Raw genomic sequence first — 108,670 nt, 5'->3', positions numbered from 1 at the left:
CTACCTCGCGCTGCTCCAGGCCGGCCAGTTCGTCGCGCCGCTCGTGGCGGTCCCGCTCGCCTCCGCCGTCGACTGGCGCTTCGCCGTCGGCGTCTGGGCGGCGCTGACCGCGATCGCCTTCCTGCTCTGGGCGGCGCTCGCCCGGAGCGGCGCGGCCGGCACCGCCGCGGCTGCGGCACCCACCCCGCTCGTCGGCGCCTGGCGCACCCGTCTGCTCTGGGCGATGGTCCTGATGCTCGGCATGACCGCGCTGAACACCTACGCGATCATCACCTGGCTGCCGACGATCCTGGTCGACGCGGGCGCCGACCCGGCCCAGGGCGGCGCGCTGCTCGCCCTCTTCTCGATCTTCGGGCTCGGCGCGGCCTTCGTCGTCCCGCCGCTGACCCTCGGCATGCGGAACCCCGCGATCGTGGTCGTGGTCTGCGTCGTGCTGCTCGCCGTCGGCTACGTCGGCCTGATGGTCGCCCCGCTGACCGGCGCCGTGGCCTGGGTGGTCTGCCTGGGCCTCGGCGTCAGCACCTTCCCGATGACGCTCACCCTCGTCAACGCGCGCACCCGCAGCACGGCCGGCTCCTCGGTGCTCTCCGGAGCGACGCAGGGCCTCGGCTACGCGCTCGCCTGCGCCGGGCCGCTGCTGATCGGCCTGCTCTACGAGGCGCAGGGCAGCTGGACCGGCTCGTACGTCTTCCTGCTCGCGAGCCTCGTCGTGCTGCTGGTCAGCGGGATCGCGGCGAGCCGTCCGCGGTTCCTCGAGGACGAGGCGTCGGTGCGCTGAGCTCCGCGAGCTCCAGCGCTGCCACCACGCGGCTCAGCCCGAAGCGCCAGGCGCTCTCGACGTCGCCGCCCAGGGTGAACGCCCCGTTGATCTCCATGCCGATGAAGCCGGTGGCCCAGGCCGTGAGGGTGCGCGCGGCCTCGAGCGCGTGCTCCTCGCCCGCGAGCCGGCCGGCGGCGCGGAGGACGGAGGCGCTCGCCGCGTCGCGGAACTCCTGCCGGGCCACCGGCGTCCCGGGGGCCGGCGCCATCACCAGGAGGAAGGCGGCGGGCCGCTCGCGACCGAACGCGCGGAGGGCGTCGGCGAGCTCCTCGGCGTCCTCGAGCGGATCGACGCGCGCGGCGACCTCGCCCAGCGCCGCCTCCGCGACCAGGCGCAGCAGGGTGTCGCGGCCCTCGACCCGCTTGTAGAGGGAGGGGGCGCGCACGCCGACGCGCAGCGCGACGGCCTGCATCGTCACGCCGGCGAGCCCCTCCTCCTCGAGGATCTCGGCGGCGGCGCGGACGATCGCCTCGAGGGTGGTGCGCTCGGGAGTGGGCATGCCCTCCACTATAGCTATTGACAGTAGCCATGATGGCTAGGTACCGTAGCCATCATGGAACTCGCCCCTCACCTCCGCCGCATCGGCTCGGACATCGTCGCCGCCTACCTCGTCCACACGCCCGAGGGCGTGACCCTCATCGACGCCGGCCTGCCCCGGCTCTGGCCCGAGCTGCTGGCTGAGCTGGCGGCGATCGGCCGCTCCGTCGACGACGTCAAGGGGGTCGTCCTCACCCACGGCGACTCCGACCACATCGGCTTTGCCGAGCGGCTCCGGCGCGAGCACGGCGTGCCCGTCTTCGTGCACGAGGCCGACGCCGAGCGGGCGAAGGGCGGGACGAAGCCCGCGAACGGGAAGCAGTCGATGAAGCTCGGCGCGCTCGTCGGCTTCTTCAGCTACTTCCTGCGCAAGGGCGGGGCGCGCGTTCCCCCGCTGACCGAGGTCGTGACGGTGCAGGACGGCGAGACGCTCGACCTCCCCGGCGCCCCGCGGATCATCGGGCTGCCCGGCCACTCCGCCGGCAGCATCGCCGTGCACGTGCCGCTCGCGGACGCCGTGTTCGTCGGCGACGGCCTCACGACGCGCCACGTGCTGACCGGCGCGACCGGGCCGGCCCCCGCGCCGTTCACCGATGAGCCGGAGCAGGCGCTCGCCTCGCTGCAGCACCTGCTGCCCACCGGCGCCACCTGGGTGCTGCCCGGCCACGGCGCGCCGTGGGGCGGGGGAGTGGCGGCCGCGGTCGCGGCGGCGACCCGCGCCTAGAGACCTGCGGGGAGGAGACGCCCGCCTGCATGCCGGTCGGACAGCCCCGCAGGGGCGTCTCGAGACCCGCCTGCCGCAAGGACGTCGGTCTCTTCCCCTCCGCTCGCTAGGACGCCGGGACCAGGTTCCAGCGCGCCGCCAGCAGCTCCAGTCCCTTGTCGAACGTCGTCGACCACGCGGTCGCGTCGTGCGCGCTGTTCGGCACCTCGAGGTAGGTGGTGTCCATCCCGGCGGCCTGCGCGGCGGCGTGCAGGGTCTGCACCCCGGTCAGGAACGAGGTGTCGTTCGCGCCGACGCCGAAGACCGCGAACGAGTCCTTGTAGGGCGCGTTCCTCGCGAGGATCGCCGCGGGCTTGGCCGCCTCGTAGGCCGCCGCGTCACCGCCGAAGCCCTGCTGGATCGTCGTGGCGTCGTCGCCGAGGGTCGGCGCGAGCTCGCCGGACGCGTCGACGATGTTGCCGAAGAGCTGCGGGTAGCCGGCGCCGAGCTGGATCGCGCAGGTGCCGCCCTGCGACAGGCCGCCGATCGCCCAGTCGTGCGCGTCGCCGAGGACGGGGAGGTTGGCGCGGATCCAGTTCGGCACGTCGACGGTCAGGTAGGTCGCGGACTTCCCGAGCGGGGAGTCGATGCACATCGGGTTCGCCGTCGGGTCGCCGAGCTGATCGGGCGAGACCACGATCGGAGCGAGACCGGCGTGCGCGGCCGCGTAGGCGTCGAGCGACTGCTGCAGGTGCTCGACCGCGAGCGGGTCGGAGGGCGAGCCGGGCTGGCCGGACAGCATCACCATCACGGGCAGCAGCGGCGGGTTCTCGGTCTGCGCGGCCGGGGGGAGGTAGACGACGGCGTCGCGGGCGGGGAAGCCCGACTGCGTGGCGGGGATGGCGACGTTCGTGACGCTGCCCGCGGTCGGCATCCCGGCGGGAGCGGTCCAGGTCTCGAGCGAGGCGTGGTTCCCGGCGGGTGTCGCGATCGGGTCGGCGACCGTCGGATAGGCGCTGATGCCCAGGAGGCTGCGGACGGTCGGGTACTGGCCGAAGTCGATGTTCACAGTCATCGCCGCGGTGGTGACGACGAGGATCCCGACGAGCGCCGAGGCCAGCGCCCGCCGCGTCCGCCGGTGGGCGAGGGCGTGCCCGAGGGCGATCAGCGCGACGGCGAGCCCGCCGAGGCCGAGGCCGATCCAGACCCGGGTGACGGGGGTGAAATCGACGCCGAAGGGGCCGCCGGTCCCGCCGACGAGCCCGGCGAGCACCCAGCCTGCCAGCAGGCCGAGGAGCAGGACGCCCGCCGCCAGGACCAGGCGGCGACGGCGACCGCGGCGGGTCGACCGGGCGAAGGCGAGGACCAGCAGGAGCAGGGCGAGACCCGAGACCGCGTACACCGCGACCACCACCGGCCCGGAGACGAGGCTGAGCCCGAGGAGTGTGTTCATGGGTCGATCCGGTCGTCGAGGGCGGGGTCGCGCGGGGCGCGGCGGCGGTCAGTCTGGCCCCGCCGTCTGGATGGGATCTGGACGGTCGCTGGACGGATCGAGAGGGTCGAGAGCTCCTCCCCAGGGGCGTGACCCTGCGATGCTCCCACCGGGGAGGCGCAACCCCGCGCGGTGCGCCTGCCGCGCGGCCTACCGTGGAGCGACGCACGCCGCCGCCCTCACGAAGGAGCTCGACCATGACGCAGAACCCTCGCACCCTCACCTCCGGAGTCCGCGCATGAGCCGCGGCGTCGCCGTCGTCACCGGTGGCACCGCCGGTCTCGGCCGCGCCACCGTGCGCGAGCTGGCCTCGCGCGGCTGGGACGTCGCCGTGCTCGCCCGCGGGGAGGACGGACTCGCGGCCACGCTGGCCGAGATCGAGCAGGCCGGCCGCCGCGGTCTGGCGGTCCCGACCGACGTCGCCGACCGCGAGGCGGTCGAGGCGGCCGCCGACCGCGTCGAGGCCGAGCTCGGGCCGATCGAGCTCTGGGTCAACGACGCGATGGTCGGCGTCTTCGGTGAGTTCCTCTCGACCGACCCGGCCGACTTCGAGCGCGCCGTCGCGGTCAACTTCTTCGGCTTCGTCAACGGCACCCGCGCGGCGCTCTCGCGGATGACCCCGCGCGGCCGCGGCCACGTCATCCAGGTCGGCTCGGCGCTCGCGCACCGGGGCATCCCGCTCCAGGCCGCGTACTGCGCCTCGAAGTTCGGCGCCCGCGGCTTCACCGAGGCGGTCACCGCCGAGCTGCTGCACTCCAAGAGCAAGATCCGGCTCTCCGAGGTCGACATGCCGGCGCTCAACACCATCCAGTTCAACTGGGTGAAGTCGCAGCTGCCGCACCACCCGCAGCCGGTGCCGCCGATCTACGAGCCGGAGGTGGGCGCGATCGCGATCGCCGACGTCGCCGACAAGCCGCGCCGGCGCACGTGGGTCGGCGAGCCGACGGCCGGCACCATCCTCGGCGACCGCTTCGCCGGCGCCTTCATGGACTGGTACCTGGCCCGCAGCGCCTTCGACGGCCAGCAGGCGCCCGACAAGAAGGAGCCGATGCTCCCCAACAACGTCTACGAGCCGGTCCCCGGCGATCACGGCGCCCGCGGCCTGTTCAGCGACCGTGCGCACACGATGACGCCGCAGATCTGGATGATCCGCCACCGCGCCGCGAGCTACGCCGGCGCGGCCGTGCTCGGCGCGGCCGGGCTCGTCGGCGCCGTCGCGGCCCTGCGGAGGAAGTGACGTGGTCGACGCCGTCGTCGTCGGCTCCGGCCCCAACGGACTCTCCGCCGCCGTCACCCTCGCCCGCGCCGGGCTCTCGGTCGCGGTCTACGAGCGCAACGAGACCCTCGGCGGCGGCGCGCGGACGGCCGAGCTGACGCTGCCCGGGTTCCACCACGACATCGGCTCGGCGGTGCATCCGATGGCGCTCGCCTCCGGCTTCTTCCGGCGGTTCCAGCTCGACCGGCGGATCGATCTGCGCCTCCCCGAGATCTCCTACGCGCACCCGCTCGACGGCGGCCGCTCGGGCATCGCCTACCGCGACCTCGAGCGGACGGCCGAGGCGCTCGGACGCGACGGCGCGGCCTGGCGCGCGCTGATGGGGCCGCTCGCCGAGCGCGCCGACCGCGTCGCGGGCTTCACCAACGATGCCCTGCTGAAGATCCCGACCGACCCCTCCGTGCTGCTGCGCTTCGGCCTCCGCGTGCTCGAGCAGGGCTCCCCGTTCTGGAACGCCCGGTTCCGCGAGGAGGTCGCGCCGGCCATGTTCGCCGGAGTCGCCGCGCACGCGATCCGGCCGATGCCGAGCCTGTCCACGGCGGCCGCGGCGCTCGCGCTCGGCTCCTACGCGCACGCGCGCGGCTGGCCGGTGCCGGTCGGCGGCAGCCAGGCCATCGTCGACGCGATGGCGGACGACCTGCGCGCCCACGGCGGCACGATCGAGACCGGCGTCGAAATCACCTCGCTCTCGCAGCTGCCGAGTGCGCGGGCGGTCCTGCTCGACCTCACGCCCCGGGCGCTGCTCGCGCTCGCCGGCGACCGCCTGCCCGCGCCCTACGCCTCGGCGCTCCGGCTCTTCCGCTACGGCAACGGCGTCGCGAAGGTCGATTTCGCGCTCGACGGTCCGGTGCCCTGGACCGATCCGGAGCTCGCCGGGGCCGGCACGCTGCACGTCGGCGGCACCCGCGCCGAGATCGCCGCGGCCGAGCGCGACGTCGTCCGCGGCCGGCACAGCGAGAACCCCTACGTCCTCGTGGCGCAGCCCTCCGTCCTCGACCCGACCCGTGCGCCCGAGGGCAAGCACGTCCTCTGGGCGTACACGCACGTGCCGCGCGACTCGCCGGCCCACCAGCGGGAGGCGATCACCGCGCAGATCGAGCGCTTCGCCCCGGGATTCCGCGACCGCGTCCTCGCCGCGTCCTCGATGACGGCGCGCGACATGCAGGCCTGGAACCCGAACTACATCGGCGGCGACATCGCGGCCGGAGCGGCGAGCGTGGCGCAGCTGCTCTCGCGCCCCGTCCCCTCGTCGGACCCGTGGCGGACGCCCGCGAAGGGGCTCTACCTCTGCTCGTCCTCGACGCCGCCGGGCCCCGGCGTGCACGGGATGGCGGGCTGGCACGCCGCCCGCAGTGCGCTCCGGCACGAGTTCGGCATCCGCCGCACGCCCGACCTGTCCCCGGAGACGGGCCGGGCTCCGGGGCCGGACCAGGCGGGTGCGCCGGATCTGGCACGCTGAGACGCGGGCGGCACGACCCGCCCGCGTTCCCGCATGAGCCTCGAAGGAGCCCGCGATGTCCCGCAACACCCGCGTCTTCCACTGCCCGCCCGAGTCCGTCTTCGCCGTCTTCGCGTCCGGCTGGCTCTTCCCCTCCTGGGTCGTCGGCTCGTCCCGGATGCGCCGGGTCGGCCGCGACTGGCCGCACGTCGGCTCGAAGCTGCACCACTCCTTCGGCGTCTGGCCGCTGGTGATCGACGACGAGACGACGGTCCTCGAGTGGGACCCGTCGAGCCGCTTCATCATCCAGGCGGCCGGCTGGCCGATGGGCGAGGCGCGCGTCCGCCTCGAGGTGGAGCCGCACCGCGACGGCTGCAAGGTCCGCATCCACGAGACCGCCGTGAAGGGGCCGGGGACGCTCATCCCCAAGCCGCTGCTGCACTCGTTCCTCTGGGTGCGCAACATCGAGACCCTGCGCCGGCTCGCGCACATGGCGGAGGCGGGGGCCAACGGCCGCACGCTGCCCCCGGCGGCGCTGGCCTCGCCCAAGGACCGCGAGGGTCTCGACTCGCCGAAGCACGTCTGGTCGCGGCTGCTCGGCACCGTCGCCTCGCTCGCCGTCGGCTCGCTCGCGCTGCGGGCCGTTCTCGCGGTTCTGCGCCGAGCGCGGAGCTAGAGGGCCCGGAGCTGAGGGCCCGGAGCTGGGGAGCGGGGCGGCTCGGAGGAGCCGCCACGCTCGTCGCTCAGACGATGCGCTCGACGAGCCGCACGTGGTGCACGGCGACGCGGGTGGGCTCGCCGGCGAAGGCCGCCTCGCGCTCGGGGGAGGCGAGGTAGGTCCGCTCGATCTCGGCGAACGCCTCCGCGTCGCCCGGGGTGCTGACGGCCCAGACGAACTCGTTCACCTCGCGGTCGGCGAAGGCGAACTCGATCGTGAAGCCGTGCGCGGCGCGGGCGGGGACGATCTTGGCCCGGTACCAGGCCAGGAAGTCGTCCATCACCCCGTCGACGAGCTCGTAGCGGCGGAGCTGGACGGTGCGGTTCTCGGAGTCGCTCATGCCTCGACGGTACCGGGCCCGGATGCCGTGGAGGCGGAGCCGCTGCCGGGCCGCGCGCTACGCTCGCCCTTGTCGTTCCGGCGCCCGCTCCGCCGCACCCGTCCCCGCAGGAGGCCCGCCCTGGATCCCCGCCGTCAGCGCGCGATCGCCCTCCTCGTCGCGGGCTGCTTCTTCATGGAGAACCTGGACGCGACGATCGTCACCACCGCCGCGCCCGCGATCGGTGCCGACCTGGGCGTCGACTCCGCCGCCGTCGCGATCACCGTCACCGCGTTCCTGCTCACCGTCGCCGTGCTGATCCCCGCCTCCGGCTGGCTGAGCGAGCGGTTCGGCGTGCGCCGGGTCTTCACGATCGCGATCGCGGTCTTCACCCTCGCCTCGCTGCTCTGCGCGCTCAGCCCGACCCTGCCGCTGCTCGTGGCGGCCCGGGTGCTGCAGGGCGTCGGCGGCGCGCTGATGGTGCCCGTCGGCCGGCTCGCGGTGCTGCGCGTCACGCCGCGGGAGGGGATCATCCGCGCCATCGCCATCCTGGTCTGGCCGGGGCTGGTCGCGCCGATCCTCGCGCCCTTCGTCGGCGGGCTGCTGACGACCTACGCCTCCTGGCACTGGATCTTCCTGATCAACCTGCCGCTGGGTGTCGTCGCCTTCGTGATCGCGCGGCGGATCATCCCGGCCGGCGTCGAGGCCTCGCCGCCGCCGCTGGACGTCGTCGGCCTGCTGCTGGTCGCGGTCGGCCTCGGCGCGCTGGTCGGCGCGACCGGCTTCGTGACCGGCAGCGGCTCGGACACCGTCGCGCTCGGACTGGCCGTGACCGGCGCGCTCGTCACCGCGGTCGCGGTGCGGCACCTGCGCCGCACGCCGCACCCGCTCGTGCCGCTGGACGCCTTCCGCTTCTCCACGTTCCGCGTGGCGAATGCGAGCGGCTCGCTCTACCGGGCGACCATCAACGCGGTGCCGTTCCTGCTGCCGCTGCTCTTCCAGGACGCCTTCGGCTGGGACGCGGTGCAGGCCGGCTCGATCGTGCTCGCGCTCTTCGTCGGCAACCTGGCGATCAAGCCGGCCACGACCTGGCTGCTGCACACGGTCGGCTTCCGCGGGGTGCTCGTTGCGGCGAACGTCGTCGGCATCGCCTGCATGGTCGCGATGGCGTTCCTCGATCCGGACGTGCCGATCCCGGCGATCGTCGCGCTGCTGGTGCTCAGCGGCGTCGCCCGCTCGGCCGGCTTCACCGCCTACAACACGGTCACCTTCGCCGAGGTGGCGCCCGAGGGGATGTCGGGCGCGAACACCCTCAGCGCGACGACTCAGCAGATCGCCGCGGGCTTCGGCGTCGCTGCGGGCGGCATCGCGCTGGCCGCCGGCGCCGCGTTCGGCCCGGGCCTCGTTCCCTACCGCTTCGCCTTCCTGACGCTGGCCGTGCTGACCCTCGTCCCCCTCGTCGCCGCCGCCCGCCTCCCCCACGACTCCGGCAGCACCCTCACCCGCTGACCCTCGCCCCCCTCCCGCGAGATGCCACTTGTGCACGCGACACGCCGTGAAAGGCGTGCACAAGTGGCATCTCGCGGAGGGGAGTGCAGGGGGAGGGACCCGGTCAGAGGGTGAGGGCCAGGCCGTCGAGGATGTCGTGGGCCGTCGTGGTGACGGTGGTGACAGCGGGGGAGGCCTGCTGCACGGCGCGGAGGACCTCGGCCCAGATCGCGGCGCCGGCGCCGAGGACGTCCTCGCGGCCGGCGCGGACGCAGGGGAGCGCAGCGGTCTCGGCGGGCGAGAGCGCGGCGAGCTCGTCGCAGGCGGCGAGGACGTCGCGGATCGGCAGGGTCGCCTCGAGCGCCGCGCGGTCGTAGGCCTCGAGTCGGAGGACGTGCGCGGTGACCGTCAGCACCGTCGCCGCGACCCCCACGACGCTGCGCGCGGCCGAGAGGTCGACGGGGGAGGCGGCCAGCGCGCGTCGGACGTCGGCGCGGATCGCGGCCCGCTGCTCCTCGGTCGGCGCGCCCCCGCCGCCGCGGTGGCGCTCGGTGAGCCGGACGCTGCCGACGTCCATCGAGTGCGCCTGCTCGGGACCCGCGTCGCCCACGACCAACTCCGTCGAGCCGCCGCCGAGGTCGACGACCAGGACGGGCCGAACCGCGTCGACCGCCGAGAGCGCGCCGCGGAAGGAGAGGGCCGCCTCCTCCTCACCGCTGATCGTCTCGGGACGCACGCCGATGATCCGCTCGACCGCGCCGAGGAAGTCCTCGCGGTCGGCGGCGTCCCGGGTGGCCGAGGTCGCGACGAAGCGCAGCCGCTGCGCCCCCGACTCGTGCACCAGCGCCGCGTACTCGCGGGTCACGGCGAGCGTGCGCTCCAGCGCCTCCGGGTCGAAGCGCCCGGTGCGGTCGACGCCGTGCCCGAGCCGGACGAGCTCGGTGCGGCGGAGGACGTCGACGAGGCGCCCGTCCTCGACGTCGGCGATCAGGAGGCGGAGGGAGTTGGTGCCGCAGTCGAAGGCGGCCACGCGGATGGCGGTCATGCCGACAGTCTGCCCGTCGGCCCCGCCGCACGACCCGCCGGAGCCCCGCCACTAGATTGGCAGGGACGAGCCGAAGGAGCCCCCGTGCACGAACACCACGTCCGCGTCCACCGCAGCGACGAGGACCTCCCGCGCCACGGGCAGCTCGCCCACGCCCTGGCCGAGGTCGCCGCCGATCCCGTCGAGGTCGAGGCCGAGGTCGCCGAGATGGTGGTCAACCGCGTCATCGACAACGCCGCCGTCGCCGCCGCGTCGCTGGTGCGCCGCCCCGTCGTCGCCGCGCGCTCGCAGGCGCTCGCCCACCCCGCCTCCATCGGCGGCGAGGGCGGCACGGTCTTCGGCGTCGATCCGGGCCGCCGCGTCTCGCCCGAGTGGGCCGCGTGGGCGAACGGCGTCGCCGTCCGCGAGCTCGACTACCACGACACCTTCCTCGCGGCCGAGTACTCGCACCCCGGCGACAACATCCCGCCGCTGGTCGCCGTCGCTCAGCACGCCGGCATCGACGGCGCCCGGCTGGTCCGCGGCATCGTCACCGGCTACGAGGTCCAGGTCGACCTCGTCCGCGCGATCAGCCTGCACCGGCACAAGATCGACCACGTCGCGCACCTCGGCCCCTCGGCAGCGGCCGGACTCGGCACGATGCTCGGCCTCGACGTCGCCGTGATCGAGCAGGCGATCGCCCAGGCGCTGCACACCACCACCGCGACCCGGCAGTCGCGCAAGGGCGAGATCTCGAGCTGGAAGGCCTACGCCCCGGCGTTCGCCGGCAAGGCCGCGATCGAGGCCGTCGACCGGGCCATGCGCGGCGAGACCAGCCCGTCGCCGATCTACGAGGGCGAGGACGGCGTGATCGCCTGGCTGCTCGACGGCCCGGACGCCTCCTACGACGTCCCGCTGCCGGACGCCGGCGAGGCGAAGCGCGCGATCCTCGACACCTACACGAAGGAGCACTCGGCCGAGTACCAGGCGCAGGCGCTGATCGACCTGGCCCGCCGCCTGCACCACTCCCACCCCGAGGCCGCCGATCCCGAGCGCGTCGAGCGGATCGTCCTGCACACCTCGCATCACACCCACTCCGTCATCGGCTCGGGCGCGAACGACCCGCAGAAGTACGACCCGACGGCGTCCCGCGAGACGCTCGACCACTCCGTCCCCTACATCTTCGCGGTCGCGCTGCAGGACGGCGCCTGGCACCACGAGCGCAGCTACGCCCCCGAGCGCGCCGCCCGCCCCGACACCGTCGCGCTCTGGCAGCGCACGACGACGGAGGAGGACGCGGAGTGGACCCGCCGCTACCACTCGACCGACCCGGCCGAGAAGGCGTTCGGCGCCCGCGTGGAGATCCTGCTCACCGACGGCACGACGATCGTCGACGAGATCGCGGTGGCGGACGCGCACCCGCTCGGCGCGCACCCGTTCACCCGCGAGCAGTACGTCGCGAAGTTCCGCACCCTCGCCGCCGACGTGCTCGAGGAGCCCGAGATCGAGCGCTTCCTCGACCTCGCCCAGCGCCTGCCCGAGCTGACCCCCGACGAGGTCGCCCGCCTGACGATCGTCGCGGCCCCCGGCGTCCTCGCCTCCGTCGAATCCCCTCGCGGCCTCTTCTGACCAGAGGGTGATCCCCTCCGCGAGATGCCACTTGTGCACGCGACACGCCGTGGAAAGCGTGCACAAGTGGCATCTCGCGGAGCGGGGAGGAGGGGTCAGAGCAGGGCGTCCGTCAGGTGGTCCGGGGTGCCGAAGCGGTGGGCCGTGATGGAGACGGCCTGCTCGCGCCGGAACGGGAGCAGCTCCAGGCGGCCCGACTCGGTGGCCTCGCCCGCGTAGACCGCGAGGTCGGGGCGGCCGCCGGTGACGGACGTCACGGAGGAGGTGTCGGCGCCCAGCAGGCGCACGCGGCCGGCCCCGTGCTCCCGGACCCGCGCCGCGAAGGCGGCCTCGTCCTCGACGGCGACCGCGGTCGCTCCCGCGGCGATGGCCGACACGAGCTGCGGAGGCAGCGCCGTCGCGCTCGAGACAGCCACCCGGGCGCCCGCGGTCGCCGCGGCGACGACGACCTGCACGAGCGAGCCCACCGGCTCGCCGTCCGCCAGGCGGATCAGCACCGGGGAGTCGTACGGCAGGTGCCGGAAGACGTTCCGCTCGGCGGCCAGCCCGGTGACGTCGCGGGCCGAGCCCTCGGCGTGGGCCTGCGCCGCGCTGCGGGCCGTCCGCTCGACGGCGTCCGCCTCCGCCGCGGTCAGCTCCGCGCGTGCAGCGGCCACGAGCCGGCCGACGCGCGGGTCCTCGAACGCGGTGGTGGCCGTCGACGGCGCGGAGGTCCACGAGCCCAGCCCCAGCAGGTAGTCCGGTCCTCCGGCCTTGGTGCCCGGTCCGACCGCCGACTTCTTCCAGCCCCCGAACGGCTGGCGCTCGACGATCGCGCCGGTGATGCCGCGGTTGACGTAGAGGTTGCCGGCCTGGATCCCGCCCAACCAGGTGCCGATCTCGGCGGGGTCGAGCGCGTGCAGCCCCGAGGTGAGGCCGTAGTCCACCTCGTTGACGAGCGCGATCGCGTCCTCGAGCGTCGCCGCGGTCATGATGCCGAGGATCGGGCCGAAGTACTCGGTGCGGTGGTACTCGGAGCCGCGGCGCACGCCGTCGCGGACGCCCGGGCTCCACAGCATCCCGGTGTCGTCGAGGGCGCGCGGCTGCAGCAGCCAGCGCTCGCCCTCGCCGAGCGTCGTCAGGCCGCGCAGCAGCTTGCCCGCGGCAGGCTCGATCACCGGCCCCATGCGCGTCGCCGGATCGGTCGGCAGGCCGACGGTGAGCGAGTAGACCGCGTCGAGCAGCTGCGCGCGGAACCGCTTGGACCGTGCGACCGAGCCGACCAGCACGACGAGCGACGCCGCCGAGCACTTCTGACCGGCGTGCCCGAAGGCGCTCGAGACGACGTCCTTCACGGCGAGGTCGAGGTCGGCCGAGGGCGTGACGATGATCGCGTTCTTGCCGCTGGTCTCGGCGAGCAGCGGCAGGTCGTGCCGGAACGAGCGGAACAGCTCGGCGGTCTCGTAGGCGCCGGTGAGGATCACCCGGTCGACCGACGGGTGGGCGACGAGGTCGGCGCCGAGCTCCTCCTCGGGCAGGAGGAGCAGCAGCAGCGCCTCGCGCGGCACGCCCGCGGCCCAGAGCGCCTCGGCCAGCACGGCGCCGCAGCGCGCGGTCGGCCCGGCGGGCTTCAGCACCGCGGCCGAGCCGGCGGCCAGTGCGGCGAGCGCGCCGCCCGCGGGGATCGCGACCGGGAAGTTCCACGGCGGAGCGACGAGGGTCAGCTGCGCGGGGTGGAAGACCGCTCCGTCGACGGCGTCCAGCTCGCGGGCCCGCTCGGCGTAGTAGTGCGCGAAGTCGATCGCCTCGGACACCTCGGGGTCGCCCTGGTCGATCGTCTTGCCGGCCTCGGCGGCCATCACCTCGAGCAGCTCGCCGCGGCGCGCCTCCAGCTCGTCGCCGGCCCGGTGCAGGATGCGCGCCCGCTCGTCGGCGGGCAGCGCGCCCCATGCGGAGCCGGCGGCGCGGGTCGCGGCGAGGGCCGCCTCCAGCTCGTCGCGGGTGCTGATCGTCGCCGCCTCGATCGCGTCGACGCCGGCGCGGGAGCCGGGCACGCGGGCGAGGATCTCCTGCGCCCAGGCCCGGTTCGCCGCGACCGACGGGTCGGTGTCGGGGGTGCTGCGGAAGTCGCCGAAGCCGGGGCGGCCGGTCGCGGCGAAGCGGTCGGCGACCCGGTGCGCGGGCGGCACCGCGCCGTCGAGCGCGCTGACGGAGGCGCGGAAGCGGGCCTCCTCGCGGGCGAACAGCGCGGGCTGCGCCTCGAGCTCGAACACGGCCGACATGAAGTTGTCGCTCGACGCGCCCTCCTCGAGCCGGCGGATCAGGTACGCGATCGCGACGTCGAACTCGGCGGGGGAGACGACCGGCGTGTAGAGCAGCAGCGAGCCGACGGTGCGGCGCACCGCCTCCGCCTGGCCCTGCGCCATGCCGAGGAGCATCTCGTACTCGATCCCCTCGCGGACGCCGCGCTCGCCGGCCAGCAGCCAGGAGTAGGCGACGTCGAAGAGGTTGTGGCCGGCGACGCCGACCCGCACGTTCCGGATCCGGTCCGGGTGCAGCGCGTAGTCGATCACGCGCTTGTAGTTGGTGTCCGAGTCCTGCTTCGTCGACCAGGTCGCCAGCGGCCAGCCGTGCACGGAGGCCTCGACCTGCTCCATCGGCAGGTTCGCGCCCTTGACCAGGCGAACCTTGATGCCGGCGCCGCCGCGGGACCGGCGCGCGGCGCTCCACTCCTGCAGCCGGATCATCGCGGAGAGCGCGTCGGGCAGGTAGGCCTGCAGCACGATGCCCGCCTCGAGACCGAGGAACTCGGGCCGGTCGAGCAGGCGGGTGAAGACCGCGATGGTGAGGTCGAGGTCCTTGTACTCCTCCATGTCGAGGTTGACGAACTTCTGCGGGGTCGCGGCCGCGGCGCGGGTGAAGAGCGGGGCCAGCTCCTCGACGATGTCGTCGACCGCGGCGTCGAACGCCCACGGGTTGTGCGGGGCGACGGTGGAGGAGACCTTGATCGAGACGTAGTCGACGTCGTCGCGCGCGAGCAGGCGGTGCGTGCCCTCCAGGCGGCGCTGCGCCTCCTTGCGGCCGAGGACCGCCTCGCCGAGCAGGTTCATGTTCAGCCGGACGCCGTCGCGGCGGATCTTCGCGATCGCCGGGCCGAGCCGCGAGTCGGTCGCGTCGATGATGAGGTGCCCGACCATCTGCCGCAGCACCCGGCGGGCGATCGGCACGACGACGTCGGGGAGCAGCGGGGCCACCGCGCCGCCGAGCGCGACAGCGCCGCGCATCGGAGCGGGCAGGAAGCGCGGCACGCCGCCCGCGATCGAGCGCAGCGCCGCGGCGGCGACCTTCGTGTCCTCGGGGCGGACCACGCCGTCGACGAAGCCGACCGTGAAGTCGAGGCCGCTCGGGTCCTTCAGCACGCCTGCGAGCTGGGCGCCGGACGCGTCCACCGGGACGTCGGCGGCGTCGCGCAGCCACTGGCGCACCAGCGCGACACTCGCGTCGACGAGGCCGGGGTCGACGCTGTCCGCGGCGGGACCGTCGGGGGAGGGGCCGGTGGAGCGGGCAGGCGCTGCGAGATCCGTCATGACGTCAGTATCCGACCGGGGTACCGTTGAGCAGAAGCGACCGTTCCTTACCGGTACCGGTCAGCTCTGCTTACTCGTCTTCGCCTTCGAATCGAGGTCGCCCGTGCTCGACGTCCGCCGCCTGGTGCTGCTGCGCGAGGTCGCCATCCGCGGCACGCTCGCCGCCGCCGCGGAGGCCCTCGCCTACAGTCCCTCCGCCGTCTCGCAGCAGCTGACCGTGCTCGAGCGCGAGACCGGCGTCGAGCTGCTGCGCAAGGTCGGGCGGCGTGTGCAGCTCACTCCGCAGGCCGAGATCCTGGTGGCGGCGGCCGGCGAGGTGCTGGCGCTGCTCGAGCGGGCGGAGGCGGCGCTGGCCGCGTCGGGGGAGTCGGTCACCGGGCGGGTGCGGGTCGCGGTCTTCCAGTCCGCGGCGCTCGCGCTGATGCCCGGCGCGCTGCGCTCGATCGCGGAGCGCGCGCCCGAGGTGCGCGTCGAGATGGTGCAGCGCGAGCCGGAGGGCGCGCTGCACGAGACCTCCTGGGCGCGCGAGTTCGACCTGGTCGTCGCCGAGCAGTACCCGGGCCACTCGGTGTCCTGGCTGCCGGGCCTCGTGCGCAGCGACCTGACGACCGACGCGATCCGCCTCGCGGTCGGCCGCGACTCCGCGATCCGCGACCTGCGGAGCGCGCGCGACGCCGCCTGGGTGATGGAGCCGCGCGGCACCGCCAGCCGGCACTTCGCCGAGCAGACCTGCCGCGTCGCGGGCTTCGAGCCGGACGTGCGCTTCGAGACCGCCGACCTCCAGGCGCAGATCCGCCTCGCCGCCTCGGGCAACGCGGTCGCGCTGATGCCCGACCTGGTCTGGGCCGGCGGTGAGGCCGACTGCCGCCTGCTCGAGCTGCCCGGCCGTCCGCGCCGCACCATCTTCACGGCGCAGCGGGAGGCGCAGCTCGCCTCGCCCGCCGTCCGCGTCTTCCGCGAGTGCCTCGAGGAGATCGCCGCGACCTACGCCTGACCCGCCCCTCCCCCTCCGCGAGATGCCACTTGTGCACGCTTTTCACGGCGTGTCGCGTGCACAAGTGGCATCTCGCGAGGAGCGATGGGAGCGTGAGGGACGTGGATGCGGACGAGGTGCGGCTGGTCGAGACGACGGCCGACGATGCGGTGGCGGGGCGGCTGTTCGCCGTGCAGGAGGCCGAGATCATGCGGCGCTACGGCGGCGACGACCCAGGGCCGCGCCCGCCCGCGGACGCGCCGACGCTGCTGCTGCACGTCGGGCCCGACGTCGTCGGCTGCGTCGCGCTCGCCGCGGAGGGAGAGATCGGCGAGATCAAGCGGATGTTCGTGGTCGAGGCGGCGCGCGGCCGCGGTCACAGCCGCGTCCTCCTCGCGGGAGTCGAGGAGCTGGCCGTCCGCCACGGCGTGACGCTGCTCCGCCTGGTCACCGGCATCGAGCAGCCCGAGGCCATGGCGCTCTACAGCAGCTCGGGCTACGACCCGATCCCCGGCTTCGGCTACTGGGGCGACGAGCCGGCGACCCGCTGCTACGCCAAGCGGCTCGATCCGGCGAGGGCGGCGGGCTGAGGCGACGTCGCGCGCCGACGCGGAGGGCACGGCCGGAGATGAGGAATGCTTGCCTCTGCCTTCCGCCTCTGCGGCGGCCGACTCCAGCGACAGGACGTGACCGATGCCCGTGCCTTCTCCCGAATCCTCCCCGCCGTCCCGCCGTGCCGTGATGGGGAGCGCGGCCTGGGGCATCCCGGTCGTCGCCGCGGCGATGGCGGCGCCGTCGGCCTCCGCGTCGCCGGTCTCCTGCCGCAGCACGACGATGTTCACGACCTCTGCGATCGCCAGCAATCCGACCGTGCTCACGGCGGTGTCACCCGCCGGCGTCGTCTCGACGGTCCGGATCACGTCGCACCTCACGCCCGCCACCACGACCGAGACCGAGGGGCAGAGCTTCAATCGCACGCGGGACACCGTCGTGTGGGACGGCTTCGTGCAGCGCACGAGGTCGTACGAGGCGCAGGCTCGCCGAGGCTGGGAGCCCGGCTCGTTCGTCCTGAATCAGCGCCGTGGCGGACCGGTCTCCGAGACTCCGACGCCGGGCCCACCCTCGCAGACGCTCGCGCTGCAGTTCTTCGACGCGAGCGGGCGGTCGTTCGCACCGCTCGACGTCCGGCTCACGATCAGCGACATCACCTCGGCGAGTCCGCCCTCGGGGGCGTGGTTCACGAGTCACTGGGACACCGTCGGCTTCAGCAGTGCGCCCACCTCGATCTCGTCGGAGGGCGGTGATGCCGGGACGGGTGCGGGAACCCTCGCTGATCCGTTCCGCCGAGCGACCGGGGGCGAGCCGTCCGGCGGCACGCCGCGCCTGGACACGTTCGCGTTCGACGTCCTCGCCTCGGGGAGCGTTCTCGTCTGCAGCCAGCACGAGGGCCGACAGGGCTGGCAGTCTCTCGCGCTGAGCGCGCTGAGCTTCCGCTCCACCGACTGCTGACCCGGTCGTCGGCCTCAGAGCCTGGCGAGCTTCGCGCGGGCGATCAGGAAGCCGCCGTACATGACGAGTCCGGCGCCGATGACGGTGAGCGCGATCGTGCCGTAGGGCGGGACGTCGAGGAAGCGCAGGGCGCCGTCGAGCCCGGTCGCCTGCCGGGCGTCGCCGGTGATCGCGGCGACGACGAAGAGGCCGCCGGCGATGCCGAGGGCGATGCCCTTCGAGACGTAGCCCGCCGCACCGAGGATCAGGACGGCGGTGCCGCGCCGACCCGCGGGGATCCGCACGAGCTTCCGGAAGCCGCGGCGCACCCCGATCGCGACGAAGCCGATCCCGCTGCCGAGGACGATCCCGCCGACCAGCGTCAGCACGATCGCTCCGGCCGGGCGGGCCAGCAGGTCGGTGCTGATCGCGCGGATGGTGGCGGACGAGCTCGTCGACCCGCCGAGCGCGAAGACGAGCGTCGTCGCGGCCAGCGCGAGCGCGGCGAAGCCCTTGCCCGATTCGACGATCCGCCGCCCCAGGCGCTTCGCACGGCTCGGGTCGCTCGAGCGGCTCTGGAAGGAGAGCTGCCAGAGCCCGAGCGCGACGAGCGCGACGAGCGCCGCCCAGACCACGACGAGTCCGGCCGGGGTCTCGGCCAGGCGGGCGATCGCGCCGGAGGGATCCGCCTCCTGCGTCGTCTCGTCGCCGAACGCGACCCGGAGCGAGAGGCCGCCGATCAGGAGGTGCACCACGCCGTTGACGGCGAAGCCGAGGCGCGCGAGGCGCCGGAATCGCCGCGTCCGCACCCCCGAGCGCGGCGTCGGCACGCTCACTGTGGACACCGGACCACCCTCTCACGCGTCCACCCCTGTCCCGGGGCGCCCCGGCGGCGGTGGAATGGACACCTGCCCGCGCCGACCCGCGGGACCACGAGGAAGAAGGACCGCCATGACCACCTGGCTCATCACCGGCTGCTCCACCGGACTCGGCCGCGCGCTCGCGACCGCCGTCCTCGCTCACGGCGACCGCGCCGTCGTCACCGCGCGCGACGTCGACTCCGTCCGCGACATCACCGAGGCGCACCCCGACTCGGCGCTCGCCCTCGCGCTGGACGTCACCGACGACGCGCAGGTCGCGGCCGCGGTCGACGCCGCCGAGGAGCGCTTCGGCGGGATCGACGTGCTCGTCAACAACGCGGGCTACGGCTACCGCGCGGCTCTGGAGGAGGGCGAGGAGTCGGCGGTGCAGCAGCTCTTCGACACCCACCTCTTCGGCACCGTGCGCACGATCAAGGCGGTGCTGCCCGGGATGCGCGAGCGCCGCTCCGGCACGATCGTCAACCTGTCCTCGATCGGCGCCCGCATCTCGCCGGAGGGCTCGGGCTATTACGCCGCGGTCAAGGCCGCGATCGAGGCGCTCACCGAGTCGCTGCGGAAGGAGGTCGCGCCGCTGGGCATCCGCGCGTTCTCGGTCGAGCCGGGCGGGTTCCGCACCGACTTCGCCGGCCGCTCACTCACCCAGTCGGAGCGGCCGATCGCCGACTACGCCGACACCGCGGGCAAGCGCCGCAAGGAGCACGACACCGTGCACGGCACGCAGAAGGGCGATCCGGCGAAGGCGGCGGCCGCGCTGATCGAGGCCGTCGAGTCGACCGCGCCGCCGTCGATCCTGCTGCTGGGCAACGACGCGTCGGACGCCTTCCGCGCCGCGCTCGACGCCCTCCGCTCGGACGTCGACGAGTGGGAGGCGCTCAGCCGGAGCACGGACTTCGCCGACGGGGAGTGAGCGGCGGGCGCCGGAGGGCTCGCGAAGCGGCATCGCGCGCCAGGGGAGGGGGCGCGTCCCCCCTCGGGGGTGCGTGCCTCCTATCCTGCCGGGGTCAGCGGGTCCGTCCCCGCGCGCTCCCTGTCGCTCTCCCGAACGGAACCCCCATGTCCCAGCGCCCCTCCACCCCCGCCGGACCCACTCGACGGACCATCGCCGCGAGCGCGGCGTGGAGCATCCCCGTCGTCAGCGCGGCGGTCGCCGCTCCGCTCGCCGCCGCGTCGCCCGCGACGTGCCGCAGCACGACGATGTTCACCCCGTCGAAAGCCGCGAGCACTCCCACGGTCCTCACGGCGGTCTCGCCCACCGGCATCGCGTCGACGGTCCGGATCACCTCCGTCCTCGCGCCCGGCACCACCACCGAGACCGAGGGTCGCAGCTTCGATCTCACGCGCGACGGCACGGTCTGGGCCGCCGTGGGCGGCCCGAGGTCGGCGGAGGAGGTGCTCTTCGCGGAGTTCGAGCCGGGACCGCTCCTGCTGAACCAACGACGTGCCGGTGAGATCACGGAGACGCCGCCGCCGGGTTCCGATGCGCAGACGCTGACGTTCGAGTTCCTCGACTCGGCCGGAAGATCCTTCGACCCGCTCGACGTCCGTCTCGAGATCCAGAACATCACGTCCTACGTGCTCCCGGGGTACCCCTGGGTTCTGAGCAGGTGGACCACCGTCGGCTTCAGTGTCGCGCCCGCCTCGATCTCCTCACGCGGCGGTGACGCGGGAGCCGGGTCGGGAGTGATGGACGACCCGTTCAGGCGCGCCACGTCCTCGGCACCGCCTCCTCAGCGCGATCATCTCGTCGACACGTTCACGTTCGGTGTCTTCCCGTCCGGCAGCACGCTCACCTACGGCCAGCACGAGGGTCACCAGGGCTGGCACGCCAGTGCGCTGAGTGCGCTGAGCTTCGTCTCGCAGAACTGCTGAGCGCCGTCCCCGGGGAGCGGCGGCGACGCCCGAGGGGGAGCGGGGGTGACAGCCGTGGCGCTCCGAGCGGCACTGCGCGCCAGGAGTGAGCGAACGTCGCGTCTGGGTGCTCGTCCGCTCTACGCTGCCGTCATCGCCGGTCCGCCTCCCGCGCGCTCCCTGTCACCTTCGCGAACGGAATCCTCATGTCTCAGCGCTCGTCCGGCTCGACCGGACCCACTCGGCGGTCCCTCACGGCCGGCGCGGTGTGGAGCATCCCCGTCGTCAGCGCGGCGGTCGCCGCTCCGCTCGCCGCGGCGTCGCCCGCGACGTGCCGCAGCACGGTGGTGTTCCCGCCGGCGGAGCCGAGCGTCCGTCCCCCCGTGCTCAGGGCCGTCGCTCCCAGCGGTGCGATCTCGTCGGTGCGGATCGCCTCGGACCTCTCGCCCGGCACCACCTCGCTGACCCAGGGCCAGGACTTCAACCTGGGGTGGGACGGCGGCCGATGGACGTCGAGCGGCGATCCCTCGGCGGTGGCGGAGGTCGTGGTCCGCGATTACCCCGCCGGCTCGCTGATGCTGAACCAGCGTCGGGCGGGACCGATCACGGAGGATCCGGAGCCCGGGTCGGACCGGCAGACGCTGACCTTCACGTTCACCGGCGCGGACGGGCGGATGTTCGATCCGACCGATGTCGAGCTCTCGATCCAGAACATCACCTCGGGCGCGACTCCCCGAAGTCCCTGGCTCACGAACTGGTGGTCCACCGTCGGCTTCAGCGTCGAACCCGGATACATCTCGACGCAGAGCGGTCAGTCGGCGATCGGCCTGGGGACGGTCGACAAGCCCTTCCGGCGCGCCACGCCGCAGGAGCGCCCGGGCCCGGGTGCCGCCTTCGTCGACACCTTCACCTTCCGGTCGTTCCCGTCGGGCAGCACGCTCAGCTTCAGCCAGTACGCCGGTGTGCAGGGGTGGCACGCCATCGCGCTGAGCGGGCTCAGCTTCGTCTCCCGCGACTGCTGAGCACCGCCACAGAAGGAGCGGCGAACCGACGTCCGGCGCCAGAAATGAGGCGCATTCGGATCTCGGGGCGGACGAACCTACGCTGCCGTGTCGGGCAGTCGGTCCTCGCCTGTCCACTCCTCCTCCGGAACGGATCCGCCATGTCCCCTCTCTCGTCCGACCCGACTCGCCCCTCCGGTCCCACCCGTCGCTCCGTCGCCGCGGGCGCGCTGTGGAGCATCCCCGTGATCAGCGCGGCGGTCGGGGCTCCCCTCGCCGCGGCGTCGATGACTCCCGCCCCCGCTCCGCTGCCCTGCACGAGCGTGACGATGTTCAGGCAGTCGAGCGTGTCGTCGAATCCGCTGACCCTCACCGCGACCTCGCCGACCGGGACGACGTCCACGGTCCGGATCACCTCGATCCTGGCGCCCGACACCGCGACCACGCCCACGACCGACAGCAGGAGCTACAACCTGACCCAGGACGGCACGGTGTGGTACGCCGGCGGATCCTCGGACTTCGCCAACGAGGCGCCGTCGCGCATCTTCGAACCCGGGGTGCTCCTCCTGAACCAGCGCCGCGCCGGGCAGGCGTCGTCGTCGGACGTGAGGATCCCGGAGGTGCCGACGCCGGGGCCCGATGCGCAGACGCTGATCTTCGAGTTCTTCGATGCGGCCGGGAAGCCGTTCGACCCGATGGACGTGCAGCTCACCTTCCTCGACATCAGCTCGAGCGCGCACAGCGACACGGCCTACTGGGCCACGACGTGGTGGTCGACCGTCGGCTTCAGCGTCGCGCCCGCGTCGATCTCCTCGCGGGGCGGAGATGCGGGAGTCGGCGCCGGCACGGTCGCCGACCCCTTCCGTCGGGCCACCAGGTTCGAGCCGAATCTCACGCGCGGGCCCCGCTACGACACCTTCTCGTTCCGCTCGTTCCCCTCGGGCAGCTCGCTCGTCTACAGCCAGCACGGCGGCTACCAGGGCTGGCACAGCAGCGCGATCACGGGGCTCGGCTTCGGCTCCCGCGACTGCTGAGCGCTCATTCCGGGGACGCGTCTCGCGCCGGAGAGCCTGACAGGGAACGGGCCCCTCAGACGCCCCAGTTCATGAAGGGCGCACGCAGGCTCGAGACGGTGACCTCGTCCTCGGCGATCGCGCCGACCGTGTTGGTCAGCTCGTAGCCCTCGACGGTGCCGACGGGCGTCGTGTCGAAGAGGAAGGTGCCGAGGGCACCGCCGGTCGCGCTGTCCGGGTGCTCGGCCGCGACGTCGGCGGTGGCGTCGCCCACCGCGACTCCACCCAGCGTGCTGATCGCGACGTCGCCGACCGCGGAGGCGGTCGCCTCGAGCAGGAAGTCCGGCTCCGGGTAGGTGAGCTCCGGCCCGCCGGCGTCGTAGACGTCGGTGTCCCGGAGGACGAAGCCCGGCCAGCTGTAGGCGCGGCTCCGGTAGCCCTCGTAGGGGATGTCGTCCGACTCGGTGGGCTCACTGCCGAACGCCTCGGTCAGCGCTGCGACCACCCCTGTGCCGTCGCGGTACTCCCAGGTGCCCAGCTGGCCGCCCTCGGCGTCGACCAGCGAGAACGAGGTCGGCCCGATCAGCAGGCTCGCGGCGACGGCGGGCGTCGAGGAGGGGGTCGGGCTCGGCGTCGGCGACGCGGTGACCGTGGCCGTCGCCGTCGCCGTCGCCGTCGCCGTCGCCGTCACCGTTGCGGCCGGCTGCGCGACGGGATCGCCGGCGGGAACGCATCCGCTCATTGCGGCGATCACGCCGACGACGAGAGCGGCACGCAGGAGCGTGCGAGACGGGACGAGCATGGCGGTGGACCCCCGGGGACGCGGACGACGGGAGCGCGGATCGTCCCCCTCGCCCATCCTCCGATGCGACGGACCTCGCCGGGCGCGCGATCCGATAACGATCCGCACCGGAGAGCCCGGACTGCCGGGGAGGTCAGGCGCGGAGGGTGTGCGCCGACTTCTCGAGGTCGCCGACGCGACGGGCCGGCTCGTCCGCGGCGTCCTCCTCGAGCCGCTCGAACTCGACACGCTGGATGCGGTTCACCGCGACCACGCTGTACTGCCCGTGGCCGCGGACGACGGGCAGGAACTGCCGCGTCTCGAGATCGTGCGCCAGCCTGTGTCGGTCGCCATGGAACGTGCAGAGGTGCGGCGTCTGCTCGGGGTCGTCGACCAGGTAGAGCACCAGCCGGAGTGCGGGCATCGTTCCCTCTCGCGAGACGTGTGATGGAGCGTGCGCCCAGCGTGACAGGAGCGGTCACGTCGGCGGGCTCGTTCCCAGCTGCTCGCTGCCCCCCTTCTGCGGGCTCGGACGGCGCCCGGCGTCTCAGTCGAGGTCGAGGCTCCCGAAGTGCACAGCGAGGAAGGCGCCCATCGCCGTCGCGCCGAGCACCGCGGAGAGGCGGTCGCCCCTCGTCCCGTGCCGCGGCAGCGTGGCGAGCCCCGCGAGGGCGTTGGCCGCACTCCAGACCGCGTTCGCCAGCGGCGACGACAGCCCGCGCCCTGGCGGCGTGGCGAACGGCGAGGGGAACCTCCGCCCCTGCAGCGCCGCGACGCCGTGCGGCACCGCGTTGATGAGCAGCACCCCGGCGAGGGCGCTCCTGGCGATCCGGCCTGCGCGAACGGTGCTGGTCACGACGACTCCTCCTTCAGACGGGGATCCACGAAGCCTCCCCTGGTCCCCTCCGCGAGATGCCACTTGTGCACGCGACACGCCGAGGGAAGCGTGCACAAGTGGCATCTCGCGGGAGGGAGGGGGCGTCAGGCCGGCGCGTGCACGAGCTCCGAGATGCGGCGCTTGCACTCGTTGAATTCGGGCGCCGTCACATCGCGCTCGCCGGGCAGGTCGACCGTCACGATCTCGCTGATGTGGCCGGGGACGCCGTGGGAGGCGCCGCCCGTCATCACGACGACGCGGTCGGCGAGGTAGACCGCCTCCTCGATCGAGTGCGTCACGAAGAGCACGGTCGTGCCCGTCTCGCGGTGGATCCGCTTGAGCTCGACCTGCAGATCGGAGCGGGTCAGTGCGTCGAGCGCACCGAACGGCTCGTCCATCAGCAGCACCGACGGCTCGTTCGCGAGCACCCGCGCGATGGCGACGCGCTGCTGCATGCCGCCGGACAGCTCGCCCGGGTAGCGGTCGGCGAAGCGGGTGAGCCCCACCGCCTCGATGAAGCGGTCGGTCACCTCCGCCGCGGCCGCCTTCGGCAGCTTCTTGCGCCGCGGGCCGTACGCCACGTTCTCGCGCACGCTCAGCCAGGGGAAGAGCCCGTAGTCCTGGAAGACGACGCCGCGATCCGGGCCGGGCGCCGACACGGCCCGGCCGCCGACCTCGACGACGCCCTCCGTCGCCTCCTCGAATCCGGCGAGGATGCGCAGCAGCGTCGACTTGCCGCAGCCGCTCGCGCCGACCACGGCGACGAACTCGCCCGAGCGGATGTCGAGCGAGACGTCGGCCATGGCGAGCACGCCGCCGCCGGCGGTGTCGTAGCGCTTCACCAGGTCGAGGACGTGGACGTCCGCGGTGCGGGCGGGGGCGGTGGCGGGGGAGAGCGTCATCGGGTCCTCACTTGACGAGCGGCCGACGGCCGAAGAGCACGCGGAACAGGAGCAGGAGCAGCCGGTCGGAGGCGAAGCCCGCGATCGCGATGCAGATCATGCCGACCACGATCAGGTCGGTGCGCACCACGTCGCGCGCCAGGAAGATCGTCGAGCCGAGGCCCGTGCTCACCCCCGTCGTCTCGCTGAGCACCAGCACGACCCAGGCGAGGCCGAGGCCGATGCGCATGCCGTTGACGATCGCGGCGGCGGAGGCGGGCAGCACGACCCGCACGAGCACGCCTCCTCGCGACGTGCCGAGCATCCGCGCCGCCTCGATCAGCCGCGGCGGCACCTGGCGGGCGCCGCTGATCGTGCCGAGCACGATCGGGAAGAACGCCGACAGCGTGATCAGGAAGATCGACGCCTGATCGCCGTAGCCGATCAGCAGCGCCACCAGCGGCACCCAGGCCGTGGCCGGCACCGGTCGGAACAGGTTGATGAACGGATCGAACAGCGAGTTGATCGCGTAGTAGCGGCCCATCAGCACGCCGAGCGGCACCGCGATCACCGTGGCGAGGGCGAAGCCGCCGAAGACGCGGCCGGCGCTCGCCGCCAGGTCGGTCCAGAGCAGTCCGCTGAACGCGTCGTTCCGCAGCCCCGCGACGGCGTAGTCGATCAGCGAGACCAGCACGTCGCCCGGGTAGGGCAGGAACGCCATCCGGATGCCGAACGGCAGCTCCCACTCGCCCGCCCGCCCGAACTGCCAGAGCAGCAGGAACAGGATCGGGACCGGCAGGCCGAGCAGGAAGGTCGTCCAGCCGCTGCGGCCGGGGCGGCGCCGGCGCCGCACCGTCGACAGCCGCTCGGTGGCGGTCGCCGCCTCGGCGGGGCGGGTCGTGGTGGTCATCGGCCGACCGCTCAGGCCGCCGGCGCGAACGTCGTGTCGACGACGTCCTCGATCGCGGGCGCCTCGTCGATGAAGCCGAGCTCCTGCATCTGCGTCGCGAGCGCGCCGAGCTGGCCCTGGTACTCCTCGCTGAGGTCGGAGCGGAGCCAGAAGTTCTCCAGCGCCGACTCCAGCACCTCCTGGTCGCCGCCGAACTCGGCGATCATGTCCGGCAGCCACTCGTCGACGCTGTCGGCCATGTACTCGGTCGTCGCGGCGTGGGTGTCGACGACCTTGTGCACGACCTCCGGCTGCTCCTCGATCATCGCGCCGGTGGTGACCAGGCCGATGTTGACCCGGCCGATCGGCGTCGCGTACGGGTCGGCGATCTCGGTGCCGCCGGCCGCCTCAGCGATCGAGACGCCGATCTCCACGCCGAAGAAGGCGTCGATCGAGCCGCTGGTGAACGCGGACGCCATCTCGGGCACGGGGATCGTGATCAGCTCGAGGTCGTCGTCGGTGAGCTCGGCCTGGTCGAGGTAGTAGCGGAGCGCCACCTCCTGGGCGCTGCCCTGGATGTAGCCGACCTTCTTGCCGGCCAGGTCCTCGACGGAGGAGATGCCCTCGCCGCCGAGGAAGCCCGAGCCGCCGTCCGCGGCGGACGCGACGATCTTCAGGTCCCGGTCCTGCGCGATCGAGGCGATGGTCGGGGTGACGCCCGAGATCGCGAAGTCGATCGTCCCGGCGACCAGGGCGTCGCTGAGCGCGGGCGTGGTGTCGAGGGTGATCACCTCGAACTCGACGCCCTCCTCGGCGAACTGCTCGTAGAGGAACGGCTGGTAGAAGTGCGGCTGGCCGCGCAGGGTGCCGACGGTGACGGTGACGGTGTCGCCGCCCTCTCCTGAGCCGGCGTCGCTCGCTCCGGAGCACGCGACGAGCGAGAGGGAAGCGGCGAGCGCGGCGCCGAGGGCGAGGGCGCGGCGGACGGTGCGGGTGGACGGCCGGGACAGGGGCATGCGGGCTCCATCGGTGAGGGGTGTGCTCCCACTCAACCGCCCCCAGATGCTGTGCGATTTCTGAGGGGTTTCCGATGTGTTAAGTCCCTCGATCCCCTCCGCGAGAGGCCACTTGTGAGCGCGACACGCCGACAGAAGCGTGCACAAGTGGCATCTCGCGGAACGGCCTACGCCGCGAGGAAGCGGTCCGCCGTGCGGAGCGCGAGCGCGACCGTCAGCAGCGCCGGGTTCGCGATCACCGCGCTCGGGAAGACCGAGTTGTCGCAGACGAAGAGGTTCGGCACGTCGAAGCTGCGGCCGTCGCCGTCCACCACCGCGTCGCCCGGGTCGGTGCCCATCCGGCAGGTGCCGAGCGTGTGCGCCGTGCGGGCGATCACCCGGGTGCTGCGCGCGCCCGCCGCCTCGACGATCGCGGTCATCGTCCGGATCGCGTGCCGGTCGATCGCCTCCTCGTTCGAGCCCGGCGAGAAGGTGATCCGCGCCTTCGGCACCCCGTGCTCGTCGAGCTCGTCGGTCAGCACGAGCCGGTTGTCGTCCGAGGGCAGGCACTCCGCGTTGATGCCGACGCCGGCCATGAAGCGGTAGTCGTCGAGGGCCTGCATCAGCGACGGCCCCCACAGCCCGCCGCCGCGGACGAACGACGTCGCCTGGGTGAGCGGCATCGTGCCGAGGCTCTGGATCAGGTACCCGCCGGCGAAGTCCGCGTCGGCCGGGCGCACGGTGTCCTCGGTGATGACGGAGGAGGGGTAGCCGCGGTAGCCGCGCATCTCCTCGTCGAAGGTGCCCCAGACCTGCGTCGCGCCGTGCGCCAGGAAGTTGCGGCCGACCAGCCCGCTGCTGTTCGCGACGCCGGTGTGCAGGAGCAGTCGCGGCGTCTCGACCCCGCCCGCGCAGAGGAAGAGGGCGGAGCAGCGCTGCCGGTGCTCGACCCCGTCGGCGGTGTAGAGGACGGCGCTGACCTTCCCGGCCGCGTCGAGCTCGATGCCGTGCACGAAGGACTCGGCGCGGATCTCCGCCCCGTCGCGCACCGCGAGCGGCAGGTAGGACGTGTCCATGCTGCCTTTGGAGCCGGTGCGGCAGCCCTGGTGGCACTGGCCGCAGTTGCGGCAGGAGGCGCGCTCGCCGTGCGCCTCCTGGTCCCGCCCGGCGCTGAGAACGGCGGCGGGGGCGTCGGTGGCGCGGATCCCGAGGGCCGCGCAGCCGCGCAGCATCATGTCGGCCGAGGCGTTGCGGTCGACCGGCGCCTGCAGGTAGCGGCGCGAGGGGTCCCACGGGTAGTCGGCCGGCCCGGAGACGCCGATGGTCGCCTCGGCGCGCTCCAGGTACGGGACCAGCTCGGCATGCGTGACCGGCCAGTCGCGGCCGAGTCCGGACTCGGTGCGCAGCAGCAGGTCGCGCGGGTCCGGGCGCGGGGTGAACGCGCCCCAGTGCAGCGTGGAGCCGCCGACGCCGCGGCCGCTGTTGTTCGGGCCGAAGGCGGTGGGGGTGCTGCCACCGCTGAGGCGCTCCTCCATCCAGTTGATCTCGGTCGCCGCGGTCTCGTCGGCCGTGAAGGTCAGCGGATCGAAGTGCGGCCCGGCCTCCAGCGCGACGACCCGGAGGCCCCGCGCGGCGAGGGTCGCCAGGATCGGGGCGCCGCCGGCGCCGGTGCCGATCACGACGGCGTCGACGACCTCGTCGGGGGAGTAGCGGCGCATGCCGGTGGTGTTCATCGGGGGTTCCTCGTGCTCGGCTGCAGGGTGGCGGGCTCCCAGGTGTCGTGCTCGCCGGCGGCGAGGGCGGTGAAGCCCAGGAGCGGCAGGACGTCGCCGCCGGTCGCGTAGCCGTCGAAGCCGATGCGGGCGAGGCTCGCGGGGTGCGCGAGCCACTGGCGGACCAGGTCGTTGCGGCAGTCCTCGAACCAGGCCTTCGCCTGCTCGGCGCTGAAGGCACCGAGCTGCTCGGTGCCCAGCGCGTCGAGCCGCGCGTCCTGCTCCTCAGGGGAGAGGCCGTCGAATCCGGCGAGCGCGTCCAGACCGAGGCGGTAGGCCTCGGGATCGGTCGGCAGGTCGGCGTTGCGCCAGCCGTCGCCGCGCCCGGCCGCGAGCTGAGCGTCGACGCGGGCGGCCAGGTCGATCCGGCCCGGGACGGCGCTGTCGCCGCTGTCCTGCGGGACCACCCGGTCCGCGAGTGCGCGCAGCGTCGTCAGCTGCGCGGGGGTGAGCGCCGCGGGCGTGTAGCCCGGGTCGTCGGCGAGCAGGCGCTCGGCGAAGAGCGCGCGGATCCGCGCGGTGGTGCGGCTGGAGCGGATCGTCTCCGCGACGTCGGCGGGCACGGCCGGTCCGGTGCCGGCCGCGTTGCTCCAGAAGGCGCGGATCGCCGCGGCGACCTCGACGGGCCGCTCGATCGGCAGCAGGTGGCCGGCGCCGGGCAGCTCGAGGAGGCGGGCGCGCGGGTAGGTCCGCGCGTTGGTCGCGCGCTGGCCGTCGGCCCCGAGGTCGCCGTCCTCGCCGCCCGCGATCAGCAGCGCGGGCAGGGCGTGGAGCGCCTCGGCGGCGCCCGTGCGGTCCTCGCGGCTGCCGGTCTCCAGCCAGTCGCGCCAGGCGGCGGGGGAGGAGCGGAGCAGGTCGGCGAGCGCCCGCCGATCCTCGGCGGCGGGCAGGGCACCGCCGATGTTCTGCTCGAGGAAGGTGCGCGCGTGCTCCTCGTCGAGGGGGCCGTCGGCGACCCAGCCGAGCATCTCGCTCCGCTTCTCCTCGGGCATCGGCTCGGGCGAGAGCGGCGAGCCGGCCAGCAGCACGACCCCGGCCAGCCCGAAGAGACCGGAGCGCCCGGACAGCGTGCGCGCGGCGACCAGCGAGGCCACCTTGCCGCCCATGCTGTGCCCGGCGAGCAGCCAGCGCGAGGCGCCGTGCTCGCGGATCGCGCGGATCACCGCGGTCGTCATCGCGTCGAGGGAGGTGTCGGCGGCGTCGCGCGCGTCGCCGAAGCCGGGCAGATCGATCGCGATCACGTCCGCCTCGCCGGCGAGCTCGCGGGAGAGCGGTTCGAAGAGGCGGCCGCTGAGGCCGAGCCCGTGCAGGGCGAAGATCGTCGGCCGGCTCGCGGTCGTGGGCATGCAGGTCCTGTCGCATCGGGGGGGAGGCGCCCGAGCGGCTGCGTCCGACCTCCATGCGACCACAGCGCGCAGACGCGCGTTGCCACTTGCGGGAGACCCGCGTTCGTGCCACTGCTCGACGCGACCGGCGCTCGTCTGTATACACGATTGTTGATATTATGTGCGCATGCGCACGGAGACCGGAGACCTGCTGATCGGAGCACGATCGCGAGCCGGGCTGCGCCAGAGCGAGGTGGCGGATCGCGCCGGAGTCGCCCAGAGCATGGTCAGCGCCTACGAGACGGGCCTGCGCGAGCCGACCCTCCCGACACTGCGCCGTCTCCTCTCGGCTATCGGTTTCAGCGTCGACCTGGTGCTCGAGCCCCGCGCCACGCCGGCAGCGGCGCTCTCGGGCCCGATCGGGCGGCGGGTGCTGGACCACCGTGCCGAGCTCCGTCGCGCGCTGCGCCGTCGCGGCATCGTCGACGCGAAGATCTTCGGATCCGCGGCTCGGGGAGACGACCGCCCTGACAGCGACCTCGATCTCCTGGTGTCGGTTCCGGCCGGTCTCGGCGTCCTCGCCCTGGCCGGCCTCGAGCGCGAGCTCGGGGAGATCCTCGGCGCTCCGGTCGACCTCATCCCTGAGGAGGGCCTCAAGGAGCACGTGCGCCGCGCCGTCGAGCTGGACCTGCTGCCGTTGTGAGCAGGGAACCGCACCACCGGCTGGACGACGCCATCTTTCAGGCGACGGTGGCCACGGAGCTCCCCGCGCTCGAGGCCGCGGTCCAGCGTCTGCGCGAGCGCGCATCCGAGGACTGACGACTCCCCGCGCTCACGCGCTCTCGCCGAGTGGGAACACCAGCAGCGTCGACGTGGCCGTGGCGACCAGCCGCCCCTGCGCGTCCGTCACCCTCGCCTCCGCGAACGCCACCCGGCGCCCCGGCTTCACGACCGTGCCGACGGCGAGCAGCTCGCCGCTGTCCTGGTGCAGTCCGCGGAGGTAGCTGACGGTGAGGTCGAGCGAGGTGTAGCCGACGCCCGCCGGCAGCGTCGACTGCACGGCGCAGCCCGCCGCCGAGTCGAGCACCGTGCAGACGAAGCCGCCGTGCACCCGCCCGATCGGGTTGTAGTGCGACTCGTCCGGCGAGCAGCGGAACTCCACCCGGCCCTCGTCGACCTCGCCGAGGGCCATGTTCATCAGTGTGATGATCGGCGGCGGCGGGATCGTCCCGTCCTTCATCGCGCGGAGGTAGTCCAGCCCGCTCATCCGCATCGCCGCGGCGGCTCCCGCCATCGGATCGTGCCAGGTGACCGTCTTGCTGCGCAGCTCGTCGGCAGCAGCTTCCCTGTTCGCGTCCATGCCCACTCCCTCGTGAAGACTCCGGCGGCGACCATCGGCCGCGCTCGCACCCTACGCGCGTCGGTCCTCGGCGCGTCGGCGCAGCGTCTCGAGGAGGGCGGCCGGGGTCTCCGGGTCGCTCAGGCTGATCGCGAACTCGTCCCCGCGGGTGGTGGTCACCACGAGCCCGGGCCCGGCGTGGAGGAGGAGCGCCGAGCGCCCGGGCGACCACCGGTAGCCCCAGCCGCCCCACTCCGACGGCCGCAGCGCGGCGGTGGTCACCGAGGCCATCGACGACAGCGGGATCCGCCGCAGCGGGATCCCGAGCGCTGTCGACACCACGCGCAGCCCCCGGCGGTCGGCCGTGACGCGCAGCCGGGTGAAGCCGAGCATCACGACCGCGCTCGCTCCGAGGACGATCGCCATCCCGATCGCCGGTCCGACATCGCCCGTGGCGAGCAGACCCGGGACGGCCGCCGCGGCGATGAGCAGCAGCACCACTCCCGTGACCGCGAACACCCGCCCGGTGACGGTGTGCGACCAGGCGCCGGTCTCCTCGCGGCCGAGCGGCAGCCGGTCGACCGCGACCCGCGGCGCGTGCCGCGTGGGCGGGGCGATCAGGGCCGGGACCACGGCGAACACCCCGCCGCCGAGGAGCGCGAGCAGCCAGGCACCGAGCACGGCGCCCTCCGCCGAGCCCGCAGCGAGCGTGGTCCCGACCGAGGTCGCCCAGCCGCCGGCGCCGAGACCGGCGACCAGGCCGAGTCCGCCGAGCAGGAGGCGCGGGCCGCGGCCGAGTGCCGCAGCGACGAGTCCGGCGACGGCGGGGACCCCCGCCAGCAGCAGTGCCAGCCGGAGGAGGACCGCGACGGGCTGCGACTCGTCGGCGGCGCCGGTGCTCGACCAGTGCGAGGCGAGCGCGGGCGGGAGCCGGTCGCCGAGGACGGCCCGCGAGACGAGGATCGCCGCGGCGGGGAGCAGGAGCGACGCGGCGGCGACGAGCGTGCGCGCGCTGCGGTCGGTGGTGGTGGTGCCGGTGGTGGTCACAGTGCGGTCCTCTCGAGAAGGCGGATGACGTCGGCGCGGCCGATGCCGCTGCGGCGGGCCTCGGCGGCGAGCTGCTCGACGAGGGCGGTGACGCGGACGAGGCCGGGGCCGGCCGACTCCGCGATCCAGGCGCCCCGGCCGCGGCGCATCTCGAGGAGGCCGTCGTCGCGGAGCGCGGCGTACGCGCGCAGCACGGTGTGCATGTTGATGCCGAGCGAGTCGGCGAGCTCGCGCGCCGGAGGCAGGCGGTCGCCCGCCGAGAGCTCGCCGGCGGCCACCGCGGCGCGCACCTGCGCCTCGAGCTGGTCGGCCAGCGAGCGGGGCGAGGAGTGGTCGACGCGCAGGAGCATGTTCGCCATGTTAGTAGAACAATGTCCGCTCTAACCAGGGCGCTAGCGTGAGGAGCACAGCCCGGGAGAGGGGAACCCGATGACAGCTCCGACCACCGTCCCTGCGTCCGCCGCCTCGCGCGCGGCGACGCTGCGGCTCGCCGGCCTCTTCGTGGCGGCGGCGGGCCTGCTCGACGCCGTGTTCCTGCTCGCCCCGGTCGGCTCCGGAGCCTCGCTCGCGGCGCGCGCCGTCGTGCTCCTGGGTGCGGGCCTGCTCGCTGCCGCCGCATCGGTCCTCGCGCGGGGGGCCGATTCGAAGGGCGGGCTGGTCGGCCCGACCGGCGCGACGGCGCTCATCGTCTTCGCGGTGCTGATCGTGCTGCGGCCGATCGTGTCCTGGTCCTCGCCGAGCGCGGCGGGCTCGACGTCCACGCCCGAGATGATCGCCGCGTCGACGCTCGTGCTCACCCTGGCGGTGCTCTCGCTGGTCGCCGGGGTCGTGGGGCTCGTCGCGCTCGGGCGGTCGCGCTCCGTGCCGCGCCGGGTGGTCGTGGTCGCCGCCGTCGCCGTGGCCGTGAACGCCGCCGGAGGATTCGCCACGACCGCCCCGCTGCTGGTCACCGCGACGCCGTCGCAGGAGCTGCTGATCGGGATCTCCATCGCGGCGTCGATCGCCGGGTCGCTGATGATCCTCGCGACGGGAGCCGTCTGGCTGCTCGCCGCCCGTTCCATGGTCCGCGCGGGCTGACCGGCGCGCCGCCCGTCGGCGACGGCGTCTCTCAGGACGACAGTGCGAGCGACACCGCCAGCACCACCATCACGACCGCGACCGCCCCGTCGAGCACCCGCCAGGCCGTGCGGCTGCGGAACAGCGGCCGCAGCGCCCGCGCCCCGAAGCCCAGCGCCGTGAACCACAGCACACTGCCCAGTGCCGCGCCCGTGCCGAACCACCAGCGCTCGTCGCCGTGCGTGTTCGCCACCGAGCCCAGCAGCACGACCGTGTCGAGGTAGACGTGCGGGTTCAGCAGCGTCAGGGCGAGGCAGGTGCCGATCGCGGTCCGGAGCGAGGTGGAGGCGCCGGCCGGGTCGCCGTCGAGCGTCCCTGGGCGCAGCGCCCGCCGCGCGGCGAGGACGGCGTAGGCGAGGAGGAAGACGATCCCACCCCAGCGGATGACGACCAGCAGCCACGGCGCCGACTCGAGCACCGCCCCGATCCCGGCGATGCCGAGGACGATCAGGGCCGCATCCGCCAGCGCGCAGATCGCGACGACGGCGAGCACGTGCTCGCGGCGGAGCCCCTGCCGCAGCACGAACGCGTTCTGGGCGCCGATGGCGATGATGAGCGAGAGGCCGAAGCCGAGGCCGGACAGGGCGGCGAGGAGGGGGGACACGGCTCCGACGCTAAGGCCCGAGCATGCTGTAGACCAGCTCACGCTTCTTCAGTACCGTAAGCGCAACTGATGGGAGCGCGATGCTGACCGACGATCTCGACCTCGCCCGTCTCCGTGCCCTCGCCGCCGCCGTCCGCTTCGGCTCCTTCGACGCCGCCGCCCGCGAGCTGCACGTCACGCCCTCGGCGCTCAGCCAGCGGATCAAGGCGCTCGAGTCGGCCGCCGGCCGCGTGCTGCTGGTCCGCTCGCGCCCCGTCGTCGCGACCGAGGCGGGCGCGGGCCTGCTCCGCCTGGCCCGCCAGATCGAGCTGCTCGCCGAGGACGCGGTGCGCGGGCTCGACGGCGGGGCGCGCGAGGGCCGAGGGCCGGTCACGGTGCCGATGGCCGTCAACGCCGACTCGCTCGCGACCTGGGTGCTGCCCGCGCTGGCCACTGTGCCCGACGTCGTCGTCGAGCTGCACCGCGAGGACCAGGAGCACACCACCGCGTTCCTCCGCGACGGCACCGTGCTCGCCGCGGTGACGGCCGAGGCCGAGGCGGTGCTCGGCTGCACCGTCGCCCCGCTCGGCGTGATGCGCTACCGGGCGATGGCCGCACCCGCCTTCGCCGAGCGCTGGTTCCCGGACGGGCCGGACGCGGAGGCGCTCGCCGTCGCGCCGGTCGTCGTCTTCGACGAGAAGGACCGCCTGCAGACCCGGTTCCTCGAGGCGGCCGGCGTCGAGGGCCGCCCGCCGCAGCACCGCGTGCCCGGCTCGGCCGACTTCGAGCAGGCCGTGCGCCTCGGCCTCGGCTGGGGCATGCTGCCCGAGCTGCAGGCCCCCGTCGGCGCCGCGGGCCTCGTCGCCCTCGGCGGCGCCCCCGTCGACGTCCCCCTCTACTGGCAGCAGTGGGCCCTGCACACCCCGAGCCTCGCCGCCGTCGCCGCCGCCATCACCACCGCCGCCCACGCGACCCTGCGCGTTTGATCCCCGCCGCGAGATGCCACTTGTGCACGCGACACGCCGTGGAAAGCGTGCACAAGTGGCATCTCGCGGAGACCGTCAGACGGCGAAGACGTCGCGGAGGGTCACCGTCTCGAGGGAGCGGGCCCGGAGGAGGTCGACCAGCTGCGCGTAGACCGTCGTCACCGGATCGAAGTTCGCATGCCCGATCACAATGCGCTGCGGCCGGAACCACTCGTCCGCGAACCCGAGCAGCTGCTCCGGGGTGATCCGCCCCGAATCGGAGAGGGAGCCGTACCAGAGCGTCGTGGCCGTGTAGCCGACGGCGGCTGCGGCCGCCCGGCTGCGGGCGTCGGTGTAGCCGAACGGCGGGCGGTAGAACGGAGCGGCCTCCACGCCGTAGGTGGCGCGGATGAAGTCGCCGTTGCGGCCGAGCTCCTCCTGGATCCCGTCATCCGAGAGCGAGGTGAGATCGGCGTGCGACCAGGTGTGGTTCGCGAGCTGGACCTGCCCGCTCGCGACCAGCGGTGCGAGCGCGGGGGCGTTGACGGTCCAGGAGTCGTACTTCCCGTTGAGGAAGAAGGTGAGCCGGGTCCCGGTGTCCTTCGCGAACTGCGCGTAGGCGGCGACGACGTCGGAGTCGGCGCCGTCGTCGACCGTCCACGCCAGCAGGCTCCCGTCGCCGGGCAGCTCGGTGATCGTGCCCTCCGGCAGGGGGAAGCGCGCGCGGACCGGCACGGGCGCCGCCGTCGCGGTCGGCACGGGGCGCGGCGGGGGAGTCCGAGCGGGCGCGAGCGTCGCGGCCGCGGCCACCGGCGTCGCGGTCGGCGCGGGACGGGGGGCGCTCGTGCATCCTGCGAGCCCCACCGCGGCCGAGGCGATCCCCAGCAGCAGCGCACGGCGCCTCAGAGCATCCGGCGTCGAGCCGTTCACGGTCCCCCCATGCGGCGGCCCGGACCCCCCGCGCGCACCGGGAGCGACCGTAGCACCGGCGAGCCTTGCAGGGCGCGCGCGTGTCGCCTAAGCTACTCGGGTTGCGTGCATCTGCACGCTCTTGCGCGCTGCCCACCGGGCGGGACCCCGGTCCTCCTCGACAGGCGGGCGGTGCGCCGACAAGTGACCTTGGGTGGGTCGGGCGAGGCCTCGTGCCGCGCGTGGCCCACGGTAACCACACATGGAGGAAACCATGGCAGCAGTCTGCCAGGTGACCGGAGCCGTCCCCGGCTTCGGACACGCCATCTCGCACTCGCACCGGCGCACCAAGCGCCGCTTCGACCCGAACGTGCAGAAGAAGACGTACTACGTCCCGTCCCTGCGCCGTAACGTCACGCTGACGCTGTCGGCCAAGGGCATCAAGGTCATCGATGCCCGTGGCATCGAGTCCGTCGTGAAGGATGTTCTCGCTCGTGGGGTGAAGATCTAATGGCCAAGCAGCAGGACGTCCGTCCGATCATCAAGCTCCGTTCGACGGCCGGAACCGGTTACACCTACGTGACCAAGAAGAACCGCCGCAACGACCCCGACCGTCTCGTGCTCAAGAAGTACGACCCCGTAGTGCGCAAGCACGTCGACTTCCGCGAGGAGCGCTAAGTATGGCTAAGAAGAGCAAGATCGCCCGCAATGAGCAGCGCAAGGTGGTCGTCGAGCGCTACGCCGCCAAGCGCCTCGAGCTGAAGAAGGCGCTCGTCGACCCGGCCGGGACCGACGAGTCCCGCGAGGCCGCCCGCACGGGCCTCCAGAAGCTCCCCCGCAACGCCTCGCCCGTCCGCGTCCGCGGCCGCGACGCCGTCGACGGCCGCCCCCGCGGCAACCTGTCGAAGTTCGGCATCTCGCGTGTCCGCTTCCGCGACATGGCCCACCGCGGCGAGCTGCCCGGCATCACCAAGTCCAGCTGGTAATCGGCGCGCAGCGCCGCTTACCAGCGTGCTAGCTGCGCTCACGTCGAAAGGCCCCACGATCTCGCGATCGCGGGGCCTTTCGGCGTTCCCGGGTCGGGGCGTCCCTGCCGCCCCTCCCCGCAGTCGGCCCGTCGGGATGGTTGAGTCCCGCAGAGCGTCCTGCGTCCGCTCCGGAGAATCGCTTGGCACGCGATTCTCCGATTTGCTTGCGCGTTCCGCTTGCGACGCTTGTTCCGGACGGTGATCCGTCGCGAACGGCTCCTTCGTTCGCTGTCAGGCGCCGTTCTTGACGGATGGGCGATGCCTCGCAGTCGGCGGGCCACCTGCATGCTGATCGAGTAGCCCGCGGAGCGGGCGTATCGAGATCCGGCCGCCGGGCGCCGCGTAAAATGGCGGGCATGACAAGCAGCCTTCCGACCGTCGCCGAGATCGCGGCGCTCATCGACCACGCGATCCTGAAGCCCGAGCTGACCCGGCCCGAGGTCGACGCGCAGCTCGACGAGGCCCGCGCGGCCGGCGTCTTCTGCGTCTGCGTGCGCCCCTCCGACATCGCGCACGCCGTCCGCCGGCTCGAGGGCTCCGGCGTCCTCGTCGGCACGGTCATCGGCTTCCCGCACGGCACGACCTCCACCGCGGCGAAGGTCGCGGAGTCGACGCAGGCGCTCGCCGACGGCGCGGTCGAGCTCGACATGGTCGTCAACATCGGGCGCCTGCGCAGCAACCTCCTCGACGACGTCGAGGCCGACATCCGCGCGGTCGTCGACGCGGCCGAGGGCCACGTCGTCAAGGTCATCCTCGAGACCAGCTACCTCGACGACGAGCAGATCGTGGCCGGCAGCGAGGCCGCCGAGCGCGCGGGCGCCGACTTCGTCAAGACCGCGACCGGCTTCGGCGGCGGCGGCGCGAACGAGCACGATCTGCGCCTGATGCGCGGCGCCGTCTCGGACGCCGTGCAGGTCAAGGCGTCCGGCGGCGTCCGCGACCTCGACACGCTCCTGGCCTTCCGCGAGCTCGGCGTCACCCGCTTCGGCACGAGCGGCTCGGCCGTCATCCTCGGCGACCTGACCGCGCGCCACGCGGGCGACGACTCCGCCGCCCGCGTCGACGCCGCCTCGTACTGAGCACCGTGCGCGGGGGAGGGGCGGCGGGTCGTCGCGCGGCGGCGGAGGGTCGCTCCCTCGACGACATCGCGAAGGCGCTCAAGGAGCGGGTCTACGCCGCCTTCACCGGCCTCGCCGTCGTGATGATCTACGCCGTCGACGACCAGGCGGACTCCGCGCACGCGCTGCGCAGCCTCGTGATCGCGATCGTCGGCATCTCCGCCGCGGGCTTCGTCGCCGACGTGATCGCGCACCAGGTCGCCCACGCGGCGACCCCGACCGCGGCCGAGGCGCGCACGATGCTCCGGATCTCGGGCGGCGCGCTCGCCTCCGCCTCCCTGCCCGTCCTGGTGCTGGCCGCGTCCGCGCTCGGCTGGATCGACGACGTCGTCGCGCTGCGGATCGGCGTGGGCGTCTACGTCGCCACCCTCGCCGGCATCGCCCTGATCGCGGTGGTCCGTGCCGGACTCGGGCTCGGGCAGAGCATCATCGGCCTGCTCGGCCTCGTCGGACTGGGAGCCGCCGTCGTCGGCGTGCTCGCCCTGTCGCACTGAGGGGCCGACCGACATGACCGGTACCCGCACCCGCGTCGAGCTCGGCCGCCGGGAGGACCTCGGCGCCGACTGCGCGAACTGCTTCGGCCTCTGCTGCGTCGCCCTCGCCTTCACCCGCTCCTCCGACTTCCCCGTCGACAAGCCCGCGGGGGAGCCGTGCACGAACCTCGACACCGAGGACGCCTGCACGATCCACCGCCGGCTGCGGCCGGAGGGCTTCGTCGGCTGCACCGTCTTCGACTGCTTCGGCGCGGGTCAGAAGGTGTCGCGGCGGACCTTCGGCGGTGTCTCCTGGCGGGACGACGCCGAGGTGCGCGCGCGGATGTTCGCGGTCTTCCCGCTGATGCGGCGCCTGCACGAGCTGCTCTGGTACCTCGACGTGGCGCTCGCCCTGCCCGGAGCCGACGCCGGACTGCGCGATCTGGTGCGCGCCCGCTTCGACGCCGTGCACGCCCTGACGCTCACGGACGCGGACGCGATCCTCGCGGCCGACGTCGACGCGGAGTACGGCGCCGCCCGTCCGCTGCTGATCGCGGCCAGCGCCGCCGCGCGCGCCGACGGTCCGCGGCGGAGGAAGCACGGCAGGGTCCGCCTGGCGCCGGGCGCCGACCTCGTGGCGGCGACGCTCGCGGGAGCGGACCTGCGGGGCGCCGATCTGCGCGGGGCGCTGCTGATCGCAGCCGATCTCCACGGAGCGGATCTGCGCGGCTGCGACGTCCTGGGCACCGACCTGCGCGACGCCGATGTGCGGGGCGCGGACCTCTCCGCGGCGGTCTTCCTGACGCAGGCCCAGGTCACCAGCACCCGCGGGGACGCCGCGACACTGCTGCCGCCGCACTTCGAGCGGCCGTCGCACTGGGCGACGGCGGGGCGCTAGCGCTCGAGGGTGCCCGCGGCCGTGCCGTCGTCGTCGAGGCCGAGTCCGCCGAGGACCTCGCGGTGGACGAGGTGCGACCCGTTCCAGTTCTCGATCACGCACTGCGGGAAGGCCTCGCGGTCGAGGGCGTCGAGCCAGCTGGCGGCCGCCTCGCGCGCCCAGGTGTCGGAGGAGTAGACGCCGAGGATCTCGGTCTCGTCCGCGAACGGCCCGGTGGTCGAGAGCACGTAGTGTCCGACGCTCATGGCTGCTCCTTCATCGTCGCGCAGTGGCACGCGATGATCAGCCTGTCACAAACACGCTCTTGCGCGCGGCGGATGTCCGTGGTTACGAGATGCTGTCGCGAAGTCGCGCGTTGAGCGAGGCGAGGGCCGCGGCGATCTCGGTCTCGTCGGCTCCGGGCAGCACGGCGCCGCCCTGCGCGAGGCTGTGCCGCAGCGCGTCGAGCTCGGGGCCGCCGAGGCGGCCGTCGGTGGTGAGCACCTCGAGGGTCGTGAGGATGCCGACGAGGGCGACGGCGTCGTCCACGTCGAGGGGGCGGGCGCAGCTGTTCTCCATGCGCTTCTCCTGGTGTTCTGTGCCGCGTGGGGGCACGGCAGTCGGGGCGGGTGGGGCGGAGGGGAGGCACCACGACGCCCCGCGGCCGGATCGACCGCGGGGCGTCGGAGGTGCTGGGGGTGTGATCAGGCGACGCGCGGCTCGGCCTCGGGGGCGTCGTCCTCGGGGATGTAGACGTCCTGGACGGTGACGTTGATCTCGGCGACGTCCATGCCGACGATCTCGCGGATCGCGCGGCCGACGGCGGAGCGCACGCCCTCCGCGACGTCCTGCAGTGCTGCGGGGTACTCGGCGACGATCGTCACGTCGGCGGCGACCTGGCGCTCGCCGACCTCGACCTTGACGCCCTGGGCGCGGTCGTCGTTGCCGAGCGCGCCGCGGATCGCGCCGAGCGCGCGGGCCGCGCCGTTGCCGAGGGCATGCACACCGGGCACCTCGCGGGCCGCGATGCCCGCGACCTTCGCGATGACGCCGTCGTCGATGACGGTGCGCCCGGTCCCGGTCGCCGTCGTCGTGGTGGTCGCGTTGCTCTCGGCCATGATCTCCTCTTTCGTCTCGGTGCCCGGTCGGTCGATCGGGCGGTTCAGAGGTAGGACGGAGCGCGCACGGCGATCGTCACGGTGTCGTCCCGGCTGCCCAGGCGACTGCCAGGGTCCGGCCCCGGCGCCGACGGCTCAGCGCGCCGTCTGCCGCTCCAGGAACGCGAGGGTGCGCTCCAGCGTCTCGCGCGCCTCCGGCAGCTCGAGGTGGAACTGGTACTGGTGCCCGAGCTCGGTGTCGTGCCCGTCGCCCCAGAGCAGCGCGGTGACCGGCACGCCGAGCGAGCGCAGCTGCGCCGCGAACGGCCGCGACTGCTGCGCCGTGAGCGGGTCGGCGTTGCCTCCGCTGAGGAAGGTCGGCGGGAAGCGCGGCGTCACGTGGTCGATCGTCGACATCCACCGCGCCGCGTCCGAGGTCCACCACGCCCGCCGGCCGGTGTAGGGCCAGAGCCCGGCGCGCAGACCGCGGGCGGCGAGCCCGGTCGCCCCGGCCAGGGCGGAGAGGTCGAAGATCCCGCAGTGCAGGATCAGGGCCCGCACCGCGTCGACGGGCAGGGTCGTCGCCAGTCCCGCGGCCCGGGCGTAGGAGGGGTTGGTGATGGCCGTGGCGAGCTGGCTCGCGAGCTGCGCGCCCGCGGAGTCGCCGGCCAGGACGAGGCGGTCGCGGGCGATCCCGAGGCGGCCGGCGCTGCGGCGGAGGTGCTCCAGAGCGGCGAGCAGCTGGCGCGGCGCGGTCGGGTGCACGGCCTCCGGGCCGCGGCTGTAGTCGAGCGAGACGGCGGTGCACCCGGCGCCCGCGAGCATGCGCAGATAGGGGTCCACGTCGCGCCGGTGGCCGGAGACCCAGCCGCCGCCGTGGATCCACACCACCGTCGGGCGCGGGCCGGGGACCGCGGAGCGGAAGACGTCGGCCGTGGTGGCGGGCGCTCCGGGGCGCGCCGGGATCGGCTCCGCGACCCGGCTGATCCCCTCGGGTGCGAGCGGCAGCATCGCCGCGGCCGTGCGCCGGGCCTCTCGCTCGAAGACCGTCCGTCCGGCCAGCGCGGCCGGCCAGGACGCGGCGCGGATCGGCGTCGCGCGCACGGCGCCCCCCTCCTCGCGTCGATCGCCCGGCCCCCACCGGCGACGCATCACGAAGAGTACGCACCGCATGTTTCCGCCGTGCGACGACGCAGGTGGCAGGCTGAGCGGGTGACGGACGAGACGAGCGCGCAGGCATCGGACACGACCGCGCCGGCCCGAGGCACGACTCGCGCGAAGGCCCTCCGACCGCGGACCCTCCTCGTCCTGGCGCTGATCGGCGCGGTCGGCGGAGTGCTCTCGGGCGCGTTCGGCGTCGGCGGCGGCATCGTGATGGTGCCGATGCTGATCGCATGGGCCGGGATGGATCAGCGCCGTGCCTCCGCGACCTCTCTGCTGGCGATCGCGCCGACGGCGGTGGCCGGCGCCTTCGGCTACGCGCTCGGTGGGCAGGTGGCCTGGCTCCCCGCGGCCGTGATCGCCGCGGCCGCGATGATCGGCGCGGTCGCCGGCTCCTGGCTGCTCGCCCGCCTGCCGCTCGGCGTGCTCCGCTGGCTGTTCGTCGCCCTGCTGCTCGCGGCGGCCGTGCGGATGGCGGTCTTCGGCTCGAACGAGACCGGCGACGTCGCGGAGGGCTGGGGCGTCTGGCCCGGCTTCGGCGCGCTCGGACTGGCCATGGGCGTGGCGTCGGGGCTCTTCGGCATCGGCGGCGGCGCGATCGCCGTGCCGGTCCTCGTCGGCGCGTTCGGTCTGGCCGACCTGCTCGCCAAGGGCACCTCCCTCGCCGCCATGATCCCGACGGCGATCAGCGGCTCGATCGCGAACGCGCGCCGCGGGCTGCTCGACGTGCGGGCGGGGCTCGCCGTCGGCCTCTGCGCGACCGGGTTCTCCTTCGCCGGAGTGGCGCTGTCGTTCCTGCTGCCCGCGCGGATCTCGGGCGTGCTGTTCGCCGCGCTGCTGCTCCTCGCGGCGCTCCAGCTCGCGCTGAGGGGGCGGCGGAAGCGCGCGTGATCTTCGGCTGTCCGACCGCTCCTCTTGACTCTCGGCGTTTGTAAGTGTTTGATCAGTCACATGACTACCACGACGCCCCGCTCCACCGCCGAGGCGCAGCGCGAGCGGATCACCGCCGCCGCCGTGCACGTCTTCGCCCGCACCGGCTACTCCGCCACCCCGATCACCGAGGTCGCGTCCGAGGCGGGGGTCTCGCCCGCCTACGTCTTCCGGCTCTTCCCGGGCAAGCTCGGCGTCTTCGTCGCCGCGGTCGACCGCTGCTACGAGCTGGTGGCGTCGACGCTCGCCGCAGCGGGGGAGTCCTCCCCCTCCTCCGACCCGGCCGACCGGCTCGAGGCGATGACCCTCGCCTACATCGACCTGATCGCGGACCGCGACCTGATCATGCTGCAGTCGCAGGCGCAGAGCGCGAGCGGGGTGCCCGAGATCCGCGAGGCGGTGCGCCGGGGGATCTCGGCGGTCGTCCGGACCGTGAGCGTCGTCTCGGGGGCCGATGGCCCGGCCGTGCAGCGCTTCATCGCCTACGGCCAGCTCTGCCACCTGATCGTGCAGACCGACCTCGGCGGCGTGGACTCGGAGTGGGCGCGGATCGTCTCCGCGGGCATCCGGCACCACGACTGAGCCGTCGCCGCGCCGGCCGACCGCCGCCGGCCGACCGACGCCGGCCGACCGACGCCGGCCGACCGACACGTGCTGGTCGAGTAGCCCCGCAGGGGCGTATCGAGACCCACGGTCGTCAGCAGGGCGGGTCTGCAGACTCGTCCTCTGACGCCGGCGGATCTCGATACGCCCGCTCCGCGGGCTACTCGATCAGCAAAGACTTCCCTTTCCCCTCTCCGCAGAAGTGACTGTCCAGTCACTCACACACAACCACCCCAAGGAGCACACCATGACCACCGCCCTCCCGCGCACCACCACCCGCGTCGTCCTCCCGGGGCTCGTCGAGCCGTCCGGACTGCTGCTCGAGCAGGCGCCCGTCGAGCCGCCCGCGGCCGGCGAGCTGCTCGTCGCCGTCGAGGCGACCGGCATCTCCTTCGCCGAGCAGTCGATGCGCCGCGGCCGCTACTTCGCCCAGCCCGCTTTCCCGTTCACCCCCGGCTACGACCTGGTCGGCCGGGTGGCCGCGGTCGGTCCCGGCGGCGACGCGTCGCTCGAGGGCCGCCGCGTCGCCGCCCTCACCAAGACCGGCGGCTGGACCGGGCACGCCCGCGTCGCAGCGCGCGACTGCGTCCTCGTCCCCGAGGGCGTCGCCCCCGAGGACGCCGAGGCCGTGGTGGTGAACGGAGTGACGGCCTGGCAGATGCTGCACCGCTCGGCCCGGCTCTCCCGCGGCGACACGATCCTCCTGTTCGGGGCGAACGGCGGCGTCGGCGGGCTGGTGCACCGGCTCGCCTCGCTCGAGGGGATCCGCGTGATCGGCGCCGCCTCGCCGCGGCATCACGACGCCCTCCGCGCGGCCGGCGTCGAGCCGGTCGACTACGCCGACCCGGAGCTCGCCGCCCGCGTCCGCGAGCTCGCCCCCGGCGGTGTGCAGGCCGTCTTCGACAACATCGGCGGAGAGACCACCCGCCTGGCCTGGTCGCTGCTCGCTCCCGGCGGCACGCTCGTCGCCTACGCGATCGTCAGCGCGAGCACCGGCAGCATCTGGCCGCCGTTCCTGAAGCAGCTCGCGCGGATCCAGGCGTACCAGCTGGCGCCGAACGGGAAGCGCGCAGTCTTCTACGACCTCTGGGCCGGGCACTCGCTGCGGCCCGCCCGGTTCCGCGCACGGCTCGAGGAGGACCTGGGCCGCGTGCTCGCGCTGCTCGCGGACGGCTCGCTCACGGCCAACATCGCGGCACGCTTCCCGCTCACGGAGATCGTGTCGGCGATGGAGCTGGCGGAGTCGCGGACCCTCGACGGCAAGGTGATCCTCCTGCCGTGATCGCCGCGGCCGGGAAGCGAGCCCTCGAGAGCATGGAAAAATGGGAGGCGATGTCCTCCCGAGCCGCATGAGCGCCGCCACCTACCTGACCGCCTCGATCCCCCTGCGCCTCGCGAGCGCGGGGATGGTCGTCGCCCTGCCCGTCCTCGCCGTCGAGCGCCTCGACGACGTCGCCCTGGGCGGTCTGCTCACGGGCGCCGCCCTGTTCCCCAGCGTGATCGCCGCCCCGCTCGTCGGCACGGTGCTCGACCGGGTGCGCGCCCCGCGCCGGCTGCTGGTCGGCGCGGCGCTCGCCACCGCCGCCTCCTTCGCGCTCGCCTCGTTCCTCGGCGACGTGCCGACGGCGCTGATCGCGCTGCTCCTGGTGGTCGCGGGCCTGGCGACGCCCGTCTACATGGGCGGGATGTCGAGCTTCGTGACCAGCGCGATCGCCGACCCGCGCCGCGCCTACGCCCAGGACTCGCTCTCGTACACGGTCGCCTCGATCGGCGGCCCCGCGATCGCCGGGCTCGTGATCGCCGTCGCCTCGGCCCGGTACGCGATGCTCGCCATGGCCGCCCTCGCGCTCGTCGGCGTCCTCGGCTCGCTCGCCCTGCGGATGGAGGCGCGCCCCACCCCGACCGTCGGCGTCCGGCGCACCATCGCGGCCGGAGTCACGCATCTCGTGCGGCACCGGCCGATCGCGATCGTCACCCTCTCCGGCACGATCAGCCAGATCGGCGGCGGTGCGGCCGGCGTCGCCGCGATCGGGCTGTCGCTCGAACGGGTGGGCAGCACGGACGCCGCGGCCGGACTCCTCACCGCCTTCGCCGTCGGCGGGCTGCTCGGTGCGATCGCGGTCGCCGTCCGGCGCTGGACGCGCCGCCCGCCGGCCTGGGTGATGGGCGCCGGCTTCGCCGCGACCGGGGTCGCCCTGCTCGCCGCCGCGCCCGACCTCGGGATCGTCGTGGCCCTCGTCGCGTTCGCCGTCGCCGGAGTCTTCACCGCGCCCGCGAACGCCGCGATGCTGCTGCTGCGCGATCAGGAGAGCCCGGCGGCCGTCCGCTCCCAGGTCTTCACCATCGGCGCGGGCCTGCGCGCCGCCGCCGCCGCGGTCGGCGCCGCCCTCGCCGGAGCCGCCTCCGGCCTCGACGCCGGCTGGCTCATCCTCGGCATCGCCGCCGTCTGGATCGCCTCGGGCCTCCTCCTGACCCTCTTCCCCCGCGCTGATCACTCGCCGACGCGCTGACCCCCTCCGCGAGATGCCACTTGTGTACGCGACACGCCGTGAAAGGCGTGCACAAGTGGCATCTCGCGGGGAGCGTCAGGCGGCGGCGCCCGCCAGGGTCCCGGTGTTGGGGCCCGCGGGGTCGATGATCAGGCAGTTGATGACGCGGTCGCCGCCGTCCCAGCTCTCCTGCGTGGGGTAGTAGTAGCTGAAGTCGTACTGCGACTCCTCGTAGCTGAGGCCGACGAAGCCCTCGAACGCCGCCTGGCACTCGGAGTCGGCCTGGGCGGTGGTCGCCGTCTCGCCGGGGTACTCGTCCGCCTCGGCCATCGTGATGTTCTGGAAGATCTCGTAGCTGTGCGGCTCGGTGCACGGCACGGTCGGGACGTCGGTGACCTCGGTCGCGGTCTCGGTCAGCTCGTCGTTCAGGCAGTCGCCGACGCGGAGCTGGAAGACGTCGGTCGTGCCGCCGTCGACGATCTCGCCGGAGGTGTCGTCGCGGGTCTCGCCGCCCATCATGCTGTTGATCCCGGAGCAGCCGGTGAGGCCGAGGGAGAGGGCCGCGACGGCGGCGAGGACGAGGGCGGAACGGCGGCGGTTCATCGGAGGCTCCAGACGGCGGTGACGGGGTCGGCTCCAGGGTAGGGGCGGCGGGGCCCGCCCGGGCACCCCCTCTGCGGTGCAGCTGCGCGGCCGCTCCGGCCCGCTACTCCGATCAGCACCGCCCGGCAAGGCCCCGCGAGGGGCAGGCGAAGTCCAGCCGAGTGGAGTCGAATGGGGACCATGGCTCAGAAGACCGTCGCAGACCAGCTCATCGCCCAGCTCATCGACGCCGGGGTCTCCCGGATCTACGGCATCGTCGGCGACTCGCTCAATCCGATCGTCGACGCGGTGCGCCGCAGCGGCGGCTCGGCGAAGGGCGGGATCGACTGGATCCACGTCCGCAACGAGGAGGCGGCGGCCTTCGCGGCCGGCGCGGAGGCGCAGATCACCGGGAAGCTGGCGGTCTGCGCCGGCAGCTGCGGGCCGGGCAACCTGCACCTGATCAACGGGCTCTACGACGCGCACCGCTCCGGAGCGCCCGTCCTCGCCATCGCGAGCCACATCCCGAGCGGCGAGATCGGCTCCGGCTACTTCCAGGAGACGCACCCCGACCGGCTCTTCGTCGAGTGCTCGCACTACCGCGAGCTGGTCTCGACGGCGGCGCAGGCCCCGCGGGTCGTCAACGCGGCGATGCGCAGCGCCGTCGCGCTCCGCGGCGTGGCCGTGGTGACCCTCCCGGGCGACGTGGCCGAGTTCGAGGCCGTCGGCGACTTCCCGTCCTTCGTGCTGCCGGAGCCGCCGACCCTCGTGCCCGCCGCGGCCGACGTCCGAGCGCTCGCGCAGGCGATCGACGACGCGAAGACGGTCGCGGTCTTCGCCGGCGCCGGAGTGCGGCACGCGCACGACGAGGTCGTCGCGTTCGCCGAGCTCGTGGGAGCGCCGATCGGGCACAGCCTGCGCGGCAAGGAGTGGATCCAGCACGACAACCCCTACGACGTCGGCATGACCGGGCTGCTCGGCTACGGCGCCGCCCACGCGGGCATGCACGACGCCGACCTGCTGATCCTGCTCGGCACCGACTTCCCCTACGAGCAGTTCCTGCCCGATGCGGCGGAGGTCGTGATCGCCCAGGTCGACAGCGACGCGTCGAAGCTCGGCCGCCGGGTGAGCGTCGCGCACCCCGTGCACGGCGACGTCGCGGCGACCCTGGACGCGCTGACCCCGCTGGTGAAGCGGAAGGACCACCGCTTCCTCGACAAGATGCTGAAGAAGCACGAGAAGCTCGTCTCCGGCGTGGTCGGGAAGTACACCGAAGTCGCCACGAAGCGGCCGATCCACCCCGAGCTGGTCGCCTCGACGCTCGACGCGCTGCTCGCGGAGGACGCGATCGTGACCGCGGACACCGGCATGGGCAACGTCTGGCAGGCCCGCTACATCACGCCGAACGGCCACCGCCGGCTGCTCGGCTCGTACTCCCACGGCTCGATGGCCAACGCGCTGCCGCACGCCGTCGGCGCGCAGCTCGCGCAGCCCGGCCGCCAGGTCGTCTCGCTGAGCGGCGACGGCGGGCTCTCGATGCTGATGGGCGAGCTGGTGACGGTCGCCGCGTACAAGCTGCCGATCACCATCGTCGTCTTCAACAACTCGACGCTCGGGCTGGTGAAGGTCGAGATGCTCGTCGACGGCTTCCCCGACTTCGCGGTGGACGTGCCGATGGTCGACTACGCGCAGGTCGCGACGGCGGTCGGCATCCGGGGGATCCGGGTCGAGGACCCGCGCGAGGTCGAGGCGGCGCTCCGCGACGCGCTCGCCGACCCGGGGCCCGTGCTCGTGGACGTGGTGACGGATCCGCTCGCGCTCTCGCTGCCGCCGACGGTCACCGGGGCGCAGGTGAAGGGCTTCGCGCTGGCGATGTCGAAGATGGTGATGAACGGCGGCGCGGGCGAGGCGATCGCGCTGGCCCGCTCCAATGTCAAGCACGCGCTGCCGTGAGGCACCTGGCGACCGGCACCTGGTTCGTCCGCGGCTCGAGCCTGCCGCTGTGGCGGGGGCGCGAGGGAGTGGCGATCACCTACGCGCCGCTGCCGAGCGGTGAGGTCGGCGACGTCGTCAGCTGGCGCGGCCGGCGCTCGACGCGCTACGTAGTGGGGATCGACGCCCCCGATCCGGCGGATCTCGACGGCTTCCGCTGGCGGGGCGTCGAGCCGCTGACGCTGCTCGCCCGCAGCCGCTGGTCCTTCGCCGCCGCCGACGAGGAGGCCGGCTGGGCGCTGACCCGCTTCGCCCGCACCCCGTTCACCCCGGCGGGCGTCGACGTCTACGTCCGCGACGCGCGGCCGGCCGCGGGCGTGCTGGCGGCCGCCCTCGCGGCCTGCGCCGCGGACCCCCGCACCGCACCGCTCCGCCCCCGGATGTTCGAGGTCGCACCCTGAGGGCCCGAGCCCGGACGACGGTGGATCTCTATACGCCCGCTGCGCGGGCTACTCGATCAGCATGAGCGGCCCTCACAGCGGCACCCGTGCCCAGCCACTGCTCCGTTCGGAGCATCTCCGCAAGCAGGGCGCAAGAGCATCCCGCGGAATCGCGTGCCAAGCGATTCCGCGCAGCGAACGCGAGACGCTCCGCGGGACCCGGTCACGTCGAGGAGTCGACTGCGGGAGGGGCGGCTGGGACGCCCCTCCTGGTGAGCACCGTCAGAGACTCTCGCCGAGCGTGATCGCGTCGGCCTCGACGGCCTCCGACTCCTGGCCGTGCGCGTCCGCGCGCGCCAGCGTCCGCCGCCCGACGAAGACGATCAGCGAGGCGATCAGCACCGCGCCCGCCGCCGCGTACATCGGGAAGGCCGGCGAGATCGCCGCGGCCAGCGCCGAGGCGGCCGGCGGGGCGATCGCGCCGCCGAGGAAGCGCACGCCGGAATAGGCGGACGAGGCGACGGAGCGCGGCAGGTCGGTCGCCTCCATCACGCACTCGGTGAGCACGGTGTTGACGACGCCCAGCAGCAGGCCGCCGACGATGATGCAGACGATCAGGCCGACCCGCGAGGAGATCAGCAGGCCGCCGGCGACCAGGTCGAGCGCGAGCAGCACCAGCACCGAGCGGAGCACGACGGTGCGCGGCAGCCGCGCGGTGAGCAGCGGAGCGACGAACACCGAGGTGATCGCGACGCCGAGGCCCCAGCCGAAGAAGGTGAAGCCGAGGCCCATCTCGTCGAGCCCGAGCGGGTACGGCGTGTAGGCCAGCAGCACGAAGAAGCCGATGTTGTAGAAGAGCGCCGCGCCGGCGAGGGTGCGGATCGCCGGGACCGCGAGCGCCTTGAACGGCGCGGAGAGCGGCGTCGGGGTCGGCCGGGGGCCGTCCTCGCGCAGCAGGGTCGCGATGGCGATGAAGCCGACGGCCATCAGGACGGCGGTGCCGAAGAACGGACCGCGCCAGGAGACCGAGCCGAGCAGACCGCCGAGCAGCGGGCCGATCGCGATGCCGACGCCGAGCGCGGCCTCGTAGAGCACGATCGCCGCGGACGATCCTCCGCTGGCCGCGCCGACGATCGTCGAGAGCGCGGTCGAGATGAAGAGCGCGTTGCCGAAGCCCCAGCCCGCGCGGAAGCCGATGACGCCCTCGACGCTGCCGGCCGTGCCGGCGAGCGCCGCGAAGACCACGATCAGCACCAGTCCGATCATCAGCGTCTTCTTCGCGCCGATGCGGCTGGAGAGCCAGCTGGTGAAGAACATCACGACGCCGGTGATCACGAGGTAGCTGGTGAAGAGCAGCGAGGTCTCGGTCGGCGTCGCCTCGAGGCTCTCGGCGATCGCCGGGAGGATCGGGTCGACGAGGCCGATGCCCATGAAGGCGATGACGGCGGCGAAGGCGACGGCCCAGACGGCGAGCGGCTGCCGGAGGATCGAGCCGCCCGCGGCGGGGGAGTGGGGAGTGGACACGGAGAGGCCTTTCGGGGGAGGGGTCGTGCGGGGAGAGGGGGTCAGGGGCCGGAGGGGCCGGCGACGCGCCGGACGCGCTCCTCGACGAGGCTCGCGGCGCGCTCGAGGGCGCGGCGGTCGTCGTCGTCGAGGTCCTCGAACAGCGGGGCGAGGGCGGTGTCGAGGCGGAGGCGGTGCTCGGCGAGCGCCGCGGATCCCGCCTCGGTGCCCTCGATCAGCCAGGCGCGGCCGTCGCTCTCGTCGTGCACGCGGCGGATCCAGCCGGCCTCGTCGAGGCGCGCGACGATGCCGGTCATCGTCGGCTGGGTGATCCGGACGCGCTCGGCGAGCTCGCCGAGGCGGATCGGGGAGGCGGAGCGCAGCTCGGCGAGCGTCGACCAGACGGCGCCGGACTGCGCGCCGAGTCCTGTGGCGCCGCTGGAGCGGCCGGCGTACCGCGCGAGGGCGGTGGCGGCGGAGGCGAGGCGGACGGGAGCGGACGGTTCGAGCACGTGGTTGAATATAGCACGCCTATGTATTTCCCGGAAGGCGGCATTCGAAGGACACCCACTGCCCTTCTCCACCGTTGCTGTGCCAGAATTGTTCGCAATCCCTCGTCGAAAGCGGGGATCACCGACGGAAAGAGTTGTCATGCACAGCGTGGTGGAGTCCAGCGCGACCGCCCTCGAAGCCGACCTCGACTGCGACGTCGTGGTGATCGGTGCCGGAGCCACCGGCCTCACCGCGGCCCTCCGGCTGCAGGAGGCGGGGCGCCGCGTCGTCGTCCTCGAGGCGCGCGAGCGCGTCGGCGGCCGCCTCGAGACGCGCGTGATCGAGGGCCAGATGCTCGAGCTCGGCGGCCAGTGGGTCTCGCCGGACCAGACCGCCCTGCTCGAGACGCTCGACGAGCTGGGCCTGGCCACCTACTCCCGCTACCGCGAGGGCGAGAGCGTTTACATCGGCGCCGACGGCGGCGCCCGGCGCTTCACCGGCGACATCTTCCCCGGCGGTGCGAGCACCGAGGCCGAGATCGAGCGCCTGATCGGGATCCTCGACGGCCTCGTCGCCGAGACCGACCCGGCCGCGCCGTGGTCGCACCCGCGGGCGCACGACTACGACCGGATCAGCTTCAGCGCCTGGCTGGAGGCGCAGAGCGACGACGCCGAGGCCCGCGCGAACATCGCGCTCTTCATCGCCGACGCCATGCTCACCAAGCCCGCGCACTCCTTCTCGCTGCTGCAGGCGCTGCTGATGGCGGCGAGCGCGGGCAGCTTCGGCAACCTCGTCGACGCCGACTTCATCCTCGACAAGCGCGTCCTCGGCGGGCTGCAGCAGGTCCCGGAGCGGCTCGCCGAGCGCGTGGGCGCCGAGCGGGTCCTGCTCGGCCGACCCGTCCACTCGGTGCGGTGGAGCGACGACGGCGTGACCGTCCGCGCCGACGGCGTCACCGTGCGGGCGCGCCGCGCCATCGTCGCCGTACCGCCGAACCTCGTCAACCGGATCACCTTCGACCCGCCGCTGCCGCGGCTGCGCCAGCAGGCTCTGCAGCACCAGTCCCTCGGCCTCGTGATCAAGGTCCACGCGACCTACGCGACCCCGTTCTGGCGCGCCGACGGCCTCTCCGGCACTGCGTTCAGCCCGCACGCCCTCGTGCACGAGGCCTACGACAACTCGAACGCGGGGGACAAGCGCGGCACCCTCGTCGGCTTCGTCTCGGACGAGAAGGCCGACCGCGTGCTGGCCCTGCCCGAGGCCGAGCGGAAGGCCGCGATCCTCGACTCCCTCGCCGCGTACTACGGCCCCGCCGCGCTCGACCCCGTCGTCTACTACGAGAGCGACTGGGCGTCGGAGGAGTGGACGCAGGGCGCGTACGCCGCGAGCTTCGACCTCGGCGGACTGACCCGCTACGGCGCGCTGCAGCTCGAGCCGGTGGGCCCGCTCCGCTTCGGCTCGAGCGACCTCGCGGCCGAGGGCTACCAGCACGTCGACGGCGCGATCCGCGTCGGGCGGCGGCTGGCGCAGGAGATCCTCGCCGAGGACGCCGCCGACGACCCGCACAACGACGACACCGCCGACGCGACCGCGCCGGGCCGCGACCGTGAAGGAGCACTCCCCGCATGAGCAGCAGCAGCTACGCCGTCATCGACCCGGCCTCGGGCGAGACGCTGAGCGAGTACCCCGGCACGACCGACGCGGAGGTGTCCGAGGCGATCGCCGCCGCCCACGACGCGTACTCCACCTGGTCGCGGACCGTCCCGGTCGCCACCCGCGCCGCGCTGATCGCCCGGGTCGCCGACCTGCACGTCGAGCGCGCCGACGCCCTCGCCGAGATCATCGTCCGCGAGATGGGCAAGCCGCTCGACCAGGCGCAGGGCGAGGTGGGCTTCGCGGCCGACATCTACCGGTACTACGCCGAGAACGGCGAGGAGTTCCTGAAGGACGAGCCGATCGCGCTGACCGACGGCACCGGCTCGGCGTTCGTCCGCCGCTCGGGCCTGGGCGTGCTGCTGGGCATCATGCCCTGGAACTTCCCCTACTACCAGGTCGCCCGCTTCGCCGGCCCGAACGTGGTGAACGGCAACACGATCCTGCTCAAGCACGCGCCGCAGTGCCCGGAGTCGGCCGCCGCGATCGCCGACATCTTCCGCACCGCCGCCGAGGAGCTCGGCGCCCCCGCCGGCGTCTACGTCAACCTCTACGCGAGCAACGACCAGGCGGCGACCGTCATCGCCGACCCGCGGGTGCAGGGCGTCTCCGTCACCGGCTCCGAGCGCGCGGGAGCGGCCGTCGCCGAGATCGCCGGTCGGAACCTCAAGAAGGTCGTCCTCGAGCTGGGCGGCTCCGACCCCTTCGTGCTGCTCTCCACCGACGACCTCGACAAGGCCGTCGAGGACGCCGTCGCCGCCCGCCTCGACAACAACGGCCAGTCCTGCAACGCCGCCAAGCGCTTCATCGTGATCGACGGGCTCTACGACGCGTTCGCGGAGAAGTTCACCGCGGCCTTCACCGCCGCCCGGCCCGCGGATCCCTTCGCCGAGGGGACCCTGCTCGGTCCGCTCTCCTCCGCCGCCGCGACCGAGCGCCTCGAGCAGCAGCTCGCCGTCGCCCGCGAGCAGGGCGCGACCGTCCGCGCGAGCGGCGAGGTGACCGGCAACTTCTTCCCGCCGGCCGTCCTCGAGGACGTCACCCCCGAGATGAACGCCTACCGCGAGGAGTTCTTCGGCCCCGTCGCCGCGCTCTACCGCGTGCACGACGAGGACGAGGCGATCGCCCTCGCCAACGACACCCCCTACGGTCTGGGCTCCTACCTCTACACGACCGACTCGGAGCAGGCCCTCCGCCTGGCCGACCGCATCGACGCCGGCATGGTCTGGATCAACCTCGTCCTCGGCGACGCGGCCGAGCTCCCCTTCGGAGGCGTCAAGCGCTCCGGCACCGGCCGCGAGATGGGCCGCAGCGCCCTCGAGGAGTTCGTCAACAAGAAGCTGATCCGCATCGCCTAGCCCGGCGTCGCCCCGCCGGGCCGGCGCGACGGAGGGCTTGCCTTCCAGGCGTTCCGTCATCGACAGTCCAGGTCGGGAACCGCCGTCGGCTCGACGCCCAGCACGTCCAGCACCCGTCGCGCGGTCGAGGGCGTCGACATCGGCAGACCGCGTTCGAGGCGTCGCACGTCGGAGGCAGCCACCCCCGCGGCGTGCGCCAGCTCGTCGGTGGAGAGGCCCTGGATGCGTCGCTCCGAGCCGACGACATCCGCCAGATCCTCCGGGCGCCGGAGGTACTCGCGTCGCGGTCGGTGCAGAGCCTCCCGCACGTAGGCGGGGTCGCCGTGGAGCGCGTGCTGCACGAGATTCGTGCCGAAGTCGACGAGCCCGGACTCCACAGTCCCGCCCCACCAGCCCGCCAGCAGCCCGGCGGGGTCGGGCGACGCCCGAAGCAGGCGGATGCGCGCGGCGGTCCTGGCGCGCTCCTGTCCCTCGAGGCCCGACAGGGTCCGCTCGTGCAGGGCGTGGGCCAGCAGCCGCCGCGACCTGGCGGAGAGCGGCCGGCGCGAGCGCACCTCGGGCACCTCCACGATCTCCCAGCGCCGACCGACCTTCCTGGCCTCGATCCGGCCCGCGGCGATCATCGCCCGTACTCGGCGCGGAGTCACACCGAGCTGCTCGGCGACCTGCTTGACGTCCATCGCACCTCTCTACCGCGCGGCGACGAGTCGATCGCGAGGGCGACGCGATCTGGCGCGGCATCTCTGTCTCGCTGAGACCGTCCGTGATACTCGTCCGGTCGCGTCGAGCAGAGGTGCTCGCGGCGATCGAGAAGTGGGAAGGGAGCGACGATGACCGACGTGGAGCGCTGCACCTATCGGGTCCGGTGGTCGCAGGAGGACGAGCAGTTCCTCGGCACCGTGGCGCAGTTCCCCTCGCTCTCCTGGGCGGCGGACTCATCGCCGGAGGCGTTCTCGGGGATCCGGAGCGTCGTCGTCGATGTCCTCGCCGATATGGCCGGCGCCGGCGCAGGCGAGGGCTCGAGGCTCGTCGGGCCTGGAGGCGGGTAAACTCGCCCGTCATGCGCGTCTTCGGCTGTCCGCACTGCGAGGCGCGGGTGGAGTTCGAGGACGCGCGGTGCCTGCGCTGCGGCACGGCGCTCGCGTACGACGTCGAGGCGGACGAGCTCGTCGAGGCGGAGGGGCGCGCGCTCTGCGTGTACCGCGGCACGATCGACTGCACCTGGCTCGCGACGGAGGGCACCGGCGGCGCCTGCGCCTCCTGCGCGCTGACGAGCGCCCGGCCGCCGGTGTACGACGCGGCGACGCTGAGCCAGCTGACCGTCGCCGAGTTCGCCAAGCGGCGGCTGCTGCGCCAGCTGCGGCACCTCGACCTGCCGGTGCACCGCGGTCGGCGGCTGTCCTTCGAGCTGTTGTCCTCCGCGCAGGGCTCCGTGACGACCGGGCACGCCGACGGCGTGATCACCGTCGATCTCGCCGAAGGCAACGACGCGCACCGCGAGGCGCTCAAGGCGCGGCTCGGCGAGCCGTACCGGACGATGCTCGGCCACTTCCGGCACGAGATCGGCCACTACTACTGGCAGCTGCTCGTGGACGGCACGCCGCACCTGCCCGCGTTCCGAGCGCTGTTCGGCGACGAGCGGGCCGACTACGGCGCCGCGCTCGACGCGCACTACGGCGGCGCCTCGACCGAGGACTGGGCCCGCGACCACATCTCTCAGTACGCGACGACGCACCCGTGGGAGGACTTCGCCGAGACCTTCGCGCACTACCTGCACATCGCCGACGCGCTGGAGACGACCGCGACGGTGGGTCTGACCGTCGCCGGGCCCTGGGGCCGCCTCCCCGAGTCGCTGGTCGGCAGTGTGCAGGCGACGGGCGCGCAGCGCGTCGCCGATCTGGAGACGCCCGAGATCCTCGCCCGCTGGCACGGCTTCTCGCTCGCCCTCAACAGCGTGAACCGCTCGATGGGCAAGGACGACCTCTACCCGTTCGTCATCACACCGGCGATCGCCGAGAAGCTCGCCTGGGTGCACGAGCTGGTGCGCCGCGGCGCCTGACCCGGGAGGGCGAGACGAGCGGCGCACCGGGCCGCTACTTCTTCTTCAGCGAGGACTCCTTGTGGGCGGCCTTCGCGTCGGTCTTGTCGCTCTGCACGATCCAGTAGGGCTCGTCGTCCGAGGCGTTGAACTTCTGCCCCTCGAAGTGGAACTCCTTCGTCTTCTTCTCGACCAGCTCGCCGTGGGTCTCGCCCTGCGAGGTGTTCCAGCTGATCTTGTCGCCCTTCTTCACGAGGCGCTTCCTCTCTCCTGGGCCGCCGCGGTCGCCCGCGGCAGCGTGATGGTGGTGGTGACATCGACGATCGCCGGCGTGGCCGGCGCCGACGAGAAGCCGAAGCGGACCGGCGGCGACAGCGGTCCGAGCGCGCCGAGGTCCTCGCCGTCGAGCGACGCGGTGACCCCGAGGATCGAGCGGATCGCGCGGACGCCGTAGTACTCCCGCCTCCCGTGGCCGGCCGAGCCGGCGGTGCTGACGCCGCGCACGAGCACCGACGCGACCGGCGAGATCGCGGTCAGCCAGGCCGGGTGCTCGGCGAGCGGCCGCGGCACGATGCGCAGCAGCCGGCCCAGCGGGGTGAGCCCGCCGAGCCGCAGCGACAGCACCAGCGATCCAGCGGAGGCCTCGATCCCGCCGGATACGTGACGCCAGGCGACGGGCGCACGCCGCACCTCGTCGAACGCGTAGGTCGAGCCGATGAAGTCCGCGACCACGTCGGTCGGCGCGATCAGGATCCGGTGCCCGTCCGCCCGCTCGACCATGGCGTCGGCGAACGCGCCGAACGGCGTGCTCTCCCACAGGCCGAGCACGATCCGGGTGCCGGAGGCCGTGCCGAACCCCGCGATGCGCCCGCTGAAGCGCAGGCGCCGCGAGGTCCGGCCCGGCCCGGTCATCAGGAGGCGGCGGAGCGCAGCAGCGTGAAGGACGCGTCGCGCACGATCAGCGTGGTGACCTCGCCCTCGACGACCTGCTCCGGGTCGCTCGAGGCTGCGAGCACCCACTCCGCACCGGGCGCGTCCGGCACCGTGAACTCGACGCCGTTCTCGGCCGAGTTCATCAGCAGCGCGAAGCTGGCGCTGCCCTCGGAGCGGAAGACGAACGTGATCGAGCGGGCGTCCGGGTTGTCCCAGTCCTCGTCGGCGAAGCCCGCGGCGTCGGAGCGCAGGATGTCGACCGTCTCGGGGCCGTCGCCGGGAGCGCGGCGGAACCACTTCGGCCGCAGGGCCGGCTCGGCCTTCCGCAGCGCGATCAGCTCGCGGGTGAAGGCGAGCAGGTTCAGGTCCGCCTTCTCCCAGTCGAACCACGAGATCTCGTCGTCCTGGCAGTAGGCGTTGTTGTTGCCGCCCTGGGTGCGCGCGATCTCGTCGCCGCCGAGGATCATCGGCACGCCGGCCGAGAGCAGCAGCGTCGCGAGGAAGTTGCGGCGCATCCGCGCCCGGCGCTCGTTGACCGCGGCGTTGTCCGTCGCGCCCTCGGCCCCGTTGTTGGAGGAGCGGTTGTCGCTCTCGCCGTCGTTGTTGTCCTCGCCGTTGGCCGCGTTGTGCTTGCGCGAGTACGCGGTGAGGTCGGCGAGGGTGAAGCCGTCGTGCGCGGTGACGAAGTTGACGCTCGAGACGGGGGAGCGCTTGTCGGCCTCGTAGACGTCGGGCGAGCCGAGGATCCGCTGGGCGGTGGTGCCGAGCACCGAGTCGGCTCCGTGCCAGAAGTCGCGCACGTCGTCGCGGAACTTGCCGTTCCACTCCGACCAGTCGGCGGGGAAGCCGCCCACCTGGTAGCCGGCGGTGTCCCACGGCTCGGCGATCATCTTGACGGGCGCGAGCACCGGGTCCTGCGCGATCAGGTCGAGGAAGGCGCTGTGCACCTCGGCCTCGCCGGTCTGGCGGGTGAGCGTGGTGGCGAGGTCGAAGCGGAAGCCGTCGATGTGCATCTCGGTGACCCAGTAGCGCAGCGAGTCCATGATCAGGCCCAGCGCCGCGGGGTGCGCGACGTTGAGGCTGTTGCCGGTGCCGGTGGTGTCGAAGTAGTTCGCGCGGTCGTCCTCGACGAGGCGGTAGTAGGAGCCGTTGTCGATGCCCTTGAAGGACAGCGTCGGGCCCTTGTCGTTGCCCTCGGCGGTGTGGTTGTAGACCACGTCGAGGATGACCTCGAGGCCGGCCTCGTGGAACGCCTTGACCATCGCCTTGAACTCGTCGACCTGCGAGCCGTCGTCGCCCGCGTGCGAGTACTCGTTGTGCGGCGCGAAGAAGCCGAGCGAGTTGTAGCCCCAGTAGTTGCGCAGGCCCTTCTCGACGAGGTGCGAGTCCTGCACGAACTGGTGCACGGGCAGCAGCTCGACCGAGGTCACGCCGAGGTCGGTGAAGTGCTTGATCGCCGCGGGGTGCGCGAGACCGCGGTAGGTGCCCCGGACGTCCTCGGGCACGTCCGGGTGCAGCTGGGTGAAGCCCTTCACGTGCACCTCGTAGACGACGGTCTCGTCCAGCGGGATGCGCGGGGCCTCGTCGCCGGTCCAGTCGAAGGAGTCGGGGTCGGTCACGACGCAGCGCGGCACGGCGTCGGCGTCGTCGGCGTCGTTGCGCTTCTCGGCGTCCTCGTAGAACTGGCCGAAGACGTCCTCGCTCCAGTCGTAGCCGCCCTCGATCGCGGTGGCGTGCGGGTCGAGCAGGAGCTTGGCGGCGTTGTGGCGGAGGCCGTTGGCCGGGTCCCAGGGGCCGTCGACGCGCAGGCCGTAGCGGGTGCCGACCGTCATCTCGGGGACGATGCCGTGGAAGACGTGTCCGGTGCGCTCGGAGAGGGTGACGCGGGTCTCGGCTCCGGACTCGTCGAAGAGGCAGACCTCGACGCTGTCGGCGGTCTCGGAGTAGACGGCGACGTTCGCGCCGGCGTCGCCGCGGAGGGAGACGCCGAGGGGATAGGGGAAGGAGCGGGGAGATGCGGGCATGCGACCATCCTGACGAACGCTCCCTGAGCGGTTCTCGCCCTTGTCCGGCGGCGCGGGGGCCGCTACTGTTCCGGACCCTCCTCCACACGCCACCCTGGCGCGAGCGGCCCGCCGAGGCATATAGTCAGCTGGCTTACTAATGGAGCTCCGGACCGAGTTCGGGGCGGAGGAGGACGGCATCATGGCTCTCGCAGCAGCTCGGCGCCGCTGGATCGGACTGATCGTGATCAGCCTCGGCGTGGCGACGATCATCGTCGACTCGACGATCGTGAACGTGGCGATCCCGTCGATCGTCGCCGACCTCGGCATCACCTCGACCCAGGTGCAGTGGGTGCAGGAGTCGTACACCCTGGTCTTCGCCGCGCTCCTGCTCGCCTTCGGCACCCTCGCCGACCGCTGGGGCCGGCGCCGGATGCTCGTCGTCGGCATCGCGCTGTTCGCGCTGTCCTCGGTCGCCGCCTCGCTCGCGGCCACCGGCGATCTGCTGATCGCTTCGCGAGTGGTGCAGGGCGTGGGCGGCGCGATGGTGCTGCCGTCGACGCTGTCGCTGATCAACGCGACGTTCCGCGGCAAGGAGCGCGCGATCGCCTTCGCCGTCTGGGGCTCGACGATCGGCGGGATGACCGCCGTCGGCCCGCTGCTCGGCGGCTGGCTCACCACCGACTTCTCCTGGCGCTGGGCCTTCGGGATCAACATCCCGCTCGGGATCGTCATCGTCGTCGGCGCGCTGCTCTTCGTCGACGAGTCGCGGCAGCCGGACGCGGGCCGCGTCGATCTGGTGGGCGCGCTGCTCTCGGTCGTCGCCTCGGCCGGCCTGGTCTTCGGTCTGATCGAGGGCCGGAGCCTGGGCTGGTGGCTGCCCTCGCCGGTGCCGGTCGCGTTCGTCGTCGCCGTCCTCGCGGCGATCGCCTTCGTGCTCTGGGCGCGGGCCCGCGAGCGCGCCGGGCGCTCGGCGATGCTCTCGCTGCGGCTCTTCCGGCTGGCCTCGTTCCGCAACGGCAGCATCGCCGCGATGATCGTCTCGCTCGGCGAGTTCGGCATCATCCTCGCGCTGCCGATCTGGCTGCAGAACGTGCTCGGCTACACCGCGGTGCAGACCGGGCTGGTGCTGATCGCCCTGGCGCTCGGCTCCTTCGTCGCCTCCGGCTTCGCGGGCGCGTTCGGCAACCGCGTCTCCGCGGTGCTGATCGTCCGGGTCGGGCTCGCGGCCGAGATCGTCGGGGTCGTCGGCATCGGCGCCGTCGTCTCCGACACGACGCCGTGGTGGGCGCTCGTCCCCTTCCTCGCCGTCTACGGCTTCGGCGTCGGCCTCGCCACCGCGCAGCTGACCGGCGTCGTCCTCCGCGACGTGCCCGTCGAGCTCAGCGGGCAGGGCTCCGGCACCCAGTCGACCGCCCGGCAGATCGGCTCGGCGCTGGGCATCGCCGTGCTCGGCACGATCCTCTACACCTCGACCGCGGGCGTGCTCACCTCGTCGCTGGAGGAGCAGGGCCTTCGGGCCGCGCAGGTCAGCAGCACCGTGGACGCCGTCGTCGACTCCTCGGGAGCGGCCATCGCCGGTCTCGCCGCCGACCCCGGCACCGCGGACGTCGCGCGGGCCGCGGGGGAGGCGCTCTCGGACGGCACGCGCTTCGCCGCCTTCGCCGCGGGTGCGTTCCTGGCCGTCGGGTTCGCGGCGACCCTCTCCCTCGGCGGCGCGGCGCCGCGCGAGGAGGAGGCCCACGCCCCGGTCGGCGCCGCCCCGGTCAGCTCAGCGGAGCCGCGTCGTCGGCGGTGAAGACGATCTTGCCGATCGTCCGGTCGGTGCCCTGCGCCCGCCGCGCGAGCACGGCGACGATCTCGTCGAGCGGGTGCACGGCGCCGGCCGTCGGGACGAGCTCGCCCGAGACGGCGAGCGACACCGCGCGGCCGATCCGCTCGGCGCTCGCCGTGACGATCAGGTTGCTCACCCTCGGGCTGCCGCGCCGGACGAGGCTCGCCGCCTGGGCGCCGAGGTCCGGGGCGCTCGGCACCAGCGTGGCGTAGCGCCCGCCGTCGGCGAGCAGGAGCGCGGCGTCCTTCGCCGGGAGATGACCGGAGACGTCGAGCACCGCGTCGAAGCGGCCGCCGAGCACGCCGAGATCGAGCAGCCGGTAGTCGTGCGGCTCGGCGCCGAGCGCGCGCAGCGTGTCGGCGGACGCGGCCGAGCCGGTCGCGGCGACGGTGCAGCCCGCGCGGAGGAGCAGCTGCACGACGAGGTTCCCGATCGCTCCGGAGCCGCCGCCCACGAGCACCTGCTCGCCGGCGCGGACCCGCAAGGCGTCGACCGTGCCGATCGCGGTGCCGCCGGACATCGCCAGCGTCACCCCCTGCACGTCGTCGAGGGCGTCGGGCAGCGGCACCAGCGAGCGGCTCCGGACGATCGAGGCGTCCGCGAAGGCGTCGCCGTCGCGGGTCATCCCCACGACGCGGTCGCCGATCGAGACGGAGTGGTCGCCGGGGCCGAGCGCCTCGACCGTGCCGGCGATGTCGAGCCCGAAGCCGTAGGGGCGCTTCCGGCCGACGGCCATGATCCGGGCGGCGCCGGAGAGGATCTTCTCGTCCGTCGCGTTGATGCTCGCGGCGCGCGTGCGCACCAGCACCTCACCGCGCCGCGGCATCGGCACGGGGGCCTCCCGCCAGGAGAGCACGTCCGGTCCGCCGAACCGCTCGTAACCCAGTCGTCGCACTTCCCGCTCCCGTCGTCGTGCCGCCGAGGCGGTCGTCCCCCGAGCCTAGGCGCTGGCCGCCCGGTGCTACCGTGGCGGCCATGAGTGCAGACGAGAGCCCCGAGTTCGCCGGATTCACCAGCGGAGGCTCGGCGAACGTCGAGCACCCCGACGACGTCCAGCCGGCCGACGCCGACAACGAGGAGAGCACCACTCCCGAGGAGAGCGCCGACCCCGACCACCCCTACGACTCGATGGCCGAGAGCGGCACCGAGAACGCCCCGGAGGACGAGGTCGGCTCGCGCGAGGACGAGGAGGGCCTGCTCGCCCCCGGCAGCACGGCGGAGGGCGCGGGCACCTCGCTCGGAGCCGTCCCGGCCGAGGCGCGGCGCGAGGCCGAGCCGCTCGGCGCGCACGAGGGCGAGGCCGGCTCGGGCCAGCTCGCCGACGAGCGCTGGCGGCAGAACGGCGTGAATCCGCTCGGCTGAGCCCGCCCCCGGCGCGGTCCGGCGTCCAGGAACTACTCCGGTTGCTCGGAGGAGCCCCCCTGGCGGGACCCGTACGGTTCCGGAGGACGCGGCACGCCCGCCGCGTGGACGGAGAATCTCATGTCGCTGCTGTTCAACCGCACCCGGGAGCTCCGCTGGACCCCGGACGAGCGGCGGGCCCTCGCGGAGGCCGTGGCCGAGGACCGGGCGCAGGTCTGGCGCAGCGTCGGCGACCTGGACCGCACCGTCGTCGTCTCGACGGAGGACCCGGGGGTGCGCGGCGGCGCCCGCTGGCCGACCGACCACCGCGCGTTCCTCCGCGTCGAGCGCGGGCCCTCCGTGGTGCTGGCCACCGACGGGCTCAGCGACCCCTTCGACCGTCTCGCCCGCCCCGGCACCGGCCTCGGCCTCGAGCTGTGCCTCGAGACCTCCGCGCTCCGCGGCATCCCCGCGGCCGACCTCTGGAACCACTGGCAGTTCCGCGTGCTCTACGAGGCGGCGCGGCTCGCGGCACTGCAGGGCGTCTGCTGCCGCACGGGCGTCGACACCGCGATTCTGGCGGGCGCGGCCGCCCCGCCGGCCTGGACCGACGAGAACGGCTCGGTCGGCGTGCTGCTGGGGCTCCGCGGCGGCGGCCTGCCCGAGCGCCTCGAGCTGGCGACCGGCGACGTCGAGCTGGTGACCCTCACCCCGCTGTGGCCCGAGGAGTACGCCTGGGCCTCGGTCGACGCCACCGCCCGCGAGGAGATCGCGGCGCGCCTGCGTGCGCTGCCGCACGAGGAGCTCGTGCACACCGCCCGCCCCCGCGTCGTCTGAGTCCGGGGGTCAGACGCGCTCGTCGGGCTCCGCGCTCAGGACCATCTCGCCGGTGCTGTTCGCGTGGGCGATCAGCTCGTCGATCCAGGCGCGGTTCAGCGCGGGGCGCCGGCCGCCGTGGAAGCGGAAGTGCAGCGGCGTCGTCGGGTGGATCCAGACGGAGCTGCGGCCGTAGCCGCTCGACTCCGGCTCGGTCCAGGAGAGGCTGAACGATTCGTTCCGCCGCATCTTCGCGAACATCGCCACCTTGAGATGGGCGAGCAGTCGATCGTCGAAGTCGATCTCGAGTGACTGCGGCCCGTAGATCAGTCGTCCCATGCTCGCGAGGATACCGCCGTGGCGCGTTCCGGTCAGGTCGGCGGGGAACGACGAACGCCCCGCCCACCGGATCCGAGGATCGCGGGGGACGGGGCGTTCAGAGGTCGCTGCGGCCCGGGGGCCGAATGACGCAGAGGTCGGTGATTACTCGCCGACGCCGCGGATGTTCGCGGCCTGCGGGCCCTTGCGGCCCTGCTCGACGTCGTACTCGACGTGCTGGTTCTCGACGAGCTCGCGGTAGCCCTCCTTGGCGATGGCGGAGAAGTGCGCGAACACGTCGGCGCCTCCGTCGTCGGGAGCGATGAAGCCGAAGCCCTTTTCGGAGTTGAACCACTTAACGGTGCCAGTAGGCATTTCTTTTCCTTACGTGATGGTGACGTCCGCGTGAGCGGCCGTCGTTAGATTTCGCACAGCTGTGCGGTACCCGATCCGCTCGGCCGCCACGGGTGAAACACGCGTCGGCCGGATGAACCGGGTCGTTGTGGGGCGGAGAGCGCGGCTCCTCGTGGGGAGTGCGTCTGCGCGGGGGAGAACGTCCCGCTCACCGAGGGTGTCGGAGGGGCGGGGGTCGAACGAGGAACGGCGCGGCTTCCGCGGCGTCCTGTGAAGGGCGGTACCCGCGGGTGAGGCGGGCGTTCGAACCGGCGGATCGAGGGCGATGCACTCGATCGATGCGGTCTCTATCAGGGGCTGAGTCTCTTCGTCGTCGTGCGACTTCTCAGCCGTGGAATTCGGGCGATCGCCCAGGAGATGACCCCACTCTACGGGAGACGAGCGCCCGAGCGCGACCGCGGAGTGCAGAACGGCTCCGCGCGCACCCCTCCCCTGTGCCACGATGCAACTCCGGGTGCGGCTCGCGCACCCCTCCCCGGCGAGGTGTCGATGCTGCTCCCGAGTGCCGAGATCCCGGGCTCCGCGATCCCCGGCGCCGATCCCGCGACGGCCGACGCGCTCGAGCTCCGGCGCGAGCAGACGGAGGTCGGCATCGCCTGCGCGCGGCGGGCCGGCGGAGTGTTCGCCGGCGCGTCCGCGCTCCACCTGGCTCTGCTCGCCCCGGCCGAGCTGGTCGTCGTGCTGCCGAGCGCCCTCCTCCTCCTCGTCAGCGCCGCCATCCAGCTCTCCTCCCGCCGGGCCGGGCCGGGCGGTGCCCGGGCGGTGCTCGCCGGTCTCGTGCTCGGCTTCGCCGCGCTCGCCGCGTTCCTCGGCCCGGGCGTCCAGGACGGCGACCGCACGGTGCTCAGCTGCGTGACCATGCTCGCCTCGATGGCCCTCCCCGCCGGGCTGCTCGCGATCGGCTCGTCCGCGCGGCTCGGCGCGGCGGCCGTGCTCGCCGGGCTCCCGGCGCTGGCTCTCGGCACGGCGGCCACCTGGGGGTCGGGCCGCGGGCTGTTCGTCGGCCTCTCCGTCGTGGTCTGCTGGATCATCGCGGTCATCGGCGCGCGCTGGCTCGCCTCGAGCGTCGAGCGCGCCCACACCGGCACCGCGCGCCTGCTGACGGCGCACGCGGCCGAGCGCCGCTCCAGCGAGAGCGAGGCGCAGCGCCGCCGCGAGGCGCGCCTGATGCACGACACGATCCTCGCCACCCTCACCCTCCTCGCCCACCGCGGCGAGGGCGTCCCCGCGTCGACGCTGCGCGCTCAGGCCGAGGCGGACCTCGCCCTCCTGTGGCGGCTCGACCGGGCCGACCCGGAGCCCGCCCCGACGGCCGCCGAGGAGGGGAGCGCGCTGCCGCCGGTGCTCGCCGAGGTGGGCCGCCGGGCCGAGGCGCTCGGCGTGGAGGTGCGCTGGCACACCGGCGCCGCCGACTCAGGGTCCGAGGTCCTCCTCCGCGGGCCGGCGCTCGACGCCCTCGCACGGGCGGCGGGGGAGTGCCTCGAGAACGTGCGCCGCCACTCCGGTGCGGCCACGGCGCACGTCACGCTCGACCAGGGCGAGGACTCGGTCCGCGTGACCGTCTCGGACGCCGGTCGCGGCTTCGACCCCTCGACCGTCGCGGAGTCGCGGCTCGGGCTCGCGCAGTCGGTCGTCGGGCGGATCGAGGCCGTCGGCGGCACGGTCCGGGTGTTCTCCGCGGTCGGGGCCGGCACGACCGTCCTGATGAGCGTGCCGCGATGACCGCCCCGGCGGGGGCCGCCGACCGCGCCGGCGAGGGCACGCTCGTCGAGCTGGTCCGGGCCGCCGGCCAGGGACCGCGGACGCTCGACTCGGTCCGCCAGCGGATCACCCGCACGCACCGCCTCACCGCCAGCTACCTCAGCGTCGGCTTCCTCGCGATCACCGCGGCGCTGGTCGTCCGCGGACTCGCCTCCTTCCTCTGGGCGCTGAACGACCGGTCGGCGACCTGGCTCTCCGGCCTCTCCTGGGCCCTGGTGCTCGGGGCGCTCGCGGTGGGGATCCTCGTCGTGGTGACGCGGCGCGGCGAGCTGCCCCGCTCGGTGTTCGCGGGCGTCGTCGTCGTCGACGCCGTGGCGCTGGTGCTGGAGTTCGCCGACTACGCGCTGCCGTCGCCGGCGCCGCTCTACTACCCGACGGTCTGCATCGGGGTCGGCGCGACGGTGATCGCACTGCTCGGCGTCCAGCCGCCCTCGCGGAGCACCGGTGCGATCGCGGGGCTCGTCGCGCTCAGCCTGCTCGGACTGCTCGGCCACGCGGTGACGACCGGCGAGGGGTCGGCCATCGCGGTCGGGAACGTCCTTCTGGCGACCACCCCGGTCGCGGTCTCCGCGGCCCTGCTCACCGCGCTCGACCGCCACGTGCACCGCGGGCTCGACCGCACCCTGGCCGTGAGCGTGGTCGACGGACCGGGCACGGGCCCGGGCAGCCTCGCCGCGGCGGAGCTGGCCCGGGTCGACGCGGAGATCGCAGAGCTGCTCGAGGAGGTCGTCGCCCGCGACGCCGTCCCAGGCGCCGAGATCGGCGAGCGGGCCCGGGTGCTCGGTGACCGGCTCCGCGAGGTGCTCGCGCGCAGCCACGACCGCACCTGGCTCCTGATCGCGGTGGAGGAGTCGGCGCTGCTCTCCGGGTCGGTGCTCGTCCGCGATCCGCGCGGGGTCGCCGCCGCCCTCGCTCCGCCCGACCGCTCGCGACTGCTCTCGGTCCTCTGGCTGCTGACGACGCAGGCGGGTGCGGGCCGCCCGCCGATCGAGCTGCTGCTCGCGCACGGCGAGGGTGCGGCGGCGCCGGTGCGGATCGTCCTCCGCGCGCCCGGTCTGCGACCGCGCGACGTCGATCCCTCGGTGTGGGGGATCCTCGGCGAGATCGGCGCGCACCGGGCCTCGCCGGAGGGCACCGGGACGACGATCGAGCTGGACCACCGACCGCCGGGGCAGCCGGCGTGAGCGCCCCCGACGGAACGACGACGAGCGGGACTCCCGGGATCGCCCTCGCGATCCTCGACGACCACCCGATCCTGCTCAGCGCCCTCACCGAGTGGATCAACCGCTCCGGCTCCGACATCCGCGTCGTCGCGACGGCCCCGAGCTGGACCGCTCTGCTGGCGCACCCGCGCTTCCCCACCGACGTCGTGCTGCTCGACATCGACCTCGGCGACGACCTCGACCTCGCGATGAAGATCCGGACGATCACCGCCTCGGGCGCCGCCACGATCATCATCAGCACGCACTCGCAGCCCGAGACCGTCGCCGGCGCGCTGGAGGCGGGCGCGCGCGGCTACCTGGTCAAGAGCGAGCGGACCGAGGTCATCCTCGAGGCCATCCGCACCGCGGCGCGCGGCGAGTGCTTCCTCACCCCGCAGACCAGGGCTCTGCTCGGCGGAGGCGGCGCCGGGCCGCTGACGGCCCGGGAGCGCCGGATCGTCGGCCTCTTCGTCGAGGGCCTCTCGCTCAAGCAGGTCGCGACCGAGCTCGGGATCACCCAGGACGCGGCCCGCAGCTCGCTCCGCAACGCGCGGGCGAAGTACCGCGCCGAGGGCGTGGGCGTGAGCACCAAGATCGCGCTGCGCCGCCAGGCGCTGCGCGACGGGATCATCGGGCGCACGCCCTAGGGGCGCGGCCCGACGATCCCGCGGGGTCGGCGATCCGAGCGGGGCCGGAGATCCGAGGGGGTCAGACGCTCTCGTCGCGCTTCTGCCGGGCGGGCTCGGCCGGGCGGTCGGGGCCGTTCCAGACCGAGACGATGCCCCAGGCGACCGCGGCGATCGGCACGGCGAGCACGGCGCCGACGATGCCGGCGAGCACGGTGCCGATGGTCAGGGCGATCAGCACGATCAGCGGGTGCAGCTTGAGCGAGCGGGCCATCACGACCGGCTGGAGGAAGTTGCCCTCGAGCTGGTTGACCGCGATGACCACGATGATCACGATCAGCGCGGCACCGGGTCCGCTGGCGACGAGGGCGACGAGCGCGGCGAGGATGCCGGCGGCCGTCGCTCCCACGATCGGGATGAACGCGGTGAGGAAGACGATGACCGCGAGCGGGAGGGCCAGCGGCACCTGCAGGATCGCCAGCGCGACGCCGATGCCGATCGCATCGACCGCGGCGACGGTCGCCGTGCCGCGGATGTAGCCGCCCAGGACGTCGACGGTCTTGCCGCCGACGCGCTTGGCGCGGTCGTAGCTCGAGCCGGTGAAGGGGCGGAGCAGGAACTCCCAGATCTTCGGGCCGTCCTTCATGAAGAAGAAGAGGACGACGATCATCAGCACCAGGCCGGTGACGAAGTTCGCCGCGGCCGCCGCGCCGGCGAGGGCGCCGGAGCCGAAGGAGCTCGAAGTGAGGAAGTCGACGACGCTCTGGCGGGCGTCCTCGATCTGCTGCTCGTCGATCTGGAACGGCAGGTGCTGCACGTAGTCCTGCAGCGAGGCGATGCCGTCGGAGGCGCTGCTGACCAGCTCGTCCCACTGGTTGCGGACCGCGACGGTGATCAGCCAGCCGATGGCGCCGAGGATCGCGAGCAGCCCGATCAGCGCGATCCAGGTCGCCAGGATCGACGGCACGCCCCTGCGGCGCATCCAGGCGAGGAGGGGGTGGATCGCGGAGGCGAGGATGATCGCGATCAGCACCGGGATGAGCACCAGCGTCAGCTGGGTCATCGCGAAGACGAGGACCGCGGCGAGTCCGAGGACGATGAGCGCCTGGAGGCAGCGGAGGGCGAACCGCCCGAGTCCGTCGGTCCAGACCGTCGGCCGCCGTTCGGCGGGGGGTGCGGCCGGGGGAGCGGCCGGGGGAGTGGCCGGGGGGTCGTTGCGGTCGAAGAAGCCCATGGGGGGAACCGTAGTGGAGGGACCGGACCCGGTTCTCCCGCTTGACGGGCGGGGAGACGCCTCGGCGGAGAGGCGCACCGCACGACGGCGGCTCCCGGCGCGCCGTGCGGAATCCGTTGCGATCGGCGCGGTCCGCTGAGCAGAACCACCTGTTCCGCGACGGATCGGGGGTCGAAGGCGCGGAATCCATTGCCCTCACGACGGAATCCGCACTAGGGTCGCTCTGTCCATGCAAGCGCATGGGGTACGGGACCCGAACCCGCGCCGCAGTCGCTCGCCGCTGCCCGCCGCCTGCCGATCAGGCGGCGGGTCCGCGCTCCCGCTCAGGCGGCGGGCACCCGCACGGTCAGTCCGCCCGGCTCGATCCAGGTGCGGAACGCCGAGGTCGTGCCGAACGGGTCGCCGTCCAGCTCGATCTCCTGCGGCTTCTCCAGGCGCACGACGAGCTCGCGGCCCTTCACGTAGCGCAGCGCCGAGACCTCCTTGGTCAGGCCCATCAGCTTCTTGCCGACCACACCGCTGCGGCGCAGCACGCCGTTCTCCCAGACCACCTTGAAGATGATCTGCGCCCAGCCGAGGAAGCCCTCGGGGCGCAGCAGCACGATGTCGAACTCGCCGTCGTCCACGGCCGCGTCCGGCAGCAGCAGGATGTTCGCCGGCAGGGCGCCGCAGTTGCCGACGATGATCGTGTGCGCGCGCACCTTGCGCGTCTTCGCCTTGTCGAGCGAGTAGCGGAACTCGAGCTGGTTCTTGTCCAGCAGGGCCTTCCGCAGCGCGTCGACGTAGGCGAGCCAGCCCGCGCGCTTCTTCAGGTCGTCGTCGGTGTTGGCGAGCATCTTCGCGTCGATGCCCAGGCCGGCCATGACCACGTAGGCCTTGCGGTCGCGGCCCTTCGCGGTCTCGATGTCGATCATGCCGATGTCGATCGCGCGGTCCTCGCCCGAGAAGGCGACGGTCAGCGCGTTGTCCACGTCGTCGAGGGTGAGGTTCAGATTGCGGGCGAGCAGGTTGCCGGTGCCCGAGGGGAGCAGCGCGAGCGAGGCCTTCGAGCCCAGGAGCGCCTCCGCCACGACGCGGACCGTTCCGTCGCCGCCCGCGGCGATCACCGTGTCGACGCCCTGCTCGAGCGCCTCCTTGGTCTGGCCGGCTCCCGGATCCTCGACCGAGGTCTCGAACCAGAGGGTCTCGTCCCAGCCGGCGGCCTCCTGGGCGCGCGCGACCGCGGCCTGCACGGCCTCCAGGTCGACCTTGACGGGGTTGTAGACGATCGCGGCGCGCTTGAGCTCAGACATCGGCGCCGTCCTCGTCCTCGTCGAGCTCGTTCCCGTCGGCGTCGACCCGGCCCGGGCGCACGGCGGCGTCGTCGCGGATGTCGATGCGGGTGTCGCCCGCGGGGGTGGTCGTCACGTCGATGCGCGGGGCCGCGTCGGCCTCCGTCGCCCTCGGTGCGCTGGTCAGCTGGTCTCGGCGATCATCCGCCTTCTGGTCGCTCATGCCTGGACGGTAGCAGCGCACTCCCTGACCCCGCTCGGGGTTGCGTCCGCCTCGGCGGGCGGCCTCAGCGCGGGGTGGAGCGCGCGGCCTGCAGGCCCCAGAGCACGAGCGGGATCTGCAGCGGCAGCCGCAGCAGGGTGATCGCCCGGGTCCGCGGGCGCCGGGCGTCGAGCGCCATCTGCACGTTGGCGGGGAAGACCCCGGCCATCAGGGCGGCGGAGGCGGCACCGCCGGCGGCGCGGGTCCGCGGGTGGAGCGTCGCGGCGGCGCAGGCGAGCTCCGCGACGCCCGAGACGAGCACCCAGGTGCGGGCCGAGCCGGGCATCGCCCGCGGGACGGCGCGCTCGAACACGGCGGGGCGCGCGAGGTGGATCGCTCCGGACACCGCCATCGCGCCGACGAGCGCGAGCGGTCCGGCGCCGAGTCGTGCGGCCCCGCGGCGGGCGGAACCGCGTCGGCGGAGGGCGCGGCGGGTCATCGGCCCTGCGCGCCGCGCTCGAGCGGAGCGACGTGGTCGAGGATGCGGCGCCACTCGCGCACCAGCGCCAGCCGGCCCGTGCCGTCGACGGTCGCGGAGCGGGCGTCGGCGAGGTGCGAGCGGAACCAGCGCGCGTCCTCGGACCCGGCGACCGGGTCCGCGTCGCCGTTCACGATCAGCACCTCGGCGGTGACCCGGTCGAGCTCGTCGGCCCAGGAGCCGTCGCGGAGCGCGACGAGGTCGGTCGCGGCGCCGCCGGGGCCCTGGCGCCAGCCCTCGCCGAGCATCCGCTCGAGCCGGTTGCGGAGCCCGCCGTGGCTCGCGAGCACCGGGTCGCCGGGGTCGACGCCGAGCGAGTCGAGACCCGGCACGTCCTCGGGGAGCGTCGCGGCGATCCCGGCGGCGTCCTCACCCGGCAGCGTCTGGCGCCGCTCCCAGGCCGACGTGGGGTGCACGAGCGCGCCGGCCTGCGGGGGAGCGGGAGTGCCGACGATCGCGATGCGGTCGACGAGGTCCGGGTGCCGCGCGGCGAGCGAGAGCGCGAAGGCGCCTCCGGAGCCCCAGCCGACCACGCCGACGCTGCCGAAGCGGGCGCCGTCGACGTCGCGGGCGGTGCGCTCGGAGCGGCGGAGGTACTCCGCGAGGTCGTCGGCGCGGTCCTGCACGCGGCCGTGCTGCGCGTCGACGGGGTCGGAGGCGCCGTAGCCCGGGCGGTCGAGGATGAGCAGGTGCAGGCCCCAGGGGCCGGTGACGAGGGGGTCGGGGTCGAAGCCGCCGGCGCCGGGAGTGGGGTGGCAGAAGACGACCAGCCGGTCGGCGATCGGGTCGCCGGCGGCCGAGACGCCCATCCCGCGTCCGGACCGCAGCTCGAATCGGTGGTTCGCCATGTCTCCTCCAGAGTGCCGCCGTCGGTCGGCGGAGCGCCTCCAGTCAACCGGAGGCGAGGGCCCTGCCGCTGGGGATTGTGCCAGCGGCGTCGGCACATCGTGTCCTCCTGCGGCCGCCGCCGCCACCCCCTGGCGCTCCGGGACGGACGCGGAGGAGAGTGGTCGTCCCGGCAGAGCGCCGGGGCGAAGGGAGAGCGGCGATGAGCAGCGACAGCAGCAACGGCACCGAGAGCGAGAAGACCGAGAAGACCGAGGAGCTCCCCGACGGCACCGGCACCGACACGTCCAGCGGCGGCGGCGACACGGACACCGTCTCCGGTGGCGAGCCGGACGACGAGTAGTCGCACCGGGCTCCGAGAAGGAGAAGAGGGGCGCCCCCGGCGATGCCGGTGACGCCCCTCCTTCGTTCCCCGGGTCAGACGACGGGGCCGTTGCCCTCGCTGGTGCGACGGGTGACCTGCTCGCCGCTGGCGGGGTCGACCGCCGAGCGGGTGGTCGAGACGGCCTGACGGCGCCGCGTCATCAGGACGAGGCCGAGGACGAGGCCCACCGCTCCTGCGGCCATGAGGATGTAGCCGACCAGCTTGAGGTCGATCCCGGCCACCTGGACGTCCACGGCGAACGCGAGGACCGCGCCGACGACGAGGAGGAAGATCCCTGCTCCGATGCTCATACGTGCTCCTTCTGCGTGCGCCGGCGTGCGCGGGAGGCGCGGTGGCACCGGCGTGCGACGCCCCACCGTAGTGCCGCGGCACCCCGCAGCCGTAGCCCTATCCGCCACCGGCGGCCGGGGTGTAGGCAAGACGTCCCTGCTGATCGAGCAGCCCGCGGAGCGGGCGCATCGAGATCCACCGGCGTCAGGACGTGAGTCTGCAGACCCGCCCTGCTGAGGACGGCGGGTCTCGAGACGCCCCTGCGGGGCTACTCGACCAGCAGGAAGGGCCCGCTCAGCGGTCCGTCGACCGGCAGGGAGGGCTCGCTCAGCGGTCCGCGATGCGGAGCATCACGCGGGTGCGGTCGCCGCGGGAGACGATCCGCTCGATGAGCATGAAGATCCGGTACTCGAGGCGGTACTCGCGGAGGAAGACGCGGCCGAGGCGCTCGACGGTGTCGGCGTCGGAGACGATGTGCGCCTCCGCCTCGAGGACGGCCGCGCCGTCGGCGACGCGGCCGCGGCGGTCGCAGGGGACGAGGGTCACCCGCGGGTCGTTGCGCAGGCGCTTGACCTTGCCGCTCTTCCGCGGAGTCGTGACGATCAGGTCCGCGCCGTCCCGGGCGATCCACACCGGCGTCGACACTCCGACCCCGGTCTTCCGGAAGGTGGTGAGGGAGACGAACGAGGCGTCGGAGAGTGCCGCGAGCGCGGGCGAGAGGGTCATCCTCGAAGAGTAGGGGTGCGCAGGAGCGACTGCGCAAGCCTCCCGGGCAGCTCCGACGGCCGCCGTAGGGTGGAGGCATGACCGACCCGACTCCGCTGATCGGTCCGATCGCGGCGCCCGAGCTGCACGTGATGACCTACAACATCCGCCGGCGGATGCCCCGTCTGACCGCCCGCGCGGTCGATCAGTGGGAGCGCCGCAAGCCCCTCGTCCGGCGCCTGCTGCAGGAGGAGAGCCCGTCGATCCTCGCGGCGCAGGAGGCGCTGCCCGATCAGGCGCAGTGGGTGCACGAGTCGCTCGGCGCCTCGTTCGAGGGCATGGGCTTCGGCCGGGACGCGGATCGCGGCGGCGAGCGCGTGATGCTCTTCGTCGACCGGAGCCGCTTCGCGGTGCGCGACTGGTCGCAGATCGCCCTGTCCGCCACTCCGGACGTCGCCGGCTCGCGCAGCTGGGGCAACCGGATCCCCCGCACCGCGGTGATCGCGGAGCTGACCGACCACGCGACGAACCGCGAGCTCACCGTCGTCGCGACGCACTTCGACCACCTCTCGCGGCGCTCGCGGCTGCGGTCGGCCGAGCTCGTCGCCGAGCGGGTCACCGACCTCGGCCGGCCCGCGATCGTGATGGGCGACACCAACACCGACGTCGGCACGGCCCCGTACCGGGCGCTGCTCGACGAGGGCGGGCTCGCCGACTCCTGGGTCGTCGCCGGCACGCACCTCACCCCGCACTGGGGCACCTACTCCAACTACCGCGCGCCGAAGGCGGGGCGCCGCATCGACTGGCTCACGGTCAGCGCCGGGGCGTTCGAGGTCGTCTCGGCGGCGATCAACACGACGCGCTACGGGACGGCGCCCGGCTCGGACCACGAGGCGGTCCAGGCCGTGCTCCGCTTCACGAAGCCGTGACCCGACCCGCTGTGAGATCCCGCCCCGAGAACGAGCCCGTCCTGATCTCGACCTTCATGGAGCCTCCGCGCACTCCGGGCGAGTGGTTCGCCGACGCGGTCCGCGCGCTCGGCGCGCTGAGCATCGTCGCCGCGGTGCTCGGCTGGGACCTCGTCGACGTCGCGGTGCTCGCCCTCGCCTCGATCGGGCTGGTGCTGCCGCGGTTCCTCGGGATCCGGCCGGCTCTGGACGCCACGTTCGGCCTGGCGCTGCTGATCGCCTCCTGGAGCAGCGTGCTCGGGCTCTACCAGGCCTGGGCGTCGTGGGACCTCGTCGTGCACTTCGTGCTGAACGGGCTCGTCGCGGCCGTCGCCTACATCGTCGCCGCGCGCGCGGGAGTGGTGCCGACCGTCGCCGGCGACCGCGGGCCGCTCGCGCCGGCGATCGTGCTCTGCGCGTGCTTCGGCCTCTCGATGGGCGTGCTCTGGGAGTGGGGCGAGTGGGCCGGGCACCGCTTCGTCGACCCGTCGATCTTCGTCGGCTACGAGGACACGCTCGGCGACCTCGCGGCCGGTGCCGCGGGCTCGATCGCGGCAGGTGCGCTGATGCGCTTCTGGTCGGCGAAGAGCCGCGTCGTCGGCTGAGCCTCGCCGGCCGGTGCTCCCCGCTCGTCAGCACACGGCGCGCAGCGCCTCCAGCACGACCGCCCGTGCGGGGTTCCCGCGGCCCGAGCGGCGCCAGGCCGCGCTGACGACCCGTGTCGAGACGGGGTCGACCGCGGGGACGGCGACCACCGCCTCCGGGAGCGGCTCGCGGCCCAGCCGCGGCACCAGCGCGACCGCGAGTCCCGCCTCGACCAGGGCGATGTGGGTGCTGAAGTCCTCGTCGTAGTAGGCGATGTCGGGCTGGCGACCGGTGCCGGCGAAGGTGCGCAGCAGCCAGGCGTGGCAGATCGCGCCCGCCGGGATGCTCACCCAGGTCTCGTCGGCCAGGCGGCTCGGCGCGATCTCGGCGCTGCCGGCGAGCGGGTGCGCGCGGTGGAGGAGGACGTCGGCGCGGTCCTCGAGCAGGGTCTCGGTCTCGATGGTGTCCGGCGGGAGCTCGAGGGCGAGGCCCGGCCAATCGTGCAGGATCGCCAGGTCGGCCGCGCCCCGCTCGAGGCGCCGCGACGCCTCCCACGGGTCGAGCTCGTCGAGGGTGAGCCGCAGCCGGGGCGCCCGCTCGCGGATCCGCGCGAGGGCGGGGACGAGGAGTCCGCGCATCGCGGTCGAGAACGCGACGACCCGCAGGGTGCCGGTCACCTCCTCCGCCGGGACCGTGCCGAGGTGCCCGAGCGCCTCGAGCTCGGCGAGGAGGCGCTCGCCGCGCTCGGCGAGGGTCCGGCCGTGCGCGGTGAGCAGCACGCCGCGGCCGGAGCGCTCGGCGACGGCGCCGCCCGACTGGCGCTCGAGGCGCTTGAGCTGCTGCGAGACGGCCGACGGGGTGTAGCCGAGCGCGTCGGCCGCGGCGGCGACCGTGCCGCAGTCGCGGACGGCGATCAGGGCGCGCAGCGCGGACGGCTCGATCACGCGGCACTCGCGGTCATGCGGGGCTCGCGATGCCTGCAGGGGGTCCGACCATGCAGCGACGCTACCGGGTCGGCGGTGCGGACGTGCGCTGGTGCTGCCGGGTCATCCGCGCTTGTCTGGGGGCATGACCCGCCGGCACAGCCTCCTCGCCCTCCTCGTCGTCCTGCTCTGGGGGCTGAACTTCGTCGTGATCGACGTGGGGCTCGCGGACGTGCCGCCGCTGCTGTTCCTGGCGATGCGGTTCACGGTGGTCGCGGTGCCGGCCGTGTTCCTCGTGCCGCGGCCGGCGGCGCCGCTGCGCACGGTCGCGACGATCGGCGCGTTCATGAGCCTGGGCCAGTTCGCCCTGCTCTACCTGGCGCTCGCGCTGGGGATGCCCGCGGGGCTGGCGTCGCTGGTGGTGCAGGCGCAGATCGTGCTGACGGTGCTGATCGCGGCGGTGCTGCTGAAGGAGCGGCCGACGCGGCGGCAGAGCATCGGCCTGGTGGTCGGCGTCGCGGGGCTCGTGATCGTCGCCCTCTCGCACGGGGCCGTCGCGCCCTGGCTGCCGTTCGTGGTCTGCCTCGGCGGCGCGCTGTCCTGGGCGATCGGCAACGTGCTGACCCGGCGGGCGAAGGGCGCCTCGGGGCTGTCGCTGGTGGTCTGGTCGGCGCTGGTCGTGCCGATCCCGGCGCTGCTGCTCTCCCTGCTCGTCGACGGCGGGCCCGCGATCGCCGACGCGCTCCAGGGACTCTCGCTCGCGGCGATTCTCAGCACCCTCTACACCGCGGTGTTCGCGTCGCTGATCGGCTACGGCATCTGGAACTCGCTGCTCGCCCGCTACCCGGCCGCGTCGGTCGTGCCGTTCACGCTGCTGGTGCCGGTGGTCGGCGTGCTGTCGGCGTGGGTGCTGCTCGGCGAGGTGCCCTCGGTCGGGGTGCTGATCGGCGGTGCGGTGATGGTCGCGGGGCTCGCGGTCGCGACGATCCGCCGCGGGCGGCGGGACCCGGTCCTCGCCGCCGTCGGTGGTCCGGCGTAGTGTCGCCCGCATGTGCGGACGCTTCGCGATGGATTCCGAGACCGACGCCCTGATCGCGGAGTTCGTGGCGGCGGGCGGCCGGGCGGCCGACTGGGCGCCCGACTTCAGCGTCGCCCCCACCGACGCGGCGCCGATCGTGCGCGAGCACCGGCACGAGGAGTCGCTGGAGCGCGAGATCGAGCTGGCCTCCTGGGGCTTCCGGCCCTCCTGGGCGAAGGGGAAGGGGCCGTCGCCGATCAACGCGCGGCTCGAGACGGTCGCCTCGAACGGCCTGTTCCGCGGGGCCTTCGCCAAGCAGCGCGCGATCGTGCCGATGCGCGGCTACTACGAGTGGGAGGCGCGCGCCGACGGCAAGCAGCCGTGGTTCCTGCACGGCGAGGAGCCGATCCTCGCCGCGGCCGGCCTCTACGCGGCGCGCAAGGAGGGCGACGGGTGGCGGGTCTCCTTCACGATCATCACCCGCGAGGCGCGGGACGCCTCCGGCGAGGTGCACGACCGGATGCCCGTCTTCCTCACGCCCGACGTCCGCGACGCCTGGCTGAGCCCGGAGCCGCTCGCCTCCAGCGAGGAGATGCTCGCGACCCTCGACCGGGCGTCGGTCGCGGTCGCGTCGACCATCACCGCGTACCCGGTCGACCGCCGCGTGAACAACGCGCGGACGGTCGACCGCCACGACCCGGGCCTGCTCGACCCGGTCGGATAGGACGTGGTCAGTGACCGCGGAGCGGGCCATGCTGATCGAGTAGCCCGCGGAGCGGGCCATGCTGATCGAGTAGCCCGCGGAGCGGGCCATGCTGATCGAGTAGCCCGCGGAGCGGGGGTATCGAGATCCACTCGCGTCAGAAGACGAGTCTGCAGACCGCCCTTCCGGTGACGGCGGGTCTCGATACGCCCCTGCGGGGCTACTCGACCAGCATGACCGGGCTCCGCGCGTCCACTGCGAAGTGCAGAGCGACTACTTCGGTCCGGCGTGGCCTGCCCGCCGGCGGAGCCGGCTGATGGGCGGGGTTCCCGGGGTGGGCCGGATCATTTCGTTCCGGCGTGGCCCGCCCGCCGGCGGAGCCGGCTGATGGGCGGGGTTCCCGGGGTGGGCCGGATCATTTCGTTCCGGCGTGGCCCGGGAACGGCTTGCCGTTGAGCGACACCTCGTCGGGGTCGACCTCGACGGTGCCGACGTCGTCCGCGCCGCCGGTGCCGGGGACGGAGATGACCTCGGCCGAGCCGGAGACCTCCGTCCGGCTGGTGGTGGGGTCCTGGTTCTGGCGGACCTCGGTCTCGCGCTCGCTGCCCGGCGACTCCGCGCGGTCCTTCTCGATCGTCTCGCTCTCGTTCGCCGTGGCCGGAGCCGCGCCGTCCGTCGCGCCGATCGTCGATCCCTGGTCGTCCTCGTCCATGTGCCTACCTTTCGTCGGGACCAGCCACGCTACGCGCGGGTTCAGGGGCGGGCACCCGCTTGACAGCCCGCGGGCCCCCGGTCGAGTCCTGCGCCTCGGAAGACGGACGTACTACCCTGGGGAGACGGTCGCACCGGGGGGCGCGGCGTTGCCGCAGCATCCGCCCGAGGAGGAACCGTGTCATCCCACCGAACGGGCGAGAACCGCGTCGTCGGCACGACGATCGGGCGCCGCTACACGATCGAGGAGCTGATCGGCCGGGGCGGGATGGCCACGGTCTACCGGGCGCGCGACGAGATCCTCGGCCGATCGGTGGCGCTGAAGATGTTCGCGCCGGGCATCGACGACGCGCAGGACCTGCAGCGCAAGTCGTCCGAGATCCGGCTGCTCGCGGCCCTCAACCACCCCGCGCTGGTCACCCTCTACGACGCCGACGACGGCGGCGACGACACCGGCGGCCAGGCCTACATGGTGATGGAGCTCGCCGAGGGGCCGAGCCTCGCGGAGCGCCTCGCCACCGGCCCCGTCGCGCCGAATGACGTCGCGTCGATGGCCGCCGACCTCGGCGAGGCCCTGCACACCGTGCACGCGGCCGGAGTGGTGCACCGCGACGTGAAGCCCTCGAACGTGCTGCTCGTGCCGAGCCCGCTGACGAGCCGCGAGTTCCGGCCCAAGCTCGCCGACTTCGGCATCGCCTACCTGATCGACGCCACCCGCATCACCTCGCCGGGCACGCTGATCGGCACCGCCGCCTACCTCAGCCCCGAGCAGGCGCACGGCGACGTGCTGACCTCGGCCAGCGACGTCTACTCCCTCGGACTGGTGCTGCTCGAGTCGCTGACCGGCCGCCGCCCCTTCACCGGGTCGGCGATCGAGGTCACCCTCGCCCGGCTGCTGCGCGACCCCGAGGTGTCGGACTCGCTCGGCGGCGGCTGGTCGGCGCTGCTCAACGCGATGACCCGGCGCGAGCCGGCCGAGCGCCCCACGGCGATCGAGGTGGCGGAGTCGGCGCGTGCGCTGATCGACCCGCGGCGCGACGGCCCGCCGACGGCGATCGTCGTCCCCGACGTGCCGGTCCGGCAGCCGTCCGGACCGCCGCCGACCGAGCGGATGCCCGCCACCGAGCGGTTCGCCCCGACGTCCGCCGCGACCGAGCTGCTCGACGCGACGTCGGTTCTGCCGATGGGCGCGACCGAGCTGCTGCCGGGGGCGGCGCCCGCCACGGCGACGACGACGCGGGTCGCGCCGAGTGCGCCCGTCCTTCCGCCCGCGGCCGCTCGGCGCCGCACCGGGCCGAGCCCGTGGCTGATCGTCGTGGTGCTCGCGCTGGTCGCCGTCGCGATCGGCCTCGTGCTCGTCCTGTTCGACGGTCCGCAGTCGCCGCTGCCCGCCGTCGACGGGGAGCTCGGCGAGCACCTGCGTCAGCTGCGCGAGAGCATCCGCTCGTGAGGGGCGTGAGGCGTGCGGGTCTGAGGCTGCGGGCCGGGGGAGCGGTGCTCGCCGCGGTGCTCGTGCTGTCGGGCTGCTCCGCCGCGGACCCGTCGATCGACGACGGCACCGCGCAGGCCCTCGACGACGCGGTCGTCGCCGTCGCCGAGAAGGCGTCGGCCGACGACTGGGCCGGAGCGCTGACCGAGCTGGACGCGCTCCAGGCGACGCTCGACGCGGCGATCGCCGGCGGGACCGTGCAGGAAGACCGTGCGACCGCGATCCGGACCCAGGCCGACATCGTGCGCGCCGACCTCGCCGCGCTGATCGCGGCCGTCCCCGCGCCCGAGGAGTCGACCGGGCCCGAGCCGGAGGAGACCGCTCCCGTCGAGGAGGAGCCGCCGGCCGAGGAGACCCCGGAGGAGGAGACGCCGGCCCCGGTGGAGACCCCCGAGGAGGAGCCGTCGCCGACTCCCGAGGAGACCGAGCCGACGGAGCCCGTCGAGCCGACCGAGCCGCCCGAGGAGGAGTCGCCCGCGCCCGCCGCGACGACGCCGGCCACCGGCGCTCCGGCGGTGCAGGCGCCCGCCTCGCCGGCACCGGTCGAGGAGCCGGTCGAGGGACCGGGGAACTCCGGTGGCAACGGCGGGGGGAACGGCAACGGGAGGAGCCCGGAGAGCGGCCAGAACCCGGGCGACGGGAACGGGCCGGGGCAGGGCTGAGCCCCCCCGCTCGCGGGGGCTACTCCTCCGTGCGGACGACCGCGTAGGACGCGTCGAGGTCGACGTCCACGTCCGTGCCGTCGGCGCGGGTGATCTCGACGTCGAAGGCGTGATCGGCGTCGTCGCTGCGCTCGGCCTCGGTGACCGTGCCGCCGCCGACCGCGGCGATCGCGGCCTCGCTCGCGCGGGTCAGCTCCTCGCCGACGAGGTCGTCGGGGTCGACTGCGCGGGTGACGCCGGTGGTGCTGTCCTCGGTGGTGCCGGTCGTGCCGTCGTCCGTGCTGCCGTTCGTGCCGTCGGCGCCGCGCACCGCGTCGTCGTCGGGGTCGACGATGAGCACGCCGAAGGAGTCGTCCAGCCGCACGTCGTACTCGAGGCCGTCGTCGCCGCGCAGCTCGAGCTCGTAGCCCGGCGTGCCGTCGTCGTCGCGCTCGGCCGAGGTCACGGTCCCGCCGCCGATCTCGGCGATCGCGACCTCGCTCGCGCGGTCGAGGTCGGTGCCGGTCAGCGCGTCCGAGCGCTCGAAGCCGTCGGTCGCGGCGAAGGCGATGCCCGTGCCAGCTCCGACGAGCACGATCGCGCCCACGACTCCGACGATGATCCCGGTCTTCTTCTGCATGATCCGCTCCGTCTCCGGCGCCGCTCGTCGACGCCGCAGCCACTGTCCCGCGGCGCCGCTGAAGCCAGCCTGAAGCGGCCCCCTGCAGCTCCGGTCAGTGCAGCGGCACCCGGAGCGTCACTCGCGCGCCGCCCCACGGCGACTCCTCGATCGCGACGCTCCCGCCGTGCGCCGCCGCGATCTCGGCGACGATCGCGAGCCCGAGCCCCGAGCCGCCGGCGTCGCGGGCGCGCCCCTCGTCCAGCCGGACGAAGCGCTCGATCACCCGCTCGCGGTCGGCCGACGGGATCCCCGGTCCGTCGTCGTCGACGACGAGCACCGCGGTCGGGCCCTCGCCGCGGGTCGCGATCGCCAGCCGCGAGGCGCGGTGCCGGACCGCGTTGTCGACGAGGTTCCGCAGCGCGCGCCCGAGCAGGGCCTCGTCGGCCACCGCCTGCACCGGCGAGACCCCCGAGGCGTCCACGGTGATCCCGGAGTCGCGCAGCCGCCGGACCTCGCGCAGCGCCAGGTCGTCGAGGTCGACCGGGGCCGCCAGCACGGCCAGGCGCGCCTCGTCGGCGCGCGCCAGCAGCAGCAGGCCCTCGATCAGGCCGCCCATCCGCACCGACTCCTCGGCGACGGTCGTCGCCAGCCGGGCCGCGTCGAGCCGGTCGGGATGCGCGAGGGCGACCTCCGCGCTCTGGCGCAAAGCCGCGACCGGCGAGCGCAGCTCGTGCGAGGCGTCCGAGACGAACCGGCGCTGCCGCTCCTGGCCGTCCTCGAGCCGCCCGAGCATCCGGTTGAGGGTCTGCGCGAGCCGGTCGATCTCGTCGCCGGAGCCGGGCTCCGCGATCCGGCGGTCGAGCGCCGCCGCGGTGACCGCGTCCGCCTCAGCGCGCATCCGGTCCACCGGCCGCAACGCACGGCCGACGACGATCCAGCAGACGGCGGCGACGAAGGCGACCAGCAGCGGGACGGCCACCGCGAGCAGGCCCGCGGTCGTCGCGAGCGCCTCCGCCCGGCCCTCGTCGGGGACGCCCACGACGACGAGCGAGCCGTCGTCGAGCTCCTTTGTCGCGACGACCAGCGGATCCTCGTCCGCCGGCGTCGTCGTGAACGGCTCGTCGCGCTCCTCGGTCGCCAGCGCCGGCAGATCGTCCGCGTCCTCGCCCGCGGCGACCACGCGCCCGTCGACGATCAGCTGCACGACGCCCTCCGAAGCCCGCACCGCGTCGGCGCCGCCGCGCTCCACGAGGGTCGCGATCCGCTCCGCCTCGGTCTCGGCCGCTGTCGCGGAGCTGCCCGCGAGCACGGAGGAGAGCACCAGCAGGAAGCCGGCCGCGCCGAGCACCGCCGCGAGGGCGACCACGGCGGTCGCCGCGAGCGTGATCCGGGAGCGCAGGGAGCGCCGACGCCGCGTCACGGCAGCACCGAGTAGCCCGCGCCGCGCCGGGTGCGGATGGTCTCGCGGCCGAACGGCCGGTCGATCTTGTTGCGGAGCGTCCGGATGTAGACCTCGACGATGTTCGGATCGCCGTCGAAGTCGAAGTCCCAGACGGCGCCGAGGATGTCGCGCTTGGGGACGACGTCGCCCGCGCGCGAGACGAGGTACTCCAGCACGCTGAACTCGCGCGCCGTCAGCGGGATCGCGACCCCGCCGCGCTCCACCCGGCGCGCGGCCGGGTCGAGCACGAGGTCGCCGACGGTGAGCACGGTCGGCCGCTCGGCGGCGCCGCGGCGGATCAGCGCCCGCAGCCGCGCGACCAGCACCGGGAAGGAGAACGGCTTCGTGAGGTAGTCGTCCGCGCCGGTGTCGAGCGCCTCGACCTGGTCGAGGTCGCCGTCCTTCGCCGTGAGCATCAGGATCGGCGTCCAGTCCTCGGCCGCGCGCAGGCGCTCGCAGACCCGGAAGCCGCTGATGTCGGGCAGCATCAGGTCGAGCACGATCGCCGCGTACTCCGCCTCCTGCGCGAGCCAGAGCGCGTCGGTGCCGGTCGTGGCGGTGTCGACGGCGAAGCCCTCGCCCTCCAGGCCCGCCTCGAGCGCACCGAGCAGGTTGATCTCGTCGTCGACGATGAGGATGCGGATGGGAGCCTCCCGGTCTCGGCACGGACGCCCAGGTTAACCCGGCCGTCGCCCGGGTGCGCTAAGACGGGGCGGTGACCTCCGACGCCTCCCTCGCCCGCCGCCTGGGCACCCGCGACGCCGTCGTCATCGGGCTCGGCTCGATGCTCGGCGCCGGGCTCTTCTCCGCCTTCGCCCCCGCCGCCGCGGCGGCCGGCCCGTGGCTGCTGCTCGGCCTGGCGCTCGCCGCGATCGTCGCCTGGGCGAACGCCTCCTCCACGGCGCAGCTGGCCGCGCAGTACCCGCGCTCCGGCGGCGCCTACCTCTACGGCCGGGAGCGGCTCGGCGAGTGGCCCGGCTTCCTGGCCGGCTGGAGCTTCGTCGTCGGCAAGACGGCGAGCTGCGCGGCGATGGCGCTGACCGTCGCCGCCTACGCCGCGCCCGCGGGCTGGGAGCGGCCGGTGGCGGTGGCCGCGGTCGTCGTCCTCGTGGCGGTGAACGTGCTCGGCGTGACCCGGACGGCGCTCGCGACCCGGATCCTGCTCTCGATCGTCCTCGTGGTGCTCGTCCTCGCGATGGCCGCCGCGGCGGCGTCCGGCCCGGCGGCCGCCTCCGCCACCGACCGCCCCTTCGACGCCTACGGCGTGCTGCAGTCGGCCGGGCTGCTGTTCTTCGCCTTCGCCGGCTACGCCCGCCTCGCCACGATGGGGGAGGAGGTGCGCGACCCCGCGCGCACCATCCCGCGGGCGATCCTCGGCGCGCTCGGGCTCGCGGTCCTGATCTACACGGTGGTCGGCGCGGGTCTGCTCGCGGTGCTCGGCCCTGAGCGGCTCGCCGCTTCGACGCAGCCGCTCGTCGACGCGGCCGCCGCCTGGCCCTGGACCGCGGTGCCGATCCGGGTGGGTGCCGCGGCCGCGAGCCTCGGCGCACTGCTCGCGCTGATCGCCGGCATCGGCCGCACGAGCCTGGCGATGGCGCGGAACGGCGATCTGCCGCGGGCGCTCGCCGTGATCGACCCGGTCCGCAGCGTCCCGCGCCGCGCTGAGATCGTCGTCGGCCTGATCGTCGTCGTCCTGGTGCTCGTCGCCGACCTGCGCTCGGCGATCGGCTTCTCCTCGTTCGGCGTGCTGCTCTACTACCTGGTCGCGAACGTCGCGGCGCTGACCCAGGAGGCCCCGCACCGCCGCTACCCCCGCCTGCTGGCGGTCGTCGGCGTCGCCGGCTGCCTCCTCCTCGTGGCGACCCTCCCTCCCGCCTCGATCGCGGGCGGCGTCGCGGTGCTCGCCGTCGGCGCCGCCTACCGCCTCCTCGCTCAGTCGCGGGTGCGGCGGAGCAGCCAGACGAAGTAGGGCGCACCGACCAGCGCGATCATCAGGCCCGCGGGCAGCTGCGAGGGCGCGATGAGCGTGCGGCCGAGGGTGTCCGCCACGAGGACGAGCAGTCCGCCGAGCAGCATCGCGACCGGGACGATGCGCCCGTGCCGCGCGCCGACCAGCGTCCGGGCCAGGTGCGGCGCGACCAGTCCGACGAAGCCGACCGTGCCGACGGCGACGACGGCCAGCGAGGCGAGCACGGCGGCCAGCGCGAGAACGCCCAGCCGGGTGCGCTCGGGCCGGACGCCGAGGATGCGCGGGGTGTCCTCGTCGATCGCCAGCAGGTCCAGGCGGCGGCGCAGTCCCAGGAGGATCGGCAGCAGCACGAGGATCCCGATCGCGACCGGGAGGACGTCGGGCAGCGAGCGGCCGTAGGTCGTGCCGGAGAGCCAGGTGAGGATCCGCGGCGTCTGCCACGGGTCGGAGCTCAGCAGCAGGAAGGCGGTCACCGCGCTCAGGGCGTAGCCCATGCCGATGCCGACGAGCACGAAGCGATCCGGTTGCAGGCCGCCGCGCCAGGCGAGCAGGGCGATCACCCCGAAGGTCGCGAGCCCGGCGGCGACCGCCATCGCGATCAGAACGGGGCGCCCGCCGCCGCCGAGACCGGTGGTGACGACGATCACGGCGCCGAGCCCGGCGCCGGCGGTGATGCCCAGCAGTCCCGGCTCGGCCAGCGGATTGCGGACGGTGCCCTGCACCGCGGTGCCCGCGAGCGCGAGCGCCGCGCCGGCGAGCACGGCCGCGGCGATGCGGGGCGCCCGCTCGTCGAGGGCGCGGGCGACGAGGTCCGGTGCCGCGCTCTGCAGCCAGAGGACGACGTCGCCCAGGCGCAGCTGCAGGCTGCCCGCGAGCAGCCCGAGCACGATCGTGCCGGCGAGCAGGACGACGAGCACCGCGAGCACGATCCGGAAGCGCCGGACCGTCCGCAGCGAGGAGCGCACCGCCCGCGCCGTCCGCGCGGAGCCGGCGTCGCGCATCCGCAGGGCGAGCACCACGATGACCACTCCGCCGAGCACCGCGGTCGGGATGCCCGTGGGGATCGCCGTGGCCCCCTCCGGGCTGAGGATCGCGCGCAGCAGCGCGTCGGCGAGCACGATCAGCGCGGCGCCGATCAGCCCCGACGCGGGCACGAGGAAGACGTGCCGACGCAGCGCCGGCACCCGCGCCGCCAGCAGCCGGGTCAGCACCGGGGCGCCGAGCCCCACGAACGCGATCGGCCCGGCCAGGGTGACCGAGGTGCTGGTGAGCAGCACCGCGCAGAGCACGGCCAGCGCCCTGGTCGAGCGGACCGGGACGCCGAGGGTCGCGGCGCCGTCCTCGCCGAGGCCGAGCACGTCGAGGCGGCGCGAGAGCAGCAGGGCCAGCGCGAGGACGACCGCGATCAGCGGCGCGGCGCGCACCGAGGCGTCGATGTTGAGCTGACCCAGTGAGCCGCTGCCCCAGGCGAACAGCCCGGTGGTGTTCTCCCGGAACAGGATCAGCAGCATCGCCGTGCCGGAGTCGAGCGCCATCGCGATCGCCGAGCCCGCCAGGATCAGCCGGGTGCTCGAGGTGCCCGCGGCGCGGCCGCTGAGCGCGAGCACGACGGCCGCTGCCGCGAGCCCGCCGAGGAAGGCGACTCCGCTGGACGCCCAGAGCGGCACGGCCACCGAGAAGGCGGCCACCGCGGTCAGGGCGAAGTAGGCGCCCGCGGTCACCGCGAGCGTGTCCGGCGAGGCGAGGGCGTTGCGCGAGATCGACTGCAGCAGCGCGCCCGCCGCCCCGAGGGCGAGCCCGACGGCGATGCCCGCGGACAGGCGCGGCAGCCGCGAGCCGGCGAAGACGTCGGCGGCCGAGACTCCGCCGACCGACACCTCCTCGCCGAGCAGGGCGCGCAGCAGCCCGTCCGCGCCGATGCCCGAGGTGCCCTGGGTCAGGTGCCAGAGGCCGACGAGCACGACCACGACCGCGAGGGCCGCGAGCACGCCGACGCCGACGAGCGCCGTCCGGACGTCCGCACGGCGCGGGTCGGAACGGCGCTCGTCGGCGGCCGACGTCGTCGTCACTCGCCGACGATGACGTCCACGAAGGCGTCGATGGCCTGCTCGCCGGACTTCGGTCCGCCGGCGCCCCAGACGCCGGGCGGGAACTCGAAGGCGCGGCCCTGCTGCACCGCGGGGAGCGCGGCCCAGACCGGGCTCTTGGCGAGCTCTGTCACGTAGCTGTCGGGGGTGCCGTCGTTGGAGTAGACCAGGTTCGCCTCGCCGACCGCGGTCAGCCCCTCGATGTCGGTCTGCGCGAGACCGTAGGCGGGGTCGACGCCGCCGCTGCCGTAGGAGTCGTTGATCTCGTCCGTCCAGGCGCCCTCGAGGCCCAGCTCCTCGCCGAGCTCGGTGAACAGCGCGCCCTTCCCGTACGGGCGGATGACGACGTTGCCGCTCTCGATCCAGCCGTCGAAGAAGACGAACTCCGGCGTCGAGAGCGCGGCCTCGGCGACCTCGGTCGTGGCGTCGGCGAGGTGCTGGTCGAACTCCGCCAGCACCGTGTCTGCGCGCTCGGTCCGCCCGGTGGCCTCGCCGAGGAGCGAGAACACCTCCTTCATGTTGTCGATCTGGCCGCTCGCGTCCGCGCCGATGGTCGCGAGCACCGGCACGTCGCGCTCCTCGAGCTGGGCGAGGAGCTCGTCGTCGGCGCTGTAGGCCTCGATCACGATCAGGTCCGGGTCGAGTCCGTAGAGGGTGTCGAGGTCGGGCTCGCCGCGTTCGCCCACGTCGGTGGTGCTCTCGGGCAGGGTCTCGGCGCTGACGTAGGTGGCGTAGTCCTCGGTCGAGGCGGCGCCGACCGGGGCGACGCAGAGCGTCAGCAGGTCCTCGGTCTGCTGCCACTCGAGCACGACGATCCGCTCGGCGGGTGCGTCGAGCTCGACCGTGCGGCCGAGGCTGTCGGTGAGCGAGACGGCGCCGGTGGCGGTCGGCGTGTCGTCGGCGGCGCACTCGGCGGAGTCGACGGTGCCGGCGGCATCGGCAGTCTCGACGGCGGTGGTGCCGCAGCCGGTCAGCAGGAGCACGCCGGCGGCGGCCGCGGCGAGGGCCGTGGGGAGGAGGGGGGCGCGGGTCATTCTTCGGTGTCCTCTCGGGAACGGGCAGGGGTCTGGTGGAGCGGGTCGTGAAGGCGAGGGCCGTGCCGGCTGACGGGGTCGATGCGCAGGTGGCCGGTCCGCTCGTCCACCGCGACCTCGACCCGCAGGCCGTAGGCCGCCTCGATGTGCTCCGCGGTGAGCACGGCGAGGGGATCGCCCTCGGCGAGGATCCGCCCGTCGCTCAGCAGCAGCAGGCGGTCGGCGACGCGCGCCGCGTGGTCGAGGTCGTGCAGGACGACGCCGACGGCGGCGCCGTGCACCTCGGCGAGATCGCGGATCAGATCGAGGGTCTCCACCTGGTAGCGGAGGTCGAGGTGGTTGGTCGGCTCGTCGAGCAGCACCACGCCGGTCTGCTGAGCGAGGCAGGACGCCAGCCAGACCCGCTGCAGCTCGCCGCCGCTGAGCTCGCCGGCCGCCCGCTCGGCCATCGACAGCACGCCGGTGGTGGCCATCGCCCGCTCGACCGCGTCGCGATCCGCGGCCGACGGTCCGGCGAAGGCCCTGCGGTGCGGGTGGCGGCCGAAGGCGACGACCTCGCGGACACTGAGCCCCTGCGGTGCGGTGCGGCTCTGCGCGAAGAGGGTCACCTCGCGGGCGAAGTCACGGCTGCTCAGCGCCGTCGCCGGGCGGTCGCCGTCGAGGACGACGGCTCCGCCGCTCGGGGCGTGCAGCCGCGCCAGCGCGCGCAGCAGCGTCGACTTGCCCGAGCCGTTCGGTCCGACGAGCGCCGTCACCCGGCCCGGCTCGAGCTGCACCGAGACGCCGTCGACGACGGTGCGCCGGCCGAAGCCGAGCACGAGATCGGCGCCGGCGAGGCGCGAGGGCGCACGCGGAGGCTCGGAGGAGGGAGTCATGGGGAGGCGGAGTCCTGCGTCGGAGGGGGAGCGGGCGGAGGATCCGCTGGAGGAGGAAGCCTACTAAGGGTTGGCTTACCTTCCTCAGGCTAGGTGGCCGCAGGATCGTCCGCAATCGGCTGCCGAGGACACCCGATAGAGCGTTCCGGCCACCGCCGGGGTGCCGGTGGTCAGTTCGCCGCGGCGCGCTGGTCCTGCGCGAACGCGCCCGGAGTGGTCCCCATCACCCGCTTGAACGCCGCGATGAAGGTGCTCGGGTGCGTGTGCCCCATCAGCTCCGAGACGTCCTGCACCCTGCGCCCCTCCGCGAGCAGCGCGAGCGCGCGGTGCGCTCGGAGCGCCTGGCGCCACTGCAGGAAGGACAGCCCGGTCTGCGCACGCAGGACCCGCGACAGGGTCCGCTCGCCGACGCCGAGGTGCTCCGCCCAGTCGGCGAGCGTCCGGCGGTCGGTCGGGTCGTCGAGGAGCGCCGCGACCAGGGGCGCGAGCCGCTCGCCCTGCGGAACGGTGACGGAGTACTGCTCGCTCGACGGCGCGATCACGTCGAAGACCACCGCCTCCGCCCGCAGCCGCGCCGCAGGCTCCAGGTCGGAGCGGGACAGCCGGGTGAGGAGCGCGGCCAGCACGGGCGTCACCTCGACGAGGACCGGCGTCGTGATCGGCACGGGCGAGCGCTCCGGGTCGAAGAGCGCGTCGCAGAGCGCGGTGCGCGCGGTCGTCCGCCCGGCGTGCTCCGTCCCGGCCGGGATCCAGACGCCGAAGCCGTCGGGCACGGTCAGGATCCGGTGCTCGAGCCGGACCGTCATGGTGCCGCCGCGGACCCAGACCAGCTCATGCAGCTCGTGGCGGTGCGGCGCGAACTCGTGCGGTGCCTCGAGCAGGACGATGTCGGCCGCGATCGCGAACGGCTCGGCGATGCGCGACGGCGTCCCGGTGTCGGCGACGACGACGGTGCTCGGCTCGCGCCGCCAGGTGCCCCGTGCGCTGTCCTCGTCCATGCCCACGATCTTAGGAAGCGCCCGCGCCGGGGCAGACTGTCCCGGTGACAGCAGCGCCCGACCCGACAGCAGCGCAGGCCTTCCGCGACCGCCTCGTCGAGCACATCGACGCCGTCGGCTTCGGGGCTCACGGGCTGCACGTGCTGATCGGCGACGACGCCGCCGAGCACCGCTGGACGCCCGACGTCCGCGAGGACGTGCACTCCGTCGCCAAGGGCGTCTGCGTGCTGGCCGCGGGGCTGGCCGCCGACGAGGGCCTGATCTCGCTCGACGAGCCGCTGGAGCGGTCTCTGACCGCGGAGGTCTCCGCGGACCTGGGCGAGGGGGTCGCGGAGCTCACCCTCCGCCGACTGCTGAGCATGACCAGCGGCATCGACCTGCCGTGGTCGCCGACCCTGATGACCGACTGGCCCGACCTCGCCGTCGAGTTCCTGCGCCGCCCCTCCCGCGGGCTCGTCTTCCAGTACTCCAACGCCAGCAGCTACACCGCGATGCGCCTCCTGGAGACGCGGGTGGGCGACGTGGGGGACTACGTCGACCGCAGGCTCCTGCAGCCGCTCGGGATCGAGGGCTCGGAGTGGGAGCGCTGCCCGAACGGCCGCATCGTCGCCGGCAGCGGGCTGGCGCTGCGCACCGGGGAGACCGCCCGGATCGGCCGGCTGATCCGCGATCGCGGGCTCTGGCGCGGCGAGCGGCTCCTCGCCCCGGAGTGGAGCGACGCTCTGCACTCCGAGTGGGTCCCCGCCGGCACCGGCCCGGGCTACCAGCGCTACGCCCTCGCCGGCTGGGACGGGCCCGGCCCGTGCTGGCGCCTGCACGGCGCCTACGGTCAGCTGCTGGTGTTCGCCGGCGACGCGGTGGTGACGATCAGCGCCGACGACCATCCGGGCGCCGACGCGATCGCCGCGTTCATCGCGGGGGAGCGGGCGGCCGCTCAGCACTGACGGCCGGCCCGCACTGCGGACTACTCGTCGCGGTCGGTGTACTCGCCCTCGCCGGTGGAGTCGGGGCCGGAGCCCTCCGTGTCGACGTAGCTGCCCTTCTCGGTGCTCGACTCCTGGTGCGAGGAGGTGTCGACGTAGCTGCCCTCCTCCTCGCCGTCGGTGTGCGAGACGCCGTCGGTCTCGGTGTACTCGCCCTCGTCCGAGGTGTCGGTGCTGTGTCCGTCGGTGCCGGCGCCGTCCGCGGCTCCGTCCGCGAGGTGGCGCCCGCGACGGGTCGTCTCCTCGGTCGTGCCGCCGCTCTCGGTGGTCGTGGTGGTCTCGAACTCGTCGTCGTGTGCCATGGCGGGGCTCCTCGCCTCATCGCGTCGGGTGGATGCAGTCGACGATCCTGCACGGCGTCCGCCGGTGCAAGGTGTCGCGGCTGCACATCCGCGCACCTTGACACTCTGCGCTCTTGGATGCTCTGCGCTCTTCGAGGCTCGAGGCGCATCGATGCTCCGGGCGCGGAGCGCAACTCCTGTCGCGATGTCCTCGGTGCCGCCTAGCCTCCGAGCATGACTGCACGGACTGCACGGACCCGCTGGAGCGTCATCGGCCAGCTCGGCCCCCTCTTCGACGACGGCGGTCCGATGCTGCTCGTCGAGGCCCGCTCGGCCTTCGGACGGCGGCCGATGCACCGCGCGAAGGCGCAGCTGCTGCTCTCGGCGCTGCGCCACCGCGGCCGCGAGCTCGGCGACCGGGCCGAGTACGTCCGCGCCGAGACCTTCGCCGAGGGGCTCGCGGGCCGCGACGACCTCGAGGTGATCGACCCGCCGACCCGGGGCGGCCGTCGCCTCGCCCGCAGGCTGGGCATGAGCATCCTGCCCAGCCGCGGCTTCGTCACGGAGGAGGAGGACTTCCGCGAGTGGGCGCTCGCGAAGGCCGGCAAGCGGCTCCTGCTCGAGGACTTCTACCGCTGGAGCCGCGAGCGCACCGGCGTCCTGATGCGCGGCGACCAGCCGGAGGGCGGCCGCTGGAACTACGACCACGACAACCGCAACCCGCCGCCCAAGGGTGCCTCGCGCCTCGGCCTGCCCGATCCGTGGTGGCCGGAGGAGGACGACATCGACGAGGAGGTGCGCGCCGATCTCGCCCGCTGGGAGCGAGAGGGAGCGATCCGGCTCGTCGGCGAGGACGGCCCGCGCCGGTTCGCGGCGACCCCCGCGGAGGCGGAGGCGGCGCTCGCCGACTTCGTCTCGTCGCGCCTGGGCGACTTCGGCACCTACGAGGACGCGATGCTCTCGGGCGACTGGACGATGGCGCACTCGCTGCTGAGCGCACCGCTCAACCTCGGCCTGCTCGACCCGCGTGCCGTGATCGACGCCGCCGCGGCCGAGCACGCCTCGGGCGGCGCCCCGCTCGCGAGCGTCGAGGGCTTCGTCCGGCAGATCCTCGGCTGGCGCGACTACGTCTGGCACCTGTACTGGCATCTCGGGCCGGACTACCGCACGCGCAGCAAGGCCCTCGGCGCCTCGGCCCCGCTCCCGCAGCAGCTGCTCGACCTCGATCCGGCCGGCATCGAGGCGAACTGCCTGCACGAGACCCTCGACGACGTGCGCCGGCACGGCTGGGCGCACCACATCCAGCGGCTGATGGTGCTCGGCAACTGGGGACTGCAGCGCGGCTGGGACCCGGCCGAGCTGAACGACTGGTTCGTCGACGTCTTCGTCGACGGCACGGAGTGGGTGATGCCCGCGAACGTGATCGGCATGTCGCAGCACGCGGACGGCGGTGTCATCGCGACCAAGCCGTACTCCTCCGGCGGCGCCTACATCAACAAGATGTCGGACTACTGCGGCGGCTGCCGCTTCAACCCGAAGGTGCGCCTGGGCGAGAACGCCTGCCCGGTCACCGCCGGCTACTGGGCCTTCCTCGACCGCACCGAGCCCGTCCTCCGCAGCAACCACCGGATGGCGCAGCCCCTCGCGGGCCTGCGGGCCCTCTCCGACCGCGCCGCCGTCGTCGACCAGGAGCGCCGCCGCGAGAGCTACTGACCCGCTGCCTGCAGGAGCCGGGTCTCGATACGCGCTGCGCGCTACTCGACCAGCGTGTCTCTGCTCACGATCGCGCCGATTGCACGCTGATCGAGTAGCCCACAGCGGGCACCTTGTGCTGATCGAGTAGCCCGCGGAGCGGGCGTGTCGAGATCCACCCCGTCAGAACGGTGCGGGAACAGTGTCGACGCGGGGCTCCGGCGGCCGGTCCGGCGGCCGCCCGGGCAGGGGTGGTGGCCGGTTGCTGATCCGCCGCCCAGTGGGGCTCGTCCACTCGAGGGTCCCGTGGTCGTCGACCCGGTCGTAGCTCCACTGCTCCCCGTGCCGGACGTGGTGGTGGGACGTGCAGAGCATGACGAGGTTCTCGAGAGACGTCTCGCCGCCGTTGCGCCACTCGAGGGTGTGGTCGGCCTCGCTGGTCGCGGCGGTCCGGGTGCAGCCGGGGAAGCGGCAGGTCTGATCGCGCAGCTGGAGGTGCAGGCGCATCTGCGCGGGTGGGACGCGCCAGGTGCGGCCGACGGAGACGACGGCGCCGGTGTCCTGATCGGTGAGGACGCGGGTGAAGGAGGCCGCCGTGCGGATCAGCTCGCGGGCGATCTCGGCGGGGACCGGCCCGAAGCCGTCGAGATCCGCAGGGGCGTCATCGAGACCCGCGGCGGCGGACACTGCGAGGGTCAGCCGCACCTCCGCGCGGACACCGGGGACGAAGGTCGGGTCGGGGCGATGCTCGGCGTTCGGTGTGGTGCCGGCGATGTCGCCGTCGCAGAGCAGGTCGACGGCGGCATCGGCGCTGAGCTGCTGCAGGGTGCGGGGGTCGCCCTCGTCGCGGAGGGTGCGGGAGATGCGGCGGAGTCGGTCGTAGGCGCCGGAGACGGCGGGCGCGGGAGCGTGGACGCAGAGCGTGGCCATCCCGTCGACGTCGGGCGTGACCCAGACGGCGCGGTCCTCCCGGGCGCGCGCGTGCCGTTCGGCGAGGGGCTGCTCGTGCAGCTCCTCGCGCCAGCGGCCGAGGGCGCGGCGCAGCTGGGTCGTCGTCATCGTGAGGGCGGCGTCCGCGGCGCGCTCGTCGAGTGCGGAGCGGGAGGTCTCGGGGAGGCTGCTCGCGGTCTTGCAGATCGACTCGCCGACCTCCCAGAGAATTCGACTGTCGCGGAGCAGCGCCCGGGTGAGTGGAAGGTGCTCCATCAGCATCCGCGCGGTCTCGAGGCGGCGGGAGACCTCCCGCTCGGACACGCCGAGCGTCACCGCGAGCTCGGCGCGGATGGAGCGCTCGACGAGGTCGCGGGTCTCGCTCCGGGAGGCGCCGCGGGCGAATGATGCCGGGACGGTGAGAGCGATGCGGTAGCCGCGGTGCATGCGTTCCGCCGCCCTCAGGCGCGTCGGGGACGCGGCGCGCTCGGCGGCCGCGGCGTCGTCGAAGCAGTCGCGCACCTCCGCGAGTGCTGCCGCATTCTCATCTTCTGACATACGCGTATTGAAGCAGGGGCCACCGACACCGGGGTCGGAACCCTGGGCTGATCGGGGACAACCCCGTTGGATCGCGAGTGTGGAGGAGGCTCGCTCCCGGATGTCTCGACGATGGTGGGTCTCGATACGCCGCCGGTGACGGCTACTCGACCAGCATGGGGGCCGCCCTGCGCGCTGCTCGACCAGCAGGGACTGCCCTGCGCGCTGCTCGACCGGCATGGGTCCCCTCTCGTGCTGGTCGAGTAGCGCGCGCAGCGCGCGTATCGAGACCCCCCTCGGGTCAGAAGGACGAATCGGCAGACCAGCCTTGCTGATGACGGTGGGTCTCGATGCGCCCCTGCGCCGCCCCGCCTACGCCGCGCGGTACACCGACACCGTCACCGCGACGGTGACCGCAGTCGTCGCCGAGCGTCCCGCCAGCAGCGCGTCGACCGCCGCCGCATCGACGTGGTGGGCGCTCGGCCCCATCAGCACCTCGGCCCGCAGCTCGCCGGGCGTCATCGCGACCGCGTAGTCGAGCTCGTCCCGCGCCACCCGCTCGAAGCCCTGCAGCTGCTCGTCGAGCCGCTCGGCCTTGCCGGCGTCGATCCCGAGCATCCCGAACACCGGCCGGATCTCGCCGAGGTGCCGCTCGCGCGGCGTCACCACCACCGCCACGCCGCCCGGGCGCAGCACCCGCAGCATCTCCGGGGCGTTCCGCGGCGCAAAGACGGTCAGCAGGGCGTCCGCGTAGGCGTCCGCGAGCGGCAGCGGCTGCCAGAGGTCCGCCGTCGCGACCGCGGCCCGCGGGTGCGCGCGGGCGGCCCGCCGCGCCGCGGCCGCGGACAGGTCCAGCCCCAGCCCGCTCGCCTCCGGCCGCGCGTCGAGGACCGCGGCGAGGTACGCGCCCGTCCCGCAGCCGAGATCGACGACCAGTCGCGCCGCCTCGGGCACGGCCCCCGCGACCGCGTCCTGGATCGGCCGGTAGTGCCCGGAGCCCAGCAGCTCCTCGCGCGCCTGCACCATCGCCGCGGTGTCGCCCGAGGTCGCGTGCCGGCCGCGGAGCAGCGAGACGTAGCCCTGCCGCGCCAGATCCGCGCTGTGCCCGAGCGGGCAGCGCAGCAGGGTCGGCCGCGGCAGCGCGTCCGGCGCCAGCCCCGCGCCGCAGACCGGGCAGGCGAGCGCGGGCAGGACCGCCGACCCGGGGACGCCCGCCGGGTCGAAGGGGTGCCGGGTCACGCGGAGCGCCCCGGATCGAGCGGAACGCGCGCGACCTGCTCCGGATCGTGCCGCATCGCCGTGATCGCCGAGTTCAGCGTCGCGATCACCGGCACCGCGAACAGCGCGCCGGCCAGCCCCGCCACCTCGAGCCCGGTCGCGACGCCCAGCACGACGGCGAGCGGGTGCACCTTCACCGCCGAGCCGAGGATCAGCGGCTGGAGCACGTGCCCCTCGAGCAGGTGCACGACGACGACCACGCCGATCATCACGAGCGCGGCCACCGGTCCGCTGAACAGCAGCGCGACGACCGCGGCGAGCGCCCCCGTCACGATCGCGCCGAGGAACGGCACGAACGAGCCCAGGAACACCACGATCGCGATCGGCACGACCAGCGGCAGCTGCAGGGCGAGCGCGCCGATGCCGATGCCGATCGCGTTGATGCCCGCGACGCCGAGCTGCGCCCGGACGAACTGGCTGAGCGTCCACCAGCCGGCCGCGGCTCCCGTGTCGAGCGGCAGTCGCGCGGCGCGCGGCATCAGCCGGAGGAACCAGGCCCAGATCCGCCGGCCGTCCAGCAGCAGGAAGATCAGCGAGAACAGGGTGAGCAGCGTGCCGGCGAACACCTCGGCGACCTGGGAGCCGACGGCGAGCGCTCCGGAGGCGATCGTCGACGCCTGGGTGTCGGCCCAGTCGATCGCCGACTGCGCCCAGTCGCCGAGCTGCACGTCGCTGAAGCCGAGCGGCGGGCCCTGCAGCCACGCCTCCACGTCGTCGACCGCGTCGAGCGCCCGCTGCCCGACGCCGCCGAAGCCGGCCCGGGACTGCACGACGACGAGCCCGATCAGGCCGACCAGCGCGAGCAGGAGCGCGAGGATCGAGACCAGCACCGCGAGCGGGCGCGGCAGGCGCCAGCGCTCGAGCCGGTCGCGGAGCGGGGTGAGCAGCGCCGTGACCAGGAGCGCGATCAGCACCGGCACCACCACGACCGGCACCAGTGCGACCAGCTTCACGACCAGCCAGAGCAGGGCGGCGACCGCCAGCACCCGCCAGCCCCAGGCGGCGGCGATCCGCAGGCCGGGGGAGACGTCGTGACGGTCGTCGGCCGAGGGGCCGGGGGGAGTCTCCGCCGGAGGGGTCGGCGCTGCGACGCGTCCCCCGTCGCGCGGCCGGCGTGCTCGCATGTCCCCTCCGATTTCCCTCGCAGTGTACGACCGTGCCGGACGACCTGGCCGGGAGGTATGCGCCGGAACGACGGATCCGGTTGCGGAATGCCCTTGGAGCTGACGTAATGGAGGCACTATGGCCCTCTCCAGCACGGTTTTCGAACGATCCGCCCCCGACTCCGCCGTCGTCGACGCCGCGCTCAGCGGCACCCGGCGCGGCGTGTACTGGCTCGAGGACCCCGACGTGCCGCGCCCCGCCCTCGCGGGCGCCGTGACAGCCGACCTGGTGGTCGTCGGCGGCGGGTACACCGGACTCTGGAGCGCCCTGCGCGCGAAGGAGCGCGACCCCGGCCGCCGCGTGGTGCTGCTCGAGGCCCGCTCGCTCGGCTGGGCCGCCTCCGGCCGCAACGGCGGCTTCGTGGAGTCGAGCCTCACCCACGGCCGCGAGAACGGCCTCGCCCGCTGGCCGGCCGAAGCCGCTCGGCTGGAGGAGCTGGGCGTGCTGAACCTCGACGGCATCGAGGCGGCCGTCGCCCGCTACGGGATGGACTGCGACTTCGAGCGCACCGGCTCGCTCGCGGTCGCGGTGGAGGAGTACCAGGTCGGCCCGCTCGCCGACGGCGACGGCGTCGCGGGCGGCCGCTTCCTCGACACCGCGGAGGTCCGCGCCGTGGTCGACTCGCCGATCTTCCTGGCCGGCCTCGCCGCGCCCGCCGAGCAGTGCGCGCTGGTGCACCCCGGCAAGCTCGTCCGCGAGCTGGCGCGGGTGGCGGAGGAGCTCGGCGTCGAGATCCACGAGGACAGCCGCGTGCTCGGTCTCGAGCGCGACGACGCCGGCGTGCTCGTCCGCACCGCGCACGGCTCCGTGGCGGCGTCCCAGGCGATCCTCGGCACCAGCGCCTTCCCCTCCCTCCTCGCCCGCACCCGCCTGATGACCGTCCCGGTCTACGACCACGTCCTGATGACCGAGCCGCTGGACGCCGCCCAGCTGGCCTCGATCGGCTGGACGGGGCGCGAGGGTCTCAGCGACGTCGCCAACCAGTTCCACTACTACCGCCGCACCGCCGACGACCGGATCCTCTGGGGCGGCTACGACGCCGTCTACCACCCGGGCGGCCGGATCCGCTCCGCCTACGAGGAGCGTCCGGAGACCGATCGCGCGCTCGCCGCGCACTTCCTGACCACCTTCCCGCAGCTCGAGGGCCTGCGCTTCAGCCACCGCTGGGCCGGAGTGATCGACACCAGCACCCGCTTCGCCGCCTTCTACGGCACCGCGCTCGCCGGCCGCGTCGCCTACGCGGCCGGCTACACGGGGCTCGGCGTCGGCACGACCGCCTTCGCGGCCGACGTGCTCCTCGACCTCCTCGACGGCGAGCCGACCGAGCGGACCGAGCTGGAGATGGTGCGCAAGCGCCCGCTGCCGTTCCCGCCCGAGCCCTTCGCCACCGCGGGCATCCAGGCCACCCGCTGGTCGCTCGACCGCGCCGACCACGACGGCGGCCGGCGGAACGCGCTGCTGCGGACGCTGGACGCGCTCGGGCTGGGCTTCGATTCGTGATCGGCCCGGGCTCCTGACGCGCTCCGACTCCTGACCGCGCCGCCCGCCCGGTAGCGTGCTCTGCGGGGGCACCGTCGGGTGCGGGAGGGAAACGGATGCTCGCGTCAGCGCTCGAGGTCCTGCTCGCGGTCGCGGGCGCTGCCGCCGGAGCCGTCCTCGTCGTCAGCGGCGTGCTGAAGCTCGGGCGGACGGAGCGGTTCCGCGCGAGCCTCGCCGCGCTCGGTCTGCCGGCCCGCCTCTCCGCGAGCCCGCTCTTCGCCCGGGCCTTCCCCGTCGTCGAGATCGCGCTCGGGCTGGCGATCCTGCTCGCCCCCGCGCCGCTGCACCGCGGGGCGCTGCTCGGCGCGGTCGCGGTCGACGTCGTCTTCCTCGTCGTCGCGGTCCGCGCGGTCCGCGCCCCGGAGCCGGTCGAGTGCGAGTGCTTCGGCGGCCTCGGCGACGCCCGGATGACCGGCCGCACGGTCGCGCGGAACGCCGTCCTGCTCGCGCTGGCGCTCGCCGGACTCGTCGGGGCCACGGCGCCTGCGGAGCTGCTCGTCCCCGGGGTCCCCGCCCTCCTCGCGGTGCTGCTCGCGCTCGCGCTGGTGCCGGTGCGCGACCGGCTGACGGCGCGGACCCCCGCCACCGACACCCCGACCGACTCCGCCGACCTCGTCCTCCTCACCGCCGCGGGCGAGCCGATCGCCCTCGCCGAGTGGGCCGACCCGCCGACGCACCTCGTCTTCTTCTCGCCGTCCTGCATCTCCTGCCACGAGCTGGTCGAGCGCTTCCGCTGGTGGCCGAACGGCCTGCGCGAGGGCGAGGAGCTGATGCCCGTCTTCCTCGGCGCACCCGCCGACTTCGCCGAGCACGAGGTGTTCGCCCCGCTCGTCGAGCACGCGCTCTACGACCCCGACCGCTCGGTCGCGGCGGCGGTCGGCCGCGGCGCCACCCCGGGCCACGTGCTGCTGGACCCGGCGCACCCCCTCGGCGACGGCTGGTCCAGCGGCTGGTTCGAGATCGAGAAGCGCGTCCTGCGCCCCGACTTCTTCGAGGACGTCCGCCGCGGCGCCGTCGCGCCGGCCCCGGACACCGCCGGACACGAGTGACCGCGCTCCTGGTGGTGCTGGTGCTCGCGCTGGTCGTGATCGCCGGCGCCGCCGTCGTCGGCCCGCGCCTGGGCGTCGCCTCGCCGCTCGTGCTGGTCGGGATCGGCGTGGCCGCGAGCTTCCTCCCCGTGGTCGGCCCGATCGAGATCGAGCCGGAGTGGATCCTGGCCGGGGTCCTCCCGCCGCTGCTCTACTCCTCCGCGGTGTCGATGCCGGCGATGAACTTCCGCCGCGAGTTCGGTGCGATCAGCGGTCTCTCGGTGCTGCTGGTCGTCGGCACCTCGCTGGTGCTCGGCCTGTTCTTCCTGCTGGTCCTGCCGGATCTCGGCTTCGCCTGGGGCGTCGCGCTCGGCGCGATCGTCAGCCCCACGGACGCCGTCGCGACCTCGATCGTCAAGGGCACCTCCGTCTCGCGCCGGGTCGTCGCGATGCTCGACGGCGAGAGCCTGCTCAACGACGCGACGGCCCTGGTGCTGCTGCGCACGGCGATCGCGGCCGCCGCGGCGAGCTTCTCCTTCTGGGGTGCGCTCGGCTCGTTCGGCTACTCCGTGCTCATCGCCACGATCGTCGGCGGTCTCGTCGGCTGGCTGAACCTCGCCGTGCGCCGCCGGGTGCAGGACCCGACGGTCAACACGATCCTGTCCTTCACCGTCCCCTTCCTCGCCTCCGTCCCGGCCGAGCTGCTCGGCGCCTCGGGCCTGGTCGCCGCGGTCGTCGCCGGGATCGTCACCGGCATCCGCGCCCCGCGCGAGCTCTCGCCGCAGAACCGGCTGTCCGACTCGCAGAACTGGCGCACGGTCGAGCTGGTGCTCGAGGGCGCGGTCTTCCTCACCATGGGCCTGCAGGTGCGAGCGATCGTGACGAGCGTCGAGGAGGACCACGCCGGCGTCGGCCCCGCGGTGCTGATCGCGGTGGGCGCGCTCCTGCTCACGGTGCTGGTCCGCGCGGCCTACGTCGCCCCGCTGCTCGGCGTGCTGAAGAGCCGAGGCCGCCTGCGCGAGCGGATGCGCCCGCGCGTCGAGGGCCTGCAGGAGCAGATGGGCACCGAGGAGGGCCGCGAGGAGAGCCTGCAGCGGATCAGCCGGGGCCGCCGCACGCCGACCGCCCGCGATCTCGAGCGCTTCCGCACCCGGCTGACACGGATGCTCGCCGACATGGAGTACTTCGTCCGCGCGCCGCTCGGCTGGCGCGAGGGCACGGCCGTGGTCTGGGCCGGGATGCGCGGTGCCGTCACGGTCGCCGCCGCGCAGACGCTGCCCGAGGACACCCCGCAGCGCTCGGTCCTCGTGCTGATCGCCTTCGCCGTGGCCGCGCTGTCGCTGCTGCTGCAGGGCGGCACGGTCAGTCCGCTGCTGCGCGCGATCGCGCCGGACGTCGACGAGGCGGCCGAGGAGAGGGCCCGCGAGGAGGAGCGCACCCGCGTCTTCGCCCTCCTGCGCACCAGCGCCGAGGCCGTCCAGGAGCCGCCGCCCGCCCCGGACGCGCCGAGGACCGAGGCGTTCCTCCAGGCCCAGCGCCACCGGCTGGCCGTGATCGCGGCGCAGCGCGCGGACCTCCTCGACGCCCGCGACAACGGCACCTTCGACGCCGACGTGCTCGCCTCGGTGCTCGCCGCGCTCGACGCCTCGCAGATCGACCTCGAGATCCGCGCGCGCACCGCCCGCTGACCCCGCGCCGCTCGCGCCGCTCGCGAACAACCCGGTAGCCGCCCGAAACATGAGGGTCGTACGGTGAGCGCATGCGCGCAGAACTGACCCTCGGTGCGGAGGAGGAGCTCCACCTCATCGATCTCGAGTCGAGGCAGCTCTCCCCCCACGCCCCCCAGGTGCTCGCCCGGCTGCCGAAGGAGAGCTTCTCGGCCGAGCTGCAGCGGACCACGGTCGAGACGAACACCGCGGTGGTCGACTCCCTCGACGGGCTGCGCGAGCAGCTGATCTCGCTCCGGCGCGCGGTGATCGACGCCGCGGCGCCCGACGGCATCGGCATCGCCGCGGTCGGCACCGCGCCGCGCTCCGAGCAGACCGACTTCGAGCTCACCAGCACCGGCCGCTACGGCCGGATGCAGGAGCAGTACCGGATGCTGGTGGACGAGCAGCTGATCTGCGGCACCCAGATCCATGTCGGCGTCTCCGACCGCGAGCTCGCGGTGCAGATCGCGCAGCGGATCGCCCGCGATCTGCCGGTGCTGCTCTCCGCCAGCGCGAGCAGCCCCTACTGGAACGGCCAGGACACCGGCTACGCCAGCATCCGCACGATCATCTGGCAGCGCTGGCCGAGCGCCGGCGCGACCGGGCCCCTGGAGTCCGCGGCCGAGTACGACCGCCTCCTCGACGACCTGATCGCCACCGGTGTCATCGCCGACTCGAAGATGGCCTACTTCGACGTCCGGCCCTCCTCGCACGCGCCGACCCTCGAGCTGCGGGTCTGCGACGCGATGCCGATCGTCGACGACGCGGTGCTGATCGCCGGGCTCTTCCGCGGCCTGGTCCGCACCGCCGAGCTCGACATCGAGGCGGGCCGTCCGTTCCGGCACACCCCGCCGCCGATCCAGCGCGCCGCCACCTGGCAGGCCGCGCGCGGCGGTCTCTCCGGCCCGCTGCTCGATCACACCGAGCACCCCCGTCCGGTTCCCGCAGCCGAGGCGCTGCGCAGCCTGATCGCCCGCCTCCAGCCCGCGCTCGACGAGCTCGGCGACCTGGAGCAGGTGCGCGCGCTCGCCGAGGCGCTGATCGCGCGCGGCAACTCCGCCGACCGCCAGCGCGCCGTCCTCGCCGAGCGCGGCACCCTCGACGCCGTGGTCGACGCCGTCGTCGCCGAGACGCACGGCCCGGCGAGCGGACCGATCCTGCCCGCCCCGAGCCTGCGCTCCTACCGCGTGCGCGCCGGCGACGAGGCCGTGGCCACCGGCGGCCGCGCCAGGAGCGCGTACCAGCCGATCCTCGAGCACTTCCGCGGGCTCGGCGCCGAGCGGCTCGCCACCCTGCACGAGTCCCGGGACCGGCTCGTCGAGCAGGCCGGGCTCACCTTCCGCGTCGGCGAGGAGGACCGGCCGTTCCCGGTCGACCTCGTGCCGCGCGTGCTGCAGGCGCACGAGTGGAGCGAGCTCGCCGCCGGGCTCGAGCAGCGCGCCCGCGCCCTCGAGTGCTTCCTCCAGGACGTCTACGGCGAGGGCCGGGCGGTGCGGGCCGGCGTGGTCCGCGATCTGCGCGGTGCGCCGGGCTGGAGCGAGGACGCGGCCCGGCTGCCCGCCGGCACCGTCCGCGGCGCCGTGATGGGCTTCGACCTGGTCCGCAACGAGTTCGGCGGCTGGCGGGTGCTGGAGGACAACCTCCGCAACCCCAGCGGTCTCGCCTACGCGATGGGCATCCGCGCGCTGCTCGACGACGTGCTGCCCGATCTGCCGCGGCCCGCGGGCCTGCTCGACGCGTCGACGGCGCTCGCCGGACTGCGCGCCACCCTCGCCCACGGCGCGAAGGGCGCCGACCCGGTGCTCGGGCTGCTCTCCAGCGGAGCGTCGAGCTCGGCCTGGTTCGAGCACCGCCGCCTGGCCGAGGGCGCGGGGCTCCTGCTGCTCGAGGCGGGCGACCTCGCGGTCGAGGGCGGCCGCGTCCTGGCCGGCGGCACGGTCGTCGACGCGCTCTACCTGCGGCTCGACGTCGAGCTCGCCGACCTCGTCGCGGGCGGGAGGGGGATCGGCCGCGAGATCCTCGACGTCGCGGCGGCCGGAGACGTGTACCTGGCGAACGCGCCCGGCAACGGCGTCGCGGACGACAAGGCGCTCTACTGCGCGGTCCCCGAGCTGATCGGGTACTACCTCGACGAGCGCCCGCTGCTCGAGTCCGTGCCGACCTACCGCCCCGAGGACGAGGCCGAGCGCCGGATCGTGCTCGAGCGGGTCGGCGAGCTGGTCACCAAGCCGGTCGACGGCTACGGCGGCCGGGGAGTGATGATCGGCCCGTCGTCCCCCGCGGCGCGCGTCGCCGAGCGGCGCGCCGAGATCGCGGCGGACCCGGGCGCCTGGGTCGCCCAGGAGGTCGTCCGGCTCTCCTCGCTGCCCGCCTTCTCCGGCACCGACCTGCAGCCGCGGCACATCGACCTCCGCGCCTTCGTCTTCGTCACCGGCACCGGACCCGGCGACGTCCGCCTCGCCGACCTCGCGCTCACCCGCGTCGCGGCCGAGGGCAGCATGATCGTGAACTCCTCGCGCGGCGGCGGCGCGAAGGACACCTGGATCGTCGGAGGCTGAGATGTGCGGCATCGCGGGAGAGATCCGGTTCGACGGCGCGCGCACCGACATCGGCGCCGTCGACCGGATGACCGGCTGCCTCGTGCACCGCGGCCCGGACGGGGACGGGCTCTGGGCGGCGGGCCGCGTGGCGCTCGGGCACCGGCGGCTGGCGATCATCGACCTCTCGGCGGCCGGCGCGCAGCCGATGGTCGACGCCGCACTCGGCCTCACGATCGTCTTCAACGGCTGCATCTACAACCACCGGCAGCTGCGCGTCGAGCTGGAGGGGAAGGGGCACCGCTTCTTCTCGCACTCCGACACCGAGGTGATCGGCAAGGCCTACGCCCAGTGGGGCGAGGACTGCGTCGACCACCTGCTCGGCATGTTCGCCTTCGCGATCGTCGAGCGCGAGTCCGGCCGGGTGGTGCTGGCGCGCGACCGCCTCGGCATCAAGCCGCTCTACCTCGACGAGACCCGCGAGCGGATCCGCTTCGCCTCGACCGTGCAGTCCCTGCTCGCGGCCGGCGGCGTCGACACCTCGATCGACCGCACGGCGCTGATGCTCTACCTGAGCTTCCACTCGGTCGTGCCCGCGCCGCGCACGATCCTCGCCGGGGTCACCAAGCTGCCGCCCGCGACCGTCCGCGTGATCGAGCCCGACGGCACGAGCCGCGAGCGCGTCTACTGGGAGCCGGTGTTCGCCCGCGATCCCGCCCGCGCCGACTGGACCGAGCGCGACTGGCAGGAGGCGCTGCTCGCGTCCTTCCGCACCGCCGTCTCGCGCCGGATGGTCGCCGACGTCCCGGTCGGCGTGCTGCTCTCCGGCGGCATCGACTCCAGCCTGATCGTGGCGCTGCTCGCCGAGGCCGGCCAGACCGGGCTGCAGACCTTCTCGATCGGCTTCGACGCCGCGGGCGGCGAGTCGGGCGACGAGTTCGAGTACTCGAGCCTGGTCGCCGAGCGCTTCGGCACCGACCACCACCGCCTGCCGATCGACTCCGCGCGGCTGCTGCCCGGGATCGACGCCGCGGTCGGCGCGATGAGCGAGCCGATGGTCTCGCACGACGCCGTCGCCTTCCACCTGCTCAGCGAGGACGTCTCGCAGCACGTCAAGGTCGTCCAGTCCGGCCAGGGCGCCGACGAGGTGCTCGGCGGCTACGACTGGTACCCGCCGCTGGCGCGGGTGCCGCGCGAGAACGCCGCCGAGGCGTACGCGGACGTCTTCGTCGACCGCCCCTTCGCCGCGCTGCAGGCCCTGCTGTCGCCCGCTTGGCGCGGGGACGCCGACGCGGCGGCCGCCTTCCTCGCCGAGCGCTTCGCCCGCCCCGGCGCCGACACGGCGGTGGACGCCGCGCTGCGCAACGACACCGCGGTCATGCTCGTCGACGACCCGGTGAAGCGGGTCGACAACATGACCATGGCCTGGGGCCTGGAGGCGCGCGTCCCGTTCCTCGACCACGAGTTCGTCGAGCTCGTCGGCACGATCCCGCCGGAGCTCAAGCTCGCCGACGGCGGCAAGGGGATCCTCAAGCGGGCCGTCCGCGGCATCGTCCCGGACGAGGTGATCGACCGCACCAAGGGCTCCTTCCCGGTGCCCGCGATCCGGCAGCTGGAGGGGCCCTACCTCGAGCGGGTGCGGGCGGCGCTGACCGACCCCGCCGCGCGGCGCCGCGGGATCTTCGATCCGGCGACAGTGGACGCGCTGCTGGCCGACCCGAACGCGACCCGCACCCGCCTGGGCTCGAACGAGCTGTGGCAGCTCGCCCTGCTCGAGATGTGGCTCCAGGAGCACGGCGTCGGCTGACCGGTGCCCGAGGATGGAGGCATGACGTCTCTTCTCACCGATCCGCTGCCGGCCGACCGCCTGGCCGCTGCCGAGGAGCTCGCGCTCGGGCTCGTGCACGCCTGGGGCAGCTGGGGCCCGACGATGACCCCGGACGCCGCCCGCGTCGCCTTCCTCAGCGACCGCGGCGGAGCCCCCGAGGTCTGGGTGCAGGACGTCGTCGTCGGCGCGGAGCCGCCGGAGGCGCGCCGCATCGCCCTCACCGAGGACCCGGTGCTCGAGGTCTCCTGGTCCGCCGACTCCGCCTGGCTGGCCTGCCTCGTCGCGACCGACGGCGGCGTGCGCACTCAGGTCTGGGTCGTGCGGCCCGACGGCACCGACGCCCGCCGCATCGCCGGCTCCCGCGACGCCCACGCCGAGCTCGGGCCGTGGACGCGCAGCGGCCACCACGTCGTCGTCACGATCCCGTCGGCCGAGCCGGAGCAGCCGAGCCGCTCGTTCCTCGTCGACCCGGTGACGGGGGAGCGGAATCCGCTCGTCGACGGCGACCTGATCTCGGTGCTCGACCTCTCGGTGGAGGAGCGCCTCGTCGTGGTCCGCGACGGCCAGCGCGGCCAGCAGTACTGCGTGGTCGTCGACCGGCTGACCGACGAGAACCACGCCCTCCTGCCCGACTCGGGCACCGGCTCGACGGACGTCGCGCTGCTGCGCCCCTCGCCGCTGCACGACACCGAGAGCCCGATGGTCGCCTACCTCGCGACCGACGTCGACCTGCCGCGGCGCCAGCTGGTCGCGATGCCGCTGGGCCCGGACGGCTGGCGCGGCCGGATCCGCCGCCTCGCCGCCCGCGACGACGCCGAGCTCGAGGGGCTGGACGCCGACGACGCCGGCCGGATGCTGATGCTGGTCTGGAACGTCGCGGGCTCGAGCGAGATCGAGCTGCTCGACACCACCACCGGCGAGCGGGTCCCGGTCGCCGGACTGCCGGGGCTGGTGGCCACGACGCCGGTGCTCTCCCGCGACGGCGGCGCCGTGATCCTGGGCGTCGAGGGCCCGGAGCGCCCCCGCGAGCTGTGGCGGCTGGACACGGCGAGCCACGAGTGGTCGCGGATCACCGGGGTGCCGGCGCTCGACGCGCCGCCGCTGATCGTGCCGACGCTCGAGCGCTTCCAGGGCCGCGACGGCCTCGCGCTCTCCGGCTGGCTCTACCGCGCGCCCGGGTCGACGGAGCCCGGAGCGGCCATGCTCAGCCTGCACGGCGGCCCGGAGTCGCAGGAGCGGCCCACCTTCTCGGCGCAGCATCAGGCGGTCGCCGCCGCGGGGATCACGGTCTTCGCGCCGAACGTGCGCGGCTCCTCGGGCTTCGGGCGCGACTTCGTGCACGCCGACGACGTCGAGAAGCGCCGCGGAGCCTTCGACGACGTCCTCGCCGCCGGCGCGCACCTCGTCGATGCCGGGATCGCCGACCCGGCGCGCATCGCCGTCACCGGCCGCTCCTACGGCGGCTACCTCACCCTCGCGTCGCTGGCCTTCTCGCCCGGTGTCTTCGCCGCCGGCGTCGACATCTGCGGCATGTCGCACCTGCAGACCTTCTACCGCGACACCGAGCCGTGGATCGCCTCGGCCGCCGTCACCAAGTACGGGCACCCCGAGCACGACGCGGAGCTGCTGGAGGAGCTGTCGCCGCTGACCGCGGCCGACGCGATCGACGTGCCGCTGCTGGTGGTGCACGGCGAGCTCGACACCAACGTGCCGCTCGGCGAGGCCCGGCAGATCGTCGCGGCGCTCGAGGAGCTCGGCCGCCCGGTCCGCTACCTGCAGCTGGACGGCGAGGGCCACGAGTACCGCCGCGCCGACTCGAAGGAGGCGCTGCTGCGCGAGCTGCTGCAGTTCCTCACCGAGGCCCTCGCCGTCCGCTGACCGCCGCGTCCCGAGCGGCGACGCCCCCTCTCCTGCTGGTCGAGCAGTCCCGCAGGGGCGTCTCGAGACCCGGAGATCAGCGCGTCTCGAACTCCTGGCGGAGGGTCCCGTGGATCGGGTGCGCGGGGTCGTCGCCGACGGCGCGCGCCGGGTCGTCGATCTCGACGGAGCGGGTCAGCGCGGGGGCCGCGTCGCCGCCGATCATCTCCGAGGTGCCGTCGAGCAGCTCCTCGGCGATCCGGCTGGAGAGCCCGCTCCGCTCGCCCGGACCGGGATCGGTCATCGCGTCGACCGGCGCGGCCAGCGCCGCCTCGAGGCCCGTCGGCTCGACGCCCGCCTCCGGCTCGTGCTCGATCCGCCGCACGCCGTCGTGCTGTGACCGGGACCCGTCTGGCATGGTCGCTCCTCGTCCGTCTCGTCGCGGCAGCGGGGGCAGGGCGCTCCCGCCGCTGCCCCGAGCGTAGATCACGGCGTGTCCGATCGAGGGGTCAGTCGAGCAGGAGCCAGGAGTGCGCCTCGACCTGCACGCCGCCGACGCTCGCGGCGCGGTCGCCGAGGTTCAGCGCGAGCCGGGCGCTCTCGCCGTCCGGCCCCTCGGCCACCAGCAGCACGGCGGTGTTCGACAGATCGACGCTCGTGGTGCGCGCGGCGACGAGCCACGGGTGCCTGCGGCGGAACGCGATGACCTCCTGGTGCACGCGGTAGGCGTCGTTCCGCGGCCACTCGCCCGGGTCGGCCGGGAACTCGGGCCGGATCGCGTCGTCGCCGCCGACGCGCTCCTCCTTCACGCCCTCGAGGCCGCGCTCGTCGCCCGAGTAGACGCTCGGCACGCCGCCGACGAAGCCGAGGATCGCGACCGCGTGGCCGTGGTGGCGCGGATCCGTGATTGCGCTGGCGAGCCGGGTCACGTCGTGGTTGCCGACGAAGGTCAGCGGCACGAACGTCTCGAGGAACTCCGCGTGGCGCTGCAGCGTCCAGTCGAGCTCGAAGAGGTTGCCCTCCTCGATCGAGCTGCGCACCGACTTCCACAGCTCGTACTGGGTGACGGAGTCGAGCCCCGACTCCCGCACGTAGCCGGCGTAGTCGCCGTGGATGACCTCGCCGACGAACCACGCCTCGGGGAAGCGCTCGCGCACCGGGTCGATCGCGGCGCGCCAGGAGGAGGGGTCCACCGCGTAGGCGGCGTCCAGGCGCCAGCCGTCGATGCCGCGCTCGAGCCAGTGGCTCATCACCGCGGAGACGTGCGCCGCCACCTCGGGGTTCGCGGTGTCGAGCTCGACGAGCGCCTCGTGCCCCTCGAAGACGTCGACCGGCAGGCCGTCGACCTCGCGCGCCGCGCCCGTCCGGCGGAACCGCGCGGCGGCGGGGGAGTCCTCGCCCGCCGCGACGGCCTCGCGCCACCACGGGTGCTCGCGGCCCACGTGGTTGAAGACACCGTCGAAGACGAGGCGGATGCCGCGCTCGCGGCAGGCGGCGATCAGCGCGTCGAGGTCGTGCTCGTCGCCCAGGCGCGGATCGACGCGGAAGTGGTCGACCGTGTCGTAGCCGTGCGTCATCGAGGCGAAGACCGGCCCGAGCAGCAGGCCGTTGCAGCCGAGCGCGAGCAGGTCGTCCAGCCAGGGCAGCAGCCGGCGGAGGCGGTGCTGCGGCTCGTCGCCGGCCCCGGGTCCGTCGGCCGAGGTCGCCTCGGCCCCCAGGAACGCGAGCGGATGGATCTGCCACCAGATCGCCGTCGAGATCCAGCCGTCCGTCGTCGTCTCCGCCATCGCGGCCGCCTCTCCCGGCGAGCTCGGGCGCGCGCCGTCGGCGAGTGTAGCGACGGCCCCTGACACCGCCTCCCAGCCGCTCCCGGAGGCTCCACGGGGTGCCGATCGGCGTGTTTCCGGGCTTCTCACCGCGCGAATCGCCGCCGATCCGGGATCGGGCTGGTAGGTTACGGACGGTCCGACCGGTCGACGGGGTCCGCCCCCGACCGCTGGACGACACACAACCACCAGCTGTTCTCAACAGCGCGAACGTCCTGGGAGGACACTCCAATGGCTGACAAGTCGCTCAACCGCACCGAGCTCGTCGCGAAGATCGCCGCCGACTCCGGCCAGAGCCAGGCCGCCGTCAACGGCGTCCTCGACTCGCTCTTCTCGACCCTCGCCGACTCCGTCTCCAACGACGTGAAGGTCACCATCCCGGGCTGGATCGCCGTCGAGCGCACGTCCCGCGCCGCGCGCACCGGCCGCAACCCGCAGACCGGCGAGACCATCCAGATCGCCGCCGGCCACTCGGTCAAGGTCTCGGCCGGCACCAAGCTCAAGGCCGCTGCCAAGTAGTCACGGCTCAGCACGCTCTGCGAGGGCTCCGGCGATCCGCCGGGGCCTTCGTCGTTCCTCCGGGGTTCGCCGGACCGGCCGCCCCTCAGCCGCGAGAACGTAGGCTTGCCGGGTGAATCGAACCGTCCGGATCGCGGGCCCGGCGCTCCTGCTCGTGGTCGCCGCCCTCGTCGCGCTCCTGGCGGCGCTCGCGTTCGGCGGCGGCTCGGCCGCACCGCTCCTGAACGACCCGGGACCCGTCGTCCGCTTCGGCCTCCCGGTCGCCAAGCTCGCCGTCAACCTCGGCGCCGCCGGCATGATCGGCGCCCTCGTCCTCACGCTCTTCGCGCTGAGCCCCCGCGCGGTCGCCGCGCGGAAGGGCGCCCCCGCCGACGCGGAGCCGCGCACCGAGTACACGATCGCCCTCGACGTGGCCGCCGCGAGCGCCGCGTTCTTCGCCGCCGCCTCCGCGCTGACCGGCTTCTTCACCTTCCTCAACGTCACCCAGACGCCGCTGAGCTTCGACCGCGACTTCGGCACCAAGCTCAGCTACTTCATCGGCAGCATCCCGGTCGGCCAGGCCTGGCTGATCACCACGCTCCTCGCCGCCGTCGTCACGGTGCTCTGCTTCGCGGTGCGCAATCAGACCGCGCTCGTCTTCGTGACCGCGATCGCGCTGCTGACACTGCTGCCGATGGCGCAGCAGGGCCACGCGGCCGGAGCGAGCGGCCACGACGCCGCCGTCACCGCCCTCGGCCTGCACCTGGTCTTCGC

General features: G+C 74.0%; 112 protein-coding genes (2 of these 112 running past the window's edge). 57 read left to right on the top strand and 55 right to left on the bottom strand.

Translation table 11 applies throughout. The features are described 5' to 3' along the window. Positions 1 to 778, top strand: partial view of an MFS transporter gene (locus tag HRK28_RS07000; protein ID WP_173250808.1) — the 3' portion only. The gene continues 422 nt to the left of window position 1, outside the view; 778 of the gene's 1,200 nt are visible here — the last part of the coding sequence; the start codon falls outside the window, past its left edge; the stop codon is at positions 776 to 778. Here HRK28_RS07000 and HRK28_RS06995 read toward each other — a convergent pair. Further along, on the bottom strand, positions 720 to 1,319 hold the full coding sequence (locus HRK28_RS06995) for a TetR/AcrR family transcriptional regulator (RefSeq protein WP_173250807.1): 600 nt from the start codon (positions 1,317 to 1,319) through the stop codon (positions 720 to 722). The two genes, HRK28_RS07000 and HRK28_RS06995, sit on opposite strands and share 59 nt — an antisense overlap. A gap of 54 nt (positions 1,320 to 1,373) precedes the next feature. On the opposite strand from HRK28_RS06995, the gene HRK28_RS06990 reads away from it, so the two are divergent. Next, entirely contained in the window at positions 1,374 to 2,081 is a 708-nt protein-coding gene (locus HRK28_RS06990) for an MBL fold metallo-hydrolase (protein ID WP_173250806.1), read from the top strand. Between the two features lie 106 nt (positions 2,082 to 2,187). Here the strand turns inward: HRK28_RS06990 and HRK28_RS06985 are convergent, their stop codons facing one another. Further along, positions 2,188 to 3,513 carry an esterase family protein gene (locus HRK28_RS06985; RefSeq protein WP_173250805.1) on the bottom strand — a complete coding sequence of 442 codons (1,326 nt, stop codon included), beginning with the start codon at positions 3,511 to 3,513 and terminating at the stop codon, positions 2,188 to 2,190. Between the two features lie 277 nt (positions 3,514 to 3,790). On the opposite strand from HRK28_RS06985, the gene HRK28_RS06980 reads away from it, so the two are divergent. From HRK28_RS06980 to HRK28_RS06970, 3 genes are read left to right on the top strand one after another with little or no spacing between them, the layout of a single operon-like run. After that, positions 3,791 to 4,789: an SDR family oxidoreductase gene (locus tag HRK28_RS06980; protein ID WP_173250804.1), complete on the top strand. Its 999-nt coding sequence runs from the start codon at positions 3,791 to 3,793 to the stop codon at positions 4,787 to 4,789. Between the two features lies 1 nt (position 4,790). After that, on the top strand, positions 4,791 to 6,287 hold the full coding sequence (locus HRK28_RS06975) for an NAD(P)/FAD-dependent oxidoreductase (RefSeq protein WP_173250803.1): 1,497 nt from the start codon (positions 4,791 to 4,793) through the stop codon (positions 6,285 to 6,287). Positions 6,288 to 6,342: 55 nt separating this feature from the next. Further along, entirely contained in the window at positions 6,343 to 6,942 is a 600-nt protein-coding gene (locus HRK28_RS06970) for an SRPBCC family protein (protein ID WP_173250802.1), read from the top strand. 67 nt (positions 6,943 to 7,009) lie between these two features. Here HRK28_RS06970 and HRK28_RS06965 read toward each other — a convergent pair whose 3' ends face one another. Continuing rightward, positions 7,010 to 7,324, bottom strand: coding sequence for an NIPSNAP family protein (locus HRK28_RS06965; protein WP_160087067.1), 315 nt, complete (start codon positions 7,322 to 7,324; stop codon positions 7,010 to 7,012). A 69-nt stretch (positions 7,325 to 7,393) separates the two neighbouring features. Between HRK28_RS06965 and HRK28_RS06960 the strand changes: the two genes are divergently transcribed. After that, positions 7,394 to 8,812: an MFS transporter gene (locus HRK28_RS06960; protein ID WP_254304505.1), complete on the top strand. Its 1,419-nt coding sequence runs from the start codon at positions 7,394 to 7,396 to the stop codon at positions 8,810 to 8,812. A 103-nt stretch (positions 8,813 to 8,915) separates the two neighbouring features. Here the strand turns inward: HRK28_RS06960 and HRK28_RS06955 are convergent, their stop codons facing one another. Then, positions 8,916 to 9,836, bottom strand: coding sequence for an exopolyphosphatase (locus HRK28_RS06955; protein WP_173250801.1), 921 nt, complete (start codon positions 9,834 to 9,836; stop codon positions 8,916 to 8,918). A gap of 84 nt (positions 9,837 to 9,920) precedes the next feature. Here HRK28_RS06955 and HRK28_RS06950 point away from each other — a divergent pair, with 84 nt between their 5' ends. Continuing rightward, a complete protein-coding gene (locus tag HRK28_RS06950) occupies positions 9,921 to 11,444 on the top strand; it encodes an MmgE/PrpD family protein (protein WP_173250800.1) in 1,524 nt (507 codons plus the stop codon). 95 nt (positions 11,445 to 11,539) lie between these two features. Here the strand turns inward: HRK28_RS06950 and HRK28_RS06945 are convergent, their stop codons facing one another. Next, positions 11,540 to 15,010 (bottom strand): bifunctional proline dehydrogenase/L-glutamate gamma-semialdehyde dehydrogenase, encoded by a 3,471-nt coding sequence (locus HRK28_RS06945; RefSeq protein WP_173250799.1) that lies wholly within the window; start codon positions 15,008 to 15,010, stop codon positions 11,540 to 11,542. A 103-nt stretch (positions 15,011 to 15,113) separates the two neighbouring features. Between HRK28_RS06945 and HRK28_RS06940 the strand changes: the two genes are divergently transcribed. The 3 genes from HRK28_RS06940 (at position 15,114) to HRK28_RS06930 (ending at position 17,492) form a co-directional block, all read left to right on the top strand. Next, positions 15,114 to 16,004 carry a LysR family transcriptional regulator gene (locus HRK28_RS06940; RefSeq protein WP_160087075.1) on the top strand — a complete coding sequence of 297 codons (891 nt, stop codon included), beginning with the start codon at positions 15,114 to 15,116 and terminating at the stop codon, positions 16,002 to 16,004. A 92-nt stretch (positions 16,005 to 16,096) separates the two neighbouring features. Next, complete coding sequence (locus HRK28_RS06935) at positions 16,097 to 16,573, top strand: GNAT family N-acetyltransferase (RefSeq protein ID WP_217274409.1); 477 nt, start codon at positions 16,097 to 16,099, stop codon at positions 16,571 to 16,573. A gap of 109 nt (positions 16,574 to 16,682) precedes the next feature. Then, entirely contained in the window at positions 16,683 to 17,492 is an 810-nt protein-coding gene (locus HRK28_RS06930) for a hypothetical protein (RefSeq protein WP_217274408.1), read from the top strand. 14 nt (positions 17,493 to 17,506) lie between these two features. Here the strand turns inward: HRK28_RS06930 and HRK28_RS20745 are convergent, their stop codons facing one another. Further along, positions 17,507 to 18,316, bottom strand: coding sequence for a DUF1206 domain-containing protein (locus tag HRK28_RS20745; RefSeq protein WP_173250797.1), 810 nt, complete (start codon positions 18,314 to 18,316; stop codon positions 17,507 to 17,509). A 106-nt stretch (positions 18,317 to 18,422) separates the two neighbouring features. Here HRK28_RS20745 and HRK28_RS06920 point away from each other — a divergent pair, with 106 nt between their 5' ends. The 4 genes from HRK28_RS06920 to HRK28_RS06905 all read left to right on the top strand — a co-directional run bounded on the left by HRK28_RS06920 (position 18,423) and on the right by HRK28_RS06905 (position 22,235). Beyond that, positions 18,423 to 19,259, top strand: coding sequence for an oxidoreductase (locus HRK28_RS06920; RefSeq protein WP_173250796.1), 837 nt, complete (start codon positions 18,423 to 18,425; stop codon positions 19,257 to 19,259). Between the two features lie 146 nt (positions 19,260 to 19,405). Further along, entirely contained in the window at positions 19,406 to 20,221 is an 816-nt protein-coding gene (locus tag HRK28_RS06915) for a hypothetical protein (RefSeq protein WP_173250795.1), read from the top strand. A 185-nt stretch (positions 20,222 to 20,406) separates the two neighbouring features. Then, the gene (locus tag HRK28_RS06910; protein ID WP_173250794.1) at positions 20,407 to 21,222 is read left to right on the top strand and encodes a hypothetical protein; all 816 of its coding nucleotides are present in this window, start codon (positions 20,407 to 20,409) and stop codon (positions 21,220 to 21,222) included. A 140-nt stretch (positions 21,223 to 21,362) separates the two neighbouring features. Continuing rightward, entirely contained in the window at positions 21,363 to 22,235 is an 873-nt protein-coding gene (locus HRK28_RS06905; protein WP_160087087.1) for a hypothetical protein, read from the top strand. 55 nt (positions 22,236 to 22,290) lie between these two features. Here the strand turns inward: HRK28_RS06905 and HRK28_RS06900 are convergent, their stop codons facing one another. The 8 genes from HRK28_RS06900 to HRK28_RS06865 all read right to left on the bottom strand — a co-directional run bounded on the left by HRK28_RS06900 (position 22,291) and on the right by HRK28_RS06865 (position 29,755). Continuing rightward, positions 22,291 to 23,016 (bottom strand): hypothetical protein, encoded by a 726-nt coding sequence (locus tag HRK28_RS06900; protein WP_173249924.1) that lies wholly within the window; start codon positions 23,014 to 23,016, stop codon positions 22,291 to 22,293. Positions 23,017 to 23,149: 133 nt separating this feature from the next. Next, positions 23,150 to 23,419 carry a hypothetical protein gene (locus HRK28_RS06895; protein ID WP_160087091.1) on the bottom strand — a complete coding sequence of 90 codons (270 nt, stop codon included), beginning with the start codon at positions 23,417 to 23,419 and terminating at the stop codon, positions 23,150 to 23,152. Between the two features lie 123 nt (positions 23,420 to 23,542). Next, positions 23,543 to 23,851, bottom strand: coding sequence for a hypothetical protein (locus tag HRK28_RS06890; RefSeq protein WP_208543733.1), 309 nt, complete (start codon positions 23,849 to 23,851; stop codon positions 23,543 to 23,545). A gap of 125 nt (positions 23,852 to 23,976) precedes the next feature. Next, positions 23,977 to 24,774, bottom strand: coding sequence for an ABC transporter ATP-binding protein (locus HRK28_RS06885; protein ID WP_160087093.1), 798 nt, complete (start codon positions 24,772 to 24,774; stop codon positions 23,977 to 23,979). Between the two features lie 7 nt (positions 24,775 to 24,781). Then, positions 24,782 to 25,663 (bottom strand): ABC transporter permease, encoded by an 882-nt coding sequence (locus HRK28_RS06880; RefSeq protein ID WP_173250793.1) that lies wholly within the window; start codon positions 25,661 to 25,663, stop codon positions 24,782 to 24,784. Between the two features lie 11 nt (positions 25,664 to 25,674). Further along, a complete protein-coding gene (locus tag HRK28_RS06875) occupies positions 25,675 to 26,658 on the bottom strand; it encodes an ABC transporter substrate-binding protein (RefSeq protein WP_173250792.1) in 984 nt (327 codons plus the stop codon). A gap of 167 nt (positions 26,659 to 26,825) precedes the next feature. Beyond that, positions 26,826 to 28,370 carry a GMC family oxidoreductase gene (locus HRK28_RS06870; protein WP_173250791.1) on the bottom strand — a complete coding sequence of 515 codons (1,545 nt, stop codon included), beginning with the start codon at positions 28,368 to 28,370 and terminating at the stop codon, positions 26,826 to 26,828. Next, positions 28,367 to 29,755 carry an alpha/beta hydrolase gene (locus HRK28_RS06865; RefSeq protein ID WP_173250790.1) on the bottom strand — a complete coding sequence of 463 codons (1,389 nt, stop codon included), beginning with the start codon at positions 29,753 to 29,755 and terminating at the stop codon, positions 28,367 to 28,369. The genes HRK28_RS06870 and HRK28_RS06865 overlap by 4 nt, the downstream gene beginning before the upstream one ends. 166 nt (positions 29,756 to 29,921) lie before the next feature. Here HRK28_RS06865 and HRK28_RS06860 point away from each other — a divergent pair, with 166 nt between their 5' ends. Continuing rightward, a complete protein-coding gene (locus HRK28_RS06860; RefSeq protein ID WP_160087103.1) occupies positions 29,922 to 30,437 on the top strand; it encodes an XRE family transcriptional regulator in 516 nt (171 codons plus the stop codon). Positions 30,438 to 30,566: 129 nt separating this feature from the next. Here the strand turns inward: HRK28_RS06860 and HRK28_RS06855 are convergent, their stop codons facing one another. Genes HRK28_RS06855 through HRK28_RS06845 form a run of 3 tightly spaced genes read right to left on the bottom strand, consistent with a single transcriptional unit; the run spans position 30,567 to position 32,470 of the window. Next, positions 30,567 to 31,094 carry a PaaI family thioesterase gene (locus HRK28_RS06855; RefSeq protein ID WP_173250789.1) on the bottom strand — a complete coding sequence of 176 codons (528 nt, stop codon included), beginning with the start codon at positions 31,092 to 31,094 and terminating at the stop codon, positions 30,567 to 30,569. A gap of 51 nt (positions 31,095 to 31,145) precedes the next feature. Next, on the bottom strand, positions 31,146 to 32,120 hold the full coding sequence (locus HRK28_RS06850) for a hypothetical protein (protein WP_173250788.1): 975 nt from the start codon (positions 32,118 to 32,120) through the stop codon (positions 31,146 to 31,148). Then, positions 32,117 to 32,470: a GntR family transcriptional regulator gene (locus tag HRK28_RS06845; protein WP_160091205.1), complete on the bottom strand. Its 354-nt coding sequence runs from the start codon at positions 32,468 to 32,470 to the stop codon at positions 32,117 to 32,119. The genes HRK28_RS06850 and HRK28_RS06845 overlap by 4 nt, the downstream gene beginning before the upstream one ends. A 79-nt stretch (positions 32,471 to 32,549) precedes the next feature. Here HRK28_RS06845 and HRK28_RS06840 point away from each other — a divergent pair, with 79 nt between their 5' ends. Then, positions 32,550 to 33,197 carry a hypothetical protein gene (locus HRK28_RS06840; RefSeq protein ID WP_173250787.1) on the top strand — a complete coding sequence of 216 codons (648 nt, stop codon included), beginning with the start codon at positions 32,550 to 32,552 and terminating at the stop codon, positions 33,195 to 33,197. 31 nt (positions 33,198 to 33,228) lie between these two features. On the opposite strand, the gene HRK28_RS06835 is transcribed toward HRK28_RS06840, so the two are convergent. Then, positions 33,229 to 33,840: a LysE/ArgO family amino acid transporter gene (locus HRK28_RS06835; RefSeq protein WP_160087111.1), complete on the bottom strand. Its 612-nt coding sequence runs from the start codon at positions 33,838 to 33,840 to the stop codon at positions 33,229 to 33,231. An 80-nt stretch (positions 33,841 to 33,920) separates the two neighbouring features. On the opposite strand from HRK28_RS06835, the gene HRK28_RS06830 reads away from it, so the two are divergent. Then, the gene (locus tag HRK28_RS06830) at positions 33,921 to 34,805 is read left to right on the top strand and encodes an ArgP/LysG family DNA-binding transcriptional regulator (protein ID WP_160087113.1); all 885 of its coding nucleotides are present in this window, start codon (positions 33,921 to 33,923) and stop codon (positions 34,803 to 34,805) included. Positions 34,806 to 34,880: 75 nt separating this feature from the next. Here the strand turns inward: HRK28_RS06830 and HRK28_RS06825 are convergent, their stop codons facing one another. Further along, entirely contained in the window at positions 34,881 to 35,714 is an 834-nt protein-coding gene (locus HRK28_RS06825) for a polysaccharide deacetylase family protein (RefSeq protein ID WP_217274407.1), read from the bottom strand. A 253-nt stretch (positions 35,715 to 35,967) separates the two neighbouring features. Between HRK28_RS06825 and rpmB the strand changes: the two genes are divergently transcribed. The 6 genes from rpmB (at position 35,968) to HRK28_RS06795 (ending at position 39,210) form a co-directional block, all read left to right on the top strand. Continuing rightward, entirely contained in the window at positions 35,968 to 36,204 is a 237-nt protein-coding gene (gene rpmB / locus HRK28_RS06820; protein WP_056038148.1) for a 50S ribosomal protein L28, read from the top strand. Further along, positions 36,204 to 36,371, top strand: coding sequence for a 50S ribosomal protein L33 (gene rpmG / locus HRK28_RS06815; protein ID WP_027692168.1), 168 nt, complete (start codon positions 36,204 to 36,206; stop codon positions 36,369 to 36,371). The genes rpmB and rpmG overlap by 1 nt, the downstream gene beginning before the upstream one ends. A gap of 2 nt (positions 36,372 to 36,373) precedes the next feature. Then, on the top strand, positions 36,374 to 36,679 hold the full coding sequence (gene rpsN, locus HRK28_RS06810) for a 30S ribosomal protein S14 (RefSeq protein WP_159986058.1): 306 nt from the start codon (positions 36,374 to 36,376) through the stop codon (positions 36,677 to 36,679). A gap of 398 nt (positions 36,680 to 37,077) precedes the next feature. Beyond that, positions 37,078 to 37,800 (top strand): deoxyribose-phosphate aldolase, encoded by a 723-nt coding sequence (gene deoC / locus HRK28_RS06805; protein WP_173250786.1) that lies wholly within the window; start codon positions 37,078 to 37,080, stop codon positions 37,798 to 37,800. A 5-nt stretch (positions 37,801 to 37,805) separates the two neighbouring features. Then, positions 37,806 to 38,333 (top strand): hypothetical protein, encoded by a 528-nt coding sequence (locus HRK28_RS06800; protein WP_160087117.1) that lies wholly within the window; start codon positions 37,806 to 37,808, stop codon positions 38,331 to 38,333. A 13-nt stretch (positions 38,334 to 38,346) separates the two neighbouring features. After that, positions 38,347 to 39,210 carry a pentapeptide repeat-containing protein gene (locus HRK28_RS06795; protein WP_160087119.1) on the top strand — a complete coding sequence of 288 codons (864 nt, stop codon included), beginning with the start codon at positions 38,347 to 38,349 and terminating at the stop codon, positions 39,208 to 39,210. On the opposite strand, the gene HRK28_RS06790 is transcribed toward HRK28_RS06795, so the two are convergent. From HRK28_RS06790 to HRK28_RS06775, 4 genes are all read right to left on the bottom strand, one after another. Next, complete coding sequence (locus tag HRK28_RS06790; protein ID WP_160087121.1) at positions 39,207 to 39,455, bottom strand: hypothetical protein; 249 nt, start codon at positions 39,453 to 39,455, stop codon at positions 39,207 to 39,209. The genes HRK28_RS06795 and HRK28_RS06790 overlap by 4 nt on opposite strands. Before the next feature lie 82 nt (positions 39,456 to 39,537). Continuing rightward, positions 39,538 to 39,768: a hypothetical protein gene (locus HRK28_RS06785; RefSeq protein ID WP_160087123.1), complete on the bottom strand. Its 231-nt coding sequence runs from the start codon at positions 39,766 to 39,768 to the stop codon at positions 39,538 to 39,540. 125 nt (positions 39,769 to 39,893) lie between these two features. Further along, positions 39,894 to 40,307, bottom strand: coding sequence for an Asp23/Gls24 family envelope stress response protein (locus HRK28_RS06780; protein WP_173250785.1), 414 nt, complete (start codon positions 40,305 to 40,307; stop codon positions 39,894 to 39,896). 135 nt (positions 40,308 to 40,442) lie between these two features. Next, a complete protein-coding gene (locus tag HRK28_RS06775) occupies positions 40,443 to 41,390 on the bottom strand; it encodes an alpha/beta hydrolase (RefSeq protein ID WP_173250784.1) in 948 nt (315 codons plus the stop codon). Positions 41,391 to 41,498: 108 nt separating this feature from the next. Between HRK28_RS06775 and HRK28_RS20740 the strand changes: the two genes are divergently transcribed. The 4 genes from HRK28_RS20740 to HRK28_RS06755 all read left to right on the top strand — a co-directional run bounded on the left by HRK28_RS20740 (position 41,499) and on the right by HRK28_RS06755 (position 45,490). Next, positions 41,499 to 42,338 carry a sulfite exporter TauE/SafE family protein gene (locus HRK28_RS20740; protein WP_173250783.1) on the top strand — a complete coding sequence of 280 codons (840 nt, stop codon included), beginning with the start codon at positions 41,499 to 41,501 and terminating at the stop codon, positions 42,336 to 42,338. 60 nt (positions 42,339 to 42,398) lie between these two features. Beyond that, positions 42,399 to 42,959 carry a TetR/AcrR family transcriptional regulator gene (locus HRK28_RS06765; RefSeq protein WP_173250782.1) on the top strand — a complete coding sequence of 187 codons (561 nt, stop codon included), beginning with the start codon at positions 42,399 to 42,401 and terminating at the stop codon, positions 42,957 to 42,959. A 268-nt stretch (positions 42,960 to 43,227) separates the two neighbouring features. Further along, positions 43,228 to 44,262: a medium chain dehydrogenase/reductase family protein gene (locus HRK28_RS06760; RefSeq protein ID WP_160087133.1), complete on the top strand. Its 1,035-nt coding sequence runs from the start codon at positions 43,228 to 43,230 to the stop codon at positions 44,260 to 44,262. 67 nt (positions 44,263 to 44,329) lie between these two features. Then, positions 44,330 to 45,490: an MFS transporter gene (locus HRK28_RS06755; RefSeq protein ID WP_160087135.1), complete on the top strand. Its 1,161-nt coding sequence runs from the start codon at positions 44,330 to 44,332 to the stop codon at positions 45,488 to 45,490. A 75-nt stretch (positions 45,491 to 45,565) separates the two neighbouring features. Here the strand turns inward: HRK28_RS06755 and HRK28_RS06750 are convergent, their stop codons facing one another. Then, complete coding sequence (locus HRK28_RS06750) at positions 45,566 to 46,072, bottom strand: septum formation family protein (protein ID WP_173250781.1); 507 nt, start codon at positions 46,070 to 46,072, stop codon at positions 45,566 to 45,568. A gap of 180 nt (positions 46,073 to 46,252) precedes the next feature. On the opposite strand from HRK28_RS06750, the gene HRK28_RS06745 reads away from it, so the two are divergent. Together HRK28_RS06745 and HRK28_RS06740 are read left to right on the top strand one after the other, a co-directional pair. Beyond that, positions 46,253 to 48,004: a pyruvate dehydrogenase gene (locus HRK28_RS06745; RefSeq protein WP_173250780.1), complete on the top strand. Its 1,752-nt coding sequence runs from the start codon at positions 46,253 to 46,255 to the stop codon at positions 48,002 to 48,004. Continuing rightward, positions 48,001 to 48,444: a hypothetical protein gene (locus HRK28_RS06740; RefSeq protein WP_173250779.1), complete on the top strand. Its 444-nt coding sequence runs from the start codon at positions 48,001 to 48,003 to the stop codon at positions 48,442 to 48,444. Before HRK28_RS06745 ends, HRK28_RS06740 begins: the two co-directional genes overlap by 4 nt. 261 nt (positions 48,445 to 48,705) lie before the next feature. Here the strand turns inward: HRK28_RS06740 and HRK28_RS06735 are convergent, their stop codons facing one another. Both HRK28_RS06735 and HRK28_RS06730 read right to left on the bottom strand, forming a co-directional pair. Continuing rightward, positions 48,706 to 49,947, bottom strand: a complete 1,242-nt coding sequence (locus HRK28_RS06735) for an MFS transporter (protein WP_160087143.1) — start codon at positions 49,945 to 49,947, stop codon at positions 48,706 to 48,708. Between the two features lie 41 nt (positions 49,948 to 49,988). Then, positions 49,989 to 50,438, bottom strand: a complete 450-nt coding sequence (locus HRK28_RS06730) for a MarR family transcriptional regulator (protein ID WP_173250778.1) — start codon at positions 50,436 to 50,438, stop codon at positions 49,989 to 49,991. Positions 50,439 to 50,577: 139 nt separating this feature from the next. On the opposite strand from HRK28_RS06730, the gene HRK28_RS06725 reads away from it, so the two are divergent. Together HRK28_RS06725 and HRK28_RS06720 are read left to right on the top strand one after the other, a co-directional pair. After that, on the top strand, positions 50,578 to 52,047 hold the full coding sequence (locus HRK28_RS06725) for an NAD(P)/FAD-dependent oxidoreductase (RefSeq protein ID WP_173250777.1): 1,470 nt from the start codon (positions 50,578 to 50,580) through the stop codon (positions 52,045 to 52,047). After that, the gene (locus tag HRK28_RS06720) at positions 52,044 to 53,429 is read left to right on the top strand and encodes an NAD-dependent succinate-semialdehyde dehydrogenase (RefSeq protein WP_173250776.1); all 1,386 of its coding nucleotides are present in this window, start codon (positions 52,044 to 52,046) and stop codon (positions 53,427 to 53,429) included. Before HRK28_RS06725 ends, HRK28_RS06720 begins: the two co-directional genes overlap by 4 nt. 56 nt (positions 53,430 to 53,485) lie before the next feature. Here HRK28_RS06720 and HRK28_RS06715 read toward each other — a convergent pair whose 3' ends face one another. After that, entirely contained in the window at positions 53,486 to 54,109 is a 624-nt protein-coding gene (locus tag HRK28_RS06715) for a helix-turn-helix domain-containing protein (protein ID WP_173250775.1), read from the bottom strand. A gap of 150 nt (positions 54,110 to 54,259) precedes the next feature. Between HRK28_RS06715 and HRK28_RS06710 the strand changes: the two genes are divergently transcribed. Together HRK28_RS06710 and HRK28_RS06705 are read left to right on the top strand one after the other, a co-directional pair. After that, positions 54,260 to 54,478, top strand: a complete 219-nt coding sequence (locus tag HRK28_RS06710; protein WP_173250774.1) for a hypothetical protein — start codon at positions 54,260 to 54,262, stop codon at positions 54,476 to 54,478. Positions 54,479 to 54,489: 11 nt separating this feature from the next. Continuing rightward, the gene (locus tag HRK28_RS06705; RefSeq protein WP_173250773.1) at positions 54,490 to 55,488 is read left to right on the top strand and encodes a putative zinc-binding metallopeptidase; all 999 of its coding nucleotides are present in this window, start codon (positions 54,490 to 54,492) and stop codon (positions 55,486 to 55,488) included. 34 nt (positions 55,489 to 55,522) lie between these two features. Here HRK28_RS06705 and HRK28_RS06700 read toward each other — a convergent pair whose 3' ends face one another. From HRK28_RS06700 to glgX, 3 genes are read right to left on the bottom strand one after another with little or no spacing between them, the layout of a single operon-like run. Continuing rightward, positions 55,523 to 55,720: a DUF2945 domain-containing protein gene (locus HRK28_RS06700; RefSeq protein ID WP_160087155.1), complete on the bottom strand. Its 198-nt coding sequence runs from the start codon at positions 55,718 to 55,720 to the stop codon at positions 55,523 to 55,525. After that, a complete protein-coding gene (locus HRK28_RS06695; protein WP_173250772.1) occupies positions 55,717 to 56,379 on the bottom strand; it encodes a hypothetical protein in 663 nt (220 codons plus the stop codon). Before HRK28_RS06695 ends, HRK28_RS06700 begins: the two co-directional genes overlap by 4 nt. Then, a complete protein-coding gene (gene glgX, locus HRK28_RS06690; protein WP_173250771.1) occupies positions 56,379 to 58,424 on the bottom strand; it encodes a glycogen debranching protein GlgX in 2,046 nt (681 codons plus the stop codon). Before glgX ends, HRK28_RS06695 begins: the two co-directional genes overlap by 1 nt. Before the next feature lie 181 nt (positions 58,425 to 58,605). On the opposite strand from glgX, the gene HRK28_RS06685 reads away from it, so the two are divergent. Next, a complete protein-coding gene (locus tag HRK28_RS06685) occupies positions 58,606 to 60,201 on the top strand; it encodes a DHA2 family efflux MFS transporter permease subunit (RefSeq protein WP_173250770.1) in 1,596 nt (531 codons plus the stop codon). Here the strand turns inward: HRK28_RS06685 and HRK28_RS06680 are convergent. Continuing rightward, a complete protein-coding gene (locus HRK28_RS06680; protein WP_173250769.1) occupies positions 60,170 to 61,132 on the bottom strand; it encodes an NADP-dependent oxidoreductase in 963 nt (320 codons plus the stop codon). The genes HRK28_RS06685 and HRK28_RS06680 overlap by 32 nt on opposite strands. Positions 61,133 to 61,212: 80 nt before the next feature. Between HRK28_RS06680 and HRK28_RS06675 the strand changes: the two genes are divergently transcribed. Then, the gene (locus HRK28_RS06675; RefSeq protein WP_160087165.1) at positions 61,213 to 61,599 is read left to right on the top strand and encodes a hypothetical protein; all 387 of its coding nucleotides are present in this window, start codon (positions 61,213 to 61,215) and stop codon (positions 61,597 to 61,599) included. Positions 61,600 to 61,719: 120 nt separating this feature from the next. Then, the gene (locus HRK28_RS06670; protein ID WP_160087167.1) at positions 61,720 to 62,415 is read left to right on the top strand and encodes a hypothetical protein; all 696 of its coding nucleotides are present in this window, start codon (positions 61,720 to 61,722) and stop codon (positions 62,413 to 62,415) included. 9 nt (positions 62,416 to 62,424) lie between these two features. Here HRK28_RS06670 and HRK28_RS06665 read toward each other — a convergent pair whose 3' ends face one another. After that, positions 62,425 to 62,733, bottom strand: a complete 309-nt coding sequence (locus HRK28_RS06665; protein ID WP_160087169.1) for a hypothetical protein — start codon at positions 62,731 to 62,733, stop codon at positions 62,425 to 62,427. A 144-nt stretch (positions 62,734 to 62,877) separates the two neighbouring features. After that, the gene (locus HRK28_RS06660) at positions 62,878 to 63,087 is read right to left on the bottom strand and encodes a cold-shock protein (protein ID WP_123444803.1); all 210 of its coding nucleotides are present in this window, start codon (positions 63,085 to 63,087) and stop codon (positions 62,878 to 62,880) included. A gap of 528 nt (positions 63,088 to 63,615) precedes the next feature. Here HRK28_RS06660 and HRK28_RS06655 point away from each other — a divergent pair. From HRK28_RS06655 to HRK28_RS06645, 3 genes are read left to right on the top strand one after another with little or no spacing between them, the layout of a single operon-like run. Continuing rightward, complete coding sequence (locus tag HRK28_RS06655; protein ID WP_173250768.1) at positions 63,616 to 64,848, top strand: sensor histidine kinase; 1,233 nt, start codon at positions 63,616 to 63,618, stop codon at positions 64,846 to 64,848. Continuing rightward, complete coding sequence (locus HRK28_RS06650; protein WP_173250767.1) at positions 64,845 to 66,071, top strand: hypothetical protein; 1,227 nt, start codon at positions 64,845 to 64,847, stop codon at positions 66,069 to 66,071. Before HRK28_RS06655 ends, HRK28_RS06650 begins: the two co-directional genes overlap by 4 nt. Continuing rightward, positions 66,068 to 66,736: a response regulator transcription factor gene (locus tag HRK28_RS06645; protein ID WP_160087175.1), complete on the top strand. Its 669-nt coding sequence runs from the start codon at positions 66,068 to 66,070 to the stop codon at positions 66,734 to 66,736. The genes HRK28_RS06650 and HRK28_RS06645 overlap by 4 nt, the downstream gene beginning before the upstream one ends. A gap of 61 nt (positions 66,737 to 66,797) precedes the next feature. On the opposite strand, the gene HRK28_RS06640 is transcribed toward HRK28_RS06645, so the two are convergent. From HRK28_RS06640 to HRK28_RS06620, 5 genes are all read right to left on the bottom strand, one after another. Further along, positions 66,798 to 67,949, bottom strand: coding sequence for an AI-2E family transporter (locus tag HRK28_RS06640; RefSeq protein ID WP_173250766.1), 1,152 nt, complete (start codon positions 67,947 to 67,949; stop codon positions 66,798 to 66,800). Between the two features lie 323 nt (positions 67,950 to 68,272). Next, positions 68,273 to 69,241 carry a diacylglycerol kinase family protein gene (locus HRK28_RS06635; protein ID WP_173250765.1) on the bottom strand — a complete coding sequence of 323 codons (969 nt, stop codon included), beginning with the start codon at positions 69,239 to 69,241 and terminating at the stop codon, positions 68,273 to 68,275. After that, complete coding sequence (locus HRK28_RS06630; protein WP_160087181.1) at positions 69,234 to 69,443, bottom strand: multidrug transporter; 210 nt, start codon at positions 69,441 to 69,443, stop codon at positions 69,234 to 69,236. Before HRK28_RS06630 ends, HRK28_RS06635 begins: the two co-directional genes overlap by 8 nt. 64 nt (positions 69,444 to 69,507) lie before the next feature. After that, complete coding sequence (locus HRK28_RS06625; RefSeq protein ID WP_254304503.1) at positions 69,508 to 69,921, bottom strand: hypothetical protein; 414 nt, start codon at positions 69,919 to 69,921, stop codon at positions 69,508 to 69,510. Next, positions 69,918 to 70,808, bottom strand: coding sequence for an alpha/beta fold hydrolase (locus HRK28_RS06620; RefSeq protein WP_160087183.1), 891 nt, complete (start codon positions 70,806 to 70,808; stop codon positions 69,918 to 69,920). The genes HRK28_RS06625 and HRK28_RS06620 overlap by 4 nt, the downstream gene beginning before the upstream one ends. Before the next feature lie 200 nt (positions 70,809 to 71,008). On the opposite strand from HRK28_RS06620, the gene HRK28_RS06615 reads away from it, so the two are divergent. Then, entirely contained in the window at positions 71,009 to 71,149 is a 141-nt protein-coding gene (locus HRK28_RS06615; RefSeq protein ID WP_160087185.1) for a hypothetical protein, read from the top strand. A gap of 74 nt (positions 71,150 to 71,223) precedes the next feature. Here the strand turns inward: HRK28_RS06615 and HRK28_RS06610 are convergent, their stop codons facing one another. Continuing rightward, positions 71,224 to 71,481, bottom strand: coding sequence for a DUF6458 family protein (locus tag HRK28_RS06610; RefSeq protein ID WP_173250764.1), 258 nt, complete (start codon positions 71,479 to 71,481; stop codon positions 71,224 to 71,226). A gap of 307 nt (positions 71,482 to 71,788) precedes the next feature. Further along, on the bottom strand, positions 71,789 to 72,187 hold the full coding sequence (locus HRK28_RS06605) for a PPOX class F420-dependent oxidoreductase (RefSeq protein ID WP_160087189.1): 399 nt from the start codon (positions 72,185 to 72,187) through the stop codon (positions 71,789 to 71,791). Between the two features lie 77 nt (positions 72,188 to 72,264). On the opposite strand from HRK28_RS06605, the gene HRK28_RS06600 reads away from it, so the two are divergent. Beyond that, a complete protein-coding gene (locus HRK28_RS06600; protein ID WP_173250763.1) occupies positions 72,265 to 73,095 on the top strand; it encodes an endonuclease/exonuclease/phosphatase family protein in 831 nt (276 codons plus the stop codon). 11 nt (positions 73,096 to 73,106) lie between these two features. Further along, a complete protein-coding gene (locus HRK28_RS06595) occupies positions 73,107 to 73,718 on the top strand; it encodes a hypothetical protein (protein WP_173250762.1) in 612 nt (203 codons plus the stop codon). A gap of 27 nt (positions 73,719 to 73,745) precedes the next feature. Here HRK28_RS06595 and HRK28_RS06590 read toward each other — a convergent pair whose 3' ends face one another. Then, positions 73,746 to 74,642 (bottom strand): LysR family transcriptional regulator, encoded by an 897-nt coding sequence (locus tag HRK28_RS06590; RefSeq protein WP_160087195.1) that lies wholly within the window; start codon positions 74,640 to 74,642, stop codon positions 73,746 to 73,748. Between the two features lie 124 nt (positions 74,643 to 74,766). Here HRK28_RS06590 and HRK28_RS06585 point away from each other — a divergent pair, with 124 nt between their 5' ends. Together HRK28_RS06585 and HRK28_RS06580 are read left to right on the top strand one after the other, a co-directional pair. After that, positions 74,767 to 75,660, top strand: coding sequence for an EamA family transporter (locus tag HRK28_RS06585; RefSeq protein WP_173250761.1), 894 nt, complete (start codon positions 74,767 to 74,769; stop codon positions 75,658 to 75,660). A gap of 10 nt (positions 75,661 to 75,670) precedes the next feature. Continuing rightward, on the top strand, positions 75,671 to 76,363 hold the full coding sequence (locus tag HRK28_RS06580; protein WP_173250760.1) for an SOS response-associated peptidase: 693 nt from the start codon (positions 75,671 to 75,673) through the stop codon (positions 76,361 to 76,363). A 394-nt stretch (positions 76,364 to 76,757) separates the two neighbouring features. Here the strand turns inward: HRK28_RS06580 and HRK28_RS06575 are convergent, their stop codons facing one another. Then, positions 76,758 to 77,054, bottom strand: coding sequence for a hypothetical protein (locus tag HRK28_RS06575; protein ID WP_160087201.1), 297 nt, complete (start codon positions 77,052 to 77,054; stop codon positions 76,758 to 76,760). 177 nt (positions 77,055 to 77,231) lie between these two features. Here HRK28_RS06575 and HRK28_RS06570 point away from each other — a divergent pair, with 177 nt between their 5' ends. Both HRK28_RS06570 and HRK28_RS06565 read left to right on the top strand, forming a co-directional pair. Next, the gene (locus tag HRK28_RS06570; protein WP_160087203.1) at positions 77,232 to 78,503 is read left to right on the top strand and encodes a serine/threonine-protein kinase; all 1,272 of its coding nucleotides are present in this window, start codon (positions 77,232 to 77,234) and stop codon (positions 78,501 to 78,503) included. Next, positions 78,500 to 79,204 (top strand): hypothetical protein, encoded by a 705-nt coding sequence (locus HRK28_RS06565; protein ID WP_173250759.1) that lies wholly within the window; start codon positions 78,500 to 78,502, stop codon positions 79,202 to 79,204. The genes HRK28_RS06570 and HRK28_RS06565 overlap by 4 nt, the downstream gene beginning before the upstream one ends. Positions 79,205 to 79,223: 19 nt before the next feature. Here the strand turns inward: HRK28_RS06565 and HRK28_RS06560 are convergent, their stop codons facing one another. From HRK28_RS06560 to HRK28_RS06550, 3 genes are all read right to left on the bottom strand, one after another. Next, positions 79,224 to 79,823: a PepSY domain-containing protein gene (locus HRK28_RS06560; protein ID WP_173250758.1), complete on the bottom strand. Its 600-nt coding sequence runs from the start codon at positions 79,821 to 79,823 to the stop codon at positions 79,224 to 79,226. Between the two features lie 94 nt (positions 79,824 to 79,917). Beyond that, on the bottom strand, positions 79,918 to 81,225 hold the full coding sequence (locus HRK28_RS06555; RefSeq protein ID WP_173250757.1) for an ATP-binding protein: 1,308 nt from the start codon (positions 81,223 to 81,225) through the stop codon (positions 79,918 to 79,920). Further along, positions 81,222 to 81,890 (bottom strand): response regulator transcription factor, encoded by a 669-nt coding sequence (locus tag HRK28_RS06550; protein ID WP_173251006.1) that lies wholly within the window; start codon positions 81,888 to 81,890, stop codon positions 81,222 to 81,224. Before HRK28_RS06550 ends, HRK28_RS06555 begins: the two co-directional genes overlap by 4 nt. Before the next feature lie 71 nt (positions 81,891 to 81,961). Between HRK28_RS06550 and HRK28_RS06545 the strand changes: the two genes are divergently transcribed. Next, positions 81,962 to 83,215: an APC family permease gene (locus HRK28_RS06545; protein WP_173250756.1), complete on the top strand. Its 1,254-nt coding sequence runs from the start codon at positions 81,962 to 81,964 to the stop codon at positions 83,213 to 83,215. On the opposite strand, the gene HRK28_RS06540 is transcribed toward HRK28_RS06545, so the two are convergent. The 4 genes from HRK28_RS06540 to HRK28_RS06525 form a co-directional block, all read right to left on the bottom strand. Then, positions 83,179 to 85,284 carry an iron ABC transporter permease gene (locus HRK28_RS06540; RefSeq protein WP_173250755.1) on the bottom strand — a complete coding sequence of 702 codons (2,106 nt, stop codon included), beginning with the start codon at positions 85,282 to 85,284 and terminating at the stop codon, positions 83,179 to 83,181. The genes HRK28_RS06545 and HRK28_RS06540 overlap by 37 nt on opposite strands. After that, positions 85,281 to 86,336 (bottom strand): ABC transporter substrate-binding protein, encoded by a 1,056-nt coding sequence (locus HRK28_RS06535; protein WP_173250754.1) that lies wholly within the window; start codon positions 86,334 to 86,336, stop codon positions 85,281 to 85,283. The genes HRK28_RS06540 and HRK28_RS06535 overlap by 4 nt, the downstream gene beginning before the upstream one ends. After that, the gene (locus tag HRK28_RS06530) at positions 86,333 to 87,211 is read right to left on the bottom strand and encodes an ABC transporter ATP-binding protein (protein WP_173250753.1); all 879 of its coding nucleotides are present in this window, start codon (positions 87,209 to 87,211) and stop codon (positions 86,333 to 86,335) included. Before HRK28_RS06530 ends, HRK28_RS06535 begins: the two co-directional genes overlap by 4 nt. Positions 87,212 to 87,381: 170 nt before the next feature. Continuing rightward, positions 87,382 to 88,209 carry a helix-turn-helix domain-containing protein gene (locus HRK28_RS06525; protein ID WP_173250752.1) on the bottom strand — a complete coding sequence of 276 codons (828 nt, stop codon included), beginning with the start codon at positions 88,207 to 88,209 and terminating at the stop codon, positions 87,382 to 87,384. A 44-nt stretch (positions 88,210 to 88,253) separates the two neighbouring features. Here HRK28_RS06525 and HRK28_RS06520 point away from each other — a divergent pair, with 44 nt between their 5' ends. Next, on the top strand, positions 88,254 to 89,153 hold the full coding sequence (locus HRK28_RS06520) for a serine hydrolase (protein WP_173250751.1): 900 nt from the start codon (positions 88,254 to 88,256) through the stop codon (positions 89,151 to 89,153). Between the two features lie 20 nt (positions 89,154 to 89,173). Here the strand turns inward: HRK28_RS06520 and HRK28_RS06515 are convergent, their stop codons facing one another. Next, the gene (locus HRK28_RS06515) at positions 89,174 to 89,494 is read right to left on the bottom strand and encodes a hypothetical protein (RefSeq protein WP_160087223.1); all 321 of its coding nucleotides are present in this window, start codon (positions 89,492 to 89,494) and stop codon (positions 89,174 to 89,176) included. Positions 89,495 to 89,707: 213 nt separating this feature from the next. Here HRK28_RS06515 and HRK28_RS06510 point away from each other — a divergent pair, with 213 nt between their 5' ends. After that, positions 89,708 to 91,186 (top strand): cryptochrome/photolyase family protein, encoded by a 1,479-nt coding sequence (locus HRK28_RS06510; protein WP_173250750.1) that lies wholly within the window; start codon positions 89,708 to 89,710, stop codon positions 91,184 to 91,186. Between the two features lie 162 nt (positions 91,187 to 91,348). On the opposite strand, the gene HRK28_RS06505 is transcribed toward HRK28_RS06510, so the two are convergent. The 3 genes from HRK28_RS06505 to HRK28_RS06495 all read right to left on the bottom strand — a co-directional run bounded on the left by HRK28_RS06505 (position 91,349) and on the right by HRK28_RS06495 (position 95,034). Next, positions 91,349 to 92,653, bottom strand: a complete 1,305-nt coding sequence (locus HRK28_RS06505) for an HNH endonuclease signature motif containing protein (protein WP_173250749.1) — start codon at positions 92,651 to 92,653, stop codon at positions 91,349 to 91,351. A 351-nt stretch (positions 92,654 to 93,004) separates the two neighbouring features. Further along, the gene (locus tag HRK28_RS06500) at positions 93,005 to 93,871 is read right to left on the bottom strand and encodes a methyltransferase domain-containing protein (RefSeq protein WP_173250748.1); all 867 of its coding nucleotides are present in this window, start codon (positions 93,869 to 93,871) and stop codon (positions 93,005 to 93,007) included. After that, a complete protein-coding gene (locus tag HRK28_RS06495; protein WP_173250747.1) occupies positions 93,868 to 95,034 on the bottom strand; it encodes an AI-2E family transporter in 1,167 nt (388 codons plus the stop codon). The genes HRK28_RS06500 and HRK28_RS06495 overlap by 4 nt, the downstream gene beginning before the upstream one ends. Before the next feature lie 118 nt (positions 95,035 to 95,152). On the opposite strand from HRK28_RS06495, the gene HRK28_RS06490 reads away from it, so the two are divergent. The 6 genes from HRK28_RS06490 (at position 95,153) to HRK28_RS06465 (ending at position 105,593) form a co-directional block, all read left to right on the top strand. After that, complete coding sequence (locus tag HRK28_RS06490; RefSeq protein WP_173250746.1) at positions 95,153 to 96,574, top strand: FAD-binding oxidoreductase; 1,422 nt, start codon at positions 95,153 to 95,155, stop codon at positions 96,572 to 96,574. A 95-nt stretch (positions 96,575 to 96,669) separates the two neighbouring features. Further along, on the top strand, positions 96,670 to 97,662 hold the full coding sequence (locus HRK28_RS06485) for a MauE/DoxX family redox-associated membrane protein (RefSeq protein ID WP_160087235.1): 993 nt from the start codon (positions 96,670 to 96,672) through the stop codon (positions 97,660 to 97,662). Then, entirely contained in the window at positions 97,659 to 99,329 is a 1,671-nt protein-coding gene (locus HRK28_RS06480; protein ID WP_173250745.1) for a sodium:proton antiporter, read from the top strand. Before HRK28_RS06485 ends, HRK28_RS06480 begins: the two co-directional genes overlap by 4 nt. Positions 99,330 to 99,400: 71 nt before the next feature. Then, positions 99,401 to 101,908 (top strand): glutamate--cysteine ligase, encoded by a 2,508-nt coding sequence (locus HRK28_RS06475; protein ID WP_160087239.1) that lies wholly within the window; start codon positions 99,401 to 99,403, stop codon positions 101,906 to 101,908. Position 101,909: 1 nt separating this feature from the next. Continuing rightward, the gene (locus HRK28_RS06470) at positions 101,910 to 103,694 is read left to right on the top strand and encodes an N-acetylglutaminylglutamine amidotransferase (protein ID WP_173250744.1); all 1,785 of its coding nucleotides are present in this window, start codon (positions 101,910 to 101,912) and stop codon (positions 103,692 to 103,694) included. A 21-nt stretch (positions 103,695 to 103,715) separates the two neighbouring features. Continuing rightward, the gene (locus HRK28_RS06465; protein ID WP_173250743.1) at positions 103,716 to 105,593 is read left to right on the top strand and encodes a S9 family peptidase; all 1,878 of its coding nucleotides are present in this window, start codon (positions 103,716 to 103,718) and stop codon (positions 105,591 to 105,593) included. 76 nt (positions 105,594 to 105,669) lie between these two features. On the opposite strand, the gene HRK28_RS06460 is transcribed toward HRK28_RS06465, so the two are convergent. Then, positions 105,670 to 105,990: a hypothetical protein gene (locus HRK28_RS06460; RefSeq protein ID WP_160087245.1), complete on the bottom strand. Its 321-nt coding sequence runs from the start codon at positions 105,988 to 105,990 to the stop codon at positions 105,670 to 105,672. 91 nt (positions 105,991 to 106,081) lie between these two features. Next, the gene (locus HRK28_RS06455; protein ID WP_160087247.1) at positions 106,082 to 107,359 is read right to left on the bottom strand and encodes an alpha-amylase family glycosyl hydrolase; all 1,278 of its coding nucleotides are present in this window, start codon (positions 107,357 to 107,359) and stop codon (positions 106,082 to 106,084) included. A gap of 270 nt (positions 107,360 to 107,629) precedes the next feature. Here HRK28_RS06455 and HRK28_RS06450 point away from each other — a divergent pair, with 270 nt between their 5' ends. Together HRK28_RS06450 and HRK28_RS06445 are read left to right on the top strand one after the other, a co-directional pair. Next, positions 107,630 to 107,917 (top strand): HU family DNA-binding protein, encoded by a 288-nt coding sequence (locus HRK28_RS06450; protein WP_055786347.1) that lies wholly within the window; start codon positions 107,630 to 107,632, stop codon positions 107,915 to 107,917. A gap of 112 nt (positions 107,918 to 108,029) precedes the next feature. Next, positions 108,030 to 108,670: the 5' portion of a cytochrome c oxidase assembly protein gene (locus tag HRK28_RS06445; protein ID WP_208543735.1), read on the top strand. The gene runs 1,372 nt beyond the window's last position; only the first 641 of its 2,013 coding nucleotides appear in the window; it begins with the start codon at positions 108,030 to 108,032; the stop codon falls past the right edge of the window.

This window comes from Rathayibacter sp. VKM Ac-2835 (assembly GCF_013266705.1).
GTDB lineage: Bacteria > Actinomycetota > Actinomycetes > Actinomycetales > Microbacteriaceae > Rathayibacter.
Note: the sequence above shows the minus strand (reverse complement) of the source record. Positions and strands in the feature narration are given on the sequence as shown.

Coding starts and splice junctions, on each gene's coding strand:
- HRK28_RS06485 (WP_160087235.1), top strand. CDS start 96,670: ATGCTCGCGTCAGCGCTCGAGGTCCTGCTCGCGGTCGCGGGCGCTGCC.
- HRK28_RS06515 (WP_160087223.1), bottom strand. CDS start 89,494: ATGGCACACGACGACGAGTTCGAGACCACCACGACCACCGAGAGCGGC.
- HRK28_RS06600 (WP_173250763.1), top strand. CDS start 72,265: ATGACCGACCCGACTCCGCTGATCGGTCCGATCGCGGCGCCCGAGCTG.
- HRK28_RS06865 (WP_173250790.1), bottom strand. CDS start 29,755: ATGCCCACGACCGCGAGCCGGCCGACGATCTTCGCCCTGCACGGGCTC.
- HRK28_RS06625 (WP_254304503.1), bottom strand. CDS start 69,921: ATGACCCGCCGCGCCCTCCGCCGACGCGGTTCCGCCCGCCGCGGGGCC.
- HRK28_RS06695 (WP_173250772.1), bottom strand. CDS start 56,379: ATGACCGGGCCGGGCCGGACCTCGCGGCGCCTGCGCTTCAGCGGGCGC.
- HRK28_RS06885 (WP_160087093.1), bottom strand. CDS start 24,774: ATGACGCTCTCCCCCGCCACCGCCCCCGCCCGCACCGCGGACGTCCAC.
- HRK28_RS06580 (WP_173250760.1), top strand. CDS start 75,671: ATGTGCGGACGCTTCGCGATGGATTCCGAGACCGACGCCCTGATCGCG.
- HRK28_RS06475 (WP_160087239.1), top strand. CDS start 99,401: ATGCGCGCAGAACTGACCCTCGGTGCGGAGGAGGAGCTCCACCTCATC.
- HRK28_RS06495 (WP_173250747.1), bottom strand. CDS start 95,034: ATGCGAGCACGCCGGCCGCGCGACGGGGGACGCGTCGCAGCGCCGACC.
- HRK28_RS06450 (WP_055786347.1), top strand. CDS start 107,630: ATGGCTGACAAGTCGCTCAACCGCACCGAGCTCGTCGCGAAGATCGCC.
- HRK28_RS06460 (WP_160087245.1), bottom strand. CDS start 105,990: ATGCCAGACGGGTCCCGGTCACAGCACGACGGCGTGCGGCGGATCGAG.
- HRK28_RS06455 (WP_160087247.1), bottom strand. CDS start 107,359: ATGGCGGAGACGACGACGGACGGCTGGATCTCGACGGCGATCTGGTGG.
- HRK28_RS06795 (WP_160087119.1), top strand. CDS start 38,347: ATGACCGGTACCCGCACCCGCGTCGAGCTCGGCCGCCGGGAGGACCTC.
- HRK28_RS06875 (WP_173250792.1), bottom strand. CDS start 26,658: ATGCCCCTGTCCCGGCCGTCCACCCGCACCGTCCGCCGCGCCCTCGCC.
- HRK28_RS06620 (WP_160087183.1), bottom strand. CDS start 70,808: ATGGCGAACCACCGATTCGAGCTGCGGTCCGGACGCGGGATGGGCGTC.
- HRK28_RS06585 (WP_173250761.1), top strand. CDS start 74,767: ATGACCCGCCGGCACAGCCTCCTCGCCCTCCTCGTCGTCCTGCTCTGG.
- HRK28_RS06685 (WP_173250770.1), top strand. CDS start 58,606: ATGGCTCTCGCAGCAGCTCGGCGCCGCTGGATCGGACTGATCGTGATC.
- HRK28_RS06635 (WP_173250765.1), bottom strand. CDS start 69,241: ATGTCTGAGCTCAAGCGCGCCGCGATCGTCTACAACCCCGTCAAGGTC.
- HRK28_RS06855 (WP_173250789.1), bottom strand. CDS start 31,094: ATGGACGCGAACAGGGAAGCTGCTGCCGACGAGCTGCGCAGCAAGACG.
- HRK28_RS06990 (WP_173250806.1), top strand. CDS start 1,374: ATGGAACTCGCCCCTCACCTCCGCCGCATCGGCTCGGACATCGTCGCC.
- HRK28_RS06630 (WP_160087181.1), bottom strand. CDS start 69,443: ATGAGCGACCAGAAGGCGGATGATCGCCGAGACCAGCTGACCAGCGCA.
- HRK28_RS06910 (WP_173250794.1), top strand. CDS start 20,407: ATGTCTCAGCGCTCGTCCGGCTCGACCGGACCCACTCGGCGGTCCCTC.
- HRK28_RS06720 (WP_173250776.1), top strand. CDS start 52,044: ATGAGCAGCAGCAGCTACGCCGTCATCGACCCGGCCTCGGGCGAGACG.
- HRK28_RS06470 (WP_173250744.1), top strand. CDS start 101,910: ATGTGCGGCATCGCGGGAGAGATCCGGTTCGACGGCGCGCGCACCGAC.
- HRK28_RS06725 (WP_173250777.1), top strand. CDS start 50,578: ATGCACAGCGTGGTGGAGTCCAGCGCGACCGCCCTCGAAGCCGACCTC.
- HRK28_RS06790 (WP_160087121.1), bottom strand. CDS start 39,455: ATGAGCGTCGGACACTACGTGCTCTCGACCACCGGGCCGTTCGCGGAC.
- HRK28_RS06870 (WP_173250791.1), bottom strand. CDS start 28,370: ATGAACACCACCGGCATGCGCCGCTACTCCCCCGACGAGGTCGTCGAC.
- HRK28_RS06945 (WP_173250799.1), bottom strand. CDS start 15,010: ATGACGGATCTCGCAGCGCCTGCCCGCTCCACCGGCCCCTCCCCCGAC.
- HRK28_RS06715 (WP_173250775.1), bottom strand. CDS start 54,109: ATGGACGTCAAGCAGGTCGCCGAGCAGCTCGGTGTGACTCCGCGCCGA.
- HRK28_RS06710 (WP_173250774.1), top strand. CDS start 54,260: ATGACCGACGTGGAGCGCTGCACCTATCGGGTCCGGTGGTCGCAGGAG.
- HRK28_RS06780 (WP_173250785.1), bottom strand. CDS start 40,307: ATGGCCGAGAGCAACGCGACCACCACGACGACGGCGACCGGGACCGGG.
- HRK28_RS06965 (WP_160087067.1), bottom strand. CDS start 7,324: ATGAGCGACTCCGAGAACCGCACCGTCCAGCTCCGCCGCTACGAGCTC.
- rpsN (WP_159986058.1), top strand. CDS start 36,374: ATGGCTAAGAAGAGCAAGATCGCCCGCAATGAGCAGCGCAAGGTGGTC.
- HRK28_RS06510 (WP_173250750.1), top strand. CDS start 89,708: ATGACTGCACGGACTGCACGGACCCGCTGGAGCGTCATCGGCCAGCTC.
- HRK28_RS06830 (WP_160087113.1), top strand. CDS start 33,921: ATGCTGACCGACGATCTCGACCTCGCCCGTCTCCGTGCCCTCGCCGCC.
- HRK28_RS06505 (WP_173250749.1), bottom strand. CDS start 92,653: ATGTCAGAAGATGAGAATGCGGCAGCACTCGCGGAGGTGCGCGACTGC.
- HRK28_RS06765 (WP_173250782.1), top strand. CDS start 42,399: ATGACTACCACGACGCCCCGCTCCACCGCCGAGGCGCAGCGCGAGCGG.
- HRK28_RS06640 (WP_173250766.1), bottom strand. CDS start 67,949: ATGGGCTTCTTCGACCGCAACGACCCCCCGGCCACTCCCCCGGCCGCT.
- HRK28_RS06750 (WP_173250781.1), bottom strand. CDS start 46,072: ATGAACCGCCGCCGTTCCGCCCTCGTCCTCGCCGCCGTCGCGGCCCTC.
- HRK28_RS06615 (WP_160087185.1), top strand. CDS start 71,009: ATGAGCAGCGACAGCAGCAACGGCACCGAGAGCGAGAAGACCGAGAAG.
- glgX (WP_173250771.1), bottom strand. CDS start 58,424: ATGCCCGCATCTCCCCGCTCCTTCCCCTATCCCCTCGGCGTCTCCCTC.
- HRK28_RS06465 (WP_173250743.1), top strand. CDS start 103,716: ATGACGTCTCTTCTCACCGATCCGCTGCCGGCCGACCGCCTGGCCGCT.
- HRK28_RS06675 (WP_160087165.1), top strand. CDS start 61,213: ATGAGTGCAGACGAGAGCCCCGAGTTCGCCGGATTCACCAGCGGAGGC.
- HRK28_RS06665 (WP_160087169.1), bottom strand. CDS start 62,733: ATGGGACGACTGATCTACGGGCCGCAGTCACTCGAGATCGACTTCGAC.
- HRK28_RS06755 (WP_160087135.1), top strand. CDS start 44,330: ATGAGCGCCGCCACCTACCTGACCGCCTCGATCCCCCTGCGCCTCGCG.
- HRK28_RS06840 (WP_173250787.1), top strand. CDS start 32,550: ATGACAGCTCCGACCACCGTCCCTGCGTCCGCCGCCTCGCGCGCGGCG.
- HRK28_RS06900 (WP_173249924.1), bottom strand. CDS start 23,016: ATGCTCGTCCCGTCTCGCACGCTCCTGCGTGCCGCTCTCGTCGTCGGC.
- HRK28_RS06650 (WP_173250767.1), top strand. CDS start 64,845: ATGACCGCCCCGGCGGGGGCCGCCGACCGCGCCGGCGAGGGCACGCTC.
- HRK28_RS06670 (WP_160087167.1), top strand. CDS start 61,720: ATGTCGCTGCTGTTCAACCGCACCCGGGAGCTCCGCTGGACCCCGGAC.
- HRK28_RS06860 (WP_160087103.1), top strand. CDS start 29,922: ATGCGCACGGAGACCGGAGACCTGCTGATCGGAGCACGATCGCGAGCC.
- HRK28_RS06895 (WP_160087091.1), bottom strand. CDS start 23,419: ATGCCCGCACTCCGGCTGGTGCTCTACCTGGTCGACGACCCCGAGCAG.
- rpmG (WP_027692168.1), top strand. CDS start 36,204: ATGGCCAAGCAGCAGGACGTCCGTCCGATCATCAAGCTCCGTTCGACG.
- HRK28_RS06785 (WP_160087123.1), bottom strand. CDS start 39,768: ATGGAGAACAGCTGCGCCCGCCCCCTCGACGTGGACGACGCCGTCGCC.
- HRK28_RS06985 (WP_173250805.1), bottom strand. CDS start 3,513: ATGAACACACTCCTCGGGCTCAGCCTCGTCTCCGGGCCGGTGGTGGTC.
- HRK28_RS06845 (WP_160091205.1), bottom strand. CDS start 32,470: ATGCTCCTGCGCGTCGACCACTCCTCGCCCCGCTCGCTGGCCGACCAG.
- HRK28_RS06705 (WP_173250773.1), top strand. CDS start 54,490: ATGCGCGTCTTCGGCTGTCCGCACTGCGAGGCGCGGGTGGAGTTCGAG.
- deoC (WP_173250786.1), top strand. CDS start 37,078: ATGACAAGCAGCCTTCCGACCGTCGCCGAGATCGCGGCGCTCATCGAC.
- HRK28_RS06970 (WP_173250802.1), top strand. CDS start 6,343: ATGTCCCGCAACACCCGCGTCTTCCACTGCCCGCCCGAGTCCGTCTTC.
- HRK28_RS06490 (WP_173250746.1), top strand. CDS start 95,153: ATGGCCCTCTCCAGCACGGTTTTCGAACGATCCGCCCCCGACTCCGCC.
- HRK28_RS06560 (WP_173250758.1), bottom strand. CDS start 79,823: ATGCAGAAGAAGACCGGGATCATCGTCGGAGTCGTGGGCGCGATCGTG.
- HRK28_RS06880 (WP_173250793.1), bottom strand. CDS start 25,663: ATGACCACCACGACCCGCCCCGCCGAGGCGGCGACCGCCACCGAGCGG.
- HRK28_RS06920 (WP_173250796.1), top strand. CDS start 18,423: ATGACCACCTGGCTCATCACCGGCTGCTCCACCGGACTCGGCCGCGCG.
- HRK28_RS06655 (WP_173250768.1), top strand. CDS start 63,616: ATGCTGCTCCCGAGTGCCGAGATCCCGGGCTCCGCGATCCCCGGCGCC.
- HRK28_RS06745 (WP_173250780.1), top strand. CDS start 46,253: ATGGCTCAGAAGACCGTCGCAGACCAGCTCATCGCCCAGCTCATCGAC.
- HRK28_RS06660 (WP_123444803.1), bottom strand. CDS start 63,087: ATGCCTACTGGCACCGTTAAGTGGTTCAACTCCGAAAAGGGCTTCGGC.
- HRK28_RS06955 (WP_173250801.1), bottom strand. CDS start 9,836: ATGACCGCCATCCGCGTGGCCGCCTTCGACTGCGGCACCAACTCCCTC.
- HRK28_RS06980 (WP_173250804.1), top strand. CDS start 3,791: ATGAGCCGCGGCGTCGCCGTCGTCACCGGTGGCACCGCCGGTCTCGGC.
- HRK28_RS06575 (WP_160087201.1), bottom strand. CDS start 77,054: ATGGACGAGGACGACCAGGGATCGACGATCGGCGCGACGGACGGCGCG.
- HRK28_RS06610 (WP_173250764.1), bottom strand. CDS start 71,481: ATGAGCATCGGAGCAGGGATCTTCCTCCTCGTCGTCGGCGCGGTCCTC.
- rpmB (WP_056038148.1), top strand. CDS start 35,968: ATGGCAGCAGTCTGCCAGGTGACCGGAGCCGTCCCCGGCTTCGGACAC.
- HRK28_RS06915 (WP_173250795.1), top strand. CDS start 19,406: ATGTCCCAGCGCCCCTCCACCCCCGCCGGACCCACTCGACGGACCATC.
- HRK28_RS06605 (WP_160087189.1), bottom strand. CDS start 72,187: ATGACCCTCTCGCCCGCGCTCGCGGCACTCTCCGACGCCTCGTTCGTC.
- HRK28_RS06905 (WP_160087087.1), top strand. CDS start 21,363: ATGTCCCCTCTCTCGTCCGACCCGACTCGCCCCTCCGGTCCCACCCGT.
- HRK28_RS06530 (WP_173250753.1), bottom strand. CDS start 87,211: ATGACTCCCTCCTCCGAGCCTCCGCGTGCGCCCTCGCGCCTCGCCGGC.
- HRK28_RS06535 (WP_173250754.1), bottom strand. CDS start 86,336: ATGACCCGCGCCCCCCTCCTCCCCACGGCCCTCGCCGCGGCCGCCGCC.
- HRK28_RS06995 (WP_173250807.1), bottom strand. CDS start 1,319: ATGCCCACTCCCGAGCGCACCACCCTCGAGGCGATCGTCCGCGCCGCC.
- HRK28_RS06760 (WP_160087133.1), top strand. CDS start 43,228: ATGACCACCGCCCTCCCGCGCACCACCACCCGCGTCGTCCTCCCGGGG.
- HRK28_RS06525 (WP_173250752.1), bottom strand. CDS start 88,209: ATGGACGAGGACAGCGCACGGGGCACCTGGCGGCGCGAGCCGAGCACC.